87 protein-coding genes and 5 pseudogenes (1 of these 92 running past the window's edge) are annotated in these 92414 nt (G+C 72.0%); 52 read left to right on the top strand and 40 right to left on the bottom strand.

Annotated features, from left to right (window positions below; genetic code table 11):
- The coding region (locus tag ASC56_RS10800; RefSeq protein WP_055491099.1) for an IS630 family transposase at positions 1–1117 on the bottom strand (1117 nt) is incomplete at its 3' end.
- Between the two features lie 160 nt (positions 1118–1277).
- Between ASC56_RS10800 and ASC56_RS10795 the strand changes: the two genes are divergently transcribed.
- From ASC56_RS10795 to ASC56_RS10770, 6 genes and pseudogenes are all read left to right on the top strand, one after another.
- Positions 1278–1598, top strand: a complete 321-nt coding sequence (locus tag ASC56_RS10795; protein WP_055491033.1) for an L-rhamnose mutarotase — start codon at positions 1278–1280, stop codon at positions 1596–1598.
- 16 nt (positions 1599–1614) lie between these two features.
- Positions 1615–2459 (top strand): annotated as a pseudogene (locus tag ASC56_RS37250) (BNR-4 repeat-containing protein).
- 80 nt (positions 2460–2539) lie between these two features.
- On the top strand, positions 2540–3565 hold the full coding sequence (locus ASC56_RS10785) for a LacI family DNA-binding transcriptional regulator (RefSeq protein ID WP_055491031.1): 1026 nt from the start codon (positions 2540–2542) through the stop codon (positions 3563–3565).
- Positions 3566–3717: 152 nt separating this feature from the next.
- The gene (locus ASC56_RS10780) at positions 3718–5019 is read left to right on the top strand and encodes an alpha/beta fold hydrolase (protein ID WP_055491098.1); all 1302 of its coding nucleotides are present in this window, start codon (positions 3718–3720) and stop codon (positions 5017–5019) included.
- Between the two features lie 223 nt (positions 5020–5242).
- Positions 5243–5875: a recombinase family protein gene (locus tag ASC56_RS10775; RefSeq protein ID WP_079102415.1), complete on the top strand. Its 633-nt coding sequence runs from the start codon at positions 5243–5245 to the stop codon at positions 5873–5875.
- Positions 5839–6912, top strand: a complete 1074-nt coding sequence (locus tag ASC56_RS10770) for a recombinase family protein (RefSeq protein WP_055491029.1) — start codon at positions 5839–5841, stop codon at positions 6910–6912. Before ASC56_RS10775 ends, ASC56_RS10770 begins: the two co-directional genes overlap by 37 nt.
- Positions 6913–7043: 131 nt before the next feature.
- Here ASC56_RS10770 and ASC56_RS41780 read toward each other — a convergent pair whose 3' ends face one another.
- The 3 genes from ASC56_RS41780 to ASC56_RS10760 form a co-directional block, all read right to left on the bottom strand.
- Positions 7044–7298 carry a DUF559 domain-containing protein gene (locus ASC56_RS41780; RefSeq protein WP_234376917.1) on the bottom strand — a complete coding sequence of 85 codons (255 nt, stop codon included), beginning with the start codon at positions 7296–7298 and terminating at the stop codon, positions 7044–7046.
- A gap of 66 nt (positions 7299–7364) precedes the next feature.
- Positions 7365–7838, bottom strand: coding sequence for a hypothetical protein (locus ASC56_RS41775; RefSeq protein WP_234376916.1), 474 nt, complete (start codon positions 7836–7838; stop codon positions 7365–7367).
- Between the two features lie 793 nt (positions 7839–8631).
- Positions 8632–9396, bottom strand: a complete 765-nt coding sequence (locus ASC56_RS10760) for a DNA-binding transcriptional regulator (protein ID WP_055491028.1) — start codon at positions 9394–9396, stop codon at positions 8632–8634.
- A gap of 118 nt (positions 9397–9514) precedes the next feature.
- On the opposite strand from ASC56_RS10760, the gene ASC56_RS10755 reads away from it, so the two are divergent.
- Together ASC56_RS10755 and ASC56_RS10750 are read left to right on the top strand one after the other, a co-directional pair.
- Complete coding sequence (locus ASC56_RS10755; RefSeq protein WP_159039630.1) at positions 9515–9709, top strand: hypothetical protein; 195 nt, start codon at positions 9515–9517, stop codon at positions 9707–9709.
- Between the two features lie 14 nt (positions 9710–9723).
- Positions 9724–9912, top strand: a complete 189-nt coding sequence (locus ASC56_RS10750) for a hypothetical protein (protein WP_159039629.1) — start codon at positions 9724–9726, stop codon at positions 9910–9912.
- Between the two features lie 506 nt (positions 9913–10418).
- Here the strand turns inward: ASC56_RS10750 and ASC56_RS10745 are convergent.
- The 3 genes from ASC56_RS10745 to ASC56_RS40560 form a co-directional block, all read right to left on the bottom strand.
- Positions 10419–10949 (bottom strand): hypothetical protein, encoded by a 531-nt coding sequence (locus ASC56_RS10745; RefSeq protein ID WP_055491025.1) that lies wholly within the window; start codon positions 10947–10949, stop codon positions 10419–10421.
- A gap of 73 nt (positions 10950–11022) precedes the next feature.
- The gene (locus ASC56_RS10740; protein ID WP_055491024.1) at positions 11023–11223 is read right to left on the bottom strand and encodes a hypothetical protein; all 201 of its coding nucleotides are present in this window, start codon (positions 11221–11223) and stop codon (positions 11023–11025) included.
- Positions 11224–11562 (bottom strand): hypothetical protein, encoded by a 339-nt coding sequence (locus ASC56_RS40560; RefSeq protein ID WP_159039628.1) that lies wholly within the window; start codon positions 11560–11562, stop codon positions 11224–11226.
- Between the two features lie 331 nt (positions 11563–11893).
- Between ASC56_RS40560 and ASC56_RS10730 the strand changes: the two genes are divergently transcribed.
- From ASC56_RS10730 to ASC56_RS10720, 3 genes are read left to right on the top strand one after another with little or no spacing between them, the layout of a single operon-like run.
- Complete coding sequence (locus ASC56_RS10730; protein WP_055491022.1) at positions 11894–12193, top strand: hypothetical protein; 300 nt, start codon at positions 11894–11896, stop codon at positions 12191–12193.
- 9 nt (positions 12194–12202) lie between these two features.
- Positions 12203–12922, top strand: coding sequence for a hypothetical protein (locus ASC56_RS10725; RefSeq protein WP_055491021.1), 720 nt, complete (start codon positions 12203–12205; stop codon positions 12920–12922).
- Positions 12912–13247: a hypothetical protein gene (locus ASC56_RS10720; protein WP_055491020.1), complete on the top strand. Its 336-nt coding sequence runs from the start codon at positions 12912–12914 to the stop codon at positions 13245–13247. Before ASC56_RS10725 ends, ASC56_RS10720 begins: the two co-directional genes overlap by 11 nt.
- Before the next feature lie 83 nt (positions 13248–13330).
- On the opposite strand, the gene ASC56_RS41770 is transcribed toward ASC56_RS10720, so the two are convergent.
- Both ASC56_RS41770 and ASC56_RS10710 read right to left on the bottom strand, forming a co-directional pair.
- Complete coding sequence (locus ASC56_RS41770; RefSeq protein ID WP_055491019.1) at positions 13331–13549, bottom strand: DUF5999 family protein; 219 nt, start codon at positions 13547–13549, stop codon at positions 13331–13333.
- Positions 13550–13650: 101 nt separating this feature from the next.
- On the bottom strand, positions 13651–14115 hold the full coding sequence (locus tag ASC56_RS10710) for an SRPBCC family protein (protein ID WP_055491018.1): 465 nt from the start codon (positions 14113–14115) through the stop codon (positions 13651–13653).
- Positions 14116–14432: 317 nt separating this feature from the next.
- Here ASC56_RS10710 and ASC56_RS10705 point away from each other — a divergent pair, with 317 nt between their 5' ends.
- Both ASC56_RS10705 and ASC56_RS41765 read left to right on the top strand, forming a co-directional pair.
- On the top strand, positions 14433–15263 hold the full coding sequence (locus ASC56_RS10705; protein WP_055491017.1) for a pentapeptide repeat-containing protein: 831 nt from the start codon (positions 14433–14435) through the stop codon (positions 15261–15263).
- Between the two features lie 13 nt (positions 15264–15276).
- A pseudogene (locus ASC56_RS41765) lies at positions 15277–15528 on the top strand (DUF2470 domain-containing protein); the annotation flags it as partial.
- Here ASC56_RS41765 and ASC56_RS10695 read toward each other — a convergent pair.
- From ASC56_RS10695 to ASC56_RS10670, 6 genes are all read right to left on the bottom strand, one after another.
- Positions 15496–16704, bottom strand: coding sequence for a lactonase family protein (locus ASC56_RS10695; RefSeq protein WP_079102414.1), 1209 nt, complete (start codon positions 16702–16704; stop codon positions 15496–15498). The pseudogene ASC56_RS41765 and the gene ASC56_RS10695 sit on opposite strands and share 33 nt — an antisense overlap.
- Before the next feature lie 111 nt (positions 16705–16815).
- The gene (locus tag ASC56_RS10690; RefSeq protein ID WP_055491015.1) at positions 16816–17892 is read right to left on the bottom strand and encodes a hypothetical protein; all 1077 of its coding nucleotides are present in this window, start codon (positions 17890–17892) and stop codon (positions 16816–16818) included.
- A 32-nt stretch (positions 17893–17924) separates the two neighbouring features.
- Positions 17925–19214, bottom strand: coding sequence for an FUSC family protein (locus ASC56_RS10685; RefSeq protein ID WP_055491014.1), 1290 nt, complete (start codon positions 19212–19214; stop codon positions 17925–17927).
- Between the two features lie 216 nt (positions 19215–19430).
- A complete protein-coding gene (locus ASC56_RS10680; protein WP_055491013.1) occupies positions 19431–19925 on the bottom strand; it encodes an FBP domain-containing protein in 495 nt (164 codons plus the stop codon).
- Positions 19926–20325: 400 nt separating this feature from the next.
- Positions 20326–20964, bottom strand: a complete 639-nt coding sequence (locus tag ASC56_RS10675; RefSeq protein WP_055491012.1) for a PAS domain S-box protein — start codon at positions 20962–20964, stop codon at positions 20326–20328.
- Positions 20965–21069: 105 nt separating this feature from the next.
- Positions 21070–21348, bottom strand: coding sequence for a hypothetical protein (locus ASC56_RS10670; protein ID WP_055491011.1), 279 nt, complete (start codon positions 21346–21348; stop codon positions 21070–21072).
- An 866-nt stretch (positions 21349–22214) separates the two neighbouring features.
- Between ASC56_RS10670 and ASC56_RS10665 the strand changes: the two genes are divergently transcribed.
- The 6 genes from ASC56_RS10665 (at position 22215) to nrfD (ending at position 32998) form a co-directional block, all read left to right on the top strand.
- Positions 22215–25382: a cytochrome P450 gene (locus ASC56_RS10665; RefSeq protein ID WP_055491010.1), complete on the top strand. Its 3168-nt coding sequence runs from the start codon at positions 22215–22217 to the stop codon at positions 25380–25382.
- 543 nt (positions 25383–25925) lie between these two features.
- The gene (locus ASC56_RS10660; RefSeq protein ID WP_055491009.1) at positions 25926–27215 is read left to right on the top strand and encodes an ROK family transcriptional regulator; all 1290 of its coding nucleotides are present in this window, start codon (positions 25926–25928) and stop codon (positions 27213–27215) included.
- Between the two features lie 509 nt (positions 27216–27724).
- Entirely contained in the window at positions 27725–27949 is a 225-nt protein-coding gene (locus tag ASC56_RS10655) for a hypothetical protein (protein ID WP_055491008.1), read from the top strand.
- A gap of 17 nt (positions 27950–27966) precedes the next feature.
- Positions 27967–31212 (top strand): formate dehydrogenase, encoded by a 3246-nt coding sequence (gene fdh, locus ASC56_RS10650; RefSeq protein WP_055491007.1) that lies wholly within the window; start codon positions 27967–27969, stop codon positions 31210–31212.
- Positions 31209–32057, top strand: a complete 849-nt coding sequence (locus tag ASC56_RS10645; protein WP_055491006.1) for a 4Fe-4S dicluster domain-containing protein — start codon at positions 31209–31211, stop codon at positions 32055–32057. Before fdh ends, ASC56_RS10645 begins: the two co-directional genes overlap by 4 nt.
- Positions 32054–32998, top strand: a complete 945-nt coding sequence (nrfD, locus tag ASC56_RS10640) for an NrfD/PsrC family molybdoenzyme membrane anchor subunit (protein WP_234376915.1) — start codon at positions 32054–32056, stop codon at positions 32996–32998. Before ASC56_RS10645 ends, nrfD begins: the two co-directional genes overlap by 4 nt.
- A 63-nt stretch (positions 32999–33061) precedes the next feature.
- Here the strand turns inward: nrfD and ASC56_RS10635 are convergent, their stop codons facing one another.
- The 3 genes from ASC56_RS10635 to ASC56_RS10625 form a co-directional block, all read right to left on the bottom strand.
- Complete coding sequence (locus ASC56_RS10635; RefSeq protein ID WP_055491005.1) at positions 33062–34030, bottom strand: SDR family NAD(P)-dependent oxidoreductase; 969 nt, start codon at positions 34028–34030, stop codon at positions 33062–33064.
- 387 nt (positions 34031–34417) lie between these two features.
- Complete coding sequence (locus ASC56_RS10630) at positions 34418–35080, bottom strand: HAD family hydrolase (protein ID WP_055491004.1); 663 nt, start codon at positions 35078–35080, stop codon at positions 34418–34420.
- 14 nt (positions 35081–35094) lie between these two features.
- Positions 35095–36156 (bottom strand): PHP domain-containing protein, encoded by a 1062-nt coding sequence (locus ASC56_RS10625; RefSeq protein WP_055491003.1) that lies wholly within the window; start codon positions 36154–36156, stop codon positions 35095–35097.
- A 191-nt stretch (positions 36157–36347) separates the two neighbouring features.
- Between ASC56_RS10625 and ASC56_RS10620 the strand changes: the two genes are divergently transcribed.
- Entirely contained in the window at positions 36348–36593 is a 246-nt protein-coding gene (locus tag ASC56_RS10620; protein ID WP_055491002.1) for a hypothetical protein, read from the top strand.
- A 128-nt stretch (positions 36594–36721) separates the two neighbouring features.
- Here ASC56_RS10620 and ASC56_RS10615 read toward each other — a convergent pair whose 3' ends face one another.
- Positions 36722–37960 (bottom strand): ricin-type beta-trefoil lectin domain protein, encoded by a 1239-nt coding sequence (locus ASC56_RS10615; RefSeq protein WP_055491001.1) that lies wholly within the window; start codon positions 37958–37960, stop codon positions 36722–36724.
- Between the two features lie 205 nt (positions 37961–38165).
- A complete protein-coding gene (locus ASC56_RS10610; RefSeq protein WP_055491000.1) occupies positions 38166–38762 on the bottom strand; it encodes a VanZ family protein in 597 nt (198 codons plus the stop codon).
- Between the two features lie 260 nt (positions 38763–39022).
- Here ASC56_RS10610 and ASC56_RS10605 point away from each other — a divergent pair, with 260 nt between their 5' ends.
- Genes ASC56_RS10605 through ASC56_RS10580 form a run of 6 tightly spaced genes read left to right on the top strand, consistent with a single transcriptional unit; the run spans position 39023 to position 42754 of the window.
- A complete protein-coding gene (locus tag ASC56_RS10605) occupies positions 39023–39205 on the top strand; it encodes a hypothetical protein (protein ID WP_055490999.1) in 183 nt (60 codons plus the stop codon).
- The gene (locus tag ASC56_RS10600; protein WP_055490998.1) at positions 39202–39654 is read left to right on the top strand and encodes a monovalent cation/H+ antiporter complex subunit F; all 453 of its coding nucleotides are present in this window, start codon (positions 39202–39204) and stop codon (positions 39652–39654) included. Before ASC56_RS10605 ends, ASC56_RS10600 begins: the two co-directional genes overlap by 4 nt.
- Positions 39647–39910: a DUF4040 domain-containing protein gene (locus ASC56_RS10595; RefSeq protein ID WP_055490997.1), complete on the top strand. Its 264-nt coding sequence runs from the start codon at positions 39647–39649 to the stop codon at positions 39908–39910. Before ASC56_RS10600 ends, ASC56_RS10595 begins: the two co-directional genes overlap by 8 nt.
- Entirely contained in the window at positions 39907–40650 is a 744-nt protein-coding gene (locus ASC56_RS10590; protein ID WP_055490996.1) for an MnhB domain-containing protein, read from the top strand. Before ASC56_RS10595 ends, ASC56_RS10590 begins: the two co-directional genes overlap by 4 nt.
- Entirely contained in the window at positions 40647–40994 is a 348-nt protein-coding gene (locus ASC56_RS10585) for a sodium:proton antiporter (protein ID WP_055490995.1), read from the top strand. The genes ASC56_RS10590 and ASC56_RS10585 overlap by 4 nt, the downstream gene beginning before the upstream one ends.
- On the top strand, positions 40994–42754 hold the full coding sequence (locus tag ASC56_RS10580; protein ID WP_055490994.1) for a complex I subunit 5 family protein: 1761 nt from the start codon (positions 40994–40996) through the stop codon (positions 42752–42754). Before ASC56_RS10585 ends, ASC56_RS10580 begins: the two co-directional genes overlap by 1 nt.
- Positions 42755–42768: 14 nt before the next feature.
- Here the strand turns inward: ASC56_RS10580 and ASC56_RS10575 are convergent, their stop codons facing one another.
- Complete coding sequence (locus ASC56_RS10575; RefSeq protein WP_063784949.1) at positions 42769–43449, bottom strand: DUF4230 domain-containing protein; 681 nt, start codon at positions 43447–43449, stop codon at positions 42769–42771.
- A 226-nt stretch (positions 43450–43675) separates the two neighbouring features.
- On the opposite strand from ASC56_RS10575, the gene ASC56_RS10570 reads away from it, so the two are divergent.
- Positions 43676–45823 carry a DUF1996 domain-containing protein gene (locus ASC56_RS10570; protein ID WP_055490993.1) on the top strand — a complete coding sequence of 716 codons (2148 nt, stop codon included), beginning with the start codon at positions 43676–43678 and terminating at the stop codon, positions 45821–45823.
- Between the two features lie 70 nt (positions 45824–45893).
- Here the strand turns inward: ASC56_RS10570 and ASC56_RS10565 are convergent, their stop codons facing one another.
- Positions 45894–46280, bottom strand: coding sequence for an anti-sigma factor antagonist (locus ASC56_RS10565; protein ID WP_055490992.1), 387 nt, complete (start codon positions 46278–46280; stop codon positions 45894–45896).
- Between the two features lie 140 nt (positions 46281–46420).
- Positions 46421–47368 carry an NADP-dependent oxidoreductase gene (locus tag ASC56_RS10560; protein WP_055491094.1) on the bottom strand — a complete coding sequence of 316 codons (948 nt, stop codon included), beginning with the start codon at positions 47366–47368 and terminating at the stop codon, positions 46421–46423.
- 71 nt (positions 47369–47439) lie between these two features.
- Here ASC56_RS10560 and ASC56_RS10555 point away from each other — a divergent pair, with 71 nt between their 5' ends.
- A complete protein-coding gene (locus ASC56_RS10555) occupies positions 47440–48387 on the top strand; it encodes a GlxA family transcriptional regulator (RefSeq protein ID WP_055490991.1) in 948 nt (315 codons plus the stop codon).
- 193 nt (positions 48388–48580) lie between these two features.
- Here the strand turns inward: ASC56_RS10555 and ASC56_RS10550 are convergent, their stop codons facing one another.
- Together ASC56_RS10550 and ASC56_RS10545 are read right to left on the bottom strand one after the other, a co-directional pair.
- A complete protein-coding gene (locus tag ASC56_RS10550) occupies positions 48581–50212 on the bottom strand; it encodes an amidohydrolase (RefSeq protein WP_055490990.1) in 1632 nt (543 codons plus the stop codon).
- Between the two features lie 31 nt (positions 50213–50243).
- A pseudogene (locus ASC56_RS10545) lies at positions 50244–51742 on the bottom strand (APC family permease).
- Between the two features lie 181 nt (positions 51743–51923).
- Here ASC56_RS10545 and ASC56_RS10540 point away from each other — a divergent pair.
- Together ASC56_RS10540 and ASC56_RS10535 are read left to right on the top strand one after the other, a co-directional pair.
- Positions 51924–52635, top strand: a pseudogene (locus ASC56_RS10540) (TetR/AcrR family transcriptional regulator).
- A 216-nt stretch (positions 52636–52851) separates the two neighbouring features.
- Complete coding sequence (locus tag ASC56_RS10535) at positions 52852–53244, top strand: VOC family protein (protein ID WP_055490989.1); 393 nt, start codon at positions 52852–52854, stop codon at positions 53242–53244.
- Between the two features lie 62 nt (positions 53245–53306).
- Here ASC56_RS10535 and ASC56_RS10530 read toward each other — a convergent pair whose 3' ends face one another.
- Entirely contained in the window at positions 53307–53618 is a 312-nt protein-coding gene (locus ASC56_RS10530) for a DUF4235 domain-containing protein (protein ID WP_055490988.1), read from the bottom strand.
- 48 nt (positions 53619–53666) lie between these two features.
- Complete coding sequence (locus ASC56_RS10525) at positions 53667–54677, bottom strand: glutathione S-transferase family protein (RefSeq protein ID WP_055490987.1); 1011 nt, start codon at positions 54675–54677, stop codon at positions 53667–53669.
- A 234-nt stretch (positions 54678–54911) separates the two neighbouring features.
- Between ASC56_RS10525 and ASC56_RS10520 the strand changes: the two genes are divergently transcribed.
- Positions 54912–55856, top strand: coding sequence for a cation diffusion facilitator family transporter (locus ASC56_RS10520; protein WP_055490986.1), 945 nt, complete (start codon positions 54912–54914; stop codon positions 55854–55856).
- 402 nt (positions 55857–56258) lie between these two features.
- On the opposite strand, the gene ASC56_RS10515 is transcribed toward ASC56_RS10520, so the two are convergent.
- Both ASC56_RS10515 and ASC56_RS10510 read right to left on the bottom strand, forming a co-directional pair.
- A complete protein-coding gene (locus ASC56_RS10515; protein ID WP_055490985.1) occupies positions 56259–56705 on the bottom strand; it encodes a nitroreductase family deazaflavin-dependent oxidoreductase in 447 nt (148 codons plus the stop codon).
- Between the two features lie 279 nt (positions 56706–56984).
- Positions 56985–57617 carry a LysE family transporter gene (locus ASC56_RS10510; protein WP_055490984.1) on the bottom strand — a complete coding sequence of 211 codons (633 nt, stop codon included), beginning with the start codon at positions 57615–57617 and terminating at the stop codon, positions 56985–56987.
- A gap of 395 nt (positions 57618–58012) precedes the next feature.
- Here ASC56_RS10510 and ASC56_RS10505 point away from each other — a divergent pair, with 395 nt between their 5' ends.
- Together ASC56_RS10505 and ASC56_RS10500 are read left to right on the top strand one after the other, a co-directional pair.
- Entirely contained in the window at positions 58013–59221 is a 1209-nt protein-coding gene (locus tag ASC56_RS10505; protein WP_055490983.1) for a cytochrome P450, read from the top strand.
- 12 nt (positions 59222–59233) lie between these two features.
- Positions 59234–59464 (top strand): ferredoxin, encoded by a 231-nt coding sequence (locus ASC56_RS10500; RefSeq protein ID WP_371330050.1) that lies wholly within the window; start codon positions 59234–59236, stop codon positions 59462–59464.
- Positions 59465–59494: 30 nt separating this feature from the next.
- Here the strand turns inward: ASC56_RS10500 and ASC56_RS10495 are convergent, their stop codons facing one another.
- On the bottom strand, positions 59495–60049 hold the full coding sequence (locus ASC56_RS10495) for a TetR/AcrR family transcriptional regulator (protein WP_055490982.1): 555 nt from the start codon (positions 60047–60049) through the stop codon (positions 59495–59497).
- 107 nt (positions 60050–60156) lie between these two features.
- Between ASC56_RS10495 and ASC56_RS10490 the strand changes: the two genes are divergently transcribed.
- Both ASC56_RS10490 and ASC56_RS10485 read left to right on the top strand, forming a co-directional pair.
- Positions 60157–60687 carry a flavoprotein gene (locus ASC56_RS10490; RefSeq protein ID WP_055490981.1) on the top strand — a complete coding sequence of 177 codons (531 nt, stop codon included), beginning with the start codon at positions 60157–60159 and terminating at the stop codon, positions 60685–60687.
- A gap of 167 nt (positions 60688–60854) precedes the next feature.
- Positions 60855–61742 carry an alpha/beta fold hydrolase gene (locus tag ASC56_RS10485; RefSeq protein WP_055490980.1) on the top strand — a complete coding sequence of 296 codons (888 nt, stop codon included), beginning with the start codon at positions 60855–60857 and terminating at the stop codon, positions 61740–61742.
- Positions 61743–61753: 11 nt separating this feature from the next.
- Here the strand turns inward: ASC56_RS10485 and ASC56_RS10480 are convergent, their stop codons facing one another.
- Positions 61754–62548 (bottom strand): phytanoyl-CoA dioxygenase family protein, encoded by a 795-nt coding sequence (locus ASC56_RS10480; protein ID WP_055490979.1) that lies wholly within the window; start codon positions 62546–62548, stop codon positions 61754–61756.
- A gap of 162 nt (positions 62549–62710) precedes the next feature.
- On the opposite strand from ASC56_RS10480, the gene ASC56_RS10475 reads away from it, so the two are divergent.
- The gene (locus tag ASC56_RS10475) at positions 62711–63616 is read left to right on the top strand and encodes a helix-turn-helix domain-containing protein (protein ID WP_055490978.1); all 906 of its coding nucleotides are present in this window, start codon (positions 62711–62713) and stop codon (positions 63614–63616) included.
- Between the two features lie 336 nt (positions 63617–63952).
- Positions 63953–65872 (top strand): ricin-type beta-trefoil lectin domain protein, encoded by a 1920-nt coding sequence (locus ASC56_RS10470; RefSeq protein WP_234376914.1) that lies wholly within the window; start codon positions 63953–63955, stop codon positions 65870–65872.
- Between the two features lie 25 nt (positions 65873–65897).
- Here ASC56_RS10470 and ASC56_RS10465 read toward each other — a convergent pair whose 3' ends face one another.
- Positions 65898–68294, bottom strand: a complete 2397-nt coding sequence (locus tag ASC56_RS10465; protein WP_055490976.1) for a SpoIIE family protein phosphatase — start codon at positions 68292–68294, stop codon at positions 65898–65900.
- Positions 68295–68600: 306 nt separating this feature from the next.
- Between ASC56_RS10465 and ASC56_RS10460 the strand changes: the two genes are divergently transcribed.
- The 4 genes from ASC56_RS10460 (at position 68601) to ASC56_RS10445 (ending at position 74666) form a co-directional block, all read left to right on the top strand.
- The gene (locus tag ASC56_RS10460) at positions 68601–71693 is read left to right on the top strand and encodes a glycoside hydrolase family 2 TIM barrel-domain containing protein (protein ID WP_055490975.1); all 3093 of its coding nucleotides are present in this window, start codon (positions 68601–68603) and stop codon (positions 71691–71693) included.
- Between the two features lie 102 nt (positions 71694–71795).
- Positions 71796–72041 carry a hypothetical protein gene (locus ASC56_RS10455; RefSeq protein WP_055490974.1) on the top strand — a complete coding sequence of 82 codons (246 nt, stop codon included), beginning with the start codon at positions 71796–71798 and terminating at the stop codon, positions 72039–72041.
- A 3-nt stretch (positions 72042–72044) separates the two neighbouring features.
- Positions 72045–72422 (top strand): hypothetical protein, encoded by a 378-nt coding sequence (locus ASC56_RS10450; RefSeq protein WP_055490973.1) that lies wholly within the window; start codon positions 72045–72047, stop codon positions 72420–72422.
- Positions 72423–72869: 447 nt separating this feature from the next.
- Positions 72870–74666, top strand: coding sequence for an RICIN domain-containing protein (locus ASC56_RS10445; protein ID WP_063784948.1), 1797 nt, complete (start codon positions 72870–72872; stop codon positions 74664–74666).
- A gap of 7 nt (positions 74667–74673) precedes the next feature.
- Here the strand turns inward: ASC56_RS10445 and ASC56_RS10440 are convergent, their stop codons facing one another.
- Both ASC56_RS10440 and ASC56_RS10435 read right to left on the bottom strand, forming a co-directional pair.
- Complete coding sequence (locus ASC56_RS10440; protein ID WP_055490972.1) at positions 74674–75651, bottom strand: 2-hydroxyacid dehydrogenase; 978 nt, start codon at positions 75649–75651, stop codon at positions 74674–74676.
- The gene (locus ASC56_RS10435) at positions 75648–76817 is read right to left on the bottom strand and encodes a lactate 2-monooxygenase (protein WP_055490971.1); all 1170 of its coding nucleotides are present in this window, start codon (positions 76815–76817) and stop codon (positions 75648–75650) included. The genes ASC56_RS10440 and ASC56_RS10435 overlap by 4 nt, the downstream gene beginning before the upstream one ends.
- Positions 76818–76931: 114 nt before the next feature.
- On the opposite strand from ASC56_RS10435, the gene ASC56_RS10430 reads away from it, so the two are divergent.
- From ASC56_RS10430 to ASC56_RS41150, 3 genes are all read left to right on the top strand, one after another.
- On the top strand, positions 76932–78107 hold the full coding sequence (locus tag ASC56_RS10430; RefSeq protein ID WP_055490970.1) for a CdaR family transcriptional regulator: 1176 nt from the start codon (positions 76932–76934) through the stop codon (positions 78105–78107).
- A gap of 97 nt (positions 78108–78204) precedes the next feature.
- Positions 78205–78561, top strand: coding sequence for a PRC-barrel domain-containing protein (locus tag ASC56_RS10425; protein ID WP_055490969.1), 357 nt, complete (start codon positions 78205–78207; stop codon positions 78559–78561).
- 59 nt (positions 78562–78620) lie between these two features.
- Positions 78621–78791 carry a hypothetical protein gene (locus tag ASC56_RS41150; RefSeq protein WP_199835956.1) on the top strand — a complete coding sequence of 57 codons (171 nt, stop codon included), beginning with the start codon at positions 78621–78623 and terminating at the stop codon, positions 78789–78791.
- A gap of 45 nt (positions 78792–78836) precedes the next feature.
- Here ASC56_RS41150 and ASC56_RS10420 read toward each other — a convergent pair whose 3' ends face one another.
- Both ASC56_RS10420 and ASC56_RS10415 read right to left on the bottom strand, forming a co-directional pair.
- Complete coding sequence (locus ASC56_RS10420; RefSeq protein WP_055490968.1) at positions 78837–79511, bottom strand: cyclase family protein; 675 nt, start codon at positions 79509–79511, stop codon at positions 78837–78839.
- On the bottom strand, positions 79511–81103 hold the full coding sequence (locus tag ASC56_RS10415) for a cytosine permease (protein WP_107309222.1): 1593 nt from the start codon (positions 81101–81103) through the stop codon (positions 79511–79513). The genes ASC56_RS10420 and ASC56_RS10415 overlap by 1 nt, the downstream gene beginning before the upstream one ends.
- Before the next feature lie 347 nt (positions 81104–81450).
- On the opposite strand from ASC56_RS10415, the gene dnaK reads away from it, so the two are divergent.
- Positions 81451–83319, top strand: a complete 1869-nt coding sequence (dnaK, locus tag ASC56_RS10410; RefSeq protein WP_055490966.1) for a molecular chaperone DnaK — start codon at positions 81451–81453, stop codon at positions 83317–83319.
- On the top strand, positions 83316–83780 hold the full coding sequence (grpE, locus tag ASC56_RS10405) for a nucleotide exchange factor GrpE (protein ID WP_055490965.1): 465 nt from the start codon (positions 83316–83318) through the stop codon (positions 83778–83780). Before dnaK ends, grpE begins: the two co-directional genes overlap by 4 nt.
- Before the next feature lie 5 nt (positions 83781–83785).
- On the opposite strand, the gene ASC56_RS10400 is transcribed toward grpE, so the two are convergent.
- Positions 83786–84337 (bottom strand): hypothetical protein, encoded by a 552-nt coding sequence (locus ASC56_RS10400; RefSeq protein ID WP_055490964.1) that lies wholly within the window; start codon positions 84335–84337, stop codon positions 83786–83788.
- A 373-nt stretch (positions 84338–84710) separates the two neighbouring features.
- On the opposite strand from ASC56_RS10400, the gene ASC56_RS10395 reads away from it, so the two are divergent.
- On the top strand, positions 84711–85133 hold the full coding sequence (locus tag ASC56_RS10395) for a protease inhibitor (RefSeq protein WP_055490963.1): 423 nt from the start codon (positions 84711–84713) through the stop codon (positions 85131–85133).
- Between the two features lie 463 nt (positions 85134–85596).
- On the opposite strand, the pseudogene ASC56_RS39550 reads toward ASC56_RS10395, so the two are convergent.
- Positions 85597–85787: pseudogene (locus ASC56_RS39550) on the bottom strand (LacI family transcriptional regulator); the annotation flags it as partial.
- A 181-nt stretch (positions 85788–85968) separates the two neighbouring features.
- Between ASC56_RS39550 and ASC56_RS41145 the strand changes: the two are divergent.
- Positions 85969–86937 (top strand): ROK family protein, encoded by a 969-nt coding sequence (locus tag ASC56_RS41145; RefSeq protein ID WP_055490962.1) that lies wholly within the window; start codon positions 85969–85971, stop codon positions 86935–86937.
- 82 nt (positions 86938–87019) lie between these two features.
- A complete protein-coding gene (locus ASC56_RS10385; protein WP_055490961.1) occupies positions 87020–87886 on the top strand; it encodes a Cof-type HAD-IIB family hydrolase in 867 nt (288 codons plus the stop codon).
- Between the two features lie 25 nt (positions 87887–87911).
- Here the strand turns inward: ASC56_RS10385 and ASC56_RS10380 are convergent, their stop codons facing one another.
- Both ASC56_RS10380 and ASC56_RS10375 read right to left on the bottom strand, forming a co-directional pair.
- Positions 87912–89117 (bottom strand): PP2C family protein-serine/threonine phosphatase, encoded by a 1206-nt coding sequence (locus tag ASC56_RS10380; RefSeq protein WP_055490960.1) that lies wholly within the window; start codon positions 89115–89117, stop codon positions 87912–87914.
- 83 nt (positions 89118–89200) lie between these two features.
- Positions 89201–90205 (bottom strand): zinc-binding alcohol dehydrogenase family protein, encoded by a 1005-nt coding sequence (locus ASC56_RS10375; protein WP_055490959.1) that lies wholly within the window; start codon positions 90203–90205, stop codon positions 89201–89203.
- 148 nt (positions 90206–90353) lie between these two features.
- Here ASC56_RS10375 and ASC56_RS10370 point away from each other — a divergent pair, with 148 nt between their 5' ends.
- From ASC56_RS10370 to ASC56_RS10360, 3 genes are all read left to right on the top strand, one after another.
- On the top strand, positions 90354–91151 hold the full coding sequence (locus ASC56_RS10370) for a VOC family protein (protein ID WP_055490958.1): 798 nt from the start codon (positions 90354–90356) through the stop codon (positions 91149–91151).
- An 87-nt stretch (positions 91152–91238) separates the two neighbouring features.
- Positions 91239–91928 carry a ribonuclease H gene (locus ASC56_RS10365; protein WP_079102408.1) on the top strand — a complete coding sequence of 230 codons (690 nt, stop codon included), beginning with the start codon at positions 91239–91241 and terminating at the stop codon, positions 91926–91928.
- A 133-nt stretch (positions 91929–92061) separates the two neighbouring features.
- Positions 92062–92414, top strand: the 5' portion of a protein-coding gene (locus ASC56_RS10360; protein ID WP_055490956.1) for a hypothetical protein. The gene runs 325 nt beyond the window's last position; only the first 353 of its 678 coding nucleotides appear in the window; its start codon is at positions 92062–92064; the stop codon falls past the right edge of the window.

The raw sequence follows: 92414 nt of genomic DNA, 5'->3' as shown, positions 1-92414 counted from the left end.
TGTCCACGACCTCGCGTAGGCGTTCGTCGGCAGCGTGCTTGTTCCGCCAGATGATGTAGCGGCGGATCATGCTGCCCTGCTCCTTGTGGCTGGCATGATCGGTGCCGTCGAGAGCGAAGTAGCGCAGGGCTGTGAACTGGGCTTCGATGCGGTTGAGCCAGGAGCTGTTGGTCGGCGTGTAGGCGAACTCGACGTTGTTGGCCGCTGCCCAGTCGCCGACCCGGGTGTCCTTCTTTGTGGTCAGGTGCGGGGAGAAGTTGTCGAGCACGATCGCGATGCGGATCTGGGGCGGGTAGAGGCTGCGCAGGTAGCGGCAGAACTCCAAGAATCTGGTCCGGTTCTTCTTCGGCTTGATGTGGCCGTAGAGCTTGTCCCTGCCCAGGTCGTAGGCGGCGAACAGGTGGCGGACCCCGTGTGGTCGTGTGTAGGTCGCCCGGCGTCGGGGCCGGGGCCCGCGGCTGGGATCCTTATGCTTCCCACCGCGCTCGGCCCAGTGCCGACCGGGGTGGGGCTGGAGGTTGAGTGGCCCGAACTCGTCGAGGCATAAGACGACTTCGGGCTCACCGTCCTCGGGGACGACCTCCCCGTCGGCGATCGCGTAGAGGTGCTCGACGCGGGCCTTCTTGGCCGCGTAGTCGGGGTCGCGTGAGCTCTTCCAGGTCTTCACGCGTTGAAACGAGACGCCCTCCTCGCGGAGCAGTGCCCGCAGGCCCTCGTGGCTGATGTCGTCGACCACCCCCTCGGCGACCAGGAAGTCGGCCAGCTTGGCCAGGCTCCAGGTCGAGAACGGCAGGCCATGCTCGGCCGGCTTGGACTTGGCGATCTTCTTGATCTCACGGCGTTCGGGGAGGCTGAAGGTCTTGGGCCGACCGCCCTTGTACTTCGGATAGAGCGAGTCGAACCCGTCCGCGTTGAAGTTGTGGATCACATCTCTGACCCGGTCCGGGCTGGTGAACGTCACCTCGGCGATCTTCGCCACGGGCATGCCCTGCGCGGATAACAGCACCATCTGGGCCCGCCGCCAGGTCACCACCGAACCGGTGCCCCTACGGACGATCCGCAGCAACCGCCTGCCCTCGTCGTCATCGATCTCCCGGACCTGCACACGTTCAGCCACGCGATCATTCTGGCCGTCCGGCGCCGCCCAGGACAGCAACAGAGCGGCGCCTCATCGCGGGGCGAACGTTGCTTGATGCGGCACTAGGGCGCTTCTGACGCCGCGGAGATCCGTCAGAAGCGCCCTGGTCGCCCCACATCCCTGAATCGGAGGGCTGTCGATGCAGCGCGTGTGCTTCCTGCTGAAGGTCCGGGCGGACCGGCTCGACGAGTACCGCGAGCGCCATGCCGCGGTGTGGCCGGAGATGCTCCAGGCACTCTCGGAGACCGGCTGGCACAACTACTCGCTCTTCCTGCGCGAGGACGGACTGCTCGTCGGCTACCTGGAGACAGAGGACTTCGCCGCGGCCCGGGCGGGCATGGAGGTCACCGACGTCAACGCACGCTGGCAGGCGGAGATGGCGCCGTTCTTCGAAGCGCTGGACGGCGCCGCGCCCGACGAGGCCATGAAACCGCTCACCGAAGTGTTCCACCTCGCCTGAACCCGGAGACGTGCCCATGAGACGACGTACCGTGCCGGCGACCGCGCTGCCGGCCGCGGTGGCCGCGCGAGGGAGCGCGCACGCGGCCACTTCCGGCCCCTCCGTAACCCGGACCGGCAGCAGCAGACTCGACGCCCAGGCCGTCTACTTCGTGTCGTACGACGGACTGGTCAACAACAACTCGTTCCAGAAGAACGGCCTGCTGACCTACCGGGGGTACCAGTACGCGGCCTGGTACACCGCGACCCGCAACGCGGTCGTCGCACGCCGCGCTCTCGGCGCGACCACCTGGTCCACGGCCGCCGGACTGCTCGACGACCCCGGGGCATGTGCAACAGCGGCGGCATCACCAACCACGACACCGGATATGTGTACTCCACCGACCGCGGCCGCACCTGGCGCAACGACTCCGGCACCGTCGTCGGCGCCACGGGCGGCTCGGACAAGGTGGGGGTCACCGACGGCGGACTCGTCGTCGATCCGCTGACCCCGGACCACTGCCTGATGAACCAGGAGAGCCAGTTCACCGACTCCACCGGCCTGCCGCACGCGATCATCAGCTATGTGCCCGGGCGCCTCGGCCAGTGCACCGCCGACCACGTCGCCGACCGCACCGCGGGCGGCCGACCCTTCCACCTGCGCAAGAACTCCTCCGGCACCTGGACCAAGACCGAGATACCCGTCGCGCTCAACTCGAGCCGGCGCACCAAACTGGTCCTGGACAAGTACGCCTTCGGCGAGGTCGTGATCGACGAGACGAGGGTCAGGGCCGACAACGTCCTGTCCTTCATGTACCAGGAGGAGTCCAGCGGTGCGACGCCCTCCGCGCTGCACGTCGTCGACTTCTCGCTGCCCGCCTGACCGAGTCCGAAACGGGGGTGGCGGGCGGGTAATGTGAAGGCCTGCCCGCCGCTCCTCTCCCCTCTGGAGGTCCTCGCCTGATGGCCCAGTCGGTGGGTATCAAGGACGTCGCCCGCGCAGCCGGAGTCTCCGTGGGTACGGTCTCGAACGTCATCAACCGTCCCGAGACGGTCGCCTCCGAGACCCGCGCGCGTGTGCTGTCCGCGATCGACCGGCTCGGCTACGTCCGCAGCGAGTCGGCACGGCAGCTGCGCGCCGGGCGCAGCCGGATCATGGGACTGCTCGTCCTCGACATGGGCAACCCGTTCTTCGTCGACGTGGCTCGCGGCGCCGAGCGGGCCGCCCGCGAGGCCGGGCTCGGTGTGATGGTCTGCAACAGTGCGCAGAGCCCCGCGGAGGAGGCCGAGTACCTGGCGCTCTTCGCCGAGCAGCGGGTGCGTGGCGTGCTGCTCACTCCCGCCGACGCGACGGGCCGCAACATCGCGACGTTCCGCCGCCACGGGATTCCGTTCGTCCTGGTCGACCGGGTCGCCGAAGGCACCACCGAGTGCTCGGTCTCGGTCGACGACGTGGCGGGCGGCGCCCTGGCCGTAGGGCATCTGGTCGATGCCGGCCACCGCTCCATCGCCTACGTCAGCGGTCCGCCCGGACTCAACCAGGTCAGGGACCGCCGCACCGGCGCACTGAACGCGCTGGCCGAGGCCGGGCTCGGGCCCGACGCGCTGCGGGAGCTGCCGACCGAGCGCCTCGATGTCGCCGCGGGCCGGGACGCCGGTGCCCGGCTCCTCGGGCTCGCCGACCGCCCGACCGCCGTGTTCTGCGCCAACGACCTGCTCGCCCTCGGCGTCCTGCAGGCCTTGTACGCGGCCGGGGTGAGCGTCCCCGACGACCTGGCCATCGTCGGCTACGACGACATCGAGTTCGCCGCCGCCGCGGCCGTCCCCCTCACCTCTGTGCGGCAGCCCGCGGTCACCATGGGCGCTCTGGCCGCGGAGCTCCTCCTGGAGGAGACCGAGGCGGAGGCCGGGGCGCGGACGCACGAACACCGGCGGGTCGTGCTCCAGCCCGAGCTGGTGGTGCGCCGCTCCAGCCTGGCGGCGCGCTGAATCCTTCCCGCGGCGCCGCCGCCGTCTTACGGGCGAGGCGACCGGCTGAGCGCCGGGCAGTAAACGGGCTTCTCGATCCCCGGGCGCCGACGCCCCGGGAACATGTGCTGAACTGGGACGCGGCCTGGAAGCCGTCCGTCTCGGGAGCCCTGTTGAGCCTCACCTATCGCCAGCCCGGCGTCGTCCTCACCGACCGACGCTTCACCGTGCCCCTCGACCACGACGACCCCGCGGGCGAGACCATCGAGCTGTACGCGCGGGAGGTCGTCGCGAGCGGCAAGGCGGATGACGACCTGCCCTGGCTGATCTACCTCCAGGGTGGACCAGGCTTCGGGGCCAACCGTTTCATCGGGAAGCAGGCATGGCTCGGCCGGGCCCTGGAGGAGTACCGCGTCCTCCTCCTCGACCAGCGCGGCACCGGCTCCTCCACCCCCGCCAACCGGCAGACGCTCCCCCTGCGCGGCGGCTCCCGCGAGCAGGCCGAGTATCTGACCCACTTCCGCGCGGACTCCATCGTCCGCGACTGCGAGGCCATCCGCCCGCAGGTCACCGGCGGTGCCCCGTGGACGGTCCTCGGCCAGAGCTTCGGCGGCTTCTGCACCGTGCACTACCTGTCGGCAGCACCCGAGGGTCTGGGCGCCGCCGTGATCACCGGTGGGCTGCCCTCCCTCGACGCGCACGCGGACGACGTCTACCGGGCCGCGTACCCACGCATCGAACGCAAGGTCGACGCCCACTACGCGCGCTACCCCCAGGACGTCGAACGCGCCCGCCGGATCGCCGAGCACCTGCTCCAGCACGAGCCGGTCCTTCCCGGCGGCTACCGGCTCACCGTGGAAGCCTTCCAGTCCCTCGGCATCCTGCTCGGCGGCAGCGAGGGCAGCCACCGCCTGCACTTCCTCCTCGAGGACGCCTTCGTCCGCACCGGGCAGGGCTTCGCGCTCTCCGACGCCTTCCAGGAGGAGGTGCAAAGCCTCCTCTCGTACGCGGGCCACCCCCTCTACGCGCTGGTCCACGAGGCGATCTACGGCCAGGACGACCGGCCCACCGCCTGGTCGGCGGAGCGGGTGCGTGCGGAGTTCCCGCAGTTCGACGCGGCGAAGACGCTGACGGACGACGAACCGCTCCTGTTCACGGGCGAGTCGGTGCACCCCTGGATGTTCGACAACGACCCGGCGCTGCGACCGCTGCGGGAGACCGCGCACCTGCTCGCCGGGCGCACCGACTGGACCCCGCTGTACGACCGCGCGCGCCTCGCCGCCAACGAGGTGCCGGTGGCCGCGGCGATCTACCACGACGACATGTACGTGGACACCGGCCACGCCCTGGAGACGGCCCGTACGATCCGCGGCCTGCATACCTGGGTCACGGACGAGTTCGAACACGACGGCGTCCGCGCGGGCGGCTCCCGGGTCCTGGACCGGCTGCTGGCGTTGATGCGGGACGAGGCCTGACCCGGCCCCTGCCGCCCGGCGCACCCACAGCCCGCGATCCGCTTCCCGAGCGGCTCGGCCTCACGGCACCGGTGGCCTGACCCGGCGGCTCAGCTGCCGGTGCGGTCCGCCACACGCAGCGGTGCCACCGCCCGGCCGTCCGGCAGCAGTTCGCCGGTGTCGTCGGGTATTCGGGTAGACCCCCCTTAGGGCGACACTCGAAGTAAGCCCCGAGGAGGCATCGATGACACGCACTCAGCAGCCGCGACGCATGGTGATCTACGCCCGCATCAGCGACGACCGCGAGGGACGCCAGAACGGCGTGACGCGCCGGGAGGCACAGTGCCGCAAGCTCGCCGACCGCAACGGCGACGACGTGGTCAAGGTGTTCGTGGACGACGACCGCAGCGCGTACTCCGGCAAGCTCCGGCCGGACTACGCCAACATGATCAAGTACTTGGAGGCCGGGCACGCGGACGGCGTCCTGGCCCTCGCCCCCACCCGCCTGTACCGGCGCTTGTACGAGCCCAAGACCCGCCAGGACTACCTGCACTTCCACGACCTCGTGCAGCGGCTCAACCTGCACGTGCAGACTGTCAAGGCAGGCCGGTTCGACCTGTCGACGGCCGACGGCCGCAAGTCGGCCCGGGACGCCGCCAGTCAGGCGCAGTACGAGTCCGAGCTGATCGGGAACGCGTGGCCGACGCCAAGAAGGACAACGTCCGTGACGGCACATTCCGGAGCGGCGGCCGACCGTTCGGGTACGAGGCCGACGGCATCACCCCGCGCTCCCTGGTCTGCCCTGAGTGCGGCGCCACCGACGGCTTCACCGTCTCGGTCGTGCGCGACGAGGACGGGGCCGCCATCACGGCGGTGACGGTTGCGTGTCCGAAGGGCTGCACGGCGGAGCCTGACCTTGCTGAGGGGTCCGAGGCGTGGCACCTGCGGGACGCCACCCGCATGGTCGCTGACGGCCAGTCGGTCCGCTCTGTGCTTCGCACATGGCAGGCTGCCGGTGTCCGCACCCCCGCCCGCCGCAAGCGTCTGCCCGACGGCACCCGCACCGAGCCAACCCCTGGCGACTGGACGCCGACCACGCTGCTCAAGCTGCTGCGCAGGCCCCGCAACGCAGGGATCATGGAGGTCGACGGGGCCGAGGCCGGTAGGGGGGCGTGGCTCCCGGTCGTGGACGAGGAGACGTGGCGGATCTGTGACGCGGTCCTCAAGAGCCCCGCACGCCGCACCACGCCCGGACCCACCCGCAAGTACCTGGGTGGTGGCCTGTACCGATGCCACTGTGGCGGCCCCGTGCAGACCACCGGCCGGGGCACCTCCCGCAATGGCTCGGTCTACACATGCCGTACCGGCGGGCACGTGTCCCGCCAGGCCAGCGCCGTGGACGAGCACGCGGAGCGGATCATCATCGCCCAGATCGTCTGGGAGACGGTGCGTGATCCGTTCTGGCCTCCGGCCCCGCAGGCACAGCCCAGCGGGGACCTGAGCGCCCGGCACGCCGCGCTGACGGCCCGCCTCAGGGGTCTGGCCGAGGCGTTCGCTGACGACGACGACTCCGACCCCGTGGAGTACCGGTCGGCTGCCCGGAGGATCAAGGAGAAGATCGCCGCCGTCGAGCAGCAGATGGCTGAGGCCGTTGCCGCGTCGGCCGCTGCCGGGCGTGGCGCGTTCGAGGACATCGACCTGCCGGAGCTGGTGAAACGTCATCAGGCCGACCCGGACGAGGCGCTGACCTGGTGGCGCGGGGCGTACAGCCTGGAGCGGCGGCGCGAGATCGTCGCCGTCCTGTCCGTGGTGACGATCCTGCCCGCGACCTCCGGCCGGACGGCCGGGTGGGCGCCCGGATCGAAGTACTTCAACCCCGAGTCGGTGCGCATCGAGTGGACGGGGGCAGCCTGAGCCGCTGAGCGGCCCCCTCCCGGCCGCGCCGGCCCCCGGGCCCAACGCCACCAGCCCGGCCCTCCCGGCCCGCCGGAGCCCCGGACAAGGCCGACTGAGCCCCCCGTCACCCGACGGGGGCTCTGCGCTGTCTACCGCTTGAGCTGGGCCAGGAAGTCATCCACGAACTTCTCGACCTCCGCCAGGGTCTTCACTTCCTCCACGTTCAGCCGGTCGACTACCTTCACGCCGGAGTGCAGGAACAGACGGCTACGGCTGTGGTCGTAACCGGCGTGGCCCTTGTGCTGCGGGCCGTCGATCTCGATCACTCCGGCGTATCCGCGATAGGTGACCAACAGGTCCGGCTCGAACGTCCAGCCCCTCACCCGCATCCCACCGAGTGGCATGATCCCGATCGTCTCGTTGTCCGGCAGTGTGGCCTGCCGCCCCTTGAGCACCCGGTACACGTCCCGCTACCACTCGTTGGCGAAGCGAAGCTGGTCTTCCACCGGATGACTGGGTTCGAGCTGCTGCCTTCGCCCCTGATTGCTGGGCTTGGGGCCGTCGGCAGTCTTGACCTGCCTGCGCCAGTCCGGGCCGAGGCGAGGAATCGACGGCCGGGCGACGAGCTCATCAACGGACTTGCCTGACCCCCACAGCACCTCTCGCACCACCTCAGCGATGCCCTCCAGCGCTCGTTCGTCGTACGTGGGGTACAGGCTCGGCTCCACCACGAGAACAATGCGGTAGCCCTCGTGGTCGTACTCGGTGTTCCACAGCCGGACCTCAACCGACGACACGTCGGCGATCATTCGCGCCGTATCGGACTTGCCGAGGTGATACGCGAGTACGGCGCTCGTGCCGAGCAGCCACTCACTCACGAGGGGAGCGTTCTGGGGAGCGTCCAGGGCGAGGGACATGTCGGGCGACGGCAGCTCATCACTCATGCACGGAATTGTGACAGCCACCACCGACAACGGAAGAGGCCGCAAGTGCTCACGTCTCTTGGTGAGTTACGAGCCGGCAGGCCTGAGATCGCTGACACGGCGGGCCCGCCACCAGCAGGTGACGGGCCCGTTTCGTGGGCTCCGCTCAGAAACGGGAGCTGAGCCAGACCAGGAGCAGGCTGGCGCCCGTGGTGCTCGCGCCGTACGCCGCGCCGTACAGGGCGCGAAGAACGATGACCCGCCGATAACGCCTCAGCCACCCGGTTGCGCGACGAGCCCAGGCCCACCCGTGCAGGTCAGGCCTCGACTGGTTATGGTGCATGTGTGTCCTTCCACTTCTCGATGGTTACGGGCACACGCAGGGAGTCCGCTCCCCGCCCTCGGTTTCCTAGGCCAACTGGGCGGTGACCGGGCTCCTTTGCATGTGGTGAGCAGTCTAGGCGGGGGCGATCGAAACGCGATTCGGCCGACTGCAAATGGGGAGACGTGCTCCTGGGGTGCTGCTGGGATGTTCCTAGGGTGCTGCCGGGGTGCTTCTTGGGTGTTGCTCCGGCTGCCGAATCCCTCAAGTGACCTTGCACACAGTTCCGTTCGGGGGTCTCCCTCCCGGTGTGCCGAGGTGCAGTAGACCCGCCCGGAGCGGCAAACGCAAACCAAGGGTTCTGTGCGATTCCGCGTCGCATACTGCCTGCTCAGAGACGTCCCCCAGGGTTACAAAACTTGACCTGAGCCCACACAGCACGAGGCCCGGCTGGTTATGTGCCGAGCCGGGCCTCGTGCTGTCCGCCCCCGGTCATTCGGGCGCCTTGTTGTACTTGGCGATGGTGGCCTTGCTGGTGTCGGCGTCCACGAACTCCAGTTGCCACGGGCCGGAGTTCACGTCGAACTCCTTGCCGAAGCCGACCCACTTCCCGGCCATGCGGCGGCCGGTCGGCTCCACCAGCATCTGGAGCGCCCCGAAGTACCTCGCCCCTCGGTAGTAGCCGTCAGTCGCCGTCTGCTCGTTCCACGTGCCGGTGACGATGTTGCCCTCCACCTGGAGGTCAAGCGTCAGCGGCGAGTCGGGGTTCAGCGACCCCTGCGGCAGGCTGCGGCCGGTGAGCCGGTTGCCGTGCTGGAGCAGCACCACGTAGTGCTTGCCGGTGAAGGTCGAGTCCCGTCCCGAGCTGAAGAACTCGTACGTGCTCAGCCAGATGCCGGAGTAGTTGCCCCTCGGGGCGGCCTGCGTCGTCGGCTGGCCGCTGGGGGTCGGGATGCCGACCGGGCTGTCCTGTACGTCGTGGCCTCCGTGCCCGTCGCCCGTGACCCGAATCTGCGGCACTGGGGCCGCGAACCCCAGAGCCTCGATGGGGAGCCCGGTCACGGCCTCAAGGGCCCGCGCGTACACCGGCCGGGGCGCGGCCGTCTCGCCGCTCTCCCAGCGCTGCACGAGCCGCTTCGTGGCGTCGTTGCGCTGGCCCGTGCGCTGCCCGGCGTCCCGCACCGCACGGGCGAACTCGTCCTGGCTCATCAATAAACCGAGTCGTACGGCCCGGAGTGTGCTGTTCGGTGTGGTCATGCGATCAAGCTACCCGCGCAGGCTGGGCAATGACACCGATTTGACGCCCCGTCCGCCGTCGGAGTGACGCCTCCTGCGCCGCCGCGCCGTGTGACAGGTGCGCGCGATGTTGAAGCCCATGAGGACCACAGGCAGTGACGACAAGACCACGCACCCCGGCCTGACCATCTCGGTCTACCGCTTAGACCCGGCGACCGGCCAGCGCACCCCCCTCCGGCCCGCCCGGCATGTGCCGCCCGCCGACGAGCCGGCGTTCAGCCTTGCCTTCCCGCCGTGTGAGTGCCCCCGCTGCGCCGGACGGGTGAACCGGTGATGCAGGCGTGGGACATGACCTCGCCCCCGGCCCAGGGCACGTGCGCGCACTGCGGCCGGTGGACCGAGGCGGGCATCCGGCACTGGATTCCCCGGGCTTCGGGCCCCGAGATCGAAGTCATCGTCTGCGCCGACCCGGCCGACTGCACCCCGCCGCCGCAGCCCGAGCGCCCCCGCCGGTACCCCACCGGCCGGGGAGCCTGACAGCCCCACAAACGTGCCCCGGGCCCTCCCCGCCCGGGGCTCTCGCATGTCCGAGGTGCGGGCCGTGCTGGCGTCAGCGGGACCGGGCTGACACAGCCTGTGGCGTCAGCCGCGTGATCGCCGGGAGAGTCCTAGGCGGGAGGCCGTTTCAGGCGCCTGACAAGCGACCTGACGGGGTGCCTAAAACGCCCCTAAACGGACCACTGACAACCGGCTGACAGCCTGACCGGCCGGGGCTGACGCGCTGGGCTGACACGCAGCCTCGGGCCGCCGGACAACCTGTCCGCCGGACCGGACACCGCGCGGGAGAGCCGGACAACCCGTCCCGACCGGGAGCCGTTGTCCCGCTGTCCTGTCCGGCCCTGTCCCGCCTGTCCGGGACACCCTCGCCTGTCCTGTCCGCTGCTGTCCCGCTGTCCGGGACAGGCCGTGTCCCGCCTGTCCGGGTGCCGTCCGGAGGCGGACAGGCTGTCCGGACCGAGCGGGACTCGGCCCGCACCCTCCGATCACCGGCCGAGGGTGCGGCGCTCCAGCTCATTGAGACGGCCAAGGGCCGCCGTCAGGTGGTCCAGTCCCGTCTGCGTGAAGCTGACCTGCTCGGCGAACCGCTGCTGGTCCGACTCCCGTTCCTGCCTCACTTGCGGCGAGAGATTGGCGTTCGGGAACCAGTCACTTACACGCATGGGTGGCGCCACGGCGAACGCCTTGTCCCAGGCATCGGCCACTGCCTTCAGCTCCTGGCAGAGGATGCGGTCCTTCCTGCGGTCGGCCAGGTCGCGAATCGTGCGGGAGGTCTCCCGCCTTTCGGCAGCCTGGAACCAGTCGACGGTGCGGCGTCCCTGCGAGGTGATGTCCTCGAACAGCGTCCGCGCGGTCTTCAGAGCCTCACGCAGCTCGTTGTCAGCGGCCCCGAGGGCGACCTTGTGGCTTCGCAGCCACACCTTCCGGGCGCCGGTGCCCAGCGTCCATGCGAACGCGAGCCAGCCGGGCAGGAACTTGGGCCAGTCGGTCCACCAGGATGCAGCAGCCAGTGTCATGCGGGGATTGTGGGCGCCTCGGCCCGGCCCTGGGGTCGATATAGCTAAAGGCCGGCAAGCGGGTCCCAGCTGGTCAGGTGGCCCAGTAGCGGCCCTCGTCGTCGGCCCGGAGCAGGCAGCACTCGCGAGCCGACCGCAGCACGAGGCCAAGCATGCTCCGGTCCGCCGCCGACAGCCGGGCCGACAGTTCCTCCGCCGTGCGACCCGGGTGCTCCCGAATGAGCATCAGGAGCCTGCGCCGCTGGTGCTGCGTGACAGCGTCGCTACCGCTCAACTAATCCCCGCCCGAAGGAAGTTGTCCACGATCCGTTCGCGCTCCTCGTCGCTCCAGATGGGGTCGCGCATCAGCTCCCCGAGGGTCCTGGACTCGCCCCAGGTGACCCCCGAGGACGGTCTCTGCCGCCGCGACGGCGTACCGGGCTCGGAGCAGTGCGTCACCGATCTGTGCCCGGGTGGCGTCCATGACCGAGGGCGAGGCCAGAGCCGAGAGCGTGACCCCGGTCTCCAGCTCGACCCGCCGGACGACGGCTGCGACGGCTTCCCTGGCGAGTTCCAGCACTTCCGCGATCGTCTCGCGCCCGGCCGCCACGATCTCGTCACTCGGCTCGGTCATGGTCAACTCCTCCTGGTCGGGCAGGGGTTGTGGACCCCGAGCCGGAGCAGCACGCGGGCCTGCTCCGCCGGGGGCAGGCCGTCGAAGTGGAACAGGCAGGGCCGGTAGTTCCGGCCCGAGCCGACACACCTGCACACCGGCTGCGCGCTCACCGGCGTGGGACGCACTGCTCGCGGACCGAACACCATCGAACTTCGATCGAACACCCTCTGACTTGCGAAAGTCCGATCCGAGTTCGACTCGAAGGTGTTCGATCAAATAGCCGATCGAACAAGATCACCGAACACTTCATCGAACACTTATCGGTCTTCAATCGAACGGAGACACAATCATGACCCCCACCCCCACCCCCGCCGCCGTCCTCCAGTCGGCCTGCGCCGAGGCGCGGGCACGGTACGCCCGCCGGGTCCCGGAGCCTCGGCCGACCGACTTCCCGTGCCGGTGGTGCAGAGCACCGGTCGGCGAGCCCTGCACGATGCGCGTCCCCGGCCGTACCGGCCCTCACCGTCCCCGGGAGAGCCGGTGGGCGCACGCCTTCGGCGCCTGGCAGGCCGCCGCCGAACAGGCCTGCGACGACGCCGTGAACGTCCTGCACGAGCTGGCCCGCGTCCTCGCCGACGCCGAACACTGAGGTGCGAACATGGCTGTCCCACCCCAGGCCCGGCCCAACACGGCGCAGCACGCCGACCGCAACGCGACGATCTTCAACCTGCGGGTCGCCGGGCTGACCGTGCGGCAGATCGCCACTCAGGTCGAACTCAGCCCCACCCGGGTGCAGGAGATCCTGACCGAGGAGATCGGCGCCCGGGTCGGCCCAGCCGCCGAGGAGTACGTGGCCCTGCGCGAAGCGGAGCTGTCGGCCCTGTGGAAGCGCGCGTACACGATCATGACTACGGCCGAGGACCCTGACACCCGGCTCAAGGCCGTGGACCGGCTGCTGCGCATCAACGAGTCCCGCCGCAGGCTGCGGGGCGCGGACGCGCCCGAGGCGCTGACGGTCGCCCTGGACAAGCGTGTCGATGACGAGGCGAACGACGTCGCGGCAGCCGTCGCCGCCGCCGTACAGGCCGTGACGGCGGCCCTGCCGGACGTGGACGGCGCCTACCGCGCGAAGCTCCAGGACTACGCATTCGAGATGGCAGGCCGCGCGCTGCGCTCCCTGGGTGGCGGGGACCCCGGCCCCGAGCCGGAGCCGCCCCGGCAGCAGCTCGCCTTGCCGCCCGGTCCATCGGCCCGGCCGCCGTCGGCCGCCCCGGCGCCTCCGCTGGGCGGCGAGCCGGACAGCGCGGATGCGGTGCTGGCTCAACTGGCCAACTTCGAGTACGAGTTCGGACCCCTGGAGGACGACAATGACGACTGACCGCCGCAAGGAGATCAAGCGGAGGCTGCGAGAGATCGCCCGGGACCCGTCGGCCCCCGGCGTCGCCGCCGAGGCGCAGCGCCTCGCAGCCGAGTACCGGCGCCTCCAGGTGGCCGACCGCGCCGCCCGGCCGGAGCCCGCCGACGAGCCCGCCGTGGCGCCCCTGGACGGGCTGACCGAGGCGGACCGCGAGGCGGTCAAGACGTGGCCGCCGGAGCTGCGCGCCCGGCTCAGCCGGTCGGCGGTGAGCCGGGTCATCGACCGCAGCACGCTGGACGATCCGGGCGGCTGGGGCGCCAAGAACGACGCTCGGCGCGGGCGTTGAGCTGGCCGTCTGTGAATCGCTTGCGTCTGCTCCGGCTCGCCAGCGATCCCTGAGCAGGCCAGGCCCGCCGAATCAAGATCGACTTAGCGAACGCTAATCGCTTCGCCCCAGGTCGGGGCGCCTGTGATCCGAAGGCCCCGTGGGAGCAGCTGGGGGAGTTTTAACCCAATCTTTGTCTCGTCGAAGACGATGGTGCCGTTGCACAGCAGGTTCCATCCCTGCTCGGGGTGGGCGGAGACGATGACCGCCGCGTCGTGGTCGGGGCGGTCGGCCGGCGGGCACGGAGGCCAGTGCGTGCACATGACGTCTCTCCAGGGTCGTACGCGGTGTCCCTCCGTGGTAGCGGAGTTGGTTTTCGTACGGATGAGAGGACGCCCACAGGGCAGGAAACTCGGCGGTGAGTTCAGGTGTGTGCGGGACCCGGCGGCTCCAGCAGCTGTCGCTCCAGGTCGCGCAGGTCCTTGGCGATGGACGAGCGGACCTGCCTGGCCATGAACGGCGCGGCCAGACGGTAGTAGCCGGCGGCCTCGCCCCGCACCCGGATGCGCGCGAGGGTGCCCTGAGGGTGTGCGGCGAAGCTGTACGTGACGTGCATGGGCATCGGGCCCGCCACCGACACCATGTCCAGGAGCTCCGGCGGGTCGTACGCCGCGACCCGCAGCACGTAGTGGATGCGCTTCCCGAGGAAGTGCGCGGTGCGGGTGACCTCGGCTCCGACGCCGAAGCCGCCCGCGTCCGCCTCCCGGGTGAGTTCCGCGGTGCGGATGCCCTGGGTCCACTCGGGATCATGGCGCCAGTCCATCGCGTATGCGGCCACCCGCTCCGGTGGCAGCCCGATCACGCGTTCCGCCGTCTCGTCGATCGTCATGCCGGTCCCTCGATCACGGCTGCCGTGCGCCTTCACCTTGCTCCTCCTGGTCAGTCGTCCCACTCAGGATCACTCCCGCCGGCACCGAGCGCACGGCGGAAGGCGGGGTCGTCGGCGGGCACGGGCACGGGCGGGCCCCGGCCGTGCAGGGCGAGTTCCTGCAGGGTCCTCCCCAGGTCATCGTCGGTCGTCGGTTCGGTTGGTCGTCGGTCGGTCGTCGGTTGGTCGAGGCGCCGAGGGCCCCCGGGCGCCGGACGGCTGCCCCCTCGGCAGACCGCTGCCCTCAGCCGCGCCGCCCGGTCGTTAGGCTGGACGTCATGCACGCGACCCCCGCCGACCGCTCCGACCTGCGCGCCGACTGCAGCCAGTGCTTCGCGCTGTGCTGTGTCGCGCTGCCCTTCGCCGCCTCTGCGGACTTCGCGATCGGCAAGGACGCAGGCACGCCCTGCCCGAACCTGCGGGACGACTTCCGCTGCGGCGTCCACACCGAGCTGCGGACCCGCGGGTTCTCCGGCTGCACGGTCTACGACTGCTTCGGCGCCGGACAGAAGGTATCCCGGATCACCTTCGGCGGACGGGACTGGCGGGCGGGCGACCCGGAGCACCGGCGGCGGATGTTCGACGTGTTCCCCGTGATGCGCCAACTGCACGAACTCCTGTGGTACCTGACGGAGGCGCTGACCTTGCCGGCCGCCCGACCGGTCCACGCCGATCTGCGCCGCATGCTGGAGGGCACCGAGCGGCTCACCCTCCAAACCTCGGAGGAGCTTGGGCAGTTGGATGTGCACGGGCACCGGCGGCGGGTCAACGTGCTGCTGCTGCGCACCAGCGAGCTGGTGCGAGCCGGTGCCGGGCGGAGGAAGAAGGACCACCGGGGCGCCGATCTCATCGGTGCCCGGCTCAAGGGGGCCGATCTGCGCGGTGCCAGTCTGCGCGGCGCCTACCTCATAGCCGCCGACCTCACGGGCGCCGATCTGCGCGGTGCGGACATGATCGGCGCCGACCTGCGCGACGCGAACCTCACCGAAGCCGATCTGACCGGCGCCATCTTCCTGACCCAGCCTCAGATCAACGCGGCGCGGGGCAGCGCGGGCACCCGGCTGCCGGCGTCAGTCACTCGCCCCGGTCACTGGACAGCGCACGTCTGACGCCGGGTGAGCACGGCTCACCCGTCTCGTCGATCCGGAGGGCCCGCACGGCGCCGTACGCGTTCTGCCGCTCGCCGTCGACCGGCACGGGCTGACGCTGCGCATCGAGCGGGCCCGCAGCCACGGCGACGTACGCCTGACGTTCTACCGGCCAGCCGACGATGTCTCGCAACTGACCGAACGCATACACGTCCTGTTGACGCGGGCCGCCCGGGCCACCTGTCCGCGCGCGCTACAGCGGCAGCGCACAGACCGCGACGGGTGACGCGAACGGCTCGCCCGCGAGCCGCAGTCCACCGCTTGCCCCGTCGACGTGGAAGACACTGACCGTGCTCGACCGCTGGTTCGCCGCGAACAGCAGCCGGCCGTCGGGGGAGAGCGCGATGTGACGCGGGAAGTCCCCGCCCACCGGCACCGTGTCCAGCAGCCGCAACCGGGCGCCGCCCGCCTCAATGGCGTACCGGGTCAGGCTGTTGTGACCGCGGTTGGCGAGATACGCGTACGAGCCGTCCGCCGTCACCACGAACTGCGCCGGATAACTCGTGCCCTCGCCCGTGCCCGTAGACTGCGCCTCGCCCGGGGTGAGGCGCCCGGTCGCCGGGTCGTAGGCGCAGACGACGGCCGTGTTGTCGACCTCGTTCGCGAGATAGGCGAAGCGGCCGCCGGGGTGGAACGTGAGGTGCCGGGGCCCCGCGCCCGGACGCGTGTGTGCCTGGGAGGCCTCGGTGAGCGTGCCCCGGGCGGGGTCGAGGCGGTAGGTGTATACGGTGTCGGTGCCCAGGTCGACGGCGAGGACGTGGCCACCGTCGGGACTGGTGATGAACTGGTGGGCGTGCGGTCCCAGTTGACCCGGCCCGGGCGGCGGGTCGGCGTGCGTGACCAGATCGGTGCGCTCACCGAGCGCACCCGAGAGCTCGACGGGATGCACGGCCACACTGCCCGAGAGGTAGTTGGCGCTAAGCAGCCAGCGCCCGCTCGGGTGCACCGACAGATGGCAGGGACCCGCCCCGCCGGTGTCGCGGGTGCCGAGGATCTCGTGTTCGGGCAGGCGTACGGCCGTCACCCCGCCCTGCTGCCGCTCGTCGACGGCGTAGAGCGTGTGCCCGCCGGGATGTACCGCGAGGTACGACGGGTCGGCCACCCCCGGCACCGTCCCGGTGGCGGTGATCCGGCCGCTCCTCGGGTCGTACGTCGCCAGGCCGATGCCCTGGCCGCCGCCCTCGACGGAGGTGTACGTGCCGAGGAACAGAGGGCGGGGACCCGAGGGGCGGCCCGGTGGCGAGGACGCCCCCGTCGGGTCCTTCTGTGGCGTCGGCGCCTGCCCGGGCGCGGCCGGCGCCGGGATCGTCGTCACCGCGGTGGCGGCCGTGGCGGCGCCGAGGAACCGCCGTCTGCTCCAGCCGCCGAGCGAACCCCGCACCCGTTCCGCACCCCTGTCCATGCCCGCACCTCGAGAGTCGACGGCCTCAGCTGTGACAGCCACCATGGCGCCCGGCGACCGCCAAGTGCAAGATGGACAACGGGCGTTGCATCATATGCAACAGCTGAGGGGCTACCAGTCGCCGTCCTGCACCGGCCTGCCCGGTGCATCGCCGAGCGGCTTCACCTGGTGCGGGGAGGGCGGCTGCCAGGGGTCGTGGTCGTCGCCGAGCCAGTCGCCCACCGACTTGACCTGGCCCAGCGTGTCCGTGGGGGCGAGGTCCTCGGCGTCCTGGTCGTAGTGGTCGAACCACGGCAGCCCCGCATTCGTGTACGCGGCGCGGTCCACCGGAGACGGCGGAGGCGCCTCACCCGTGATGCGGCGCCACTGCGGAGGCGTCACCAGATGCACGAACACCCGTCCGGCCGCCTCCTCCGCCCAGCTCCCGTCCGGCCACTCGTCCCGGTAGACCTCCTGGCGCATCGAACCGCCGACGCCCAGGCCCATCGCGGGTGCGCTGCGCGGGGCTCCGCCCGGCGCGGCCATCGGGGCACTGCCCGGCGCGGCCATGGCGGCGGGCGCGGGCGGTGCGCCAGGGGCCGGCGGAGCGCCCCCGTAGACTCCCGCGCCCGCCGACATCGCCTTCTCGATCTCCCGGGCCCGCTCGCGCTTGCGCCGCTCCTCCTCGCGCCACCTGGCGAGCGGAGCCTCCCGGAGCGGAAACGTCTGCAGCTGCAGGCCGCCCCAGACCTCCTCACCGGTGACCTGGCCCTCGACCGTGGCACCGAGCCCCAGCGGTACCGCCACGAACTGGCGGACCGTCCCCCTGCCGGAGTTGATCCCGTCGAGCCACGGCTGTCGCGGCAGCACCACATAGTTCTGCGGGTCGCGGGCGAGGCGGGAGCTCCAGGGCCTGCCGGAGACCGCGCACACCTTGCCCACGCCCACCTGCAGGGCGGCCGGTTCCGCCGCGCCGAAGCTCAGCCACATGGCCTCGCGCAGGTACACCGGCAGCATCACGCCCCCGCGTGCCCGCCACTCGGCCGGCACCGTCTGCGCATGGTCCTCCACCCGGCGGACCGGAAACTCCCCGAGCCCCGGAGGCAGCGGGTGTGTCCCGCTCTCCGGCAGTCGCAGCGTCCGCATGAAACGGACCCGTACACCCCCCGGCAGCACCAGAGAGTTCCCGTCGATCCGCACCGTGCCCATGCCCCGGCCCTTTCCTCGTCCCGTCGTTGTCGTCATCTGGAACGCCGGCGGGGGGTCGGACGGTTCCGGCGGAGGATCCGGCCGAGGAGCAGAGCGTGCACGCGGGCCAGCCGCGGGTGGCGCCTCAGGTCCCACAGCCTCGTGAGGAAGGGGTTGCGCTCCCGCTGCTCGCGGGTGCCGCGGTCCAGTTCCTCCAGCAGACGGCGGGTTCGGTGCTCCGTGTCCAGCTCGTCGAGGATGCGGTTGACCTCGGTCAGGATGGCGCCGTGAAGCTGCCACTGGCGTGTGTCCCGCTGGACCTCCTCCAGCAGCAGCTGGGCCAGCTTGTCGCGGGTCGCGCCCGCCGTGACCAGCTGCTCGGCGAGCCGGACCTCCGCGTTCTCGGCGCTGCGGGTGACATCGGTGGTGACGAGCACCGCGAAGCTGACCACGGCGTCACCGATCTCGGAGAGCAGCCGCTCCAGCGTGGCCCCGATCTCGGGTTCGAACAGTGCCTCCGGTTCGCGCTCCTTCGCCAGGTCGGAGAGGGTACGGGTGATCACCCGCAGGACCACCGTGACGATCTCCAGTGTGTCCAGCCCGGTGCGCAGCACGATGCGGTACAACAGGCCCTCGCGGACCCGGGGGTTCAGCCTCAGGCTCTCCTCGGCCTGCCGCAGTGCCGCGTCGACCACCACGATGTCGTGATCGAGCCGGCGCGCCTCCAGCAGCCGTGCGGTCACCTGCGTCACGGGTGAACGGCCCGCGGCCTGCTCCCCGACCCGCAGCATCAGCTGTCGCATCCGGCGCGCCAGGTCCTCGATGGACTCCCCGGCCGTTTGCACCCACACCGGGGGAGCGAAGAACAGATTGGTGGCCAGGCCGACCACCGCGCCGATCAAGGTCTCCAGGACCCGGGCCCACGCCGTGCTGCCGACCTGGGTCACCCCGAGGACCAGCATGGCGCTGATCGCCACCTCGGGTACGTATTCGCTGACCCGTACGAGATGTCCGACGGCCAGTGAGGCCAGGATGATCAGGGCCAGGCTCCACCAGGTGAGGCCGACCAGGATGCTGAAGCCGATGGCGATGACGACACCGGCCACCACGGAGTTCACCCGGCGCACGCTGTTGGTGATCGTCGCGTAGAGCGTGACCTGGACCACCAGCAGGGCGGTCAGGGGCGCGGTGAGCGGGGCCGGCTCGGGACTTAGGTGTACCGCGACCACGTAGGCGATCGTCGCGGCGGCGGTGGAACGCACCGCCTGGACGACATCGGGATTCTGGCGCAACTTCACGGTCCGGGCGGTGACCGTCGCCCAGGCCTCACGTACATCTCGCATCCCTAGGGCTCTTCCCCTTCCACACCGGCAACGAACGTGCACGAGAGAGATGGGAACCGCGTGGCAGGGGCCCCGGCCACCCTCGGCACCCGACAGGGGGTACGCGCCCGTGCCCGCGCCCGCCCCGAACGTTCCGGTCGGGGCGCCCTCGACCGGGGCGCCCGCCCTCCGTGAACCGTCGAGCCGGACGGCGGTCCGGCCACCGGAGGGCGGCCGTCAGCCCTCCAGCTTGTCCAGGAAGGCGGACAGATTGCCCACCGTCCGGGTGATCTGCTCGTCCAGGGTGAGGCTCTCGTGGAAGCGGCCCCCGGCCTCGGGCACCTTCTTGCCGCGTACGTACAAGGAGCACGCGAGGTCGGTGCACATGTAGACGCCGACCGAGTTGCCCTCGCGCCCGGCCGCGCCCGCCTTGCGGGCGGTCATCAGGGAGACACCGCTGCCGGGGTGGGTGGTCAGACAGAGCGTGCACATGCTCCGGTGCAGGAAGCCGCGCTGCGAGGACGGAAAGCGCAGCGCGACGCCGACGAGCCGGTCGGCACGTTCGGCGACCAGATAGCTGCGATCGGGTGCCCCCGGATCCCGCCAGCCCAGGAAGTCCAGATCGTCCCAGGGTCGTTCGCCCAGGTCACGGGGTATCGCCAGCCGCTTCGCCTCCCCCTTCGAGCAGTTGATGAACGAGTTGCGAATGTCCTGCTCGGTGAGTGGTCTCATGGCGAGTCCTTCTGGATCGAAAGGAAACCTAGGAGTACTAGGCTCATTGCTAAGCTATCCAGCTCCATGGGGGAGGGGCCAATGGATTTCGAACGCGACGGGGGAGCGCGTACGGCGGCCCAGCGTGCCCTGTGTCATGTCGCGGTCCGCTCCTCGGGACCCCGGGTGAGCCGCGAGCTGCGGCTCATACTCGACTGCCGTTCGCCGGCTGCCGTGCCGTCTTGAGCGGCACCCCGGACACCGCCTCTGCATCGCCGAGTTGGGACGCCACGCGGACCACCGCGGCCCGCGATACGTCGAGTTGGGCGCGGGCTCCCGAGGGCGCGGGGACTGTGGAGCACTCGGGCGCCGGGGCCGGTACCCGCCCGCAGCGGCCGGCGCGGCTGACCGGCGCCACCGGTCAGTAGTCGGCCACCTCCGGCGGCCAGACCCCAGGAGTGAGCACTCCCAGCGCGTAGGCGCGGGCGACCAGTTCGGTGCGGTTCGCCGCGCCCCATCGCGCGGACAGGCGCCGCAGATGATAGGTGACGCCGTCGACGGTGAGGCCGGTCTCCCGTGCGACGCGGGCCGTGGTCGCACCCCCGGCCAGCAGGGCAAGGATGCGGGCCTCGGCGGGGCCGGCCGGCGGGGCGGCGGCCGAGTCGTCCGGCACGGGGCAGTCGCCGAGTACGCGCACCACAACCAGCAGGGCCGGCGTGGCCTCGACCGAGTCGCTCACCGGGTCCGCGGTCAGCTCGCCATGGCGGCACACCCCGTCGGCGGCGTCCCAGCGCACGGACACCGGATAGCGCGAGCGGTGCCGCAGCCGCAGCGCGTGGGCGATGCGCTCGATCTGGTTCGGCTCCTGCGGCCGGAACCGGTCCAGTACGTTCTGCCCCCGCAGACTTCCCGGCGTCGTACCCCACTCGGCCGCCATCGCCGGATTGGCCAGCACGATCGCCCCATACACATCGCACACCGCGACCGGCATCGGGATCCGGTCGAAGAGCGTCAGGGCCCGATTGCGCCATATGACTCCGGACGCCCGCACCGACTCCATCGCGCCCCTTTCCACACCGGCGCGATCAACGATAGACGTCCAGGTCAGTGGCCGTCTGCCGAGGTGAGCAGGTGGCCGCCACCGCGTGCCGTCCCGGCCGGCCGGTCAGGCGCCCTCCGCCGGTTCCCGCGCCTGTGCCTGCACCTCCGCCTCGACGTCGCTGCGCGCTCGTCCGTGCGCCTTCGCGTACTCGGCGAACTCGGCCTGAAGGTCGCGGTCGAGGTCCCGCCAGGCGCGCCACGCGGTCTCGTACGTCTCGGTCTGCTGCTTGTTCCAGGGCGTGGCGGTGGGCGGGCCGTATCTCTCGCGCAGCTCGGCGGTCTTCGCCTGTGCCTCGTTGGCCGCACGCTGCATCTCCACGAGTTCTTCAAAGGTTGTCGCCACGGCCCCGGATACTAGGCGGGCGCGACGGGGCCCGGTTCCACGACCCGCTCGACAGCCAAGGAGATCGACCGGTCGGCCCCACCACCCGCCGTCCCAGCCGGAGGGCCGGTGGCTCCATCGCGCGCTGTCTTGGTCGGAGGGCCGGTGGCTCCATCGCGCGCTGTCTTGGTCGGAGGGCCGTTGGCCTCACCACCGGCCGTCTTGGTCGGAGGGCCGGTGGCTCCATCGCGCGCTGTCTTGGTCGGAGGGCCGGTGGCTCCACCGCCCGCTGTCTTGGTCGGAGGGCCGGTGGCCTCACCACCGGCCGTCTTGGTCGGAGGGCCGGTGGCTCCACCGCCCGCTGTCTTGGTCGGAGGGCCGGTGGCCTCACCACCGGCCGTCTTGGTCGGAGGGCCGGTGGCTCCACCGCCCGCTGTCTTGGTCGGAGGGCCGATGGCCTCACCGCCCGCTGTCTTGGTCGGAGGGCCGGTGGCTCCATCGCCCGCTGTCTTGGCCGGAGGGCCGGTGGCTCCATCGCCCGCCGTCTCGGTCGGAGGGCCGTTGGCCTCACCACCGGCCGTCTTGGTCGGAGGGCCGGTGGCTCCATCGCGCGCTGTCTTGGTCGGAGGGCCGACGGCCCCACCACCCGCCGTCCCGGCCGGACGGCCCCGGCGCACCCCTGTCCCGACGGGACGGCCCCGACACCGCCCGGCCGCGGCGCCCCCTCGCGCCGCGGCCGTCCCGGCGCTTGCGCACCCCGGCCCGCTTGGCAAGTCCCGGGGCGGGGTTTCGACTGCAGAATCATGTAGTTCCGGGGCCTGGTCCGCCCATGGTCGACGACCAAGCTGGGAGCAGGACTCCCGTACGCGAAAGGCAGTTGTCGCGCCATGGCCCCCACCGCCCACCCGCAGACCACCGGTACCGAGCACGACGTCCCCGTGATCGACATCTCCGACATCGGCCCCGGCAGTACCCCGATCCAGCAGGCCATGGAGCTCATGCGTCGGCACGGGCCGGTGCTCGTGCGCCGGCTGCACGGGCGGGACGCGCTGTTCGTGGGCGATCTGGACCTGGTCACCGACCTCGCCGACGAGACGCGCTTCGCCAAGGCCATCGGCCCCGCGCTGGAGAACGTCCGTGAGTTCACCGCCGACGGCCTGTTCACCGCGTACAACGACGAACCCAACTGGGCCAAGGCCCACGACATCCTCATGCCCGCCTTCGCCCTGGGCTCCATGCGCACGTACCACCCCGTGATGCTGCGCGTCGCGCACAGGCTGATCGAATCCTGGGACCGGGCGAGCCGGGGCGGCCGGCCCGTGAACGTCCCCGACGACATGACGCGCATGACCCTCGACACGATCGGGCTCGCGGGATTCGGCTACGACTTCGGCTCCTTCGAGCGGGACGAGCCGCACCCCTTCGTCGAGTCGATGGTCCGCTGCCTGGAATGGAGCATGACCCGGCTGAGCCGGGTGCCGGGCAGCGACCACACCGCGGCGGACGCGGCCTTCCGCGACGACGCCGCCTACCTGGCGCAGGTCGTGGACGACGTGATCGCCGCACGCCGGGCGGGCGACGCGAAGACCGGCACGGACGACCTGCTCGGCCTCATGCTCACCGCGCCGCACCCCGCCGACGGTACGACCCTCGACACCGCCAACATACGCAACCAGGTGATCACCTTCCTGATCGCCGGCCACGAGACCACGTCCGGCGCGATGTCCTTCGCCCTGTACTACCTGGCCAAGAACCCCGCCGTGCTGCAACTCGTCCAGCGGGAAGCCGACGCCCTGTGGGGCGGCGTCGCCGACCCGGAACCCACGTACGAGGAGATCGGGCGGCTCACCTACACCCGGCAGGTGCTCAACGAGGCGCTTCGGCTGTGGCCGACCGCCGCCGCGTTCAGCCGGCGGGCCCGCACGGACACCGTGCTCGGCGGCCGCCTCCCCGTGCGCGCCGGACAGCCCGTCACCGTCCTCGCCCCCATGCTGCACCGGCAGCCGGTGTGGGGCGACAACCCCGAGCTGTTCGACCCCTCCCGCTTCACGCCCGAGGCGGAGGCCGCTCGCTCGCCGCACGCCTTCAAGCCGTTCGGCACCGGTGAACGCGCCTGCATCGGACGGCAGTTCGCCCTGCACGAGGCGACCATGCTGCTGGCGATGCTGGTGCACCGCTACCGCCTCCACGACCACGCCGACTACCGGCTCACGGTCAAGGAGACGCTCACCCTCAAGCCCGACGGATTCACCCTCACGCTGTCGCCGCGCACGGCCGCGGACCGGGAGCACGCACCCCTGCCAGGCGCTGTCCAGGGCCGTACCGACGCCGCGGTGGACGACACCACCCTGCCCGCCCGCGTACGCCCCGGCACCCGCGCGCTCTTCCTGCACGGAAGCAACTACGGCACCTGCCGCGACTTCGCCGGGCAACTCGCCGACGAGGCCGCCATGGTCGGCTGCGAGACCGAGGTCGCGCCCCTCGACGCGTACGCGGGCGGACTACCCACCGACCGTGTCGTCGTGATCACCGCCGCCTCCTACAACGGGCAGCCGACGGACGACGCCACCGCCTTCGCCGCCTGGCTGTCCGAGGACTCGTCGAGCGCGGCGGACGTCACCTACGCCGTTCTCGGCATCGGCGACCGCAACTGGGCCGCCACCTACCAGCACGTCCCGACCCGCATCGACGAGCGCCTCGACCGGCTGGGCGGCACCCGCCTCCTGGCGCGCGAGGCTGCCGACGCCTCCGGCGACCTCGGCGGCACCGTACGGGCATTCACCGCACGGCTGCGCACCGCCCTCCTGGAGCGGTACGGCGACCCGGACGCCACCGGCGGCACCGCGGAACCCGCCCGGTCGTACGAGGTCCGGACCCTCACCGGCGGATCGCTGGACGCGCTCGCCGAACGCCACGATCTGGTCCCGATGACCGTCACCGAGGCGTACGACCTGACCGCGCCCGGCCATCCGCGACTCAAGCGGTTCGTGCGCCTGGCCCTGCCCGACGGCACGACCTACCGCACCGGCGACCACGTCACCGTGCTCCCCGTCAACGACAAGGCCCTGGTCGAGCGGGCCGCCACCGCACTCGGCGTGGACCTCGACACCGTCCTGGACATCCGCGCCGCACGCCCGCGCCGCGACGGACTCGCCGTCGACCGCCCCCTGACGGTACGTCAACCCCTCACCCACCACGTCGAACTGCAGGAACGACCGACCGCCGGCCGGCTGGCCGCCCTCGCCGCCGCCAACCCGTGCCCGCCCGAGCGCCGTGAACTCGCCGCCCTCACCGACGACCCACGCACCCTCGTCGAGCTGATCGAGGCCTACCCGGCCCTGCGCGGCGCCCTGGACTGGCCGGCGCTGCTCGAGGTCCTCACGCCTCTGCGCCCGCGCCACTACTCGGTGTCCTCGTCGTCCGTGACCGACCCAGGTCACATCGACCTCATGGTCTCGCTCCTGCAGGCCCCGGCCCGCTCGGGCAACGGCACCTATCGCGGTACCGGCTCCGGCCACCTCACCGCCGTCCAGCGCGGCGACACCGTCCTGGCGCGGATCCAGCCCTGCCGTGAGGCCTTCCGGGTCGACCATGCGGACGCGGTCATCATGATCGCGGCAGGCACCGGCCTCGCCCCGTTCCGCGGAGCCATCGCGGACCGCGTGCGGGCGCTGGCCGAGGGCGCCCGCCTCGCCCCGGCCGTCTGCTACTTCGGCTGCGACGCACCGGACGCGGACTTCCTGCACGCGGAGGAACTGCGCGCCGCAGAGGCCGCGGGCGCGGTCTCGCTGCGCCCCGCGTTCAGCGCCGCGCCCGTCGGCGGTGTCACCTTCGTCCAGCACCGCATCGCCGCCGAGGCCGACGAGGTGTGGCGGCTGCTGGACGCCGGGGCCCGCGTGTACGTCTGCGGCGACGGATCCCGGATGGCGCCGGGCGTCCGGGCGGCCTTCCGCGCGCTGCACGGCGAGCGGACACCGGGCGGGGACTCCGAGCGGTGGCTGAACGAGCTGATCGCATCGGGACGGTATGTCGAGGACGTGTACGCGGCCGGGTGAGCGGAGGACACGTGGGCGCGGCCGAGTGAGCCGAGGACACGTGGACGCGGCCGGGTGAGCGGAGGACACGTGGACGCGGCCGGTCGGCCGAGAGCGGGCCGGGCGGCGGGTGACCGTCGGCCGTCCGCCGCGCCGACATGTGAAGCACGGCCGGGGGCGGCGGCGGGGGCGGCGGCGGGGGGTATGCCGTCGTCGGCCGTACGTGGCACAGTGGGCCCACGTCGGCGAGCGGGGCTGCGGCCGGAAGGGGGCACACCGCGCTCCGGATGCCGCGGGACGTCCGCCCTGCGACGGCGACCCTGGCCGACCCCGGCCGCGTCCGTCCCGGCTGCCCCGCCCGCGCGGACGCGATGGCCCGCACGCCCCGGGCCGCGTACGCCGCCCTCGACGGTATCGCCGAGCCCCTCGCCGACCGCACCACGCGCCCTTCCGCCGTACCGCCTGCTCAGGTCTTAAATTAGGGTGTGATTTAAGCGCGCGCGGATCGGGGGCCCGGGATGGCACAGCGGTATCGTGCAGGTCGGGCAGGGCGGAAGGAGCCATATGGCGGGGCGGAACGGGCGCACGGTGCGCGATCTGCGCCGGGGCAATCGCGCCGAGGTGTTGCGGCGGCTGTACTTCGACGGCCCCATGAGCCGATTCGAGCTCGGCCCGGCGACCGGTCTGAGCTCCGGCTCCATCAGCAACGTGGTCGCCGAACTGGTCTCCGACGGCCTGGTCGAGGAGGCCGGCAGTGTCGACTCCGACGGCGGCCGCCCGCGCACCCTGCTGCGCGTGGCGCCCGCCAGCGGCCACATGATCGGCGTCGACGTCGGCGAGACCCGGGTGCGGGTCGAGCTGTTCGACCTGACCCTCACCGAACTCGCCCGCACCGATCGCCCGTTGGAGCACCAGCGGTACGACGTCGAGGGCGTCGTGGGCCATGTCCGCGACGGCGTGTCGGAGGTCCTGGGCGCCGCGGGCATCGCCCCCGAACGGCTCCTCGGCATCGGCATCGGCGTACCCGGCATCGTCGCCCGCACCTCCGACCTGGGGGCCGTCGTGCACGGCCAGACCATCGGCTGGGACGCCGTGCCGTTCGAGTCCCTGCTCCGTTCCACGTGCCAACTCCCCGAGTCCGTCCCCTACTTCATCGACAACGGAGCCAAGACCCTCGGTCAGGCCGAGATGTGGTTCGGCGCCGGACGCGGTGCCCACAGCGCGGTCGTGGTCCTCTTCGGTTCCGGTGTCGGCGCCTGCCTCGTCACCGAGGAGGTGGGCAGCGGCCGGGCCGTGGAGTGGGGCCACCTGACCGTACGGGTCAGGGGGCGCCGGTGCCGGTGCGGAGCCCTCGGCTGTCTGGAGGCGTACGCGGGCGCGGAAGCGCTCCTCGACCGCTGGCGAGAGCAGGGCGGACGGCCGCCGGTGGACGCCGACGAGGAGACCGCACTGACCGCCCTGCTGGCCGCGGCCTACCCGCCCGAGGGCAGCGCGGCCGACCCGGTCGCGGTGGCCGTCCTGGAGGAGACCGCCGAATACCTGGGCGCGGGCCTGTCCGACCTGATCAATCTCTTCCAGCCCGAGCGGATCCTGATCGGCGGCTGGGCGGGCCTTCAGCTCGGCTCCCGGTTCCTGCCCGCGGTACGGCGCCACGCGACGTCGTACGCCCTGCGGTATCCGGCCGAGCGGGTCTCCATCGACCTCGGCAGACTGGGCCCGGACGCCGTGACGGTCGGCGCGGCGATCCTGCCGCTCGCCGACTTCTTCGCCCGCGGCGGCCGACGCGCGGAGCCGGCCCACGAGGGCCGCCCGCCCGCCTGGCAGACGGCCCTGGAGGAACGCACACCGCGCTGACCCGATCCCGCGGACCAGGGGCTGCCGGGGTTCGCGCCCCGCCGAGGCCGGCGCGATGGAGGGGGATCGCGCCAGGGCAGGGCATACAGCGCCCGCCGAGTCGCGCGGCATGCCGGGGCGGCCATGCGGGGCGGCCATGCGGGGCGGCCATGCGGGGCGGCCATGCGCGGCGGTGCATTCCGGCGCGCGCCGTCGCGGGCTACGCGATCGCGCGGGCGGTACGCGCCTGTGTGACCAGTCGCCGTCCGGGGCACCGCAGTTGTCGGCCGTGCCCGCCGGGGTTCCCCGTTGGCCGGTGGTGCCCGCCGGCATTCCCCGTTGGCCGGTCGTGGCCGTCGGCGTCCCACTCCGGGGCCGCGCCGTCCGACGCGCCCAGGTTGCGGGACCTGCTCGGTCGGCCGAGGATTCGCCGGGTTTCGGCCACGGGACTCGCGGTACTCGCGCCTCGCCCCGAAGGGGCCCGCGTCTCGCCGGCGGGCCCGCCGCCTTTGAAGAACGGAGTATCCGCCGTGACCGATCAACAGCCCGAGGGTCCCGGCGAGAAGGCCGACCCGATTCCGCGGGACATGCCGGACCAGCAGGCCCATGAGGGCGAGGACCCGTGGGACGTCCGTCCCGGAGAGGACGACGCCGACGTGCCCGACACCGACGAGGCGGGCACGGGCAGGCAGGGTGCCCCGCAGTCGGGCGCCGTCCATCCCGAACACCCCGTACCGGACGAGTCCACCGCCTGACCCGCACAGGAGGCCCCATGTCCCTGGCAGACCGGCTGCGCCGCTGGCCCGTCGCTCGCCAGCTCACCGGAGACGACCGTACGGGCCGCGGCGCGGCGGCGAAGTCGCCGCACACGCAACGGCTGCGACCGCGTACGGACACCGCCGAACGGGTGGTGTCCTCCATCTGTCCGTACTGTGCGGTCGGCTGCGGCCAGCAGGTGTACGTGAAGGACGAGAGGGTCGTCCAGATCGAGGGCGACCCGCGCTCGCCGGTCAGCCGTGGCCGCCTGTGCCCCAAGGGCGCCGCGACCCTTCAGCTCACCACCGGGTCGGCCCGCGTTCGCCAGGTCCTCTACCGGCGCCCGTACGGCACCGACTGGGAGCCCCTCGACCTGGAGACGGCGATGGACATGGTCGCCGACCGCGTGATCCGCACCCGCCGGGAGAGCTGGGAATGGGAGCGGGAGGGCATCCGCACGGCCCGCACGATGGGCATCGCCAGTCTCGGCGGCGCCACCCTCGACAACGAGGAGAACTACCTCATCAAGAAGCTGCTGACCGGCCTCGGCGTGGTCCAGGTGGAGAACCAGGCCCGGGTCTGCCACAGCTCCACGGTCGCCGGCCTCGGCACCTCCTTCGGCCGGGGCGGCGCCACCACCTTCATGCAGGACCTCCAGCACTCCGACTGCATCGTCATCCAGGGCTCCAACTACGCCGAGTGCCACCCCGTCGGCTTCCAGTGGGTGATGGAGGCCAAACTGCGCGGCGCCCGCATCATCCACATCGACCCGCGCTTCACCCGCACCAGCGCGCTCGCCGACCTGCACGTCCCGATCCGCGCGGGCACCGACATCGCCTTCCTCGGCGGGATCATCAACTACGTGCTCACCCAGGAGAAGGACTTCCGTGAGTACGTCCTGAACTACACGAACGCGGCCACCCTGGTCGGTGAGGACTTCCGCGACACCGAGGACCTCGACGGCGTCTTCTCCGGCCTCGACGAGGACAAGCGCCACTACGATCCGCACAGCTGGCAGTACGAGGGCGTCGAGGTCCAGCAGCCCACCGGCGAGGCCGACGAACAGTACGACGACCAGGTCCACCACACCGCCGGACCCGAGGCCCACGGCTCCGGCGGCGCCCGCACCGGCCACCGCGCCCCGACCGACCCGACACTGCAACACCCGCGCTGCGTCTACCAGATCCTCAAGCGCCACTACGCCCGCTACACCCCCGAGGCGGTCGAGGAGATCTGCGGGGTCCCGCGCGAGACCTTCCTGCGGGTGTGCGCGGAGCTGACCGCCAACTCGGGGCCCGAGCGGACGAGTTCGTTCGTGTACGCGGTCGGCTGGACCCAGCACTCCACCGGCTCGCAGTACATCCGCGCCGCGAGCATCCTCCAACTGCTGCTCGGCAACATCGGCCGCCCCGGCGGCGGCATCCAGGCGCTGCGCGGTCACGCCTCCATCCAGGGCTCCAGCGACATCCCCACCCTCTTCAACCTGCTGCCCGGCTACATCCCGATGCCGCACGCCCACGCCGACATGAGCCTCGACCACTTCGTCGCCACCAGCCGCACCGAGAAGGGCTTCTGGGCGAACATGCGCGCCTACCTCGTCAGCCTCCTGAAGGCGTACTACGGCGACGCGGCCACCCCCGACAACGACTTCTGCTTCGACCACCTCCCACGGCTGACCGGCTCGCACTCGACGTACGACACGGTGATGGCCCAGCTCGACGGCGTCTGCAAGGGCTACTTCCTGATGGGCGAGAACCCCGCCGTCGGATCCGCCAACACCCGGCTGCAGCGCCTCGGCATGGCCAACCTCGACTGGCTGGTCGTGCGTGACTTCTCCCTCATCGAGTCCGCGACCTGGTGGAAGGACGGTCCGGAGATCGAGAGCGGCGAACTGCGCACGGAGGACATCGGCACCGAGGTGTTCTTCTTCCCCGCCGCCGCGCACACGGAGAAGTCCGGCTCCTTCACCAACACCAACCGCTGGGTGCAGTGGCACTACCAGGCCGTCGAACCCCAGGGCGACGCACGCAGTGACCTGTGGTTCATGTACCACCTGGGCCGCCGCGTCAAGGAGAGGCTCGCCGGGTCCACCGACCCCATGGACCGGCCGATCCTCGACCTGACATGGGACTACCCGGTCGACGGACCGCTGCGGGAACCCGTCGCGGACGCCGTGCTCGCCGAGATCAACGGCCACGGCCCGGACGGCGGCCCGCTGAGCGCGTACACCGAACTGAAGGCCGACGGATCCACGAAGTGCGGCTGCTGGATCTACTGCGGGGTGTACGCGGACGGCGTCAACCAGGCCGCCCGCAGGAAGCCGCACACCGAACAGGACTGGGTGGCTCCCGAATGGGCCTGGGCCTGGCCGGCCAACCGCCGCATCCTCTACAACCGCGCCTCCGCCGCCCCCGACGGCACCCCCTGGAGCGAGCGCAAGAAGTACGTCTGGTGGGATCCGGACGCGCGGAGGTGGACCGGCCACGACGTCCCCGACTTCATACCGGACCGCGCCCCGGACCACATACCCGAGGACGACGCGACCGGACCCGACGCGCTGCGCGGCGACGACCCGTTCATCATGCAGGCCGACGGCAAGGGCTGGCTGTTCACACCAGCGGGCCTGGAGGACGGCCCGCTGCCCACGCACTACGAGCCGCAGGACTCCCCGTTCCCGAACGCCCTGTATCCACGGGCCCCACGCAACCCCGTACGGCAGCTGCTGTCCCGCGAGGGCAACCGCTACCACCCGAGCGGCGACGAGAAGGGCGCCGACGTGTTCCCGTACGTCGTCACCACGCACCGGCTGACCGAGCACTTCACGGCGGGCGGCATGAGCCGCTGGTCGGAGTATCTGTCCGAGCTGCAGCCGGAGTTCTTCTGCGAGGTCTCGCCCGCCCTCGCCCATGAGCGCGGACTGGAGCACGGCGACTGGGCCACGATCGTCACCGCGCGGGGCGCCGTCGAGGCGCGGGTGCTGGTGACCGAGCGGATCCGGCCCCTGACGGTGCAGGGACGCACGGTCCACCAGATCGGACTGCCGTTCCACTGGGGCCCCAACGGCGTCTCCACCGGCGACGCCGCCAACGAACTGGTGGCCGTCGCGCTCGACCCCAACGGCCACATCCAGGAGGACAAGGCGCTCACCGCCGACATCCGGCCCGGCCGCAGGCCACGCGGACCGGAGCTGCCGAAGCTGGTCGCCGAGTACCGCAGGCGGGCCGGGATCACCGAGAGGACCGGGACGGAGACGAGGGCATGAGCGAGGAACAGGTGGAACGGGTCGGCTTCTTCACCGACACCTCCGTCTGCATCGGCTGCAAGGCGTGCGAGGTCGCCTGCAAGGAGTGGAACGCGATCCCGGAGGACGGGCTCTCGCTGACCGGGATGTCGTACGACAACACGCAGGCGCTGGGCGCCTCCACGTGGCGGCACGTGGCGTTCATCGAGCAGCCCACGCCGGAGGGGCGCACCCGACTCCCGCTGGTGGAGGGGCAGTCGACGGCCCAGGAGACGGCGGTGGACGGCGGCGGGATGCGCTGGCTGATGTCCTCCGACGTGTGCAAGCACTGCACCCACGCGGCGTGCCTCGACGTCTGCCCGACGGGCTCGCTCTTCCGCACCGAGTTCGGCACGGTGGTCGTGCAGGAGGACATCTGCAACGGCTGCGGCTACTGCGTGCCGGCCTGCCCGTACGGCGTGATCGAGCAACGCCCGGCCGACGGGCGGGCGTTCAAGTGCACCATGTGCTACGACCGGCTCGGCACCGGCCTGGAACCGGCCTGCGCGAAGGCGTGCCCCACGGAGTCCATCCAGTTCGGTCCGCTGGACGAACTGCGCGAGCGGGCCGCGCTGCGCGTCGACCAGCTGCACGAGGCCGGGGTCACCGACGCGCGGCTGTACGGCCACGACCCGGACGACGGGGTCGGCGGCGACGGCGCGTTCTTCCTCCTCCTCGACGAGCCCGAGGTGTACGGGCTGCCCCCGGATCCGGTCGTCACCACCCGCGACCTGCCCACGATGTGGAAGCACGCGGGCGCCGCCGCCCTCTCGTTGCTCGGCGGTGTCGCGCTGTCGTTCGCGGTGGCCGGAAGGGGGCGGCGATGACCAGCGCCGAGAGCTCGACACCGAAGGTCAGGGGGCGGCGCGGGGACCGGCCCATGGTTCCGAAGGCCGAGTTCGGCTCGTACTACGGGCGGCCCGTCATCAAGGCGCCGTCGTGGGCGTCCCGGGACATCGCCGGGTACTTCTTCCTCGGCGGGCTCGCCGGCGCGGGCTCGGTGTTCGCGGCGGCCGCCCACGTCACGGGCCGTCCGCGCACGGCGACCGCGATGAAGGTCTCCTCGCTCGCCGCCGTGTCGCTGTCGGCCGCCGCCCTCATCCACGACCTGGGCCGCCCGGCCCGGTTCGCGAACATGCTCCGGGTGATCAAGCCGACCTCGCCGATGAGTGTCGGCTCGTGGCTGCTGTCGGCGTACGGGCCGGCTGCGGGTGCGGCCGCGGCGAGCGCCGTCACCGGGCGGCTGCCGCGGATCGGCGCTCTGGGCACCGGGACCGCCGCACTGCTCGGCCCGGCCGTCGCCTCGTACACGGGCGTGCTCGCCGCGGACACGGCCGTACCCGCCTGGCACGGCGCCCACCGTGAGCTGCCCCATCTGTTCGCGGCCTCCGCGACCGCCGCCGCTGCGGGCATGGCCCTGGTCGTCGGCCCTCCGGGCGAGAACGGCCCGGCCCGCTGGGCGGCCGGACTGGCCGCGCTCGCCGACACGGCCCTCTCGACGGCCGCCGAGCGGCGCCTCGGGATGGTGGCCGAGACCTGGCGGGAAGGACGGGCGGGCACCCTGTTGCGCACGGCCCGGACGCTGACCCTCACCGGCGCCGCGGGCGCGGCCGTCCTCGGCCACCGTCGTGGCGCGGCCGTCGCCTCGGGTCTCGCCCTGCTCGCGGGTTCGGTCTGCACTCGCTTCGGGGTCTTCGCGGCGGGCATCGCGTCGGCGGAGGACCCGCGGTACACGGTGGTGCCACAGCGGGAGCGGGCCGTGAGGTAGCGGCGGGCACCGGAAGGGGCGCCGGCAGCCGGGGGACCGGTTCGGGCGGCGCCCCGCCGGCGCCTAGGCGCGGGACGCGAACGCGTCGACGCCCGTCAACTCGGCCGAGGCCTCCCACAGGCGCGCGGCCTGCTCCGGGTCGATCGCCCAGTCCTTGACACCGCCGCGCCCACCGTCCGCGGGCGCCGGTTCCGCGATGTCGCAGTCCTCGCAGTACACCCCGCCCAGGTCCGCGAGCTGGGGCGAGGTCGCGGCCCAGACCTGCGTGGCCGCGCCCTGCTCGGGCGTCTTGAACGCATCGGGGTCCACCAGTGCGCCGGTCTCGTCGATCCAGCCGCGCTCGATCATCTCCTCCTTGGCGAGATGACGCTGCAGCGGCGTGAGGATCCCGCCCGGGTGCAGGGAGAACGCTCGGACGCCGTGCTCCTTGCCGAGCCGGTCGAGGTGCACGGCGAACAGGACGTTCGCGGTCTTCGCCTGCCCGTACGCCTCCCACTTGTCGTACCCCTGCCTCCAGTGCAGGTCGTCCCAGCGGATCCCGGAGCGGTGGTGACCGGCGGACGACACGGACACGACCCGGGCCCCGCCGGGCTCGATGGCGGGCCACAGCCGGTTGACGAGCGCGAAGTGCCCCAGGTGGTTGGTGGCGAACTGGGCCTCCCAGCCGGGCCCGACCCGGGTCTCCGGGCTGGCCATGATCGCGGCGTTGGCGATCACGATGTCGACGGTGCGGCCGGAGGCGAGGAACCGGTCGGCGAAGGCGCGCACGCTGTCCAGGTCCCCGAGGTCGAGTTCGTCCACCTCCACCCGGTCGAGGCCCGCCAGCGCCTCCTCGGCGACGGCCCGGCGCCGCGCCGGTACGACGACCCGGGCGCCCGCCCTGGTGAGCGCACGCGTCGTCTCCAGGCCGAGCCCGGAGTAGCCGCCCGTCACGATCGCGAGCTTGCCGGAGAGGTCGATCCCCTCGAGTACGTCGTCCGCTGTGCTCCTGGCGCCGAAGCCGGACCCGATCTTGTGCTGTGCAGTGCTCATGCGGCGACGCTACGAACTGGAGCGCACTCGAAGTCAAGCAGCCGCCCCCGCGTATCGCGGTCGGGGCAGAGAAGAGCCCCGACCGCGACGGGGGAATCACGGTCGGGGCGGTCTGTGGTGGGTGCGCACGGCGGTCGCCTCTCGGCGAAAGGCTCCACAGGGCTTCAGCCGAACGATCGTCCCTGTGGGCAAGAGATGAGGCCCGGGGACACTGTCCCGTCCGCACCCACGGCTTGTTCAACGAGAAACTACCGGTCAGTGTTCCGGAAAACCGGGGGTCTCGATGTGATCTACGCCACCAGCGCCGTGTGTCCTCGCCGACCGGGTCCCAGGGGTGGGGGCGGACCGGGTCCTGGGTGCCGGGGCGGCCCTGCGTGCGGGGCGGCCCTAGGTGTCGGGCGCCAGCGGGCTGTCCGCCAGCATCGCCAGCAGATGCGCGGGATCGCGGTAGATGGCGCGGGCTCCGGCCTCCAGCAGATCGGCCCTCGGAATGCCACCGGACAGCAGACCGACGCACGTCACCCCGGCCCGGGTGCCCGACCGCATGTCCCACACCGTGTCGCCCACGAACACCGCCGACTCCGGCGGCACGCCGACCAGATCCAGGGCGTGTTCCACGGGCTCGGGCGCCGGCTTGCCGGCTTCCACGTCGTCCGCGCTCGCCGTCGCCGCGATGGCGTCGTCCGCCCCGATCGCCTGGCGCAGCGCCGACAGCTCGCGCCCGCTCGCCGACGTGGCGAGCACGACGTTCCAGCCGTCGTGGTCGAGCCGACGCAGCAGCCGTCCGGCGTCCTTGAGCGGCGGCAGGCGTTCGAAGAACGTCCCGTAGAGGGCCGTGTGCGCGGCGATGAGCTGGTCGACCTCGTCCCGGTCCCGGCCGCCCAGAAGGTGAGCGATCAGATCCTCGGAGCCCAGCCCCACCGAACGGTGGATGGCGTGCATCGGCACCTGGTGACCCGCCTGCCGGAAGGCCTCCCACCATGTCGTGACATGCAGATGATTGGTGTCGACGAGGGTGCCGTCCACGTCGAACACCGCCGCCCGTCCCATGACCGGTCCTCTCCTCACGTTCGGGATCGGGTACCACGTGACGTGCCCGCCACACGCCCGGGCACCGCCCGCTCACGGGTCCAGGCCAGCAGCTCGTCCGCGGTCCAGGTGGTGACCACGCGTTCGGCGGGCACCTCACACTCCTCGGCCCGGGCACAGCCGTTGATCTGCCAGTCCAGCTGGCCGGGGGCGTGCGCGTCGGTGTCGATCGAGAACAGCACCCCCGCCTCGACCGCCTGCCGCAGCAGCCGGCGCGGCGGGTCCAGCCGCTCGGGCCGGCTGTTGATCTCCACGGCCGTACCGGACTCGGCACACGCCGCGAACACCGCGTCCGCGTCGAACTCCGACGGAGGGCGACCGCGCCCGGTGACCAGCCGTCCCGTGCAGTGGCCGAGCACGTCGGCCAGCGGATTGCGCACGGCGGCGATCATGCGGCGGGTCATCGACCGGGCGTCCATGCGCAGCTTGGAGTGCACCGAGACCACCACGACATCGAGCTGGTCGAGGAGCTCCGGCTCCTGGTCCAGCGACCCGTCGTCGAGGATGTCGCACTCGATGCCGGTGAGCAGGCGGAACGGCGCCCACCGCGCGTTCAGCGCGGCCACCACCTCCAGCTGCTCGCGCAGGCGTTCGGCGGACAGTCCGCGGGCCACGGTGAGCCTGGGGGAGTGGTCGGTGAGCGCCGCCCACTCGTGTCCGAGCCGTGCCGCCGTCCTGCCCATCTCCTCGATCGGGCTGCCGCCGTCGGACCAGTCGGAGTGCAGATGGCAGTCACCGCGCAGCAGCGCCCGCAGCCGTTCGCCGCCCCGCGCCGTCGGAGCCTGCCCCTCCTGCTCCAGCTTCTCCAGATAGCCGGGGACCCGTCCGGCCAGTGCCTCCCGCACCACCTGGGCCGTCTTCGGGCCGACGCCCTTGAGCGACTCCAGCGTCCCGGCGGCCGCACGCTCGGCGATCTCACCCGCGGGCAGAGAGGCCAGCACGGAGGCAGCGGTGCGAAAGGCCCGTACGCGATAGGTGGGGGCCCCGGCCCGCTCCAGCAGGAACGCGATCCGGTCCAGGGCTGCGACGGGATCCATCGGCACCTCCTTCCCCCAGCCTTGCCCAGGGGCGTGCGGCTCGCACGGCGGACGGGGGCTGATGCCCCCACCCGGCCGGAGGCCCGCGACGGCGCAGGTCACCGGGCGTCCGCGGGGCCGCTCCGGTCAGTGTCCGCCCCGCGCCGGCCGCCCGGGGCGCTCTCCTCCGCGAGGCGCTCTACCCTCGATTCATGACCGAAATCGCGAGCCCCCACATCTGCCATCCGCGCATCCTGGTGCTCGGGGTCCAGCCGGGCAACCCGCCCTTCCGGATCGTGGAGGTCGACGGCCAGATGGTCGGCGAGGCGAGGTCGCTCACCGACGTGCTGGCGGTCGCCGCGGAAGCCGGCATCCCGGTCCACGACCTCGACGACCCGGAGGTGGTCCGCTGGGTCGGCGGCGACAAGCTGACCTGGACGCTCCACCGCCGCCACTAGCCGGTTCCCGGCCGAGGAATGTGTGCCCCGGGGCGCCACACCTGGTCCATGAGCTGCTGACGACTCCGTCCGCCCGCGCCTGGGCCGCGGGCGGACGGAGCTGATCACTGTCGGCCGTGGCCGGTCGGTCAGCCGACCGTCCACTTCTGGTTGGCGCCACCGGAGCAGGACCAGATCTGGAGCCGGGTGCCGTTGGCGGAGTTGTTGTCCGTCACGTCCAGGCACTTGTTGGCCTGAGGGTTGACGATGTCGTGGGCGGCGGTGACCGTCCACTTCTGGTTGGCGCCGCCGGTGCAGTCCCACAACTGGACCTTGGAGCCGTCCGCCGTGCCATTGCCGACCACGTCCAGGCACTTGCCGAGCGCCCGCAGCGTGCCGTCCGGGGCCACCGTCCACTGCTGGGCGGCTGTGCCGTTGCAGTCGTAGAGCTGGACCGGGGTGCCGTTGGCGGAGTTCGCCGCCGCCACGTCCACGCACTTGCCCGCGAGACCGGTGATCGGGACGCCGGTGCCGCCGGGGCTGTCGCTGGTCGTCACCGTGACCGAGTCGACCACGAGTTGCTGCGGGAACACGGTGGAGCCGTCGGGGTCGCCGGGCCAGTAGCCGCCGACTGCGAGGTTGAGGATCAGGAAGAACGGCTTGTTGAACACCCAGGTCCTGCCGCCCAGATCGGCCGGGGTGCGCCGCTGGTAGACCGTGCCGTCCACGGACCAGGTGATCGAGTCGGGCGCCCAGTCGACCGCGAAGGTGTGGAACGCGTCCGCGAATGCCTGCCCGTTCGGCAGCGAGTACGCGGCGCCGATGCCCCCGGAGCCCGAGTAGCCGGGCCCGTGGATGGTGCCGTGGACGGTCGAGGGCTCGAAGCCGACGTTCTCCATCACATCGATCTCACCGCTGTTCGGCCAGCCGACCTGTCCGATGTCGTTGCCGAGCATCCAGAAGGCCGGCCACATGCCCTGCCCGCGGGGTATCTTCATCCGGGCCTCGACATGGCCGTACTGTGCCGTGAACTTCCCCGCCGTGTTCAGCCGGGCCGAGGTGTACTGGCAGGTGCCGTACCAGCACTGGTAGCCCGCCGGGTTCTCACGGCGGGCCGTGATCACCAGATGGCCCTGGCCGTCCAGTGCCGCGTTCCTGTTGCCGGGCGTGTAGTACTGCCGCTCATGGTTGTTGACGTTGTCGCCGGTCTCGATCTGCCACTTGGAGGAGTCGACGGCAGCACCGGCGGGGCCGTCGAAGGTGTCGGAGAAGACGGTGGCGTCCGCCGCCCGGGGTGCCGCGTGCGCCGGACCGGTGAAGGCCGACACGGCGAGCACCGCGGAGAGCGCGGCGAGCAGACATCTGCGGAGCAGGCGCGGGGGGTGCATGACGCTCCCTTCCGTACGGCCGCCCGGGCACGGGCCGCCGACTGAGGTGGGGGGTGCGGGCGCGGCCGAGCACGCCGACTGCGCCGGCAGGGTCCGTGGGGAGTTGATTCGCTTCTTGATTCAAGGGGTGAAGTAAGGGAACGTCAAGAGCTTGGTACGGACCAGTACTTGGGCATGCGTGCGAGCCCGTGCGGGCCCGCCGGGATCAGGTTGTGCCGGGCCTGCGCGCATGTACGGCCCGCCCGAGCCGCCGTCCGAGGAGAAGATGACCGAGGAGCGCGCCGGTCGTGTTGAGGATGACGTCGTCGATGTCGAACGCGCGTCCGGTGATGAGCGCGCCCTGGGTCAGCTCGACCAGCAGCATCACGATCGCGGTGACGAGAACCACGTGCACGATGCTCCGGGCCCGGGGCGCCAGCACCGGCAGGAGGATCCCGAACGGCACGCCGAGCATGAGGTTCCCGCCGATCTGCTTGACGGCGTCCCGCGTCACGGAATGGTTCAGATAGGCCCGCAGGGAACTGCCCGGGTGCAGATTGCTGTGCACCAGCGCCCGGGACGCGGGTGACGGTTCCAGCGTCAACCGGGCCAGGACCACCGCGAACGCCACCATGGCCGCGAAGGCGAACGCCATGACCAGCAGCCGGAGAGGGAGCGGAAGCGGCCGTCGCTCCGACGCGGCCGCGCGGGTCCGGCGGCGACCGGACTTCGCGGTGCGCGCGGGGAGCTTCGCGGTGCGCGCGCGGAGCTTCGCGGTGCGTGCGCGGAGCGCCGTGCGTGCGCGGAGCGCTGAACCGGCCATGCCGTCCTCCTGGCTTCAATGTCCCTCCGGGTAATGGCTGTTACCCGCGACGAAGGCAGTGATGCCGGACCGGGAGGGACCTGATGAAGCGCCCACCCCTGTGAGGTTGAGCTGCGCCGTGAGCGGTTTCCGTTCCCGTGCGCGGGGCACTGGGGCAGCAGCCGCTCGCGCGCCGCCATTCCGCCGGGCCGGTGCGGTGCTTGGATGGCATACCGGATGTTCCAGGACGTTTCAGACGCGGCGGTGGACGGAGGTGGTGCATGGACGCGCGGACGGCCCTGACGGGCGCGCTCGAAGTCCTCGTCTGGTGGGGCGCCCTGACCCTGCTCTGGCTCGTCCTCATCAGCACCGTCGACACCCTGGAGTGGGTGGTGGGGACGTCCGCCGCACTCGTCGGGGCCATCGCCGCCTGGGGCGCACGACGGGCGGTGGGGGACCGGTGAACGGCTGGACGCTGACGGCCACGATCGCACTCGGCGCAGGCGTCGGCGCGGCGGTGTGGGGTGTCACCACCGGGCCGCTGCGCCGCCGGGTCGTCGCCCAGAACCTGTCCAGCGCGCTCGCCTGCCCCGGACTGCTTCTGCTCGCCCAGGGCTACGGGCGCCCGGCGTACGTGGACCTCGCCCTCGTCCTCGCCCTCCTCGGCCCCGTCGGCACCCTCGTCTTCGCCCGGCTGCTCGCCGACGACCTGGCCGACGACCCGCCGCACTCCTGGGGAGTCACCTTCGCCGTCGCGGGATACGGAGCCGTGGTCGTCCTGGTGCTGTGCACCGCCACCGGGCCCGGCCGGGCGATGGTCAAGCTGTTGGTGATCGGGGCGCTGCTGATCGGTGGCAACCTCATCGCCTCCCGGGCCCTGTCCGGCGGATTCGCGGAGAGCCGCCGTGGATGACCCGCTCATCGTCGTCGTCCTGCTGCTGGTCGCCGCCTCCGCGACCGCGGCCGTCACCGTCCGCGACCCCGTCCGCCAGGCCCTCGTCCTGTCCGTGCTCGGCGTCGCCCTCGCCCTGCTGTTCACGGTGGCGCAGGCCCCCGACGTCGGACTCTCCCAACTCGCCGTCGGCACCGCCCTGACCCCGCTCCTGGTGCTGCTCTCGGTGCGCAAGGTCAGACGGAGGCAGAAGGACGGGCAGGGGAAGGCGCGGTGACCCGCCGCCTACGACTGATCGTCCTGGCCGCCGGCGGCGCGGGCCTCGCCGCCCTGCTCGTCGCCGCGTGCCTCGACCTGCCCGCCTTCGGCGGCCACTGGCACCCGTACGGCGACCGGGCCGTCCAGGCCTCCCTGGCCCGCCGGACAGCCAACACCATCGCCTCCGTCAACTTCGACCAGCGCGCCTTCGACACCCTCGGCGAGATGAGCATCCTCTTCGCGTCGGTCCTCGGAACCGTCGTCCTGCTCCGCCAGACCCGCGACGAGAAGCGCGCGCAGCCGCAGCCGGAGCAGGTGGCGCCGCCCGTGCGCCGCTACGCGCTCGTCGTCCTGCCCGTCGCCGTCGTCACCGGCCTGTACGTCATCGCCCACGGCCAGCTCAGCCCTGGGGGCGGCTTCCAGGGCGGAGTCGTCGCCGCGACAGCCCTGCACCTGCTGTACCTCGGCGCCGACTACCACGCCCTGGAACGCATCCGGCCCGTCGACCTGTACGAGATCTGCGACGCGCTCGCCGCCTCCGCGTACCTGGTCACGGGCCTGGCGGGCGTCCTCGTGGGCACGGCGTTCCTGGCCAACACCCTGCTTCCGTACGGCACCTTCAACACCCTGTCGTCGGGCGGCACCGTCCCGCTGCTCAACGCGGCGATCGGCATGGAGGTCGCCTGCGCGGTCGTCGTCCTGCTGGCGCGCTTCCTGGACCAGGCCGTCGAGATCGAGGAGGAGAACGGCAACCCATGACCGTAGTGCCGTACCTCGTGTCCGTCTGGATCTTCCTCACCGGCTGCTACGGCCTCGCGACCAGCCGCAATCTGATTCACGCGGTCGGCTGCCTGGCCGTCTGCCAGTCCAGCACCTACGTCCTGCTGCTCGCCGTCGGCTACCGCGACGGCGGCACCGCGCCCGTGTACTCCGACATCAAACCCGGCTCCCGGCCGGTCGTGGACCCGATCGTGCAGGCCCTCACCCTCACCGATGTCGTCGTCGGCGCCACCGTCACCGCACTGCTGCTCGCCCTCGTCATGCAGATCTCCAAACGTCACGGCACCGTCGACCCGGACGAGCTACGGGAGCTGCGCGGCTGATGAACCACCTGCTGCCGCTGCTCGTCGCGGCCCCCGTGCTCGGCGCCGCCCTGCTGGTCGCGGGCGGACGCCGGCTGTCGCGCCTCGTCGCCGAGAGCGTGGGGTGCGCCGTCTCGGCCGGAACCGCGGTCCTGGCGGTCTGGCTGTGCCTCAACTCCTCGCCGCCGCTGATCGAATGGGTCGGGGCCTGGACGCCCCGGAACGGCGAGAGCGTCGGCATCGTCCTCATCGGGAACGGTCCCGGCCTCGGCATGGCGGCCCTCGCCTCCCTGCTGACCCTGGCCGCCCTCGTGTACTCCTGGCGTTACTTCGACGTACCGCCGCGCCGGCACGCCGGTTCCTTCCCCGCGCTCATGCTGTTGTTCCAGGGCGGCATGAGCGGGTTCGCCATCACCGGCGACCTGTTCGACGCGTTCGTCTTCTTCGAACTGATGGGCGCCGTCGCCTACGCCCTGACCGGCCATCGCGTCGAGGAGGCGAAGTCCGTACAGGGCGCGCTGACCTTCGGTGTCGTCAACTCCCTCGGTGCCTACGCCATGCTCATGGGCATCGGCCTGCTCTACGCGCGCACCGGGCAACTCGCCATGACCCAGATCGGACGCGGGCTCGACGCCCACGGCCGGCCCGACGCGCTGACCGTCGCCGCCTTCGTCCTGGTGCTGACCGGACTGCTGGTCAAGGCCGCCGCCGTGCCCTTCCACTTCTGGCTGCCCGACGCGCACGCCGTGGCACCGACCCCGGTGTGCATGCTGCTGTCCGGGGTCATGGTCGAACTCGGCGCGTACGGGGTCTGGCGCGTGTACGGCTCCGTCTTCTCCGGACCCGGCGGGATCCCAGCGTCCGACCTGGAGCGGGCGCTGGTCGTGCTCGGCGTCCTGACCGGCGCGGTCGGCGCCCTGATGTGCTGGTACCAGCGGCATGTGAAACGACTGCTCGCCTACTCCACCGTCGCCCACATGGGGCTGTTCCTCGTCGGCATCGGCACCCTCACGCCCGAGGCGGACGACGGGGTCGCCCTGTACATCCTCGGCCACGCCGGTGCGAAGGCCGCCCTCTTCGCCTGTACCGGCGTCCTGCTCGACCGGTTCGGCTCGGTCGACGAGCCCGCGCTGCACGGCCGCGCCCGGCCGCTGCGCGGGGTCGCGGTGATGTTCGTGCTCGGCGGACTCGCGCTCGCCGGACTGCCGCCGTTCGGCACCTCCCTGGGCAAGGCGGTCATCGAGGAGGCGGTGGGCGGCCCGCTGACCGCGGTGTACGTCGTCGTGTCCGCGGTGACGGGCGGCGCGGTGCTGCGGGTCGCCGCACGCGTCTTCTACGGGCTCGGGCCCCAGCCACGGGTCGGATCCTCCTACGAGACCAAGGGCACCGGCGAGGAGCCGGAGACCCGGCACCGCCTCAGCCGGATCCCGGACACCATGACGACCGTGCCGGCTCTGCTGCTCGCGACGTCGCTCGCGGTAGGTGTGGTCCCGGGCTTGTCCGAGGTCGTGGCGCACTCGGTGAACGCGGCCGGCTCCGGCGGGGCGGCCGCCTCGCCCCACTGGACCGCGGCCGGTGTCCTGCTGGGGCTGATCTCCACGGCCCTGGCGGTCGCACTGGCCGCGCTCGCCGTCACCCGCCCGCGACCGCTCGGTGAACGACCGTGGGTGCTGTCGCTGCGCCGTCTGCAGTCCGGGCACATCGGGGACTACGTGGCCTGGGTGCTCGCGGGCGCGGCCCTGCTCGGGGCGCTCGTCCTGCCGGGGATCCTCGGCGGCTGAGCGCCGAACCGCTCTCAGGAGCCATAGGACACGTGCACCTCCTTGAAGCCGAGGGACTTCAGCAGTCCGTCGAGCATGCTGGTGGTGTTCGTCTCGGCGCGGGAGGTGAGTCCGCTCTGTTTCGCCGCGTCGCCGATGTGCTGGACCGCCAGTTGCTGCACGGCCCGTTCGCTGTTGGGGTTGTCCGAGAAGAGATCGCCGATACGGTCCAGCAGTCCCCGCTGCTTGGAGACGGCGTACGAGTGATCGGGGTCGAGCGCCGGTTTGCCCAGCGCCGCGTGAGGCAGCCGGAGCGTGGCGGACGTCCGGTCGCCGTTGACCGTCACGTCCTTCTCACCGACCTTGCCGAGGTCGACGTACGCGTCCACGGTGCCCGCGCCGACATACAGCGTGCGGGTGCCGCGGATCGCCGACGGCAGGAACCTGGAGTCCTTCTCCAGGTCCACGACGACCTGGAAGTTGCCGGAGGCGGCCTCGTAACGGCTCATGTCCTGAACGGACTTCAGGAGCGCGGGCCCCGACCGGTCGTACGTGTCCGTGCCGAACAGGTCGCGCAGCCCCGGCAGCACACTCAGCCGCAACCCGGCGAACAGCAGCGCGAGCACCGCGACGAGGGCGATGACCGCTTTGATCCAGCCGGGCATCGGCCTCTTCACGGGCGCCGATTCGGACGCCTGCTTCGTGGACGTCGTCATGTCGACAGTCCTCCCTTCTCCACCTCGGATGCCCGCCGACGGCCTTGAGGGAACGCGACGCTGGCATCTCGATGGGGCGGAGGCACCGCCTCGCACATGAGCTCGTACATGAGCTCGCATGTGGGATTGCTGTGAATCGGTGGGGGGTTTGAACACCGGCAGGCCCGTCTCCGTACAGAGAGGGGGATTTTCGTGCCAGCCCGGCCATGACGTGTAGGAGTACTCCTTGAGACGCAACACGCGCAGACGCCCTACCGGCGCACGGCGCGCGACCTTCGGAGCAGTCGCGCTGATATTGGGCGGAGGGGGGCTGGTAGCGGCGAACGTCTACGCTTCGGCATCCGAAGGCTGGGGCGGCGGGCCACAGTCGAGCCAGAGCGGCGACCAGGTCCTGACAGCGGGGACCGTGACCATCGACTGCCCGGACGTCGGCAGCCGGCTCACGGCGGTGCCGAAGCGGGCGAAGACGGACGTCGACAAGGAACTCGCCCTGCTCGACCAGCAGATCACCGAGGCGTACGCCCGGCTGACCTCCACGCGTCAGGCCCAGGCGAACGACGCCAACTACGTCCAGAACGCGATCCTCGGGCCGCTCAAGGACAAGCGGACCGCGGTGATCGACCGGATCAAGACCGACTACCAGCGGGTGGGATCCACCGCACCCAGCGCGATCGACGGTCAGGCCGCCTGTACCGGAATGGCCGCCGACCAGTCGCAGACCACCGGCGGCCAGAACGCCAACGGCCGGCCGGGCAACAACGGCGGCCAGAACAACAACGGCGGCCTGCCGCAGGGCAACGGCGGCCAGCAGCAGGGCAACGGCGGTCAGGCCGCCGGCGGCCCCGTCGCCTCGGACTTCGTGGACATCACGGCCGTGCAGCCGAACGCCCAGAAGCCCGCTGCGGGGGCCAACGCCTCGACCGGGGCGTTCGAGACCAAGTGCGGTGTGAACGCGAACGGCAACCACAACACCGACAACGTGATCGTGGCGCCCGGTGTGAAGAACGGCGCGCACCATCTGCACGACTACGTCGGCAACCAGTCGAACGACGCCTTCGCCACCAACGACACCTTCGCGGCGGCCCGAACGAGCTGCGAGAACCAGGGCGACCAGTCGTCGTACTACTGGCCGGTGGTGCGCGTGCAGGACGGCACGCAGGACTTCGACCAGAACGCGGACGGCGGTGGCAAGGAGGGCAACGTCGGCCGGATCCTGGTGGCCAAGCAGGCCGAGATCAAGTTCGTCGGCAGCCCGACGGCCAAGGTCGTGGCGATGCCGCGGTTCCTGCGCATCATCACCGGTGACGCCAAGGCCTTCACCAACGGCCCCAAGAACGCCAACGCGCACTGGAGCTGCACCGGGTTCGAGGACCGCCAGCTGACGGACAGGTACCCGATCTGCCCGCAGGGCAGCCAGGTGGTGCGGACGTTCGCGTTCCAGAGCTGCTGGGACGGCCAGAACATCGACAGCGCCAACCACCGTACGCACGTCGCCTTCGCCGACGCGGGCGGCAACTGCCAGAACGGCTTCAAGGCGATCCCGCAGCTGACGATGCGTCTGGTGTACGACGTGCCGCAGCCGGTCATCCAGAACGGCCAGGTGAAGAACGCCTACGCGGTGGACGGCTTCCCGGAGCAGCTGCACAAGCCGATCACCGACCACGACGACTTCATCAACGTCATGACCGATGGACTGATGACCCAGGTGGTCGACTGCATCAACAGCGGCCGGCAGTGCGGCGGCGCCAACGCCGGTGGGCAGCCGCAGAACACGGCGTCACCGTCCGCCGACCCGGGCACCGGCTCGGGCGGCAACGCGGGCTCCGCCCCCGGCACCGGCGGCGGACAGCAGACGACGCAGCCCCCGGTCAGTGAGCAGCCCTCCGCCGGTGCGCAGCCCCCGGCCAGTGCGCAGCCCCCGGCCAGTGAGCAGCCCCCGGCCAGTGCGCAGCCCTCGGCCAGTACGCAGCCTCCGGCAGGTGCGCAGCCCTCGGCAGCGGCCGGTACGCCGGGCACCGCGACGGCCGGCGCGCCCGGCACCGCGGCACCGGGCGGAGGTTCTGCAGGCAACCATGGCGGTGCCGCTCCGAGGGTCTACGCGTCACCCTCGGCGGTCCTCGGTGACGCGGCCACCGCGCCACCGAGTTCCCCGGCCGTCGGCCAGGCCGGCGAAGCGGCGGGCGCCGGGCCGAGCTCTCCCGCGGGCGCGGGCGCCGGCTCGACCGTGCCGCAGGCCGCGCCGCAGACGGAACCGCAGGCGGTCAGGGGTGGCTTGGCCGAGACGGGCGCGCAGCTGTGGCCCGCGGCGGCCGGGGCGGTTCTCGTGATCATGGGCCTGGTGCTCCTGCGTCGCATCGGACGCAGATCCATGTGACACACCGCCCCTCGGGCGGCACAGGCGAAGGCGACCGTACCCGCACGGCGGGTACGGTCGCCTTCACGGATCAGCTGGTCTCCAGGGACCCGGCGGCCTCCGACCGGCCGAGGGCTTCGTCCAGGGACGCCGACGGCGGCAGCAGCTCCGCCAGCCCGGTGATCCGCAGGATGCGCAGCGTGAGCCCATGGGTGCAGACCAGGTGCAGCGTGCCGCCCCGCGCGAGGACACGGCGCCTGGCCCGGTACAGCAGACGCAGCCCGGAGCAGTCGAAGAACTCGACCGGGCCCAGGTCGAGGACGATCCGCGGGGCCGGGCGGCTGGTCGCGGAGTCCAGGAAGGGCGTGATCTCGAAGGCGGCGACGACATCGATCTCACCGTGGAACTCGAGCACCAGGTGACCGCGGTACCGATGAATGCGCAGATGCCGGGTGAGCGGTGCAGGGTCGTGCTGCACGTCGACATCGCCTCCAACGCCCTTACGAGCCCCGCAAGTTAGCCCCCGATAGACTGAATTTGAGCATGTTCGATTGACATATGTCTTCGAAATACGGGCGAGTCGGCCTGTGAATCTGCTGAGTCTGCCTCCAGTGGCCGTCAGTCCACGATCAGGACCAGCTTGCCCGTGGTCCGGCCGGTCTCGCCGAGCTCATGTGCCTTGGCGGCCTCGGTGAGCGGGAACGTTCCGGCGATCGCGGCGTGCAGCTTGCCCGCCTCGACGAGCTCCGCGATCGCCTTCATGCCGTAGTGGTCGGCGTCGACGAGCATCTCCGTCGCGCGCACTCCGAGCTTCTCCGCCTCCAGGGGCAGTTCCTTCGACCCCCGGGGCAGGATCGTGACCAGGATTCCGCCCCTGCGCAGGGTCCGCAGGGAGCGCTGGACGTAGTCGCCGCCGATCGTGTCCAGGACGACGTCGACGTCCCGCACCGCCTCGGCGAAGTCGGTCTCCCGGTAGTCGATCAACTCGTCCGCGCCCAGCCCGCGCAGGAAGTCGTGCTTGCCCGCGCTCGCCGTGCCGATCACATACGCGCCGCGCGCCTTGGCGATCTGCACGGCCACGTGCCCGACCCCGCCGGCGGCCGCATGGATCAGCACCCGCTGCCCCGGCTGCAGGTCCGCCGTCTCCACCAGCGCCTGCCAGGCGGTCAGCGAGACCAGCGGCAGTGCGCCCGCCTGTGTGTGGTCGATCGCCGGCTTGTGCGTGAGGGCGCGGGCCGGGGCGGTGACGTACTGGGCGTGCGAGCCGTGGCCGAACGGGTAGGGGAGCATGCCGAAGACCTCGTCGCCGGGCTTGAAGAGGGCGACGCCGATCCCCGTCGCCTCGACCACGCCGGAGACGTCCCAGCCCAGGACGAAGGGGGGCTTGCCGAGGAAGCCCCCGGTGGCGCGGTGCTTCCAGTCGGTCGGGTTGACCCCGGCGGCGCGCACCCGGACCAGTACCTCGTTCGGCCGGGGAGCGGGGCGCTCCACCTCTACCACCTTGAGAACCTCGGGACCGCCGAGGACGTCCTGACTGATGGCGCGCATCGTCTGCACAGTGTTCATGGTGGACCAGCCTGCCGGGGCCGTCCGCACAGGGAAATGGCACGATTGCCAACCTTCGATAAGATCGTGCCATGCAGCAGGCGGAACGGGTCGCGGTCCTGGCGCTCGACGGCGTCATCCCCTTCGAGTTGGGCATCCCCAGCCGGATCCTCGGCGCCGCCGACGGCCGGTACGAGGTGCTGACCTGCTCGGTCGACGGTCGGCCGGTGCGCACCAGCGCGGACTTCACGATCGCCGTCGAGCACGGACCGGAGGCCCTGGCCACGGCGGACACCGTGGTGATCACATCGATCTCGCCCGACCGCGTCACCGCCGCGCTGCCCGGGGACGTCACCGCCGCGCTCGCGCACATCCGCCCGGGCGCGCGCCTCGTCTCCATATGCACCGGCGCCTTCGTCCTCGCGGCGGCCGGGTTCCTCGACGGCCGGAGGGCGACCACGCACTGGCAACTCGCCGACCTGTTCAGGCTCATGTTCCCGCAGGTCGCCCTGGACCCGGACGTGCTCTACGTCGACGACGGCCAGGTCCTCACCTCGGCCGGCGCCGCCTCCGGGGTCGACGTCTGTCTGCACATCCTGCGCAAGGACCACGGCAGCCAGCTGGCCAACAAGGTGGCCCGGCGCTGTGTGGTGCCCCCGTGGCGCGACGGCGGCCAGGCCCAGTACATCGAACAGCCCGTGCCCGAGTCCACGGCCAGCAGCACGGCCACCACCCGCCAGTGGGCGCTGGAACGCCTGGGCGAGCCGCTCGCGCTGGCCGACCTCGCGGGTCATGCCCGGATGAGCATGCGTACCTTCGCCCGCCGCTTCAACGAGGAGGTGGGGATGAGCCCGGGCCGTTGGCTCATTCAGCAACGCGTCGCCCGCGCCCGCCATCTGCTGGAGTCCACCGATCTGCCGGTGGACCAGATCGCGGGCGAGGTCGGCTTCGCCACCGGAGCCTCGCTGCGGCAGCATCTGCACGCCGCGATCGGCGTGTCGCCGCAGGTGTACCGGCGCACGTTCCAGGCGGCCCGCTGACGCGTGCGGATCGCCGGCTGCGGTGCGGTGCGACCAGCAACTGCCAGGAGTGGTCGGCGATCTCCTGCGCGGTGGCGTCGATGAGACGGTGCGGCCGGTCCGCGAGCACGTTCGCGACGGCGGCGGCCACCGCGGACGGCCGACCAGCGGCGCGTCGCTGTTGCGCGGCCTGCTCCCCGGGGCTGCGCTGCCGTCAGGCGTCGGGTGCCGCGAACACGCGCTCGCCCCCGACATAGGTGAGCGCCACCCGTGTCCCGCCGATCGCCTCGGGCGGCCCCGCGTACGGATCGCGGTCCAGCACCACCAGATCGGCCAGCGCCCCCGGACGGACGCTGCCGGTGTCATCGAGATGGTTCGCGTACGCCGACCCCGCCGTGTACGCCGTCAGCGCGGCCGTCAGGCCGATCCGCTCGTCCGGCAGGAACACCGGCCCCGACCCGCCGGGAACGACCCGGTTGACCGCGACATGGATGCCCTCCATCGGATCGGGGCTGCTGACCGGCCAGTCGCTGCCCGCCGCGAGCGTCGCCCCGGACCGCAGCAGCGCGCCGAACGGATACTGCCGGGCGGCCCGTTCGGAGCCGAGGAAGGGGATCGTCAGTTCGTCCATCTGCGGCTCGTGCGCGGCCCACAGCGGCTGGATGTTCGCCGTGGCACCGAGCTGTGCGAAACGGGGCACGTCGTCGGGGTGCACGACCTGCAGATGGGCCAGGTGCGGCCGGGTGTCGCTCGTCCCGTTGGCCTTGCGCGCGGCCTCGACGGCGTCCAGCGCGTCGCGCACCGCCCGATCGCCCAGCGCGTGGAAGTGGCACTGGAAGCCGAGGGCGTCCAGTTCGGTGACGTAGGAGGGGAGCCGGGCCGGATCGATGAAGCTGGTGCCGCGGTTGGCGGTGGCGCAGCCGCACCCGTCCAGGTACGGGTCCAGGAGCGCCGCCGTCCCGGTCTCGGCGACTCCGTCCAGCATCAGCTTGACACTGCCGGCACGGAACCGGCCGTGGCTCAACGCCGCCCGCCGCTCGACGAGTTCGGGTATCTGCTCGGCGCCGCGCTCTCGGTCCCACCACAGCGCGCCGACGACCCGCGCGGTCAGCGAGCCGTCACGGGCGGCCGCCAGATAGGCCTCGGACGGGTCGTCCATCCCGAGGAAGTCACCGACGAGCGCGTCCTGCCAGGCGGTGATCCCGAGCGCGTGCAGATGCCGCTGGGCGTGCAGCAGCGCGGCCAGCCGGTCGGCCGGGGTGGCCGCGGGGGTGAGGCGGCCGACGTACTGCATGGCCCCTTCCTGGAGCATGCCCGTGGGCTCGCCGGACGCGTCGCGCTCGAACCGTCCGTCGGCCGGGTCCGGGGTGTCCCGGGTGATGCCCGCCAGCTCCAGGGCGCGGCTGTTGGCCCAGGCGCCGTGGTGGTCGCGGTTGGGCAGATAGACCGGCCGGTCCGGGACGAGCCCGTCGAGCAGCTCCTTGGTCGGCATACCGCCTTCGAAGGCCTCCATGGACCAGCCGCCGCCGGTGATCCACTCCCGCTCCGGGTGCGCGTCGGCGTACGCGCGGACGGCGGCCAGGGTCTCCTCGGCGGTCCTCGCCCCGGTGAGATCGCACTGGGTGAGTTCCAGCCCCGCCGGGACGGGGTGGATGTGCGCGTCCTGAAAGCCGGGCAGCAGCAGCCGTCCGGCGAGGTTCACGACCTCGGTGCGGGGACCGGTCAGTGCGTGTGCCTCGGTGTCCTTGACGGCGGCGATCCGGCCGCCGACGACCGCGACCGAGGTGGTGACGGGGCCCTGAGGGGTGAGGACGGGGCCACCGGTGAAGAGGAGATCGGCCTGCATGGTTTCCGTTCCGTGTAGGGGTGTCGGGGGGTCAGCTCTGCGCGGCGAGGAGTTGGGGTGCGTCCGCGTCCGTGCCACGGCCGGTGCGGAAGTACGGCGATCTGCGCACCCATTTGGCCCAGGCCGCCGCGAAGCCGGAGACGACCATCAGCGTGGGCATCAGCAGCAGGAACCAGCCGTTGTCGGCGCGCGGCGCGAGATGGTCGGTGGACCTGTAGAAGGACCAGCCGAGGTAGCCCCCGAGTCCGAGCAGGGCGAGCGCGCTCAGCGCGGGCAGCAGCGCGGCCCGGACGCCCTGGCGCCAGTCCTCCCGCAGCAGCCCGCGGAAGCGCACCGCCGCCGCGAGCCCGGTGAGCGCGTAGGACAGCGCGACCACGAGGCCCACCGCGTTGACGGTTGCCATGATCATGTCGGCGAGGCGGGGGATGACCAGCGCCAGGGCGGCGACCGTGGCCGCGAGCGCGCCGATCAGCAGCGTTCCGGCGGCCGGTGTCCCGTACCGCGCGTTCACCCTGGACCAGACAGGACCGAGCGTACGGTCCCGGCTCATCGCGAACATCGCGCGGGCCGTGGGAATCACCCCCGCCTGCAGGGAGGCCACCGCCGAGAACATCAGCGCCACCAGCGGCAGCGCCGCCACCGGCCGGGAGGCGAGCCGGTCGCCGAAGTAGGCCAGGCCCTGTGCGCCATGACCGGCCAACTCCGGCTCGGACAGGACCCGTTGGAAGGCCACCGAGCCGAGCAGGAACAGCCCCAGCATGGTGACGAGTGTGGTGATTCCGGCCCGGGAGGCGTCCCGGGCGTCGCGCACCTCCTCGTTCACGCTGAACGCCGCCTCGAAGCCCCAGTAACAGAACACCGACAGCAGCAGCCCCTGTGCGAGCGCCGACGCCGAGGGGATGGCGAACGGGTCGAACCAGCTCAGGCTGAAGGCGTGCGGGCCGGTGACGATGCCGTATCCGCAGAAGCCCAGCAGGACGACGTACTCGAAGACGAGCAGCCCGGTCTGCAGCCGGGCCGCGGTGCGGACGCCGGTGACCGCGGTCAGGGTGACCGCCACGAGCACGACCAGACCGACCGTCGTCGTCTGCGCGGTCGACCCAGGGTCGAGCACCAGTCCCGCCATCCGGGCAGGCCGGCCTCCCCGGCCAGTTGGAGCACGGCCGAGCCGGTGACGGCCGTGGTGTACGCGAGGAACGCCACCGTGGCCACGATGTTCACCCAGCCGACCAGGAACCCCAGCCAGGGACTGAGCGAACGGCCCACCCACACATAGCCGTTGCCCGCGTTGGGCTCCACCCGGTTCAGCCGGGAGTAGGCGCCCGCGACGCCCAGGACCGGCAGGAAGGCCAGCAGCATGATGGCCGGCAGATGCAGACCGACCACACCGGCCGTCACCCCCAGACCGATGCCGATGCTGGTGGTCGCCGCCGTGCTGGAGGCGGCGATGGCGACGCCGTCCACGACTCCCAGGGACCTGCGCAGGGACGGCTGCGCGGGCGGGTCCGCGCCATAGGGGATGCGTGTCATGACCGCCTCCGATCACACAGAGGGGCCGGAATCCGGCCCGGTGACGGGAAATGAAACTGCTCGGGGCCTTAACAGGTCAACGTCGTTGACATAAGGTCCCCGCACCGGGGCGGAAGGTGTCGTCAGGCCCTCCGCAGCCGTCGGCCGACCATCCGGAGCCGCCGAACGACCGGGAGAGCCCATGACCGACCGAGTGGTCCCCCCCCTCCGCACGCCGGCGCCGACGCCCCACCAAGACCGGGGTCGTCCTCTCCGAGGAGCTGATCATCGACACAGCTCTGCGGCTGCTGAAGGAGCACGGCGCCGACGCCCTCACCGTCCGCCGTCTCGGCCGTGCCCTCGGCGCCGACCCCACCGCCCTGTACCGGTACTTCCGCGACACCGACGACCTGCTGCTCGCCATCGCCGACGAGCTCATCGGCCGTACGCTGCGCATCTGGCGCCCCACCGGCGAATGGCGCGCCGACCTGCGGGAACTGGGACTGCGGATACACGCGGGGGCGCTGGCGCACCCTCAGGCGTCGGTGCTCAGCTCCTACCGGGTGACCGGACGGGCGCACGAGATCGAGGCCGTCGAGACGATCCTGGGCGTGCTGCGCGGAGCCGGCTTCCCGGACCCCGAGGCCGTACGGATCTACCACGCGTTCGTCGACCAGGCCCTGGCGTTCGCGGCCCTGGACGCGGCCAGCACGTCCCTCCCGCGTGCCGCGCGTGAGGCGGAGGCGCGGGTGTGGCGCGCCACCTACGCCCGGCTGCCCGCAGACACGCACCCGCACATCGCGGCGACGGCTCGCCATCTCGCCGCCGACATGCGCCACAGCTCCTATCCGGCAGCGCTCGACCTGTTGCTGTCCGCGGCGGCGGCACGGCTGGCGGAGATCGCCGGACCGTAGGCCCCTCCAGCGGGCCGGATCCCGGACGTCGTACCCGTACCACCCGCCACCAGGAGGCCCCGATTCCCTGCCACCCGCCACGAGGAGGCTCCACCGGGACGACCTTTGGGGCGGCCGCGCGCCGCCGGCTCGTCGCCGACTGAATCCGGGGGACGGGGTATCCGGGGAACGTAGGCGGGCGGGGCACCGCCCGCCGCGGACCCGTACGGAGGAAGCATGGCACTGGTACTGGCGGGCGTCGTGGTCCTGGACTGCGCCGAGCCCGAGAAACTCGCCGCGTTCTACAGGGAACTGCTGGAGGCCGAGGAGGTCGACGCGACCGCGAACCGGGTGGAGATCAGGGGCGCGGACGGGATACGGATGGCGTTCCGCCGGGACGTCAACGCCACCCCGCCGAGCTGGCCCCGCCCCGAGAACTCCCTCCAGGCCCACCTCGACTTCCTCGTCGAGGACCTCGACGAGGCCGAGCGGAAGGTGGTCGGGCTGGGCGGCCGCCCACTGGAGGCAAAGGACGCGGCGGGGCCGTTCGAGGAACGCGGTTACGCGGACCCCGCCGGGCACTCCTTCACCCTGCGCGTGACCAGGGACACGGCACCCAAACAGGGGTGAGGCGGCCTATGGGCGCACGACGCGGCGCGGCCGGGGCCGGGCGCCCATTCCGTTCGGAGCTCTCAGTCCCGGCCGCCCTTCCCGGTGGCCGGCCACACGCCCGTCGAGCGCTCGATCGCCTTCGCCCCCGTGCGGTCCGCCGCGCTGCGGGCGACGGCGAAGAGGGCGCCCTGGAGCGCCGCGGCGAGCAGCACCTCCACCCAGCCGCGATCCCTGTCCAACGCGTCGGGCGCGTCGTCCTCGTGGCGTATCGCCTTCCAGGTCTTCCGGAAGGCGATACCCGCGAGGGCTCCGCTCGCCCAGCCGAGGGCGAACCCCACGGGCTTGTAGACGAGCGGCAGCTTCGCCTTGGTCCTGTTCCTGTCCTTGGCCACGTCTGTCTCCTCTGCTTCTTCCCCTGCGGCCGCCGGTGCCCCAGGGCCTCAGGGCCGTCCCCCGGCCGGAACTTCCTCCTCCGCACGCACCGGCCCCGGCGGAGTGCCGTCACCGAACGGGCGCCCGCCCAGCCGTTCCCGGCCGTGCGGCGCCAGCCACCCCGCCAGGTCCGGTCCCAGCGGCACGATGCCGGTCGGGTTGATGCCCGTGTGGACCTGGTAGTAGTGGCGTTTTATGTGGTCGAAGTCGACGGTGTCACCGAAACCGGGTGTCTGGTAGAGATCGCGGGCGTACGCCCACAGCACCGGGTCCTCCGCCAGCTTGCGGCGGTTGCACTTGAAGTGGCCGTGATAGACGGCGTCGAAACGTACGAGTGTGGTGAACAGCCGGATGTCGGCCTCGGTGATGGTGTCGCCGACCAGGTAGCGCCGCCCGGCCAACCGCTCGGACAGCCACTCCAGCCGCCGGAACACACCGGCGCACGCCTCCTCGTACTCCTTCTGGTCCGTGGCGAAGCCCGCCCGGTACACCCCGTTGTTGACGTCCTCGTACACGACCCGCATCACATCGTCGATCTCGTCGCGCAGCCGCTGGGGGTAGAGATCGGGCGCCCCCTCCCGATGCAAAGCCGTCCACTCGGTCGCCAGGTCGAGGGTGATGCGCCGGAAGTCGTTGGTCACCAGCGCTCCGCTGGGCACGTCCACGATCGCGGGCACGCTGACCCCGCCGGGGTAGCCGGTCTCCCGGGCGTCGTACGCCTCACTGAGGAAGCGGATGCCGAGCACCGGGTCACGGCCGTCGGGGTCCAGCGTGAACCGCCAACTGCGGTCGTCCTGGACCGGATCGGCGACGGCCAGGGACAGCGCCTCCTCCAGGCCGAGCAGCCGTCGCGAGATCACGGCCCGGCTCGCCCAGGGGCAGGCACGGCTGACCACCAGCCGGTAGCGCCCGGCCTCCACCGGCCAGCCGTCGCGCCCGTCCGCCGTGATGCGGTCGGCGAAATGACTCCTCGACCGCCTGAACTCTTTCCTGCCGTACGCGCTGTTGCCCTCGGCCATGCCGCCCCTTCCTCCCGCGGACCTCCGCCCGGATGCCCGTCGGGTTCCCCGATTTCCGCCCCGACACCGTGTGAGAGGCACGGACGGGGGCAGTCGGGGGAGGTGGGCGGGACATCATCGGACGCACAGCGGCTGGACAGGACACCGTCGGGGCGGGAGCCCTCGGGCGGCGAGTCGTCGGGTCTCGAGCCCCCTACGCGGCGCGGGGACTCCGACCGCGGGACGCGTGTCACGGTGCTCGTGGCACTCGCCGCGAATCTGGTGATCGCCGTGGCCAAGGCCGTGGGCGGACTCCTCGCGGGCTCACCCGCGCTGTTGTCGGAGGCGGCCCACTCCGTGGCCGACAGTCTGAACGAGATCTTCCTGCTGGCCGCCCTGCGCCGCAGCCGCCGCCCGGCCGACCGGCGCCATCCCTTCGGCTATGGCAAGGAACGCTTCTTCTGGTCGCTGCTCGCGGCCGTCGGCATCTTCGTGATGGGCGGCTGCTTCTCCTTCTTCCAGGGCTTCGAGGCCCTGCGGAACGGCACGAAGGAGTCGTACGGCGGCTATGTGGCGGGGCTCGTCGTGCTCGGGGTCGCGCTGCTGTCGGAGGGCGCCTCCCTGGTGCGCGCCCTCCACCAGGTGCACCGACAGCACGGCACGGCCGCCCAGCGGCTGCGCGACCCGGCGCTGCGCACGGTCCTGGCGGAGGACAGCACCGCCGTTCTCGGGGTCCTCCTCGCGATCGCCGGCATGGCACTGCACATGGTCACCGGGAACGTCGTGTGGGAGGCCTCCGCCTCGCTCGCGATCGGCGCGCTGCTCGTGTACGTCGCCTACCGGCTCGGCCGCGACGCCCGGGACCAGCTGATCGGCCAGGCCGCCGATCCGGAGCTCAGCCGCCGGGTGCGCGCACTGCTGGAGGCGCAGCCCGAGATCGACAGCGTGGAGGAGCTTCTGACCATGCAGCTGGGCCTGGAGTCCCTTCTGGTGGCCGCCCGCGTCGATCTGGTGCCCGGCCTGGACAGCGAGGAGGTGGAGGAGGTCGCGGTGCGGATCAAGCGCTCCATCGGGCACACCGTCCCGGAGGCGCACCAGATCTTCCTCGACATCACGGACGCCCCGACCCGTGCGGCCGCCCGGCGGACGGACGGCGACGCGGAGGGCCCCGCCGCGACGGGGGAGCGCGGCGGGGCCTGACGGACGGCTGCCCGGCCGGGCGCGGAACATGCACCCGGATGCGGATGGAATCTCGGCGGGTGGCGGTGCGCCCGGACGCGCACGGTCCCCGCGGCGGTCATGCCCGCTCCCGGGTGCGACGGCGGGCGGCAGGGGGCGGCACCCGTGCGGCGGCGGCCGCGACGTCAACTCCTGGCGTCGACGGCATGTCGTCGGCGTCTCCACCACGCCCCGTTGCTGCCGACCGGCGGCCCTGCGCGACCGGGTGGCCACCTGGGACGTGCCGCCGGATCCGCCCCGGCGCCCATTCTGTTCGGAGCTCCAACAGCCGTTGCCCGCGAGGCCCCTCGGACGCGGACGGGCCCCTCGGATGCGGACGGGCCGCCCGGCGCGCGGCCGGGCCGCCCCTCCGACCCGGCGCGGTCACGCTCCGGACGGCTCCAGCACGAAGACGGGGATCTCACGGTCCGTCTTCTTCTGGTACTCGTCGTACGGCGGGTACGCGGCGACCGCCCGCTCCCACCACACCGCCTTCTCCTCGCCCGTGACCTCACGGGCCGTCATCTCCTGGCGCAGCGGGCCGTCCTGGAGCTCCACCGTGGGATGCTGCATCACGTTGTGGTACCAGACCGGGTGCTTGGGCGCGCCGCCCAGCGAGGCCACCACCGCGTAGTTGCCCTCGTGCTCGACCCGCATCAGCGGGGTCTTGCGGATCTTGCCGCTCCTGGCGCCCAAGGTGGTGAGGATGACCACGGGCAGCCCCGTCTCGAGCAGTGTGGTTCCCCGGGTGCCGCCGGAACTCTCGTAGAGCTCGACCTGATCGCGCACCCACTGCGTCGGGCTGGGTTCGTACTCGCCCTCAAGAGGCATGGCATCCGTCCCATCGTCGCGTACGACTGCTGTCTCGTCCGTCGTGCCGCGGGCCCACAGCCCTGGCCGGGGGACCGCGTGCGTCAAGATTCAACACCAGCCGCCGGTGGTTTCATCCACGACCACGCGCCCGAGTTGGCGTACGGGCCGTCCCCGTGCGGCGGCGGCCGGGCGCGCTCCCCGGCGGCCGTGCGGTGATCAGGTACGGCATGGACGCGATCCGGCGGGCACAGGCGACGGGACCGGCCAGGGGCCTCGCCGCGCGGGGAACGCTTTGCGTCACGCCGGAAGGACCACCATCCGCACCGCCAGCGCCGCGATCACCGCGCTGGAGACGAGTGCCGTCACCAGCTGCCCCCGCCGCCCGGCCAGCGCCCGGCCGAGCAGCGCACCTCCCCCGGCCAGAGCGAGTTGCCAGCTCGCGGACGCGGCGAAGGCGGCGACGACGAACAGCCCCTGCTCCAGCGGCCGTAGCGGGTCCCCGGCACGACTGCCGAGGACCAGCGCGGCGAAGTAGACCACGGTGGCCGGATTGAGCAGCGTGATGCCCAGAAGCCCGAGATACGCCCGTGCGGCGCCCGGTGGCTCCGCTCGGACCGCGGTGGCGGCGCCCGCCGATCGGTACCGGCGCAGGGCACCGACGCCGCCGAGGAGCGAGAGAGCTGCCAGTACGAGTGCCGAGGCCCAGCGCAGCGGGACCACCACCGGGTGCAGCACGGGAGACAGGGTGGTGCTGCCGATGACGGCCACCAGGGCGTAGAGCCCGTCGGCGGTGGCGACGCCGAGCGCGGCGCACGCACCGGTGCGCAGGGACGTACGGGCGGTCAGGGAGACGAGGTAGGTCCCGATGGCGCCGACGGGCACGGCGATGCCGTATCCCGCGACCAGCCCCGCGACCAGCGCGCCGGTCACGACCCGGACGGCGAGGGCCCGCGCGACCGGTCGGCCTGCTGCTGTCGGCCCCGCACCGGGTGGGCGTCTGAGGTCGGCGGCAGGAAGGCTTCGATCGTCGGCATGGGCCGATCCTGGAGGAGCGGCCCATGCCCGGCAAGCGAATTACGATGAGAGCGTGCCCGTGCGACGTCGCGGCGGGCCGAAGCGACCCCCGTGCGACGTCGCGGCGGGCCGAAGCGACCCCCGCGCCGCGTCCCGGGCGGTCGGCGGCGAGTCAGGCCGCCGACACAGTGACATGTCTTTGCGCCATATCCGGCATCCGGTGGATCTGGCCGAACTTCGCGTGGTTCTGTAGATGCCTCGGGCATCTAATGATGATCGGCAAGAGCGAATCTTCGCGTGCGAGGTCATTCATGACGAAACCCGGTGCGACCGTGTCAGAACCCGTCGCCTTCCCCCAGGACCGCAGCTGCCCCTACCACCCGCCCACCGCCTACGACCCCTTGCGCACGGCCCGGCCCCTGGCCCGGGTCACCCTGTACGACGGGCGTGACGTCTGGGTGGTCACCGGCCACTCCGCCGCCCGTGAACTCCTGGCCGACCCGCGTCTGTCCTCGGACCGGACCCGGTCCGGCTTCCCGTTGACGAACAGGCGCTTCGCCGCCGCCCGCGACCGCAGGGCCGCCCTGCTCGGGGTGGACGACCCCGAGCACCGCACCCAGCGCCGCATGCTGGTCCCGAGCTTCACCCTCAAGCGGACCACCGCGCTGCGCCCCGGCATCCAGGAGACGGTCGATCGGCTCCTGGACGCCATGGAGGCCGCGGGCCCGCCCGCCGAACTGGTGAGCGCCTTCGCGCTGCCCCTTCCGTCGATGGTGATCTGTGCGCTGCTCGGCGTCCCGTACGCCGACCACGACTTCTTCGAGGCGCAGTCCCGCAGGCTGCTGCGCGGCCCGGCCCCGGCCGACACCCGGGACGCCCGCGACCAACTGGACTCCTACCTCGGGGAGCTGATCGACCGAAAACGGAAGGAGCCCGGGGACGGGCTGCTCGACGAGCTGATCCAGGAGCAGTTGCGCGACGGTGGGCTGGACCGGGCCGAGCTGGTCTCCCTGGCCACCCTCCTGCTGGTCGCCGGGCACGAGACGACGGCCAACATGATCTCCCTCGGTACGTTCACCCTGCTGCAGCACCCCGACCAGCTCGCCGAACTGCGTGCCGACCCGGGCCTGATGTCCGCCGCGGTCGAGGAACTGCTGCGCTTCCTGTCCATCGCCGACGGGCTGGTGCGGGTGGCCACCGAGGACATCGAGATCGCGGGAGTCACGATCCGGGCCGACGAGGGCGTGCTCTTCTCCACGTCCGTGATCAACCGCGACACCGCGGCCTTCTCCGAACCGGACACCCTGGACTGGCACCGCCCGGCCCGCCACCACGTCGCCTTCGGGTTCGGCATCCACCAGTGCCTCGGCCAGAACCTGGCCCGGGCGGAGCTGGAGATCGCCCTGCGCGCTCTCTTCGCACGGCTGCCCGGTCTACGGCTCGCGGCTCCGGCGGAGGAGATCCCCTTCAAACCCGGCGACACGATCCAGGGGATGCTGGAACTTCCCGTGACCTGGTAAGAGGCTGCGACCATGACCGACGACATCACCATCTCCATCGACAAGGACGTCTGCATCGGGGCGGGCCAGTGCGCCCTCACCGCGCCGGGCGTCTTCACCCAGGACGACGACGGCTACAGCGAGCTGCTGCCCGGCAAGGAGGACGGCGGGGGCGACCCGCTGGTACACGAGGCCGCGCGTGCCTGCCCGGTGGGCGCCATCACCGTCTCCGGGAAGGGGGCCGAGGCCGGGCAGGCCCGGTGACGGAGCCGGCCCCGGGCCCGCCCGGCGGGCTCACCGGTGGGCGTCCAGCAGCAGTCCCGCGGCGTGGGCCGCGTGCTCGGCGGGCTCAGCGGTGCCCTCCGTGCCCGCGGTCACCGTGGCACCCTCGGCCAGCAGGTACAGCTGGCCGGCGAGGGGCGCGGGCAGCCCCGCATCGGCCACCAGACCGGCCAGGTACGCCTTGAACGCCCGCTTGTGCGCGCGCACCTGGGCCACCACCCGTGGTGAGGTGGCGCCCAGCTCGCCGTACGCGTTGATCCAGGCGCACCCGCGGAAGCCGGGTTCGCCGAACCAGTCCCGCAGCCAGTCGAACACCGCCAGAATCCGCTCGAAGGGGTCCGTGTGCCGGTCCACATGCTCGGCCAGTCGCTGTCGCCAGCGCACGTCACGCCGCCTCAGATAGGCCTCGACCAGCTGCTCCTTGGCGGGGAACAGCTGGTACAGGCGCTTGAGCGACACCCCTGACGCGCTGCGGATGTCGTCCATGCCGACGCTCTGGACGCCGCGCCCGTAGAACAGCGTCTCCGCGGCGTCCAGCGCCCGGTCGCGGGCGAGTTCGCTGTCCATGTACGAGCCCTCCTGGGCGTCCCGATGGGAGAACCGACGTTCTCGGTCCCCACGGTAGCAGCCACCCGGCGGGCCGCGCGCGCCCCTCAGTGCCCTAGAGTGCACTCGTGATCCACCGCGCCCGGAAACCATTCCTCCATGTCGTCGTCTGCGCCGCGGGCATCGCGCAGGATGTCGGCACACTGATCACCGCGGCCCAGGAGCGCGACTGGGACGTAGGCGTCATCGCCACGCCCCTCGCCCTGCGCTTCTTCGACACCGCAGAGGTCGAGGCACAGACGGGCCGCCCCATCCGCTCCGCCTGGCGCAGCCCGGGCGACCCACGTCCGTTCCCGGACCCCGACGCGGTCGTCGTGGCCCCGGCCACCTTCAACACGATCAACAAGTGGGCCGCCGGCATCTCCGACACCCTCGCGCTCGGCGCCCTGTGCGAGGCCGGCGGGCTCGGCGTCCCGATCGCCGTGCTGCCCTGCGTGAGCGAGGCGCTGGCGGCCCATCCCGCCTACCCCGCGAGCCTCGAACGACTGAGCGGCATGGGTGTCCGGTTCGGCCATCCCTACCCCGGAGGGGTGGGCGAGGACGGCAGCCGCCCGGAGTTCCGGTGGGAGCGGGCCCTGGACCTGCTCACACTGCCGTGAGCGACCCGGTGCCGCACGCGTGCGGCGAGGATGCGCGTACCGTCGGCGGGCCGTCCGCGGCCACGCCGTACGGTCACCTGGCGGCGGGAAGCCGCTGACCTCAGTGGCCCGGGCCCCGCGTACGGCGATCCCGTGTGCGATGCCGGGCGACGCTCTACTGTCGTCCCATGACCGGAGACCGCATCGCGCTGGCCGTTCACGACCACGGAGGCGAAGGCACGCCCCTGCTGCTCCTGCACGGCGCCGGACGCACCCTCACCGACTGGGCCGCCGTCGCACCCCTCCTCGCGGCGCGCCACCGCGTGCTGGCCGTTGATCTGCGCGGCCACGGCCTCTCGCCGTCCGCTCCGTGGAACCTGCCCGCGGTGCTGGGCGACCTGGAGGAGGTCCTGGCGGTGCACGGGATGGCGGGCGCCCTGCCCGTGGGGCACTCCCTCGGCGGCCTGCTCGCCGTGCTCTACGCACTGGAGCACCCGGACGTAACCCCCGGCGCCGTGAACCTCGACGGATTCGGCTGGGGGCGTCCGGACCAGTACGTCGGCCTCGATCCGGACCAGGTCGCACAACACCTCACCGACGTGAGGAAGTTGAGCGCCGCAGGCCTGGGCAGGGAACTGTCCGCGGACGGGCTCAAGGACCTGCTCGCCGAACAGCGCGCGATGTCCGACCAGCTCGGCATCCCCTACGAACTACTGGAGGCCGGCGTCCTGCGCTCCGTGCGGACGCGGGACGACGGTGTCCTGGAGGTGCGGCCCGGCCGGGAGGAAGCGGTGCGGATGCTCGCCGCCATGGACGCGCTCGACCCCTTCGCCCTGTTCCGGCGGATGACCGCCCCGCTGCTGCTGGGCCGCGCCCAGCGGCCCGTGCCGTCCGTCCCCGGCCTCGACTGGTTCGACCCGATGATGGCCGCCTACGCCAAGGGGCTCGCCCGCGATCTCGCCGCGCTGGCCGAGGAGCGGCCCGGCGTGACGGTCGCGGAGATCGACGCCACGCACGCGATGCTGCTGGAGAACCCCAGGGCGGTCGCGGAGGCGGTCCTCGCCTTCACCTCCTGACCGGGAGATGCTCAGTGCGGGCCGGGGGCGGCGAACTCCGCTCCGCACGGGCCCGCGCCCTCGCTCTCGGGCAGTGCGACCGGCGAGCCGTCCATGGTCAGGGTCCGGTAGAAGCCGCCGATGCGCCGCGTGGAGCGACCGACGTAGTGCCCGATGAAGGACCGGCGGAACCGGTCGGCGCTGCGGTTGGGCTTCGACCCGTGCACCAGGCTGCCGTTGAAGAACAGCACGTCACCCGGCTCCATCACGACGGGCACCGCGGCCAGGCCGGGCGGCGGCGGTACGTACTCGCGCGCGAACGACACGTCCGCGTCCGCCTCCTCGGGGCAGAACAGGTCCATCCGGTGTGTGCCCGGCACCACCTCCAGACCGCCGTTCCCCTGGTCGACGACGTCGCAGGCGATCCACGCGGCCACACAGGTGCCCGGCTCGACGCGCAGATAGAAGTTGTCCTGGTGCAGTGCCTGCCCGCGAGCTCCCGGCGGTTTGAAGTAGAACATGCTCTGCGCGGCCAGCACCTCCTCGCCCAGCAGCGTTTCGAGGATCGCCCGCAGCCTGGGATCGAGCAGGAAGCGCAGCGACAGCTCGCTGATGCGGTGCGGGTGCATCACGCGGGGGTGGACGTGCAGCGGATCGGCCGTCCCGTCGATCCCGCACGCCCGGGGCTCGAAGTGCCCCGGCACCGGCCCCGCCGCGTGCAGCGCCGTGAACTCGGCGCACAGGTCGTCGATCTCGGCGCGGGAGAACAGTCGGCGCGCCACCGCGAAACCGTCCTCCTCGAACGCCTCCATGTCCATGGCCGTCATGGGGCCTTCCCTTCCCGGCGGTGTCCGACGTGCCTCAGGCTAGGGCCCTTCCGACGGACCTCCGCGGCGTCGCGACACACGCCGAGAGCACGCACCGGACGCCGCTCCTTGTCCCACGGAGATCCGTCAGAAGCACCGTAGGCCGGAGCGCCTTCAAGGAGGATGCCTGTGCGTGCTGACGCATTGCCCGAGCCTGCCGACCCGGCCCCGCCGCCCGGCCTGGTGACCGTCGGACGCTTCGACCAGCCGACGGGCTACGGAGTCAACAGGCCGAGCGGCGCCGACAGTTGGCTGTTCACCTGGACCACCGGCGGCCGGGGCACGCTGTGCCAGGGCGCGTCCCGTGTGACGGCAGACGCCGGCGACCTGGTGGTGCTGGGGCCCGGGACACCGCATCGGTACGCGGTGGCGCGGGGCGCCCGGCACTGGGCCTTCTGGTGGGCACATTGCCAGCCCCGTACTTCCTGGGCCGCCCTGCTCGACCCCTACGACATGGGCGACCGGCTGTACGCCGTGGCCGCCGGACACGGGCGGGACCGCATCGAGACGGCCTTCCGGCGCATGCTCGCCGACGCCCGCTGGGGCGGGATCGGGGCGCCCCCCGACCCCGTACCACCCGCCGACGGCGAGGTCTCGGTCGCGCACGGCACCGTCGCCCGCGCGCTGGCCCTGTGCTGTCTGGAGGAGATCGTGCTGCTCGCCACCGCCGCCCGGGCGCAGCCGTCGCGCTCCGGCGTGGACGGGCGGATCCGCCGTGCCCAGGCCCTCATCGAGGCCGACCCGGCCGCGCCGCACACCGTACGGTCCCTGGCCGAAGGCGTCTCGCTCTCGCCGTCCCGCTTCGCGCACCTGTTCACCGAGCAGCTCGGACACTCCCCGATGCGGGCGTTGCGCGAGGCACGACTGCGGCATGCCGCCCGGCTCTTGGCAGCAACCGAACTACCGGTCGAACGCGTGGCCGCCGCCTCCGGTTTCCGCAGCCCGTTCCACTTCCATCGCGTCTTCCGCCGGCACTACGGAACCCCACCGGGTGCGTACCGGTCCGCGCAGCGGGGCGCCGCCGGATGAATTCCGGCAGCGAAGGAGCCGGAAGGAGCCGGAATTCCCGGAGCTGGTACCTGTTTGGCTGACCTTTCGTCAAGTCATCGGGCTGGTACAGGAAAAGAGGAAAAGGGAGGGAGTCTCTTGTTCGCCCTCGGTGACCTGTGCGAAAGTGTCACCGGTAGCGCGCGGACCATGGTATTTACCGCGCCGCACGCGGACGCCGTCGAGCGTCGCCCGCTTCGAAGGAGCCGTTCTGGGTGGGCGTTCGTTGTGCCGAATAACCCTCCCCGGAGTTGGAGGAACGTGGACGCGAAAGACGGGGGTCAGTGGAATTCCCCCGGACCCGTTCCGTCGTACGACGTGACGGACGAACAGCTCGCCGCCGAGCTGAAGAAGTCCGCCGGGAAGAGGCCCGTGCACCATCCGGTCGGCGAACTGCTCGGCCGGCACTGGGAAGCCGCCTACTCCTACGCCCGGCTGTGCACGGACGGAGCCCATCCCGCCGGAATGCTCACCACGGCGGCATTCACCCGGCTCTTCGAGGATTCCGCGCGCCAGGGCGGACCGACGGCCGCGTGGCGGCCCCAACTGCTCGTCGCGATAAGGCGCCTGGCGGCGGAGTGGGACGCCGACCACCGGCGCACGCTCCTGCACCCTGCCCTGCGCTCCGACCCCGGCAGCGGCGAGCGCGCCACGGCGCGGCTGCTGCCGCCCGAGAACCGGCGTTTGGTCTCCCGTGCCTTCCAGCGGCTCGCCGAGCCCGCCCGCTGTCTGCTGTGGCACGTCGAGGTCGAGCGCGAGGAACTCGCCGTACCCGCCGCCCTGCTCGGCATCGACACCGAGGACGCCGCGGTGAAGCTGGAGCGGGCCCGCGAACTGCTGCGCGAGGGCTGTCTGGACGTCCACCGCGCGTCCGCCCCCGACGAGGAGTGCCGCCGCTACGCGCGCCTGCTGGACGTCTCGCTGCGCCGGAGCGACAACGTGCTCGACCCCGATCTGTGCCTCCACATGGACGGCTGCGCGCACTGCCACAACGCCGCCGAGCAGTTGGAGGGCTTCCACGACCGGCTTCCGCTGCTGCTCGCCGAGGCCGTGCTCGGCTGGGGCGCCCAGGCCTACCTCGATACGAACGGCACCCGGACCAAGGAGGCCGGGGCACCGGCGGCGCCCCTGACCGTGCCCGCCGGAGGGGAGCCCCTGGTCGAACCGGCCGATGCGCCTCGATCCGAGGCCGTGGAGCCCCCGGCGCCCGCCGACCCGGCCGAACCGGTCGACGGTTCCCACGACTCCATGGCGACCGACGCACCCGGCGGCGGCCCCGGCCCTGTCACACGCGCCGGGTCGGTCGTTCCAGGGGCCCGCCCCCGCGCCGCGCACAAGGCCCGTCGGCGCCCGCCGCACCGCCGGCAGCTTGCCCTGGCCGTGGCGGCGGTCAGCGCGCTCGTCCTCATATCGCTCGCCGTGTGGTCCGGCACCCGGTCGGGCGGAAGCGCCACGACCAGCGCGGGCACGCCCTCCGGCGCGGGCACGCCCTCCGGTCCGCCCGGCCCGGGAGCGGCGAGCGGCTCCGGGTCGCCCTCGTGGGTCGGCGCTGCCGCCGACGTGCCCACCGGCGCATTCGAGGGCCGGCTGCGCTACCGGGACAGCGGCCTGTGCATTGGCCTCGACGCGAAGAACGCGGTCGTCGGCGCGGAGGCCGTACTCGTCTCCTGCGCCTCGTCCGTGACCCAGCAGTGGGCGTACCGGACCGACGGACTGCTGCGCAGTGTCGCCGCACCGGATCTGTGTCTCGACTCCCATCTCGGCTACTCGGTCCAACTGGCCGTGTGCGCGGGCCCGTCGGAGCCCGGGGCGAACAACGTCCGCTACGACTTCACCCGCCAAGGTGCGATCGTCCCGCGCTGGAACCAGGACCTGGCCCTCACACCCGCCTCGTCCGCGCAGGGCGCGGCACTCGTGCTCAAGCCGCGCACGCGGGACGACACCCGGCGCTGGGCCGCCGACACCTCCAACGCGCTGCGAATGCAGACCGTCGACTGGGGCACCGCGGCGGAGCCGACGGCCACGACGACCCGAAGCACGCAGCCCTCCCCGGCCGCCACGAGCACGCCGCGCCCGACCCCCGCCCCGTCGTACACCCCGGCGACGGACCGGCCCTCCTCCTTCCCGGCATCCGGCACCTGCCCGTCCTGCCCGCCGGGTGGCCAGGGCGGCGGATACGGGGCCTGGGGCGGACACGGAGGCGGGGGACCGCACGACGCCCGGAGAGGCGGGCGCTGACACCGGGTCGGCCAGGCCCCTGACGTCACTCCTCCAGCAGGCTCAGCTCCGCCCAGATAGTCTTGCCCTCGGCGGTGTGGCGGCTGCCCCAGCGCCGGGTGAGCTGGGCCACCAGGAGCAGACCGCGGCCGCCCTCGTCGTACGTCCTGGCCCGGCGCAGATGCGGAGCGGTGTGGCTGGCGTCGGAGACCTCGCAGATCAGAGTGGCCTGGTCGTGGATCAGCCGCAGCCGGATCGGCAGCTCGCCGTACCGGATGGCGTTGGTGACCAGCTCGCTCACCACCAGCTCGGCCGTGAACACGGCATCGCTGAGCCCCCATGTCTCCAGCTGGGCGACGACCTGCTTGCGGATCTCCGCGACCAGCGCCGGATCGGCGGCGACGGCCCAGGTCACGACCTGGGCGGCCGACAGCCCGTGCGTGCGGGCCAGCAGTAGTGCCACGTCGTCGGCGACGCCACCCGGGGGAAGCAGGGCGTGCAGGATGCGGTCGCAGGTCTCGTCCAGTGAGCCGGGGGCGGGCGCCGCGTCCGGGGGGCCGGCGAGGGCGTCGCACAACAGCTGGTGGCTGGTGTCTACATCGCGGTCCCGGCCGTCGATCAGCCCGTCGGTGTACAGGCCGAGGACCGTGCCCTCGGGCAGGTCGGTCTCGGCCGACTCGAAGGGCAGCCCGCCCAGCCCCAGCGGCGGTCCGCCGGGAAGCTTGATCTCTCGGGGCGGGCCGTCCGGCGGCACCATCACCGGCGGCGGATGGCCCGCCCGCGCGAGGGTGCAGCGGCGGGAGACCGGGTCGTACACCGCGTACAGACAGGTGGCGCCCACCTCTGCGGTCGCGCCGTCCTGCCCGGCCTCCCGGGAGAGGCTGATGACGAGATCGTCCAGATGGGTGAGCAGTTCCTCCGGCGCCAGATCGATGTCGGCGAGGGTCCGTACGGCGGTGCGCAGCCGGCCCATGGTCGCGGAGGCCCGGACCCCGTGGCCGACGACGTCGCCGACCACCATGGCGACCCGCAGCCCGGACAGCGGGATCACGTCGAACCAGTCTCCACCCACTCCGGCGCGGGCCGCGGGCAGATAGCGGGAGGCGGCCTCCAGCGCGGCGGTCCGCGGCAGGGTGCGTGGCAGCAGACTGCGCTGGAGGGCGAGCGCGGTCTCGCGCTCGCGGGAGAACCGGCGGGCGTTGTCGATGCAGACGGCGGCCCGGGCGGTGATCTCCTCCGCGAGCAGGACGTCGTCGGGGCTGAACGGGTCCGGCCGCCGGAACCGCCGCATCACGGCCACCCCGAATGTTCCGCCGCGGGCCTGGATCGGCACCGACATCGTGGAGTGCACACCGAGCTCACGGACCCGTTCGCCGCGGGCCGGCTGCGTGTCGAGCCACTCGCTGAGCGTGGTCGCGGTGTCCCCCGCGACCATCGTCCGCCCCGACAGCAGGGACTCCGCCTGCGGCGAGTGGCCGGGGTAGAGACCGACCTGGCCCGGCTCCATCAGTGCTTCGGGGCAGCCAGGGGTCACCGACTGATGGGCGGCGCGGCGCAGCATGATCGGCGGCCGGAGCGAGGACGGCGAGGGCTGGGTCCCGTCGGCCGGTGGATCGAGCAGATCGACGCTGACGAAGTCGCCCAGCGCGGGCACACACACATCGGCCAGCTCCTGCGCCGTACGGGTGACGTCGAGGGTGGTGCCGATGCGGACGCTCGCCTCGTTGACCAGCTGCAGCCGCTCCCGGGCCAGATACTGCTCGGTGAAGTCGTGCACGGTCATGCACACTCCGCGCACCCTGCCCCCGTCGTCCCTCAGCGGGGCGAACCGGGCCAGCCAGGCGTGCGCATGCCGCTCGCCACCGGCACGCAAATACACCTGCAGGTCTCGTCCTCGCCCGCTGACCAGCACCTCCTCGGCCAGGCGTTCCACTCTCTCGTTCTCGGGCTTGCCGCCGATCTCCGACAGCCGCAGCCCCCGTATGCGCTCCTCCGGCAGTCCGATCAGCGCGTGCATCGCCTCATTGACGCCGTACAGCCGCAGGTCCTCGTCGTAGACGGCGAGGGCGCAGGGGCAGTGTGTCAGCGCGGTCCTCATCAGCGGGTCGTCCTCGGAGCGCGGGCCATGCCCGCCCAGCGGGCTGACCACCAGCCAGTGGTGGCCGTGCCCGTGCCGCCGGTGGTGGGCCAGCAGCCACACGGGCACGGTCTGCCCGTCACGGTGGCGCAGCTGGACCGCGCCGCTCCAGCGCGCGCCGTCCGGTTCGGGCGCCGGCACGGGGCTGCCCGGGACGAGAAGCTCGACGACGGGGCGGCCCTCGGCCTCCCCGGGCGCGTAGCCGAGCAGCCGGCGGGCGTGGTCGTTCCACCGGACCAGCGTGCCGTTCTCGTCGACGACTGCCCGAGCGGTGGCGGCCTCGCCGGAGGGATGCACCGGGCCCATCGTCGCCACTCCCTTGCGCACACACTCAGTGAACAAGCGCGTCACTCGTGTTCCAGCCTAGTGCGTGGCCGGATTCCGTTCCCGGGCGGCCCGGGCCCGCCGATCCATACCGGACGCCACCCCCGGTGACCGGCCTCTTCGCGGCGCCATCGGTCATGACGACGAGTGCGCGGATGTGACGCCCGCGTCGGAAGCAATCAGAAGCAAGGGGACGGACTCTTGACGCAGGAGTGTGTCACGCCGTCAGAATCTGTTTGGTCACGATTAGTTGTGAGTACTTCTGGTCCCTGATGAGGGAGAGTCGCCATGACGGTCACTCGCAGATCGGTATTGATCGCCGGTACGGCAGCCCCGGCGGCCGGCGCACTGCTGGGCTCCGGGACCGACCCGGCGACAGCAGCCGCCCGTACACCGGGCCGACGGACCATCGCCCTGCGCGACGGCTGGCGGTTCGCACTCGTCAACCCCGGCGGCATCACCGACCCGAGCGGCGCGTACGCCGACGCCGCCGCCCCCGGCTACGACGACTCCACGTGGCGCGAGGTCGCCGTCCCGCACGACTGGAGCATCGAGCAGACGCCCACCACGGAGCACGGCACCACGAGCGGCACCGGCTTCTTCCCCGGCGGCCTCGGCTGGTACCGCCTGGCCTTCACCCTGCCGCCCGGCCTCGCCGGCAAGCGGATCTCGGTGGAGTTCGACGGCGTCTACATGGACTCGTACGTCTACTGCAACGGCACGCAGGTCGGTCGGCACCCCTATGGCTACACCGGCTTCGCCTTCGACCTCACCGGTCTGCTGCACACCGACGGCACCACCGGGAACATCCTCGCGGTGAAGGTCCAGAACCAGCTCCCCAGCAGCCGCTGGTACTCGGGCAGCGGCATCTATCGCGAGGCCCGCCTCGTCGTCACCGAACCCGTGCACGTCGCCCGTTGGGGCACGTACGTCACCACGCCGGACGTCACCGAGGCGCGCGCCGTCGTGCGGGTGCGGACCTCCGTGGTGAACGAGTCGGGCGCCAGGGCGGATGTGGAGGTCGCATCGAGGGTCGTCGACCCCCACGGCCGAACCGTCGCCCGTACGTCCTCCACGGTCAGCGTCACCGACAGCACGACGGAGACCCACGAACTCACCGTTCCACAGCCGCTGTTGTGGGACTTCGCGGCCCCGCACCGGTACACCCTGGAGACCGAGCTGAGCGTCGGCGGCACGCGCGCCGACACCTACCGCACCACCTTCGGCATCCGCTCCTACCGCTTCGACCCGGACGAGGGCTTCCACCTCAACGGCACCCACACCAAGATCAAGGGCGTCGACCTCCACCACGACCAGGGCGCGCTCGGCGCCGCGATCAGCATCGACGCCGTACGCCGGCAGATGACCATCATGAAGTCCATGGGCGTCAACGCCTTCCGCACCTCCCACAACCCGCCCTCGCCGCAGATGATCCAGGTCTGCGAGGAGATGGGCATCGTGATGATGGTGGAGGCCTTCGACTGCTGGCGCACCGGCAAGACGACCTACGACTACGGGCGGTTCTTCGACGAGTGGTGCGAGAAGGACGCCACCGAGATGGTGCTGGCGGCCCGCAACTCCCCGGCCGTGGTCCTGTGGTCCATCGGCAACGAGATCCCCGACTCCACGTCGACCGCCGGGCTCGCCATGGCCGACCGGATCATCGGCGCCATCAGGGCCGCCGACGACACACGCCCGCTCGTCATCGGCTCGGACAAGTACCGCCGCGTTCCGGCCAAGGGCTCGGCGGCCGACCTCATGCTCACCAAGCTCGACGGACTCGGACTCAACTACAACACCGCCAAGTCGGTGGACGCCCTGCACGCCGCCTACCCGCACCTGTTCCTCTTCGAGTCGGAGTCGTCGTCCGAGACGTCGACCCGGGGCACGTATCAGGAGCCGGAGCATCTGAACACCGGCGAGAACCACACACCGGGCAGGCGCGCGACCTCCTCGTACGACAACAACCTCGCCTCCTGGACGATGAGTGGCGAGTACGGGCACAAGAAGGACCGGGACCGTCAGTGGTTCGCCGGTCAGTTCCTGTGGTCCGGCATCGACTACATCGGGGAGCCCACCCCCTACGACGTCTTCCCGGTGAAGGCGTCCTTCTTCGGCGCGGTCGACACGGCCGGATTCGCCAAGGACATGTACCACCTCTTCAGAAGCCAGTGGACGAGCGAACCCATGGTCCATCTGCTCCCGATGAGCTGGAACCACGAGGTGGGGGACACGGTCGAGGTCTGGGCGTACGCGAACGTGGACAGCGTCGAGCTGTTCCTCAACGGGAAGTCCCTGGGGACGAGGACGTTCGACACCAAGAGGACCACGGACGGCCGGACGTACCTGGAGACCACCGAGGCGACCGGCGACGACAAGACGTTCACCGACGGCCGCTATCCCGGCAGCTACACCAGCCCGAACGGCAGCGCCGGCAAGCTCCACCTCACCTGGAAGGTGCCCTACGAGCCGGGCGAGTTGAAGGCGGTGGCACGACGCCACGGCAAGGCCGTCGCCACCGATGTCCTGCGGACCGCCGGGGCCGCCCATGCCCTTCGCCTCACGCCGGACCGGCCGGCCCTGGCCGCCGACGGCCGCTCGCTCGTGTTCGTGACCGCCGAGGTCGTCGACGCGCACGGCGTGGTGGTGCCCGGCGCCGAGGACCTGATCACCTTCGACGTGACGGGCGGCTCCCTCGCGGGGCTCGACACCGGGCGGCAGGAGAGCGCCGAGCGCTATCAGGCGACCACGCGAACCGCCTTCCACGGCAAGGCACTTGCGATCGTACGGTCGGGTGCCGGGGCGGGCACGCTGAAGGTCCGGGCTCGCGCCGAGGGGCTGCGCGCGGCGACCGCGACCGTACGCACCAGCCCCGCGCGGACGAAGGCGGCCACTCCCGCACCCGCGTTCCGGCCCGGCCACCCGGCGGCCCCCACCTACCCCTACGCGGACGCCAGTTACTCCGGGCGCCCCGACACACTCCCCGCCGCCATGCTCGACGGCGACCCGGCCACCGGATGGTCCAACGCCTTCCACAAGTCGGCCACCGCGCTGCTGCCCGCCTTCAGCGGTGCGCGGCCACAGGACTGGGTCGCGGTCACCTGGGCGCGGCCGCGGACCGTCCACCGCGTCGAGGTCTCCTTCACCGTCGACGCGATCCACAGCCTGCCCGCGTCGGTGGACGTCTCCGTCTGGGACGGTGCCGGGTACGTGCCCGTCAAGGGTGCGGCGGTGGACTGGGCCACGGCGTCGGACACGCCCACCGTGATCACCTTCGACGCGACCCGCGGCTCACGCGTCCGCCTCCGGCTCACCAGCGCCCACCCGGGCGCCGCCGGTGGCGCGGTACGCATCAGCCGACTGGAGATCCCGGCCGGCTGACGATCCCCGTGTCGTCCGGTTCTGCTCCCTCCGGTACCGCTCACACTCTCTTCTGACCAGGGCGTATTTACGGGTAAGTACCGGCAAGGTACGGTGAGGGGCATGCCAGCCCTCAATGTGGAGTTCAGTGATCGGGAGCTAGAGGACCTCCGGCAGATCGCCAAGGAACGAGGCACGTCGATGAAGGCCCTGGTGCGCGAGGCCGCCGCGGCCGACATCGCGCGGCACCGCGCGCTCCAGGAAGGCGCCGAGGCCTTCCGCCGGTTCTTCGCCGCGCACGCGGACGAGTTCGCGGCCGCCTTCCCCGAGGATGAACCGCCGGTCCAGGATGAGGAGCGGAGCGCCTGACCGATGGCCTCCGTCATTCATATCGATGTGCCCTGGCTGCTCCAGCGCCACGAAGAGGTCCTGCCCGACCAGCCCGTGATCAACGACTTCTCCGCGCTGGTCGCCGCCGTCGCCCGTCACCGCGTGGACCCGCCCCGCCTCGGTGTCGACTCCGACCCGGCCTGGCGGGCCACCGCCCTGCTGCACACGCTGGCGCTGCTCAAGCCACTGCCGTCGGCGAACGCGCGCTTCGCCTGCGCCACCGCGGTCGCTTACATGTTCGTCAGTGGTGTGGGCATCGACCCGCCGTACGGCGCCCTGGTCGACCTCGCCCGCGATCTGATCTCCGGCAAGACCGATGTCTACGGGGCCGCGGACCGTCTGAGGTCCTGGCAGATATGACCTGAACGGGGCGCCGGGCGGCCGATCCGCCGCCCCCGGGGGCCGCCGACCGAGGGCGGGAGGATCGGGTCGGCGGCCCGTTTCGCGCGGGAGCGGCCGTTCCGCGCGGGCCCCGAGGAGAAGGCCGCTTCCCAGTGGACCACGGAGTTCCGCGCGCCGGGAGTGTGCGCGCGGGACCGGTGTGCGCGCACGGTTCACACGGGGCGCAAGGAATGTTGAAAGCCGGTATGTGTGTGGGAAGTTGATGACGACAGCGGACTTCCCTTCGCATGAGGCCGATGTTGTCCAAGTGCCTTGTTGGGTGTCAGTGACATGTGCCAAGGTGACCTTCCCGCGCACGGGCAATGACCGACTCCCGAATGGCTGATCACCATTCCGGACCGTCGGCGCGCTCAAAGCGCCGGAAACTCCATGTGCCGCCTTGCGCCTTGGAAGGAAATCCGCTCAGTGCACACCCCCCACCCCCCGCGTCCGCCCTATCCCCCGCGTCCCGGCATCGCCCCCGGGGAACCCGACGAGAGCCTCGCCGGCCGGCTCAGAGGCCGGCCCGTCGGCGAGGTCACCCAGCCCGTCGCGCTGTTGATGGCGCGGCACTGGCAGGCCACGTACGACTACGCGGTCGTCTGCCTCGCCTCCTCGGCGAACATCGCCTCGATGGTCACCGCGACCGCCTTCCACCAGGTCCTCGGCGACCTCATACGCCCCGGCTCCGCCACGGCACTGCGACCGCGGCTTCTCGTGGCGGTGCGCGACACGGTCAGGGAGTGGTCCGCGGAGGACCGGATATCCGGCGTGCTCCCGGAGTTGAGGAAACCGGCGGGAGGCCGCGGTATGCGTGCGGCGAAGTCCCTGACGCCCGAAAGCCGGGCCCTCGCCGAACGCTCTTTCCATGCACTGCCCGGACTCGCCCGGTGTCTGCTCTGGCACACCGAGGTCGAGGCCGAACACATATCCGTTCCGGCCGTTCTGCTGGGCATGGACTCCGAGACGGCGGCGGCCGCACTGGAACAGGCGCGCGAACAATTCCGGGCAGGTTGTGTCCGCGCCCACCGGGAACTCGCCCCGACCGACGAATGCCGCTTCCACAACCGGCTCCTCGACGTCCCCATTCGCCGCGGCGGCGCCTTGCTGCCCGAAGTTCAGCAGCATCTCCTGGAGTGCCGCCACTGCCGATTCGCCGCCGAGCAGCTGAGCCATTTCGAAGGAGGACTCGGCGTACTGCTGGCCGAAGCGGTGCTCGGCTGGGGCGCCCGGCGCTATCTCGACTCCCGGCCGGGCCGCATCCCGTACTCCGCCCACACCCGGCGCGGCCCCACCGGCGGTGGACGCCACCGGCTGCTCCCCGCGATCCCGGCGCCGGGACGCCGGCTCCCGCCGGGGGAGTGGAACACCAAGGCACTGCTGACCGGCGTTGGCATCGTCACCACGGCCGTGCTCGCGACGCTCCTCGTCACCGGCCTGTGGTCGGACGACGGCGGTGCCCAGCCGGTCGCCTCCACCGGCGCGAGCGGTGCCCGTACGACACTCTCGCCGGGCTCCGGGTCCCAGGCACCGCCCGCCGCCGCCTCCCCGCGGCCCGCACAGCAGACCCGGCTGCGCAACGTCGCCGCCGGCCTCTGCCTCGACATCCGCGGCCCGGTGAAGTCCGGAGCGGGTACGCGGCTCACGCCGTGCTCGTCGGCTTGGACCCAGCAGTGGTCGTACGAGAGCGACGGACTGCTGCGCAGCGTCGCCGACCCGGGGTTGTGCCTCGACTCCCACGACACCGACGGAGTCGTCGAGCTCACCTGGTGCGTCGACGCGGGTCAGGCGCACGCCGACGACGTCCGCTACGACCTCACCGTGCAGGGCGAGTTGCTGCCACGGTGGAACGGCGGCCTCGCCGTCACCCCCGCGCCCGCCGACCCGGACGCCGAGATCGTCGTCAAGGTCCGCGACGGCTCCGACACCCAGCGCTGGGCGACGGAGGAGGAGTCGGCCGAAACCCAGTCGCTGTCGGTCGTCGGGACGAGCGAGCCCACGACCACCCCGGCCTCCTCACAGCCGCCGCCCACCGCCACCTCGCCCGCCGCTCCGGGGAGACAGCCGCCGGGCGGCCCACTGGCGCCCGCGCCGCCCCCGGCGGAGACCTACCAGGAGCGCCGCGCCATGAACGTCGGGGACGAGCCGCGCCATCCCGCCCCCACGCCCACCCTGCGACTCCCGATCCGGCTGCCGGACGCACTGCCCGTCATCCGGCTCTGAGGCACCGTCAGGAGACCACGTCGCGCGGCTTGTCGCCCGCCAGGAAGCCGGCCGCGTTGTCCACCGCCGCGAGGGCGATCCGCACCAGGGTCTCGCGGGTGACACCGGCGACGTGCGGTGACAGCACCACGTTCGGCGCCCTCAGCAGCCTGAGGGCCGGGGTGGGCGGTTCGGGGTCGAAGACATCGATCCCCGCCCCGGCCAGCGCCCCCCGCTCCAGCGCGTCCGCGAGGGCGTCCTGGTCGATCAGGGCGCCCCGGGCCGTGTTGATCACGAACGCGGTGGGCTTCAGGAGCGCGAGGCGCTCGGCGTCGAGCAGATGCCGGGTCGCGTCGGTGAGCGGCGCGTGCAACGACACGTAGTCGCAGGTGCGCAGCAGTTCGTCGAGTCCGACGTAGCGGGCCCCGCCCAGGCGAGCCTCCGTCCGCGCGTCCAGGCGCTCGGGACCTGCGTACAGGACGGTCATGTCGAAGGCGACCGCGCGGCGGGCGACCTCCTCGCCGATATGGCCGAGTCCGACGATGCCGAGGGTCTTGCCGGACAGTTCGGTGATGGACTGCTGCAGCCGCGGCAGCGCCCAGTCGGCGTCGACGAGCGCGGTGTGCGCGGGTACCAGCTGTTTGGCCAGGGCGAGCATGAGCGCGAAGGTCTGCTCGGCCACGTTCTGCTTCTCCGCGCCGCTGGAGCCGATGTTGCACACGGGTATGTTCCGGGCCCGGGCCGCGTCCAGGTCGACGTAGTCGAAGCCATGGCTCGCGCACTGGATCAGCTCCAACTCCGGTGCGGCGGCGATGTGTCCGGCGGTGACCGGGCCGAGCCCGGTGATGATGACGTGCGCCGCGCGCAGCGCCGCCGGGTCCTCGTCGGCCCGCTCGACCACGGTGACCTGGGCCAGCCCAGGGAAGGCGGTGGCGAGCGCGGCTCCCGCCCGGCGCCCACCGACGTGCGGCGCGATCACGGCCAGGACGTTCTTGGTGTCGGTCATACGGTCTCCTCGATCAGGTCGGCGGGGCCTACGGTGGCGGGGCGGGCGTGTCCGGCTAGGGCGAGGGTCAGGTCGAACTCGGCGAGCAGACAGCGGATGACGTGCTCGACGCCCGCCTGCCCGTCGAGCCCGAGCCCGTACGCGTACGGCCGCCCCACCAGCACCGCCCGTGCGCCCAGCGCGAGCGCCTTGAAGATGTCGTCGCCGGTGCGGATCCCGCTGTCGAACAGCACGGTGAGCCGGTCGCCCACCGCCTCGACCACCCGGGGCAGGGCGTCCGCGGCCGCCACGGAACCGGCCACCTGCCGGCCGCCGTGGTTGGAGACCACCACGCCGTCCATCCCCGCGTCGAGGGCCCGGCGGGCGTCGTCGGGATGCAGGATGCCCTTCACAACGATCGGCCCGTCCCAGTTCTCCCGCAGGAACGCCAGGTCCGGCCAGGTCTTGCCCGGGTCCGCGAACATGCCGACGAAGTGCAGCACCGCGGCGTCGGGATCCTCGTGCACCGGCTTCGCCAGGCCCGCCCGGAACGCCGGGTCGGAGAAGTAGTTGGCGGTGCCCACCCCGTGCAGGAAGGGCAGATACGCCTGGTCGAGGTCGCGGGGCCGCCAGGCCAGCAGCGGTGTGTCGAGCGTGACGAACAGGGCCGTGAACCCGACCGACTTGGCTCGGGTCAGGAAGCTGCGGGTGACCTCGCGGTCCTTCGCCCAGTACAGCTGGAACCAGCGTTCCCCGTCGCCCGACGCCTCCGCCACCTGCTCCATCGGCGTGCTGGAGGCCGAGGACAGGATGTACGGCACACCCTGCGCCGCGGCGGCCCGTGCCGCCGCCGGCTCCGCGTCCGGGTGCATGATCGACAGGACCCCGACCGGCGCCAGGGCGACGGGCGCCGGCAGCCGACGCCCCAGCACCTCCACGGACAGGTCGCGTTCGTGCACGTCCCGCAGCATGCGCGGCACGATGCGGCGCCGCTCCAGCGCGGCACGGTTCGCCCGGGAAGTGCTGCCGTTGCCGGCGCTGCCCGCCACATAACCGACCGGGCCGGGCCCGAGCCGCCGCTCGGCGAGCTCCTCCAGCCGCGTCGGATCGGTGGGCAGCCGCGGTACGGCGCCCGTCATGCCGTTCAGATAGATCTCGTACTGGAAGTCCGCCCAGTGCTTCGCCATCCCGTACGTCCCGCCTCTCGTCCCTGAGACCGCGCTGTACGCCGACGATCCTGGCGACCGTGACAAGAACCGTCCACCGTGGTGCGCACATCGCGCGGCTGGAATCATCACTCTGTGACAAACCAGCCATCGCGGTTCCGGGTCCGGGACCGGGTCCGGGACGAGATCGTCGCCGACCAACGGGTCGTGGAGGCGGTCGTCGCCGCCGTCCACGAACAGGTGCCGGTGTACGCGGCGCTCGACGACAGCCGGCTGCCGGAGGTACGGGCCATCGCCGCGTGGGGCGTGGACCGGCTGCTGCACCTGTGGGCCACCGACGGCACGCTGGGCCCCGCCGATCTGCGCCGGTTCCGTGGCATCGCGGCCGCCCGCGCGGCCGACGGCAGGCCCGTGCAGGCGGTACTGCGCGCCTACCGCGTGGCCGCGACCGTCCTCACCGACGAGGTCGCCGCCCGCGCGCCCGGCCTCACGGCGGCGGACGGCTTCGCCCTGGCCCGGGCCCTGCTGACGGCGCTGGACACCCTGTCGGAGGAGATGGCCATGGCGTACGCGTCGACCACCGAGGACCTGGTGGGGGACCGCGACCGGGCGCTGCGGCTGCTGCTCGACGACCTGATCGCCGGCCGGCACGCCTCGGTGGGCGCGCTGACGGACCGCTCGGCCCGGCTGGGCGTCCATCTCCCCGACCCCTACTGCCTGTTGGTCGCCGAGCCGATGACCGGGGGCGGCCCCGACATCTCGTACGAGGCCGCCGCCGGACTCCTCGACGCGCTCGGCGACGCGGGTACGTCACTGTCGACCGTGCGCGGCTCCCGCGCCGTCCTGCTGGCCCCGGCGACGGCGGTCGACCGCGCGGCGCCCCTCCTCGACGAGCGGGCCTGGCGGGGCTGCGCGATCACCCGGGAGGGGCTGGACCGGATCGCCGTGGCCCACCGGCTCGCCGCGGACGCCCTCGACACGGCGCCCGCCCACGCCCACCGGCCCGGTCGCATACTCACGGACGCGGACGCGCACGTGCTGGCTCTCCTCGGGGGGCATCCGGCCGCCGCCGCGGACCATATCGCCCGCCTCGTCCTCGGCCCGCTGACCGACCCGGAGCAGCGGCATCTGCTGGAGGCGCTGACCGCGTACGTCGACGCGGGCTCGGCGAACGCCGCCGCCCGCGCACTCCATCTGCACCCGCAGTCGCTGCGCTACCGCCTGCGCCGCATCCACGCTCTGACGTCCCGCGACCCGCGCGACCCATGGCAGCGCCTGACGCTGGACATCGCGCGCACGATCAGGGCCTGAGCCTCCGGGGTAGAGTGAAACCGTTGCAATTCCGGCATAACCATCCCCACCCGGTGCGAGGTGGCCTGTGGGGGCCGCGGGCCGCAAGGAGCCAGGCATGATCCATTCAGCCGATATCCGCGAGTGGCGCAACCGCGACGTGATCGATCCCAAGGGACGCAAGATCGGGTCCTTGGAGGCGGTGTACGTGGACACCGCGACCGACGCACCCGCCATGGCCACGGTTCGGACCGGACTGCCCACCCGGCAGCGGCTGGTCTTCGTCCCTCTCGACGAGGCCACCCTGGGACCGGGTTACGTCAAGGTGGCGTACGAGAGGGGGCTGGTGAGGAAGGCCCCCTCCATCGGGCTCGACGACGTCCTGCCGGTCGAGCGTGAACAAGAGGTCTTCAAGCACTACGCCAGGAGCTACGAGCCCGGCGCCGACCACGGACGCCGCCTCGCACGCGGCTGACCGGCTCGCCGATCACCTCGCACGCTCATCACCCGCAGCACCTGAGGATGTGTTCGTCCATGGCGCTCTTCCTGTTCCTGATCCTGGCCGCGATCGTCCTGGGACTGATCGGCGTGGTGGCCAAGGGGCTGTTCTACCTCCTGGTCATCGGCGTCGTGGTCCTGGTGGTCGACCTGATCCTGGTCGGCGCGCGCTGGTCCCGGCGCTCGCGTCGCCACCCCGTCCGGTGAGGCCGCCGAGCCCCGACGCCGCGGAGATCCGTCAGACGGGCCCACCTAGCGCGTCGCACCGCCGACGCGGGCCACCGCACGGACCGGGGCGCCGTCCGCGCCGGGCAGGTGCAGGGGGAACAGGAACACCTCCACCGGGCGGCCGGCCAGCTGGGCCGCGAGGACGCGGTCGAGGCCCGTGAGGTTCTCGGCGATCACACCGCCCGTGCCGCACAGCACACGATGGGCGGGCAGGTCGGGATCGCCGGTCGGATCCACGCTCAACGCGTCGACACCGATCGTGCGGACGCTCGCGTTCACGATCGCCTGCACGGCCTCCGGCGTCAGCCAGGGATGGGCCGGATAGGCGTCGGTGCCCCAGTACGCCGACCAGCCCGTGGCCACCAGCAGGATCGCGCCCGGCTGCAGCCGCAGCAGGCTCAGGGCGGGCGCGAGCAGATCGGGCGTGATGGGCGTCCGAGGCGCCAGGCCCCGTACGTCCGCCACCACCGCCGGGCCCGCGAACCGCTCCAGCGGCAGCGCGTCCAGTGCGGGCCACGCCGAGTTCACGTGGTACGGCGCGTCCAGGTGCGTCCCGGACTGCGAACCCATGTGCAACGCCAGGACGTTGACCCCGTCCGTGGCCACCCGCAGCGCCCGCTCCACCTCGACCTGCGGGTCACCGGGATACACAGGCATCCCGGTGACCACGGGCACCGACAGGTCGAGCCAGGAGTCCATCAGCCGCCCTCGACCGCGAGCGCCGTGGGGGTGTCCTCCGGCCGGGCGCCCGGCCTGGTGATCGGCGGCACCGGCGCCTCGACGGTGCGGGCCAGCCGCGCGCCCTGTGGACCGTACGCCGCGCGGGGCTCCGGGAAGAGCCGCAGCAGCGCCAGGAAGAGGACCGCGGCGACGGCCAGCGACAGCGGCAGGCTGACGTCGACGCCGTTGGCCAGATTGCCCAGCGGGCCGACGAACTGGCCGGGGATGTCGGTGAACAGCACGCCGATCACCGCCGACACCCACCAGGCGGTCATGCCCCGCCAGTTCCAGCCGTGCGCGAACCAGTAACGGCCGCCGCGCTGACGGCGGTTGAAGACCTGGAGCGCGTCCGGGTCGTACCAGCCGCGCCGGGTGTAGAAGCCGAGCATCATCACGACCATCCACGGAGTGGTACAGGTGACGATCATCGTGGCAAAGGTGGAGATCGACTGCACCAGGTTCAGCCCAAAACGGCCGATGAAGATGAACGCGATCGACAGGACGCCGACCACCAGCGTCGCCTGCACCCGCGACAGCCGGGGGAACACCGAGGAGAAGTCCAGGCCGGTCCCGTACAGCGACGTCGTACCCGTCGACATGCCGCCGATCAGGGCGAGCAGGCACACCGGCAGGAAGAACCAGGTCGGGGAGATGGCGAGCAGACCGCCGACGAAGTCGGGGGCCGCCGGATCGACGTACTTCGGCGCCTGCTTGGCGATGATGCTCGCCGTGGCGAGGCCGAACACGAACGGCAGCAGCGTCGCGATCTGCGACAGGAACGCGGCCCCGACCACCTTGCGGCGTGGTGCGTCCGCGGGGATGTAGCGCGACCAGTCGCCGAGGAACGCGCCGAACGACACCGGGTTCGACAGCACGATCAGCGCCGCGCCGATGAACGACGGCCAGAACAGCGCCTTCGTCGCGGAATCGGCCGAGGCGGTGAACACACCCGCGTACGACGGGTCGAAGTCCCCGGCGAAGGCGATCGCGCCGAGCAGGAACAGCACGGTCGCCGACGTCACCGCGATCTTGTTGACGAACAGCATGAACCGGAAGCCGTACACGCACACCGCGAGCACGAGGCCCGCGAACAGCGCGTACGCCACGACGTACGACCAGGTGCCGCGCTCCAGACCGAACAGCCGGTGCGCGCCGCCGACCAGGGCGTCGCCGGAGCTCCACACCGAGATCGAGAAGAAGGCGATGGCCGTGAGCAGGGACAGGAACGAGCCGACCACACGGCCGTGCACACCGAGGTGGGCGGAGGAGGAGACCGCGTTGTTCGTGCCGTTGACCGGGCCGAACACCGCCATCGGGCACAGGATCAGCGCGCCCGCGACCACGCCGAGGAGGGTCGCCGCGAGACCTTGCCAGAAGGAGAGGCCGAACAGGATCGGGAAGGCGCCCAGGACACAGGTGGAGAAGGTGTTCGCGCCCCCGAAGGCGACCCGGAACAGATCGAGCGGGGTCGCGGTGCGGTCCGCGTCGGGGATGCGGTCGACGCCGTGGGTCTCGACCTCGGTGAGGGACGGGGGCGCGGCGGCGGGCGAGGTGTCGGTGTTCTCGGACAACGGTGCTCCTGCGAGGGACGGGCGGCGGAGCGCGTTCATGGCGCGGCGGGCCGGACGGCGCCGGCCACCGCAGGGGTGCGCGGTGTGCGAGGAGATACCGTCCGCACGGGGTCTGCCGACGCTAAGGCCCGCCGCACCTCCCTGACCAGAGGACGCTTCCTCCATCCTTCGGCTGCTGGGTGGAGGAATCATCCAATGCGGCGTGGCGGGGCGCCCGGTGCGGCCGGCGCGTTGCGCCACCGGCCGTGCTCCAGCAGCCTTGACAGGGGGGCACTGATGTCCCGGTCCTTCTGAAACGGACCCTCGGACGAGAACCACAACGAGGGACGACGAGGAGGCAGAGCCCCATGGCACGTCCGGTCGGCATCGACCTCGGGACCACGAACTCGGTGGTGTCGGTCCTCGAAGGCGGGGAGCCCACCGTCATCACCAACACCGAAGGCGCCCGGACCACGCCATCGGTCGTCGCCTTCGCCAAGAACGGCGAGGTGCTGGTCGGTGAGGTCGCCAAGCGGCAGGCGGTGACCAACGTCGAGCGCACCGCACGCTCGGTCAAGCGTCACATGGGCGAACAGCCCTGGCGCTTCCCGGACGGCGGCACCATCGACGGCAGGAAGTACACCGCACAGGAGATCTCCGCACGCGTGCTGCAGAAGCTGAAGCGGGACGCGGAGTCCTACCTGGGCGAGGACGTCACCGACGCGGTGATCACCGTGCCCGCGTACTTCGACGACGCCCAGCGTCAGGCCACCAAGGAGGCCGGGGAGATCGCCGGCCTGAACGTCCTGCGGATCATCAACGAGCCGACGGCGGCCGCGCTGGCGTACGGGCTCGACAAGGAGAGCGACCAGACGGTCCTCGTCTTCGACCTCGGCGGCGGCACCTTCGACGTGTCGCTGCTGGAGATGGGCGAGGGCGTCATCGAGGTCAAGGCCACCAACGGCGACACCCACCTCGGCGGCGACGACTGGGACCAGCGGCTCGTCGACCATCTGGTCAAGCGGTTCAACAACGCGTACGGCATCGATCTGGCCAAGGACAAGATGGCGACGCAGCGGCTGCGCGAAGCCGCCGAGAAGGCCAAGATCGAGCTGTCGAGTTCGTCCGAGACGACCATCAACCTGCCCTATGTCACGGCCTCTCCGGAGGGACCGCTGCACCTCGACGAGAAGCTGACGCGCGCCCAGTTCCAGCAGCTGACGGCCGACCTGCTGGAGCGCTGCAGGACGCCGTTCCACCAGGCGATCAAGGACGCCGGGATCAAGATGTCCGACATCCGTCACGTGATCCTGGTGGGCGGTTCGACGCGCATGCCCGCGGTGACGGACCTGGTGCGGGAACTCACCGGCAAGGAGCCGCACAAGGGCGTCAACCCGGACGAGGTCGTGGCCGTCGGCGCCTCGCTCCAGGCCGGTGTCCTCAAGGGTGAGGTCAAGGACGTCCTGCTCCTCGACGTGACCCCGCTGTCCCTCGGCATCGAGACCAAGGGCGGCATCATGACCAAGCTCATCGAGCGCAACACCACGATCCCGACCAAGCGCTCGGAGATCTTCACCACGGCCGAGGACAACCAGCCGTCGGTGCAGATCCAGGTCTACCAGGGCGAGCGTGAGATCGCGGCGTACAACAAGAAGCTCGGCATGTTCGAGCTGACCGGTCTGCCGCCGGCGCCCCGTGGCGTCCCGCAGATCGAGGTGTCCTTCGACATCGACGCCAACGGCATCATGCATGTCACGGCGAAGGACCTCGGCACCGGCAAGGAGCAGAAGATGACCGTCACCGGCGGTTCCGCCCTGCCGAAGGACGACATCGACCGCATGGTGCGCGAGGCCGAGCAGCACGCCGAGGAGGACCGTGAGCGGCGCGAGGCGGCCGAGACCCGCAACCAGGCCGAACAGCTGGTCCACCAGACCGAGCGGCTCATCAGGGACAACGGCGACAGGATTCCGGGCGATCTGCGGAGCGAGACGGAGAGCGCCATCGCCGAGCTGAAGGAGGCGCTGGGGAGCGAGGACACCGCGGAGATCCGGCGGGCCACGGACAAGGCGTCCGCCGTGGCGCAGAAGATCGGCAGCGCCCTGTACGAGCGGGCGCGCACCGAGGGCGGCACGGCGTCGGAGCGGGGCGCGGCGAGCGGCGGTGGCCGGGCCGACGACGAGGTGGTGGACGCCGAGATCGTGGATGACGACGGCACGTCACAGGCGGGCCGGCCATGAACCGGAGCGGCCCGCCGCTGTGCACGGAGTTGCGGCGACTGCTCGACGAGCGCACCGCCGACCTGCAGCGGGTGAAGGCCGAATACGACAATTACCGCAGGCAGGTGCGGCGCGACCGCATGGCGGTGCGTGAGGTCGCCGCGGAGAACGTCCTGCGCGCGCTGCTGCCCGTACTCGACGCCCTGGAGGGGGCACGTCGGCAGGAGGCCATGACTGCCGGCCTCCAGGCCGTCGCCGACGTCCTGGAGGCCCAGTTGGGCTCCGTCGGACTGGAGCCGTTCGGGGAGGAGGGCGAGCCCTTCGATCCCCTGTGGCACGAGGCGGTGACGCATGTCGTCGTTCCCGACGCCGATCGTCTGACCTGCAGTGAGATCCTCCACCGTGGTTACCGGGTGGGGGACCGGCTGCTGCGCGCCGCACGCGTCACGGTCGCCGGCCCGCCCCCCGACCTGCGGCCCTGACGCGCTCACTCCTCGTGGGAGGCTGTGTCCCGCGGCTCGGCGTCCGGTCCCTGGGCCCGCACCCGCTGCACGTGCTCCAGAGACTCGCGCAGCTCGGTGAGCCAGTCGTCGGTGTGCTTCTGCACCAGGCGTACGCACCACGCCAGTGCGTCGCTGCGGCTGCGGGCCACGCCGGCGGCGATGAGCGTGTCGAGGACCTGACGCTCCGGCTGGCGCAGCCTGGTCATCACCGGCGCCGCGACGTGCGTGAACAGGGCACGCTCGCCACCGCACTCCACGCCCCAGGAGACCTTCCTGCCGAACCGGTGCTCGGCCTCGCGCGCCACCGCGACCCGGTCCTCGCGGGTGCGCTCGCGGAACTCCTGCACACGGGCCGTGCGGGCGGCCTCCCTCTCGGCGGCCGAGGAGCCCTCGGCGAGCCGCGGCTCGGGGATGCGGCCGACGACGGTGATCTCCTCCCGGTCGACCGTGACCTCCACCAAGCTCTCGAACAGATCGTCGGGCAGGCGGCCGGCGAACCAGCCACGCAGCTTCTCACGTTGCTCTGCGGTAATCATGTAATCACGATTACTCCGCCGAGGGTCAAAGGCAAGGGGCGCCCCGGGGCGTTTTCCGTGAGCTGAAGACAGCGCTTGCGGGAGCAGGTAAGCGGAATGTTTCAGGCCTATTGCCAAAGCGTGCGAATCAAGCCAGGGGGTTGCCCCGAGCGACCGACGGCCGTGTGGTTACGGGGCCCACGCGTTCGAATTCTGTTACTTCACGCCACTGTTTCAATACTCAAAGTTACCGAAACGTGTGGGGTCGATGTGAGTTTCGCGCCCGGAGTCGGCAGACTCCCGCTCGCCGAACAGGCAACCGACCGGACCGGCTCCGGTTCACGTACGACCGGTGCCGAACCGTTACTCCGATACGAGCGGAAGGATGCACACAATGCCGAACACCGCGCGCTGGGCAGCGACCCTCACCCTTACGGCCACCGCCATCTGTGGCCCCCTCACCGGGTCCGCCCTCGCCGCCCCCGCCTCGCTCTACGCCCCCTCGGCCCTCGTGCTGACCACGGGCCACGGCCAGAGCGCCGCCACCGTCACCCCCCAGCGAGCGGTCACGCTGACCTGTGCGCCGACCGCCGCCGGCAGCCACCCGGACGCCGTCGATGCCTGCGCCGAACTGCGCACCGTCGGTGGCGACTTCAGTGCCCTGAAGGCCAGGGAGGGTGTCATCTGTACCAGGCTGTACGACCCCGTGGTCGTCACGGTCCAAGGCGTCTGGCAGGGCAAACGCGTCGACTATGAGCGCACCTTCGCCAACGAGTGCGTGAAGAACTCCTACGGGACCGCTCTCTTCACGTTCTGAGGGACCGGGATCGCGCGGTCCCCGCGAGCGTCGAACGAGGGCTCGTGACTGGGGAGTGCGAGGCCTGTCGCGGAACGCCACGCGATCTCGTAGCGGGGGTCGGCCGGACGGAGTGGGGCCGTCCGACCGACCCCCGCAATCTGTTGGACGTGATGGACCAGCGCCCCACCTCGCGCTGGTCCGAGTCGTATACGGCCGACCCGTCCACCCGGCTTCAGGTCGTGGTGGCCGAGGTTCCCGCCCCAGTACCGCAGGATCCGCCCCAACTCGCCCGGGGCATTCCCTCCCAGCCCGTCTCAGCCGCCGCAGCAGGCCCGAGCGGTCGAGGAACACGACCGGCCGCAGGCGGTCGACGAGCAGGTCTCGACGATCCGTGTGCCGTCCGGACCGGTGCACGCCGCCGCGTCGGCCGGGACCGTGATCCGGACCTCCGCGGACTCCCGCGCCCGCAGCGGCACCCGCGCAGGCACTCGTCCACTGTGGTCCCGGCGCCCTCCAGCGCCGCCCGGTAGCCGTCCAGCCGGGCCCGCGAGCACAGCAGCCGTGACGGGCCCGCGACCAGTCCGATCCTGCGGTGGCCGAGACGCAGCAGATGCTCGGTGGCGGCCATGCCGCCCGACCAGTTCGCCGGCCGATCGTAGGCGCGTCGTGCGCTACCAATCGCCCCGCCTCCATTGCGGGTTCCCTCGTGCGCCGCCGCTCCGGGACGCGCTCTCGAAACTGCCGTCCGGCCGGGGTCGGGGAGGAGCCCTTACCATTGACGTGCGACCAGGCCCGACTGCATGTGCGACCAGGCACGACGTCGGCCCCAAGTGACCCGACAGCGAGAGGTGAGATGGAGATCCGCCGCACGCTCGCCGGGGCGGCCCTGCTGAGCATGGCCCTGGTCCGTGACCTGACCGACCAGATCGTGCTCGACACCGTCTTCGAGCAGGCACCCGTGACCCGCGCGGAGACCGCGCAGCGCACGGGCATCTCCAAGACCACGGTCTCGGAGTCGGTCCGCCGGCTGGAGGGGACAAGGCCGCTGCCCCCCGGGCGGCAGCGCGGCCGCCAGGGCGGGGTGGGCACTGCGCGCGACGCCGAGAGCTTCGGCTACGTCTGCATCGGGGCCGGCCTCGGCATGGGGCTGGTCATCGGGGACCGGCTGGTCCGGGGAGCGCGCGGGGTGGCCGGCGAGATCGGCTGTCTCGGTGCCGGCTGCGAGCCTCCCGGCAGCCACCTGCGGCACGGCTTCGCCCGCGCAGTCGCCGCGGCCGGATTCAGCGCCCGGCGCCGGACGGTCGCCGACGCCCTGACGGGCACCGAGCGGCTTACGAACGCCGAGCGGGTGACCGGCGCTGAGGGTCGGACGAACGCCGGGCGGCTTACGAGCGCCGGGCGGGTGACCGGCGCTGAGGGTCGGACGAGCGCCGGGCGGCTTACGAGCGCCGGGCGGGTGACCGGCGCTGAGGGTCGGACGAACGCCGGGCACGCCACGGAAAGGGATGAGCCGGACTCCGTGGCCGTGGCCCGTGGCCTCCTCCGCCTAGCGGACGAGGGGGAGGGACCGGCGCGTGCCGTCGTCGAGCGGGCAGGCCGGACCATCGGCGAGGCGATCGCCACCGTCTGCCCGGTCGTCGACCCCGAACTCGTGCTGCTGGGCGGCCCCATCGGCAGCCACCCCGCCCTCGGCGCACTGGCACCGCTGCCACCGCCGGTCGCGTCCGGTGCGCTCGGCGACGCCGCATCCCAGCGTGGTGCCCGCGCCCTCGCCCTGCGCCGCGCCCGCGCCGATCTGTGCACCCGCGCCCAGGGCGGCTGACCGGACGCAGCACCCGTACCCGCCGCCGAGCCCGCATCCCGCCCCCACCCGCCCCCGCCCGCCCCCGCCCGGAAAGCAGGACATGTCCGCCACGCCCTCGTGCCTCCTCACCACCACCCCCGAGCTCCCGAGCGACCCCGTCGACATCCGGCTCGTCGTCACCGACATGGACGGCACGCTCCTCGACGGCACCGGAAGGATCCCCGAGGGGCTGTGGCCGCTCCTCGCCGAACTGCGCCGACGCGGCGTGCTCTTCAGCCCCGCCAGCGGCCGCCAGTACGCCACCCTGGCCCGGCAGTTCGCCGCGGCGGGCGACGGCATGGTCTTCGTCGCCGAGAACGGCACCTATGTGGTGCGCGACGGCGTGGAGCTGAGCTCCGACCCCCTGGACCCCGCCCCGGCCGCCCGCGTCGTGGAGACCACGCGGAGGCTCGCGGCCGACGGCGTGGACGTCGGGGCGGTCCTGTGCGGAAAGAGGTCCGCCTACGTGGAGCGCACGGACGAAGCGTTCCTGGCCGAGGCGGAGAAGTACTACGCCCGGCTGCGGACGGTCGAGGACCTGACCGCCGTCGAGGACGAGTTCCTCAAGGTGGCCCTCTTCGACTTCGGACCCGTGGAGCGGACCACCGCCCCCGCACTGGAGCCGTTCACCTCGACCCACCAGGTCGTCGTCTCGGGCGAGCACTGGGTCGACATCATGAACCCCACCGCCAACAAGGGTGCCGCCATACGCAGGCTCCAGCGCGATCTCGGCATCACGCCCGCGCAGACGATGGTGTTCGGCGACTACCTCAACGACCTCGAAATGCTCGACACCGCCGAGTGGTCCTTCGCCATGACCAACGCGCACCCGGACGTGATCGGGCGGGCCCGCTACCTGGCGCCGTCCAACACCGACAACGGCGTCCTGCGCACGATCACCCGCATCCTGCGGCTGCCCACCCCCTGACGCGCGGATCCGGCCGGCCGGTGGTTCAGACCTCGGAGCGGTGGCGGATGCGGGCGGCCAGAACCGCCACGTCGTCCTCCGCGTGGTCCGCGTCGAGACGGGCGAGGACGTCCGTGAGCAGTTCCTCCACGCTCGCCCCGGGCCGCAGCCGCAGTCCGGCCAGCCGGGCCAGGGAGACGTCGATGTCCTCCTCGCGCCGCTCCACGAGACCGTCCGTGAACATCAGCAGGGTGTCGTCGTTCGAGAGCTCCCGCGCGGCGAGCTCGTAGCCGCCGACCCCCGTCCCGAGCGGAGGCCCCACCGGCACGTCCAGCAGCTCGCCGGTCCCGTCCGCGCCGAACACGGCCGGCGGCAGATGACCGGCGCTGGCCAGCGATGCCCGGCCCCGTGTCGGGTCGACCCGGACGAGCAGACAGGTCGCCGGACGACGGGTGCCGTTCTCGGCGATGGCGGCGTCCAGCCGGCGCAGCACCCGGTTCGGCGGCAGGTCCGTGGAGGCGACGTACCGCAGCATCGAGCGGTAGGCGGTCATGTCGACCGCCGCGTCCGGCCCGTGCCCCATGACGTCGCCCAGCACCAGCAGGGTCCGCCCGTAGTGCAGCCGCACGGTCTCGAACCAGTCCCCGCCCACCAGGGCCCCGCGACCCGCGGGCAGATAGCGCGTGGCCAGTTCCAGGTTCGGATGCGGCCGCCCCGGTTCGGTCAGCAGCGCCTGCTGGAGCCGGAACACCGTGCCGCGCACCGCGGTGTACCGCTGCGCGTGCCCCAGGTGCACGGCCGCCAGCCGTGCCGCGAACTGCGCGACGGCGGTGTCCCGGTCCGTGAACGGCCTGCTCCGCCGCACCGCCAGCAGCACCCCGTACAGCCGGTCGTGCGCGTGCAGCGGCACGGTCATGACCTGTCCCGGGACACGCCCCGGCAGATCCATGGACGCGGTGATCGGAAGCCTCTTCTCCAGCGCCTGCACGGACAGGGGGCGGGCGCCGGTGGGGCCGAACGGCCCGAGCAGTTCGGCCCGGCCCGCCGTCGCCACCCGCTCCAGACCGGGCTCGGGGAGGGACTGCGCGGTCGGGACCTCCGGCAGCAGGTCCACGGCGGCGGCATCGCACAGCCGACGGCACACGTACGCGGCCAGCTCCTCGCACGTGGTCTGCTCGTCGAGCGTCGTACCGATCGACTCAAGGGCTTCTTCCGCGCCGTTCGGCGGATCCGCAGCGTCCTCAACGCCCACCGCGCCACCTCCGCGACCACCCGTCTCAGAGTCCATCCACGCATTCAACAGCCAGGCCCGCACCCGCGCGCCACCGCCCCCCATCACCCATCGTTCACCAGCACCGCCGCCCCGTCGAAGCGTCCCGCCTTCAGATCACCGAGGGCCCGCTGTGCCTGCGCCAGCGGATAGGCGTGCGTCGTCGCCCGCACGCCGTACCGGGCCACGAGCCCGAGGAACTCCCGGCCGTTCTCCCTCGTGTTCGAGGTGACGCTGCGCAGCTCCTTCTCGTAGAACAGCTCGCTCTCGTAGCGCAGCGCCGGGACGTCGCTCAGATGGATCCCCGCGACCGCCAGTACCCCTCCGCGGTCCAGTGCCCGCAGTGCCACCGGTACGAGATCACCGGCCGGCGCGAACAGGATCGCCCCGTCCAGCGGCTCCGGCGGCGGGTCGTAGGGGCCGCCCGCCGACGCGCACCCGAGATCCAGCGCGAGCCGCCGCGAGTCCTCGCCCCGGGTCAGGACGTGCACGGTGGCCCCCTGCGCCAGCGCGACCTGGGCGCACAGGTGGGCGCTGCCGCCGAACCCGTACAGCCCGAGGCGCCCGCCCGGCGGCAGCGACGTCCGCAGCAGTGCGCGGTAACCGATGATGCCCGCGCACAGCAGGGGCGCCAGCGCGATGTCGTCCACCTCCGCGGGCAGCCGGTAGGCGAAGTCGGCCGGCACGGTCGTGTACTCCGCGTAGCCGCCGTCGGCGTCCCAGCCGGTGTACTCGGAGCTGGGGCACAGGTTCTCGGCCCCGTGCACGCAGTACCGGCACGTCCCGTCCGTGTGACGCAGCCATGCCACGCCCACCCGCTCGCCCACCTCCCAGCCGCGCACCTCCGGCCCGAGCCCGGCCACCACGCCGACGACCTCGTGGCCCGGTGTCACCCCCGCCCGGTGCACCGGCAGATCTCCCTCGGCGACGTGCAGATCCGTACGGCACACGCCGCACGCGCGCACGTGCACCAGCAGCTCGCCGGACCCCGGCTCCGGCACGGCCCGGCCCACGAGCCGCAGCGGCTCGCGCTCGACGGGCCCCGGCCGCTCCACCGCCCATGCGCGCATCACCTGTGCCCCCGTCTCCCGTCCACGACTGCCCCCGCTCCAGTGTCGGACAGGATGGCCCCTCGGCGCGCGCCGCGGTCCGGGCGTGGCTAGCGTGAGGAGCGCACCCCCCTGAGTCGAATGAGTCGAACCGGAGAGGCCGAACACCATGGCGGTACAACCCGAGGGAATGCCCTGTTGGGCTGATGCGATGTTCAGCGATCTGGAAGGGGCCAAGCGGTTCTACGGCGAGGTCCTCGGCTGGACGTTCGGGGAGTCGTCGCCCGAGTACGGCAACTACACGCAGGCCTACGCCGACGGCAAGGCGGTCGCCGCCGTCGTACCGCCCATGCCCGGCCAGGAGGGGCATTCCGCCTGGTGCCTGTACTTCGCCGCGACCGACGCCGCCGCGACCGCACGGAAGATCAGGGACAACGGCGGCGAGGTGCTGATGGAGCCGATGCAGGTCGGCGACTTCGGCACCATGGCCCTGGCCCGCGACCCGAGCGGAGCCGTCTTCGGCCTCTGGCAGGCGGGCACCCACGAGGGCTTCGAGGCGCGGGGCGTGCCCGGCGCCTACTGCTGGGCCGAGGTCTTCACCCGCGAACCGGAGAAGTCCGACGCGTTCTTCCCCGCCGTCTTCCCCTACCGCGTCAAGCAGATCGAGGACGAGGCGGTCGACTTCCGCATCTTCGAGCTCGACGGGAACCCCGTGCTCGGCCGGATGAGGATGACGGACGACTTCCCGCCGGAGGTCCCGCCGTACATCAACGTGTACTTCGCGGTCGACGACTGCGACGCGGCCGTCGACCGGGCGACGAAGAACGGCGGCATCCTGCGGTTCGGGCCGATGGACAGCCCGTTCGGCCGGTTCGCCGCGCTGAGCGACCCGCAGGGCGCCAACTTCTCGGTCATCGACACCACCACCACCCGGGGCGAGACGCCGAACGTGACGGACGTGTCCTGACCGACGGGTACGCCACCGTGCGCGACCGGGAGCCCGCCCGACGACGGGGCTCCCGCCCCGGCCCGGGAGCTGTGTCCGGAGCGTGGCATGATCAGGAGCATGCCTGAACGTGTTGTGGCCGCCTGCGACGGGGCTTCGAAGGGAAACCCCGGACCTGCCGGATGGGCCTGGGTGATCGCCGACCATGACGAGGTCCCCGGCCGCTGGGAGGCCGGCCCACTGGGCACGACGACCAACAACGTCGCCGAACTCACCGCGCTGGAACGCCTGTTGACGGCCGTCGCCCGGGACGTGCTGCTGGAGGTCCGTATGGACTCGCAGTACGCGATGAAGGCCGTCACCACCTGGCTGCCCAACTGGAAGCGCAACGGCTGGAAGACCGCCGCCGGCAAGCCCGTCGCCAACCGAGGCCTGGTCGAGCACATCGACGAACTGCTCGACGGCCGTGACGTCGAGTTCCGCTACGTCCCCGCCCACCAGGTCGGCGGCGACCCGCTCAACGACTTCGCCGACCGCGCCGCGAGCCAGGCGGCCGCCCTCCAGCAACCGGCGGGCAGCGACCTCGGTTCCCCAGAGCCGCCGCCGTCGCCCGACCCGGTCCCTTCCGCACCGGCCCGCCGCGGTGCGCCCGCACGCAAGCGCACGTCCGCCCGCACCATCAAGGCGAAGTTCCCCGGCCGCTGCCTGTGCGGCCGCCCCTACGCGGCCGGCGACCCCATCGCCAAGAACGCCCAGGGCTGGGGCCACCCGGAGTGCCGCACAACGGGCGACGGATAGGGCGCCTTCTGACGCATCTCCGCGGCCCTAGGGCCGTCCACATCGGTGTGCCGTTCGGCCGTCCTGCGGTGGCGGTGCCCCGTGCGCGGCGGCTTGCTGGTGCCAGGAGCCGCCGAGAGGAAGCGAGCCGTGCATGTCCACGACGGGGCCGAGCCGGCAGGTACTGCAGACCCCGCGAGCCGCCGGGCTGGTGGGAGTCGCCTTCGCGCTGCTGCTCGCGGCGGCCATCGTCCTGATCCGGCTGGGGCTCCCCGAGGGTGCCGAAGCGGTGCCCCCCGAAGGGTTGACCGACCCCGCGCGGCGCAGCGCGGTGCGGACCGCGCTCACGCTCGTGCCGTTCGCCGGCATCTTCTTCCTGTGGTTCCTCGGCGTCGTACGGACCCACGTCGGGGACGCCGAGGACAAGTTCCTCGCCACCGTCCTCCTCGGCAGCGGGCTGGTCTTCGTCGCGACCATGTTCGGGGCGGCCGCGGCGGCCGCGGCCGT

The organism is Streptomyces sp. TP-A0356, from assembly GCF_001417775.1.
Taxonomy (GTDB): domain Bacteria; phylum Actinomycetota; class Actinomycetes; order Streptomycetales; family Streptomycetaceae; genus Streptomyces.
Note: the sequence above shows the minus strand (reverse complement) of the source record. Positions and strands in the feature narration are given on the sequence as shown.

Coding starts and splice junctions, on each gene's coding strand:
- ASC56_RS10795 (WP_055491033.1), top strand. CDS start 1,278: ATGCAGCGCGTGTGCTTCCTGCTGAAGGTCCGGGCGGACCGGCTCGAC.
- ASC56_RS10785 (WP_055491031.1), top strand. CDS start 2,540: ATGGCCCAGTCGGTGGGTATCAAGGACGTCGCCCGCGCAGCCGGAGTC.
- ASC56_RS10775 (WP_079102415.1), top strand. CDS start 5,243: ATGACACGCACTCAGCAGCCGCGACGCATGGTGATCTACGCCCGCATC.
- ASC56_RS41780 (WP_234376917.1), bottom strand. CDS start 7,298: ATGCCACTCGGTGGGATGCGGGTGAGGGGCTGGACGTTCGAGCCGGAC.
- ASC56_RS41775 (WP_234376916.1), bottom strand. CDS start 7,838: ATGAGTGATGAGCTGCCGTCGCCCGACATGTCCCTCGCCCTGGACGCT.
- ASC56_RS10760 (WP_055491028.1), bottom strand. CDS start 9,396: ATGACCACACCGAACAGCACACTCCGGGCCGTACGACTCGGTTTATTG.
- ASC56_RS10755 (WP_159039630.1), top strand. CDS start 9,515: ATGAGGACCACAGGCAGTGACGACAAGACCACGCACCCCGGCCTGACC.
- ASC56_RS10750 (WP_159039629.1), top strand. CDS start 9,724: ATGACCTCGCCCCCGGCCCAGGGCACGTGCGCGCACTGCGGCCGGTGG.
- ASC56_RS10745 (WP_055491025.1), bottom strand. CDS start 10,949: ATGACACTGGCTGCTGCATCCTGGTGGACCGACTGGCCCAAGTTCCTG.
- ASC56_RS40560 (WP_159039628.1), bottom strand. CDS start 11,562: ATGACCGAGCCGAGTGACGAGATCGTGGCGGCCGGGCGCGAGACGATC.
- ASC56_RS10730 (WP_055491022.1), top strand. CDS start 11,894: ATGACCCCCACCCCCACCCCCGCCGCCGTCCTCCAGTCGGCCTGCGCC.
- ASC56_RS10725 (WP_055491021.1), top strand. CDS start 12,203: ATGGCTGTCCCACCCCAGGCCCGGCCCAACACGGCGCAGCACGCCGAC.
- ASC56_RS10720 (WP_055491020.1), top strand. CDS start 12,912: ATGACGACTGACCGCCGCAAGGAGATCAAGCGGAGGCTGCGAGAGATC.
- ASC56_RS41770 (WP_055491019.1), bottom strand. CDS start 13,549: ATGTGCACGCACTGGCCTCCGTGCCCGCCGGCCGACCGCCCCGACCAC.
- ASC56_RS10710 (WP_055491018.1), bottom strand. CDS start 14,115: ATGACGATCGACGAGACGGCGGAACGCGTGATCGGGCTGCCACCGGAG.
- ASC56_RS10705 (WP_055491017.1), top strand. CDS start 14,433: ATGCACGCGACCCCCGCCGACCGCTCCGACCTGCGCGCCGACTGCAGC.
- ASC56_RS10695 (WP_079102414.1), bottom strand. CDS start 16,704: ATGGACAGGGGTGCGGAACGGGTGCGGGGTTCGCTCGGCGGCTGGAGC.
- ASC56_RS10690 (WP_055491015.1), bottom strand. CDS start 17,892: ATGGGCACGGTGCGGATCGACGGGAACTCTCTGGTGCTGCCGGGGGGT.
- ASC56_RS10685 (WP_055491014.1), bottom strand. CDS start 19,214: ATGCGAGATGTACGTGAGGCCTGGGCGACGGTCACCGCCCGGACCGTG.
- ASC56_RS10680 (WP_055491013.1), bottom strand. CDS start 19,925: ATGAGACCACTCACCGAGCAGGACATTCGCAACTCGTTCATCAACTGC.
- ASC56_RS10675 (WP_055491012.1), bottom strand. CDS start 20,964: ATGGAGTCGGTGCGGGCGTCCGGAGTCATATGGCGCAATCGGGCCCTG.
- ASC56_RS10665 (WP_055491010.1), top strand. CDS start 22,215: ATGGCCCCCACCGCCCACCCGCAGACCACCGGTACCGAGCACGACGTC.
- ASC56_RS10660 (WP_055491009.1), top strand. CDS start 25,926: ATGGCGGGGCGGAACGGGCGCACGGTGCGCGATCTGCGCCGGGGCAAT.
- fdh (WP_055491007.1), top strand. CDS start 27,967: ATGTCCCTGGCAGACCGGCTGCGCCGCTGGCCCGTCGCTCGCCAGCTC.
- ASC56_RS10645 (WP_055491006.1), top strand. CDS start 31,209: ATGAGCGAGGAACAGGTGGAACGGGTCGGCTTCTTCACCGACACCTCC.
- nrfD (WP_234376915.1), top strand. CDS start 32,054: ATGACCAGCGCCGAGAGCTCGACACCGAAGGTCAGGGGGCGGCGCGGG.
- ASC56_RS10635 (WP_055491005.1), bottom strand. CDS start 34,030: ATGAGCACTGCACAGCACAAGATCGGGTCCGGCTTCGGCGCCAGGAGC.
- ASC56_RS10630 (WP_055491004.1), bottom strand. CDS start 35,080: ATGGGACGGGCGGCGGTGTTCGACGTGGACGGCACCCTCGTCGACACC.
- ASC56_RS10625 (WP_055491003.1), bottom strand. CDS start 36,156: ATGGATCCCGTCGCAGCCCTGGACCGGATCGCGTTCCTGCTGGAGCGG.
- ASC56_RS10620 (WP_055491002.1), top strand. CDS start 36,348: ATGACCGAAATCGCGAGCCCCCACATCTGCCATCCGCGCATCCTGGTG.
- ASC56_RS10615 (WP_055491001.1), bottom strand. CDS start 37,960: ATGCACCCCCCGCGCCTGCTCCGCAGATGTCTGCTCGCCGCGCTCTCC.
- ASC56_RS10610 (WP_055491000.1), bottom strand. CDS start 38,762: ATGGCCGGTTCAGCGCTCCGCGCACGCACGGCGCTCCGCGCACGCACC.
- ASC56_RS10605 (WP_055490999.1), top strand. CDS start 39,023: ATGGACGCGCGGACGGCCCTGACGGGCGCGCTCGAAGTCCTCGTCTGG.
- ASC56_RS10585 (WP_055490995.1), top strand. CDS start 40,647: ATGACCGTAGTGCCGTACCTCGTGTCCGTCTGGATCTTCCTCACCGGC.
- ASC56_RS10580 (WP_055490994.1), top strand. CDS start 40,994: ATGAACCACCTGCTGCCGCTGCTCGTCGCGGCCCCCGTGCTCGGCGCC.
- ASC56_RS10575 (WP_063784949.1), bottom strand. CDS start 43,449: ATGACGACGTCCACGAAGCAGGCGTCCGAATCGGCGCCCGTGAAGAGG.
- ASC56_RS10560 (WP_055491094.1), bottom strand. CDS start 47,368: ATGAACACTGTGCAGACGATGCGCGCCATCAGTCAGGACGTCCTCGGC.
- ASC56_RS10555 (WP_055490991.1), top strand. CDS start 47,440: ATGCAGCAGGCGGAACGGGTCGCGGTCCTGGCGCTCGACGGCGTCATC.
- ASC56_RS10550 (WP_055490990.1), bottom strand. CDS start 50,212: ATGCAGGCCGATCTCCTCTTCACCGGTGGCCCCGTCCTCACCCCTCAG.
- ASC56_RS10535 (WP_055490989.1), top strand. CDS start 52,852: ATGGCACTGGTACTGGCGGGCGTCGTGGTCCTGGACTGCGCCGAGCCC.
- ASC56_RS10525 (WP_055490987.1), bottom strand. CDS start 54,677: ATGGCCGAGGGCAACAGCGCGTACGGCAGGAAAGAGTTCAGGCGGTCG.
- ASC56_RS10515 (WP_055490985.1), bottom strand. CDS start 56,705: ATGCCTCTTGAGGGCGAGTACGAACCCAGCCCGACGCAGTGGGTGCGC.
- ASC56_RS10505 (WP_055490983.1), top strand. CDS start 58,013: ATGACGAAACCCGGTGCGACCGTGTCAGAACCCGTCGCCTTCCCCCAG.
- ASC56_RS10500 (WP_371330050.1), top strand. CDS start 59,234: ATGACCGACGACATCACCATCTCCATCGACAAGGACGTCTGCATCGGG.
- ASC56_RS10495 (WP_055490982.1), bottom strand. CDS start 60,049: ATGGACAGCGAACTCGCCCGCGACCGGGCGCTGGACGCCGCGGAGACG.
- ASC56_RS10485 (WP_055490980.1), top strand. CDS start 60,855: ATGACCGGAGACCGCATCGCGCTGGCCGTTCACGACCACGGAGGCGAA.
- ASC56_RS10480 (WP_055490979.1), bottom strand. CDS start 62,548: ATGACGGCCATGGACATGGAGGCGTTCGAGGAGGACGGTTTCGCGGTG.
- ASC56_RS10475 (WP_055490978.1), top strand. CDS start 62,711: ATGCCTGTGCGTGCTGACGCATTGCCCGAGCCTGCCGACCCGGCCCCG.
- ASC56_RS10465 (WP_055490976.1), bottom strand. CDS start 68,294: ATGGGCCCGGTGCATCCCTCCGGCGAGGCCGCCACCGCTCGGGCAGTC.
- ASC56_RS10460 (WP_055490975.1), top strand. CDS start 68,601: ATGACGGTCACTCGCAGATCGGTATTGATCGCCGGTACGGCAGCCCCG.
- ASC56_RS10455 (WP_055490974.1), top strand. CDS start 71,796: ATGCCAGCCCTCAATGTGGAGTTCAGTGATCGGGAGCTAGAGGACCTC.
- ASC56_RS10450 (WP_055490973.1), top strand. CDS start 72,045: ATGGCCTCCGTCATTCATATCGATGTGCCCTGGCTGCTCCAGCGCCAC.
- ASC56_RS10440 (WP_055490972.1), bottom strand. CDS start 75,651: ATGACCGACACCAAGAACGTCCTGGCCGTGATCGCGCCGCACGTCGGT.
- ASC56_RS10435 (WP_055490971.1), bottom strand. CDS start 76,817: ATGGCGAAGCACTGGGCGGACTTCCAGTACGAGATCTATCTGAACGGC.
- ASC56_RS10425 (WP_055490969.1), top strand. CDS start 78,205: ATGATCCATTCAGCCGATATCCGCGAGTGGCGCAACCGCGACGTGATC.
- ASC56_RS41150 (WP_199835956.1), top strand. CDS start 78,621: ATGGCGCTCTTCCTGTTCCTGATCCTGGCCGCGATCGTCCTGGGACTG.
- ASC56_RS10420 (WP_055490968.1), bottom strand. CDS start 79,511: ATGGACTCCTGGCTCGACCTGTCGGTGCCCGTGGTCACCGGGATGCCT.
- dnaK (WP_055490966.1), top strand. CDS start 81,451: ATGGCACGTCCGGTCGGCATCGACCTCGGGACCACGAACTCGGTGGTG.
- grpE (WP_055490965.1), top strand. CDS start 83,316: ATGAACCGGAGCGGCCCGCCGCTGTGCACGGAGTTGCGGCGACTGCTC.
- ASC56_RS10400 (WP_055490964.1), bottom strand. CDS start 84,337: ATGATTACCGCAGAGCAACGTGAGAAGCTGCGTGGCTGGTTCGCCGGC.
- ASC56_RS10395 (WP_055490963.1), top strand. CDS start 84,711: ATGCCGAACACCGCGCGCTGGGCAGCGACCCTCACCCTTACGGCCACC.
- ASC56_RS41145 (WP_055490962.1), top strand. CDS start 85,969: ATGGAGATCCGCCGCACGCTCGCCGGGGCGGCCCTGCTGAGCATGGCC.
- ASC56_RS10385 (WP_055490961.1), top strand. CDS start 87,020: ATGTCCGCCACGCCCTCGTGCCTCCTCACCACCACCCCCGAGCTCCCG.
- ASC56_RS10375 (WP_055490959.1), bottom strand. CDS start 90,205: ATGCGCGCATGGGCGGTGGAGCGGCCGGGGCCCGTCGAGCGCGAGCCG.
- ASC56_RS10370 (WP_055490958.1), top strand. CDS start 90,354: ATGGCGGTACAACCCGAGGGAATGCCCTGTTGGGCTGATGCGATGTTC.
- ASC56_RS10365 (WP_079102408.1), top strand. CDS start 91,239: ATGATCAGGAGCATGCCTGAACGTGTTGTGGCCGCCTGCGACGGGGCT.